The sequence below is a fragment of the Thermanaerothrix sp. genome (assembly GCF_056331585.1).
Genome location: NZ_JBWGPQ010000009.1, coordinates 1 through 81,573, shown reverse-complemented (window position 1 = coordinate 81,573; position 81,573 = coordinate 1). Strand labels below are relative to the sequence as shown.

The following is an 81,573-nucleotide window of genomic DNA, read 5'->3' as shown; positions in this document are numbered from 1 at the left end:
AAAACCAGGCTTGCCAAAACCAACACACTGATCAACAAGAACAACTTGGTACGCATATCTTTCTCCTCCTTGATAAGGATCTAGAATGGATTCGAGTGGGTTAAATGCCCCGCTTTTACCAACTCACCACACCTAACGCAGATTTCCAACCATCACCTCCTTTCAGAAAAGTCGCCTTGTTTAAAAGTTTATACCATATGGCAGGCCACAAAGTGACCCGGACTTACTTCACGCCATTCCGGTTTGACCTCTTTACAAATCTCCGCCGCCAGCGGGCAACGGGTGCGGAAGCGGCACCCCGAGGGCGGGTTAACCGGTGAGGGCACATCCCCCTGCAGGATGATGCGCTTGCGTTTCTTCTCTACCGCCGGGTCGGGGATGGGCACCGCTGAGAGCAACGCCTGGGTGTATGGGTGCAGGGGATGATTGTAAAGTTCATCGCGCGTCGCCAGTTCCACCATGACACCTAGGTACATCACCGCTACGCGGTTACTGATATGACGAACCATCGAAAGATCATGCGCGATAAAGAGATAGGTGAGGCCAAATTCTTGCTGCAGATCTTCTAGCAGGTTGACCACCTGGGCCTGAATGGACACATCCAGCGCCGAGATGGGTTCATCGCAGACAATGAATGAGGGTTGCAGGGCCAAAGCGCGTGCCACCCCTATGCGCTGGCGCTGACCACCCGAGAATTCATGCGGATAGCGATTGGCATACGCGGGATTGAGCCCCACCAGTTCCAGCAAGTGCTCCACCCGTTCTTGCACCTCGCGCCCCCGCGCTACGTTGTGGATGATCAGCGGTTCGCCGATGATCTCACCAACCGTCATGCGCGGGTTAAGACTGGCATAGGGATCCTGGAAGATCATCTGCATGCGTCGGCGCATTTTGCGCAGATCTTCCCCTTTGAGTTTAACCAGGTCCACTCCTTCAAAATGCACGCTTCCCGAGGTAGGGCGGTATAGTTGGAGGATGGTACGTCCGGTGGTGGATTTACCACACCCCGACTCACCCACCAGACCCAGGGTTTCGCCCTTATATATGTCAAACGTTAACCCATCTACTGCGTGAACCGCCCCCACTTGGCGTTGAACAATAATGCCGCGGGTAATCGGAAAATGCTTGACCAGATTTTCAACGCGAACCAGGACTTCGGGCTCGGCCATCAGCGTTCTCTCCCAGTTTGAGTGTCCACCCAACACGCCACTTGATGCTCAGGAGCAACGGTCATCAAGGGTGGGTTCTCGTGCCAACAGTGTTCAACCGCATACTTACAGCGCGGCGCAAAGGGGCAATAATTCGGTTTCTCCAGTAACACCGGGGGCAAGCCATCAATCGAAACCAGACGCCGATGGCCGGTTTCATCCATTCGCGGGAGACTGCCCAGCAGGCCAATGGTGTAAGGATGGGTGGGGTGGGCATAAAGTTCATCCACTTGCGCCATTTCGATAATATAACCGCCGTACATCACCGCCACCCGGTCGGCCAACCCAGCGATGATCCCCAAATCATGAGTGATCCAGATGATGGCCATTCCCAATTCATCCCGCAGACGCTTGACCAGATCAATAATCTGCGCCTGGATAGTGACATCCAATGCGGTAGTCGGCTCGTCGGCGATCAGGATTTGCGGGGTACAGATCAGCGCCATAGCAATCATCACACGCTGGCGCATCCCGCCTGAGAATTGGTGGGGGTAATCGTTCAGGCGTTCCTTGGCATTCGGAATGCCTACCATCGCCAGCATCTCAGCCGCTCGTTCGAGTGCTTGCTTGCGTGACATCCCCATGTGGATTTCGAGCGGCTCGGCTACCTGGCGACCAATGGTCAACACCGGATTGAACGAGGTCATTGGGTCCTGAAAAACCATGCTAATGTGAGCGCCGCGGATATGACGAATTTCCTCATCGCTCATTTTCAGCAGGTCTTTGCCCTGGTAGATAGCCTTTCCCGCCACCACCTTACCAGGCGGCGATGGAATCAGACGCAACATAGACATCACGGTCACACTCTTACCACAACCACTCTCCCCCACAATGCCCAGGGTCTCCCCTTCACGCAGTGAAAATGAAACGCCATTTACGGCATGGACGATCCCCTCACGAGTGCGAAATTGGGTCTCCAGGCCCTCAACAGTTAATAAATCGGTCATGGAATGGACCTCGGGTGTTATAGATGTTGTTCCAGGAATTGGAATGGTATAGCCCATAGGTAAGCCAGAACAAGGCAAATCAATTTTACAACCAAAAAAAAGCGCTGTCAAACCAAATCACCCATTGCGCCAATTCAACCGCTGCGATTTAGGACAAGTGTCCTGGTTTTCTTATGCTTTTTGTCGCAACTTGACCTATTCAATATGCCCTTTTACGGTTAGAATCCAGGTCATCCTATACCATAGAATGTTAGGTTAGCGGTTGAAGAGTATCCTTTTAATAACGACTTTGTTCTCCAGTTTTTCCATATTACTCGCCTCGGCGCCAATGGTGGGCGAAATGATCGCTACCACGGCGCCGTTACGAATCCTCAAAGCGCCCCCTTCTATATTGAAGGTTGATTACGAAAAAGTAGAATTTCCAACCTCCGATGGCCTGACCCTGCGTGGGTGGTTCTTTCCCGCCGCCGATCCTGCAGCACCGGCCATCCTTTACGCCCCGGCAACGGCAAAAGACCAGCGCCAGGGTTTAAGCCTGGTGCGCCTCTTGCATGGGGCGGGTTATCACGTTTTGTTATTCAGTTACCGTGGGAGCGGTGAGAGTGATGGCAACCGTTTTGTGTTTTCCTACGGGGCGCGCGAGAGTCAGGACATTGATGCCGCCGTGCGTTATTTAGTCGAAACACGTGGTGTCCCTTGCATTGGGGGCATTGGACATTCTGCCGGCGCGGTGGCGCTTATCCTGAGTGCTGCCCGCAACCCCAACCTCCACGCTGTTGTCGCCGCTGCCCCGTTTCCCTCACTGGAAGATGCGTGGCGGGTCAACCGTCCCATTTTCTTCCCAGCCCCACTTTACGAGCAGGTCATCCGCCTGGCAGAATGGCGCAAAGGATTCACCCGCGATGAAGTGCGCCCTCTGGATGTTGTCCACCGCCTTACCCCGCGCCCAATCCTTTTCGTCTTTGGGCAGGCAGATCGGCGCATTCCCCCCGATCAAGCTAAGCGCCTCTATGAAGCGGCTGAAGAACCCAAAGATATCATCTGGCTCCCCAAGGCTAGTCACGAACAGGTGCGCAGTCCCGGCCTGGATCTCCTCATGCCCCAACTGGTAGATTTCTTTCGACACAACCTTCACAGCAATGCCATCTGCTTCCACCGGCGTAACATGCCCTGACTCTTACGCTGGCAACCATTCCGTTACTCCAAGAATGAGCGATAAAATTAAATCACCGTCTCAGTGTCATGAGAGAGGTTAAAGTGGATCTCATGGATTTTCTCCAGGCTCTGCGCGACTCGGGCACGCAATACGCTTTCTATCTGCGTCGTCAGGATCATCCCCCCTGTTTTGAAACCAACAGTGAGCGTTTCTCTGCCGCCTCACTGATCAAAGTACCCATCCTGCTGGCCTGGCTTCACCTGGAACGCCAGGGAGATGTCAGCCGTGCAGAATGGTGTCATCTGGATGACGAGCCTCAAGTTCAGGGGGCGGGATTTGCCTGGGCGATGACCACCCGCCGTTTGACCTATCATGATGTCCTATTGATGATGATCACCACCTCGGACAACCTCTGCACCAACCTGGTCATCCGCCGCCTCGGAATCGAGCGCCTCAATCGGGTTTTTCAAGCCAATTTGGGATTAACCGACACGGTGCTTCAGCGCAAACTTATGGACTTTGAGGCGCGCGCCCGCGGTTTGGATAACTGGATCAGCCCTACCGACTGCATCCGCCTATTCGATCTTATCCGCAGCCTCAAGCCTGATGAACGACAATGGGTGGATCGCATCCTCAGCCTCAACCAGGACGACCGTCTGCTCAAGCGTAATTTCAACCCGGATGCGGTCACCTTTTGTCATAAAACCGGCAGCATTCCGGGCGTGCTGCACGACTGGGGCTACACCTCCGAAACCGACGTTTTCCTGCTTATGCAAGGGATCCAGGACGAACGCGCTGCGTTGGAGTTATTTGAGGCAGCGGGAGAGTTAGCCCTAGGCACCCCTATGGCTTAACCTCAAGGCGCATCCAATCTTCCAACATCTGAAACCCGCAGCGCAAGGCTTCAAGATCCTCCTGATTGGGAGAAACCTGGCAAGCCAGTAGTTTGTAGGTTTGCAAAAGTGACTGTTCTGAGTCGGAGATGCCGAAGGGTTCAGCACAGCCGTGCGGCTGCCAGACGATCTGCAAGCGTCTGGTATCCAAGTCGGTCTCCACAATCATCAAGGCTTGGGCTGCAGGGGGCGAATCCGTTCCGCCCTCAGAAAACCAGGTTGGAATTGGCTGCCAGTCCAGAATCAACGGTGGGCAAACTGTTCCATTGCCCCGGGCGAACAAAGCCATGCGCACCGGGCCTTCCCAACCCCGCCAGGATGACGTGGACCCACCTGGTGCTTGAATCCCTTTACTACGCTGTTCAAACAAATGCGCCAAACGCTCTTCCACCGCTGTGCGTAATTCATCGAGTGTAAGCCCGGAAGCCGAAGCCGCTGGTACGCGGTACATGTCGCTCAAGAAGAGCGCCCCTAGAACAACCAGAAGCACCGCCAGAACACGCGAGAACGAGAAGCGCCTACCACGTTGAGCAGGCCGAGCCGCCACCGTATGGGGCGCCATCCCGGGTACGGAGAGTCTTTGATAAAGTTGTTCGTAATGTGCAATGGTAAGTTCAAGATCGTGCGTTCGTGCAATTTGACGCCCCCGCTCCCCCATAACCGCCCAGGCCTCAGGATGTGCTAAAAACCACTCCATTTGGACTGCTAGGTCTCTGGACTCCCCAGGTTGGAACAGACGCCCATTTTCCCCATGACGGACCAGTTCCGGCAAGGCCATGGCACGGGCGGCGATCACTGGTTTGCCACAGGCCATAGCCTCCAGTGTGGCCAGGCTTAATGACTCCACATCTCCGGGCATTACAAACACATCGGCTGCTTGCAACAATTGGGCCACTGCCTCGCGTGGCACCCGCCCTAAGAATCGCACCCGATCCTGCAGGTGATGGGCAGAAACCCAGCGGCGCAGTGCAGCCTCCATCCCCCCTTCCCCTGCCAACGCCACTTGGAACGATCTTCCCTCAATCTGCGCCACGGCTTCGAGCAGAATCGGTAGTCGTTTTTCCGGATCCAGCCGCCCAACATAGAGGAAAAGAGGAAGATCTGGTTCCAGATTCCAGGTTTGTCGCACCGCGCGGGGGTCAACTGGCTGTAGAGCCTGCCAATCCCACCAATCCACACCACAAGAAATAACATGGACTGGGGGACGCACACATTGTTGACGCAAGACCTGAGCCGCTGCAGTAGAGGGCACCACCACCCCATCCACATGGTTGAGATAAGAGAGCATCCAGCGCCAGGCTGCCCAGGTCACGATAGGACGAAAATAACGCGCTAACCATGAGAAATAGGGCGCCCATATCTCCGGTCCGGGATGATGCGTGGCCAGAACCGGCAGGCCGCGGCGGCGCGCCTCGTGCCGGGCCGCCCGACACAAAGGCGAGGAATCCTGCAGGTGAACCACATCGGGTTGAAAGGCGTCAAAGATGCGCCGCATCCCTGCGCCCAATCGCCAAACCCAGACCAACTCGTTATGGAGCAGACTTAAGGGCAGTCCGGGCAAGCGCCACACAGTAAGGTTGCCTTGGCTTTCCATTTCCGCTCGCCAGCCACGCCCCGGCACCACCACCCCTACCGAATGCCCGCGCCGCACTAATCCTTCCACCAGGTTACCGCTAAAGGTAGCCTGCCCATTTAAGTGGGGCGGAAAGGTCGTGGTGACAATTAACACACGCATGGAGAACAATCACTCTCTCGCATCATCATGTCCGGTGGCTTCAATACGCAATGCCGGATGACGACGCAACAAACGGGGCAGAAAAATCATGCCCAGGATCAAAAAGAAAAGTGTTGAGGCGATCGCCAGATATCGCACCCCTTGGGTGATATACATCAAGCCGTTGGCCAAATAGTAACCAGCAGCAACAAAGGCGCTAGTTACAATCAAATTGGTGACAAAAATCGCTCCAAACCAACGGCGCAAAGGCACCCGCGCCAGTCCGGTCGCGATTAGCGCCGGGATGATCATCCCATTGGTGAGTTTGGCAACGACCAAAATCTTAAGTGCATGACGTTGGACTAAATTCTGCAATCCTTCCACTTGCTCCCGGCGAATCCCCAACCAACGCCAGCGCGTTAGCCATTCCAAACGCCCAAGATACCCCAGGGCGTACCAAAGGGTATCTGCAATCAGGTTGCCCAAAGAGGCGGCCACAAAGACCGGAATAGGCGCGACAAAACCGGCCGACGCCGCCGTAGCCGCCAGCAGGATCGAAACCGGGCCTTCCAACGCTACCATGAGCACCAGTAGCGGATAAAACCACCACCCTACTGGCGCGAGGGGAATTAGATGAATCCATCCCAACGCACGGTCTATGCCGTTAAGAAAGCCCTCCATCGCCCATCCTTATTGACAAACGCTAAATCTATGCTTAACTCAAGCGTCCCTATGTGGTTACGCCGAAAATTGTTGACCATACTAATTATAATACGTGAAACGTTTTCCTCAGGTTTTCCTTTCAAAGATTAGGATTCACCCCGATAATAACGTATCGGTTTGCTTGACGCCTCCTTTCCTTTGGAATAGGATAACTAACGTGGCTCAGCATCATTCTCCCCGTGTTCCCAATTGGATTATCCTAGGGGATGGACTTTTCCTGCTCGGGGTAACCTTGGCTGGGGAAGTTACCCATGGGATTTCCCTACTCTCTCCGCGCTGGCTCACCACATTTATCCCGCTACTTATTGGCTGGGCATTGAGCGCCATGCCGTTGGGGCTTTACCATACCTCATATGCCAGCCGCTTTGGGGTAAGCATACGTACCCTTTGGGCTGTTCTCCTCGCCGTTCCTCTAGCCGCCTGGCTGCGCGGTTTTTGGCTGCAAACCTCCGTGATTCCGCTGTTTGTTCTGGTACTAATAGCGACAACTGGCGTCACCCTGGCCATCTGGCGTGAAATCGCCGCTCTCCTGCTCCGTGCGAGAAAGGTTTAGGATGGACGAAGCCGCATATATTAGCCGCGCTTTAGAAGGTGACCTGGAAGCGTTTAACCACTTGGTGTTAATCTACCAGGATAGTGCCTATAATCTGGCCTACCGCATGCTAAACGACCCTGATGCGGCCGCCGATGTGACTCAGACCGCTTTTATCGCGGCTTACCGCAGCCTCAAATCCTATCGCGGGGGCTCGTTCCGCGCCTGGGTCATGCGCATGGTGACCAATGCCTGCTACGATGAATTGCGGCGGCGGAAACGCCATCCCACTATCGCACTCGAGCCGCTCAACCGCGAAAACGAGGAAATCGAATCCCCCGCCTGGTTGGCCGATAACCACCTCTCGCCTGAAGAAGAAATTCAAATGCGCGAGATCGAACGTGCTATCATCCACTGTTTACAGGAACTCCCAGAAGACTTTCGGGCTGTGATCATTATGGTAGATGTAGAAGGATACAATTACAGCGAAGTTTCCCAGGCGCTGGGTAAACCCCTGGGCACGATCAAAAGTCGCCTGGCGCGTGCTCGCCTCCGCCTGCGTGATTGCCTGGCCGGATTTGCGGAACTATTGCCCACCCGCTTTCGTCTAGGTAAAGAGGAAATAGCATGAAGACGCGGCTCTCTCTCAAAGAATGGGAACGTCTCTCCGCCTACCTAGATGGACAACTTGGCGAACGTGAACGTCGGGAGGTGGAGGAATGGCTGCGCACGCGTCCTGAGATTCGTGAGGCCTGGCACAGTTTACGTCAGACCCGGCACGTGCTACGCCATGCGCCGCGTCGCAGAGTTCCGCACAACTTCACGTTAACGCCGGCAATGGTGGGAGCACCAGCACCTAAACCGCGCCCCCTCTTCATCTGGCAACTGGCACCGGCGCTAGCCGTGTTTCTGGTCATTATCGCTGTGTTATTAGAATTTTTGCCCATGAGTAGTACTGGCCCTACCGCACACCCTCTCCTTTCCGCTGCCCAGCCGGAAGCCATGACTGCGGCACAACCCACCGCAACCGCCGTCGTTGTTTATTGGGGTGGGCCCCCATCACCAGCAATTGGCATGGGTGGGGGCGGCGCCGAGGAACTCGGTGGCATGGGCGGAGGGAGCGGGGATGCCAGCACACCGTTCAAGGGATATGCGCCAGAAACAACGCCTCCTGCGCTGCCGTCACAACTCACCCCAACACCCGCTCCGCTACTCGCTACCCCGCAACCCACGCCTGAGGTACGCGCTCTAACTGTACCTTCCCCCCAAGCGCTAAATCCCGTCTTGGGGCTACCAGCGCCAGAAGAGCGGGGTAAAATTTACATTGTTACTCCTACCCTAACCCCCGAGCGCGAAAGCCCCCTTGCTTTCTCAATCTCGTTCAAGCGCCTGCTTCAAGGCGGACTGATTGGGCTGGCTTTCATTTTGGGGATGGTGGTACTGATCCGGAGGTTGCGCTCCCAATGAACCAACGCCCAATTCGATTTTGTCCCTACTGTGGAGTTCCGGTGGTCTCCCGTTACTTGTTCGGACAGGAACGCCCCACCTGTCCTGAATGTGGATGGATTTATTTTGCCGACCCTAAAGTTGCCGCAGCGGCAATTGTGGAAGAAGAAGGTAAAATCCTACTCACGCGCCGCGTCAACGAACCTTATCAAGGCTATTGGACACTACCGGCAGGTTTTGTGGATGCCGGCGAAGACCCCGCCCGTGCTGCTGAGCGCGAGACTTTTGAAGAGACTGGCTTAGAGGTTCAGGTGACCGGCCTGGTGGAGGTTATCAGTGGGCGTGAGCACGAACGGGGTGCCGATATTGTCATTGTGTACCGCGCTAAACGCATCGGTGGCACGCCACGGCCCGGTGATGATGCCGACCGGGTAGGCTTCTTTGCCCGTGATCAGCTTCCCCCGCTGGCATTTCGGGCTACTCGCCGCGCCCTTGGGGTAGAATAAATACAGAGAGTTCATCCGGTTTAGGCATGTATGAGTCCACAAGCCAAGACCCGTAAGCCATCCTCGCGCAAGGGCCGGCCTGGAGAGCAACCTTCACGTCTGCGTGGGGCTCAACCAAAGGCACGGACCGCTTCGCGGCAAAAACCGGGCGCCACAACGCCGGGCAGTCCACCACGTCTCCTCGCTCGCCTGCAACATCTATGGAACCGGATTTCCCCCGAGCATAAACTCGATGCGCTTGGTGTCCTCCTAACCTTAACCGGCCTGGCCCTCTTCTTGAGCCTGATTTCATCTCAAAATGGAACGGTGAGCCGGGCTGTTCTCAGTGCCCTGCGCCGATTCCTGGGTTGGGGAAGCCTTGCAGTACCCTTTGCGATGATGATTTCCGGTATCTGGCTGATTCTACGCCGTGTTGAGCGCCTTCCGTTGCCCTCCACCCCCCGCCTGCTTGGTTTAGGATTGCTCTATTGGAATCTGTTAACCTGGTTGCACTGGCTCAGCGGCAGTGGCCCGGGCCTGGTCAATCAGGGAAAGGGAGGTGGATGGTTAGGTCAAACCACGCTCGCTGCGCTCCTTAGCGCCCTTGGTCAAGCCGGCACCATGGTCGTCCTATTGGGATGGCTGTGCTTCGGCATCATGTTGATCACAGACACCTCACTCACCGAATGGGCTAAGTTCGTGGTGAAAACCTGGCAATCCGTCGTTGCCAAACGCCTTAAACCCTCAGCCCATCGCCCGGCAATAACTGTACCGACATCTCAAAAAGTCACCGAAGACCTCCCTCCTGAGTTCCAGCCCTTGCCCGGGCGATCCCAACCTCGAGCCACGCCCACCCAAACACGTCGCACATTGTCCGAGTCCGCCACCAGTGAGTCCCCCTCACCTTCCGCCCCTACGCTTCCGGCAACAACCACTCCCGAGCCGACATCCCTAACCGACTCACAACCACCACCGTCGCCCTGGGCATTGCCGGCCTTAGATCAGATTCTCGATCCTCCTACTCCCGCTGCCGCCCAGGATAACCTGGATCATGAGCGCGCCAAAATCATTGAGGAAACCCTGGCCTCGTTCGGCGCCCCGGCCCACGTGGTGGACATCTCCCACGGCCCCACCGTTACCCGCTTTGGTGTTGAACCGGATTTTATCGAAACTCGCAGCGGGCGTACCCGTGTGCGCGTCAGCCGTATTGTATCGCTTGCCGATGATCTGGCGCTGGCGTTAGCCGCACCACGTATCCGCATCCAAGCGCCTGTGCCGGGCAAACATTATGTGGGGATCGAGGTGCCGAACGTAGAGATCAGCCGCGTAGCACTCCGCGAGGTGATCGAGAGTGAAGCGTTCAAACGTCTACGCTCACCCCTGCGCTTTGCCCTGGGCAAAGATGTGGCTGGGCGTCCGGTTGCTGCCGACTTGGCGGCCATGCCGCATTTACTGATTGCCGGTACTACCGGCTCGGGCAAATCCGTTTGCGTCAATGCCATCCTCACCTGTCTGCTGCTTCACAACACCCCGGCCGATTTACGGTTGGTGCTGGTGGATCCGAAGCGGGTTGAACTGACCGGTTATAACGGTATCCCCCACCTCTTGACGCCGGTGGTGGTGGACACCGAGCGCGTGATCGGCGCCTTACAATGGTTACAGCGCGAGATGGATGCCCGCTATCACAAATTTGCCCAGGTAGGGGTGCGCAACTTACAGGAATACAATGCCCGTCATTCACCCCCGCTGCCTTATTTGGTCGCCGTGATTGACGAACTGGCCGATCTGATGATGCTGGCGCCGGATGAAACCGAACGCAGTATTACCCGTCTGGCGCAACTGGCACGGGCAACCGGAATCCACCTCATTTTGGCCACCCAACGTCCCTCCGTAGATGTCGTCACTGGTTTGATTAAGGCCAACTTTCCGGCCCGAATTGCCTTTGCGGTTGCCTCTTCGATAGATAGCCGCGTCATTCTCGATCAACCCGGTGCAGAACGCTTGCTCGGGCGTGGTGATATGCTCTTCCAGGCTCCGGATGCCGCTGCCCCCATACGGCTCCAGGGTACATTTGTCTCCGAAGCCGAGATACAGCGGTTGGTGGATTACTGGCGCACTGCCGCTGCCCAGCAAACGAATCTCCCCTCGCCTAGCGCCAGCGGTGAGATGGCAGTAGACCTCTTTCCCCCTCACGTTCCCCTCAAACAAGGCGAACTGTGGGACACCGAGGGAGGCGATCCGCTGCTTCAGGAAGCCATTGACCTGGTACGGCGCGAGGGACGCGCCTCGGTCACCATGCTCCAGCGCCGACTGCGCATTGGTTATACCCGCGCTGCCCGGCTGATTGACGCCATGGAAGAACGAGGAATTATCTCTCCCGCCCTACCCAACTCCCCCATTCGCGAGGTGTTGGATTACGGGTCGGCGGCGCCGCCCGCCGAGGATTAAAAAACCGGCTGCAGGAGACTGCAACCGGCCATTTTATAGAAGACAAGTTTGCGTTTTTAGGATGCCGCAACTTTGATGCCCGCTGCCTCGCGCAGGAGTTCGGCTTTATCCGTGCGTTCCCAGGTCAGATCGAGATCATCACGGCCAAAATGCCCGTAGGCGGCAACCTGACGGTAAATGGGACGACGCAGGTCTAAATCGCGAATGATTGCGCCGGGACGGAGGTCAAAATACGTTTCAACCAGGCGCACAATATCTTCATCTGGAATAACACCGGTGCCGAACGTTTCAACGTTGATGCTCAACGGACGGGCTACGCCAATGGCATAGGCAACCTGGATTTCACAGCGCTCGGCCAGCCCGGCAGCGACGATGTTTTTGGCCACGTAGCGGGCTGCATAAGCGCCCGAACGATCTACCTTTGTGGGATCCTTGCCACTGAAGGCGCCACCCCCATGCCGTCCCATGCCGCCATAAGTATCTACGATGATTTTGCGTCCCGTTACGCCAGCATCTCCCAACGGACCACCGATGACAAAGCGTCCGGTAGGGTTGACATAAATCTTCATCTCGCGGTCTACCATGTGGGGCGGCAGCACTGGCAAGATAACATGCTCAATGATGGCTTCACGCACTTGCTGCTGAGTAACCTCCGGCGCATGTTGGGCACTAATCAGCACCGTATGCACCCGCACCGGTTTACCATAGCGGTATTCAATCGTAACCTGAGATTTGCCATCGGGGCGCAGCCAGGGCAGAGTGCCGTTCTTACGCACTTCCGCCAGCCGCCGCGTCAATTTATGCGCCAGATAGATAGGCATTGGCATCAAGACCGGGGTCTCATTACAGGCATAGCCAAACATCATGCCCTGATCGCCGGCACCGATTTTCTCGATCTCGGCATCGGTCATCTCACCGGTTTTGGCTTCCAGAGCCTGATCCACCCCCATGGCAATGTCACCGGACTGCTGACTGATTGCCACCTGCACCGCGCAGGTATTACCGTCAAATGACTTGCTCGAATCATCGTAACCGATATCCAAGATCACCCTGCGCGCTAACTGATCAAAGTTAATCGTGGCGCGGGTGGTAATTTCGCCTAATAGCATGACAAAGCCGGTCTTGGTCGCCGTTTCGCAAGCCACACGGGAGTACGGGTCCTGGGCCAGACAAGCATCCAACACAGCATCGCTGATTTGATCGCACATCTTATCAGGATGCCCCTCGGTCACCGATTCCGAAGTGAACAGGTACCGAGGCGAGTTCATAAACGACGTGTTCATTTTTTGATCTACCTCCTAAAGAGTAGTTTAGAAAAAGAAAATGCCCCTTCTGGGATAAGGAGGGGCAATCACTACACTTGTGTAGGCTGCCCTCTTATCTTCCAGAAATTGACTTTCTGCCGGACTTGGCACCTTGGATGCGTATGCGCCCACATCATACGCACCCAGGTTGTCGAGGCTTCATCGGGCCGGTCCCTCCGCCTCTCTGGATAAGAGGTGCCTGAAAAGGCTATTCAGTTGTTGACTGTATATTATCACAACCTGGGGTGAATGTAAAGGATGATCTCGTAAGTGCTATTCCCACTCCAGGATTAAGGGCTCGCAAGCCGTGACAAATCGCCCCTCTTAATCAGACAAATGGAACTGGTAGAAATATCTGTTTTGGATTACATTCTAATTTCAGAATAATTCTATGCAAAAAGACAAGATCATGAAACCTTATCTGTTAGAGATAAAAGATGTATGCCTGAGCCGGGAGGGGCGTGTACTGCTTAACCATGTTAACCTGGCCTTGAAGCCGGGCGAGATTCATGTCCTGCTGGGCCTCAACGGTTCCGGGAAATCCACCCTGGCGTACACCATTATGGGATGCAGCGGCTACACCCCCGACCATGGTGAGATCCTCTTTGAAGGACGTGACATTACCGGATTAAGCCTCTCAGAGCGAGCGCGTTTGGGCATCACCCTGGCCTGGCAGGAGCCGGCACGCTTTGAGGGTATTCCGGTGGGCAAATACATCAGCCTGGGGATGAAAGAGCCGGATCGGCAACGGGTGGTCGAAGCTCTCGAAGCTGTTGCCCTCCCTCCGGCCCAGTATGCCTACCGTGCTGTGGATAAGACTCTCTCCGGTGGCGAGCGCAAACGCATCGAATTGGCCGCCGTTTATGCCATGCGTCCGCGTCTAGCCATATTGGATGAACCCGACTCGGGCATTGATGCACTCTCTTTGACCGATATTGAGCGCCTGATCCGTCACATGGCGAATGAAGGATGCACCATTTTACTCATCACCCACCGTGATGAACTCGCCGAGATCGGCGACAGTGCATCTTTGATGTGCCTGGGCAGCATCGCCTTCGTGGGCGATCCCCAGGAAACACGCCGCTTTTACCGAGATCACTGCCGTTCGCATCCTACGCCACCTGAACCCCTGAAGTTAGGGTTAGAACCCAAGGAGGGTCAATCATGACCCATGTTACTCGTATTCCCTCACTTTCCGGTGATACAGCCCCGGCCTGGGCGGGTGAATTAAATGCCATGATGGAAGCCTACCGCCAGGCTGGTGGCGAGCCCAGCGCCCTTCAATTGCCCCAAGTCGCCACCCTGGTGATTTCTGCCAATCAGGTATTGGTTGCTCATGAGATCCCTGGGGTTCATTTTGAAGCCGAAAGCCTGGCGCACGGCGTCCGGGCTCGAATTTGGGTGGAACCTCACACCCATCTCGCCCAACCAGTCCATCTGTGCTTCGGTCTTTTGCCAGCCGAGGGGGAACAGGAAATCCTGGCCGAGTATGACATTGGCGAACAGGCAAACGTGCGTTTTCTGGCTCACTGCGCGTTCCCCAATGCAGTAAAAGTCGAACATCGAATGCAAGCACGCATTCGGGTCGGGCGACAGGCCAGCCTGACCTACTCTGAGGAACACTTCCACGGGCCACACGGGGGCACTGTGGTGATTCCCAAGGCCGAAGTGCTGGTTGAAGAGGGCGGGCACTTCACCACAACCTTTACGTTGACCCGCGGTCGGGTGGGTGACCTACGTCTGGATTACCTGGTCCGTGTGGGAGCAAACGGCGTAGCCGAGCTGGTCACCAAGGCCTATGGGAAAGGTAACGATACCATCCACGTGCACGAGGTGGTCACTTTAGATGGAGGCGGCGCCCGTGGTCTGACCCGCACGCGCATTGCTGTTCAGGACAAGGCTCAAAGCCGCGTAGATACCGTCACCGAAGGTAACGCCCCAGGTGCCCGCGGGCACATGGACTGTACCGAGATCGTGCGCGGACAGGCCCAAGCCAGCAACAACCCCTTGGTCATCGTGCGCCATGACCAGGCCCAGGTAACCCATGAAGCCGCCATTGGCACCGTCAACCGCAAGGAACTAGAAACGCTGATGGCACGCGGCTTGAGCGAGGATGAAGCGGTGGATCTGATCATCCGTGGGCTGATGCGTTAAGCCCAGCCGGGGTTTAATGCTCTCAGCGTTATCGCATCGTTCGGCGAACAAAAAGGGTCTGACCTACGCATAGAGGGTTAAGACGAAAGAATCGTCGTCACATCGGGCAGATTCGGAACGACACAAATGAAATCGAACGGCTCTTGGCCAATATTCTCGTAATCATGAGGAACACCCGCCGGAATAAACACAACATCCCCCGGCCCAACTTCGTAAACCTCCTGACCAATGCGAATCCTGGCTCTACCACGTATGACAAATTGTTCATGCTCAACACTATTGGTATGTAAGGGCATGTTGCCACCCACCTCAATCGTGAACATACGCATGGCAAAATGAGGAGCCTCTTCGGCTGAAATCAATACCCGTTTATAAACCTTTATGCCATCTGAAACCGGTTTGGCCTCAACTTGAAAACTATTCTTTACCATGGCTTCCTCCTGGGAATGTAACGAGCAGGAAGCCCGGGATCTCCCAGGCTTCCCTTTTCGAACTCAAGCGGAAAGACGCACTTAATCAGCAGAGGCCGGGGCTTCGGCTGGAGCACCTGCTGCCACTTCCCACGCCTTAGTATTGCGCAGGAAGAAGAAGAAAGCTGCGGCCAGGATCACCAACAACACCACCAACCCTAACGCACCCAAACCCTGCACCGTGCGGACGAACAGGAATGGCGGCCATAGGAAGCCATCGGCAATACTGGTAATCTGCACAGCGCCCTCGGGCAGTGAAAAGCCAGACGCCACCGCCGCTGCAGTGAAGAGTGGCGCCATGGAGGTTGCAATGTAGAAACCAATGGCCAGGGTAATCGTTCCTGCAATCACAATGCGCAACACGTTCCCGCGCATCACCGGAGCCGTCATCGCTACCACAAATGGGATCACGGCCAGGTCAGCGAAGAGAATGACGCGGTTCCCGGGCAGGATGATACTAAGTAAAATGGCGATCGGAACAAGCACCAGCGCGCTGGCAATTGCCGCCGGGTGACCGATAAGAATGGCGGAATCGAGACCAATATAGAACTCGCGATCTCCACCCGCGCGCTTTTGCATGAACTCGCGCGCCGATTCGGAAATCGGAATCAGGCCTTCCATCAGGATCGAGACCATGCGCGGCAGCAAGAGCATGACCGCCGCCAGGTTGATGCCCGCACCAAGCACCTTCGCCAATACAGTCACGAAGTCGCCAGCATTATAGAAGGCAATGGCACCCAACACCAACCCGATCACCAAGCCCAAGATCACCGGTTCACCGAAGACACCCAAGCGTTTGCGGATGGTCTCGGTATCCCATTCGGCATCGCGCAGGCCTGGAATGCGCTCAATCACCCAGTTGGTCGCAATTGCGATCGGGACAATTGGGGCGGAGGTCAGGTGGGGAATGGAGATGCCGGGCAGACCGTAGAACTTCTGCACGGCTTTTGCCGTCCAATCACCCAAGAAGAGCGCCAGCGCAGCAGCCAAAGCGGCAGCGATCAGGCCATAGAGAAGGTTATTGGTCGCAGCCACAATCAGCGAGCCGATGAAAGCAAAGTGCCAGTAGTTCCACACATCCACATCCAGGGTGCGGGTGAGGCGCAAAGCCAACAAAATCAGGTTGACCACAATGGTCAACGGGATGACCCACAACCCCACCGACGAACCAAAGGCAATCGCTGCAGCCGAAGGCCAACCCACATCCACCACATCACGGGTGACCCCAGTGTTCTTGACGATGGCCTGAGCCACCTCGGTCAGGTTGCTCCACATCAGGCCGATAACGAGATTGATACCGACGAAAGCCACACCGATGGTCACAGCAGCCCGAAAAGCTCGGCCAGGCTTGGCGCCGAGGATCAAGGCTAAAAGAAAGATAATGATGGGCAGCATAACAGTGGCGCCAAGCGTATCAAACAACGATTTAATCGCACTTAATACAGCATCCATTTTTGCCTCCTGAGAGGATTGGTATAACGGAAACAAAAAAATGAACGATCGAATAGGGGAAGATTATTGTTTCAGAATCTCTTCAATTTGCTTCAGCACCTCCTCCTTTCCGATTCCCGTGAGAAACGCCAAGGTCTGGATCACGGGTTTTCCAAGATTTGAAGGCAACGGGGTCGTGGTGACAATCAAATCCGCATCGGCGGCGAGGCTTGGAACCTCGGTCGCTTTGCATTGGCGCGTGGTCACGTTTAGTCCCCGTTTCTTCATTTCCTCTTCAATCGCATGTGCCACCACGGTCGAGGTGGCGATAGCCGTACCGCAGGCGACCAAAATCACTTTAGGCTTGCTCACGTTTACCTCCTCAAGGAACAGGTTTTTATAGTAAATTGGGATGGAAAAGATAAAGAAGGATGTCCGCTCAAGACTGTGTAGTGATCACTTGCGCCAGTGCCTGACGCACTGCCTCCAGAGACTGTGCACTAACTAAATCGTGAACGACCTGAGGATTCTGCAAAATCGTCGCTACTTGCTGGAGCATCTCAACCTGTGATTTGGGTTGCTCCAACGCCAGCAAGAAGACGAGACGCACCGGAATGGCATCGGTGGGATCAATCATATTTTGAAATATCACAGGTTCAATCAAGGTGGCCATTCCCACCGCCGGACGAAGAACATGCTCGATATCCGTATGGGGGATTGCGGCATGCACGTCCCCAGCTAACCGTAAACCGGTTGGTAGTTTTGCCTCTCGTGCTAAGGCAGCTTCAGCAAAGCTTTCTCGCACATAGCCTCCCTTGCGCAACGCCGCCGCTAGGTAGCGGATAACCTCTTCAGCCGAGGTTGCTCTAACGTTTAGGGCAATGGCTTCTGGTACTAATAAGTCTAGCAGGTTTAGTGCGTTTGAGGTCACATTCCCTCCACACAAAATTTTTATCGGGTCACACCACCATCACTTCCGGTTGCTCCAACGCTTCCCGCAGATCGGCCAGGAAGCGCGCCCCCACCGCTCCATCTACCACGCGGTGATCCGCACAAAGGGTTACCGTGAATGCCGGGCGCACCCGAACCTGTCCTTGCTCATCCGCCACTACCTCGCGCCGTAAACTACCCACGGCCAGGATTGCAACCTGAGGCGGGTTGATGATCGCCGTAAAACGTTCAATCCCAAACATTCCCAGATTGGAGATGGTGAAGGTACCCTCTACCACGTCCTCAGGTTTTAAACGGTTAGCGCGTGCTCGCTCGACTAGGTCGCTTATCTCACTCGCTAATTGCAGCAGATTTTTACGCGCGGCATCGCGTACTACCGGCACGATCAACCCTTCCTCAACCGCCACCGCAATGCCCAGATTGACCTGCGCCGGAATGATAATTTGTTCGCCCTGGGGGGTCGCCGTAAACCAGGCATTCAAGCGGGGGTGTTGGGTCAGCGCCCAGGCACAGGCCCGCGCGATCACTGCCGTCAGACTGACCTTGGGCTGTCCTTCTTTCAGGCGCTGATTGGCACGCGCCCGTAACGCTTCGGCAGCCGTAGCATCAACGGTGATCTCCAAATGGATATGGGGAGCCTGTTGGGCGCTTTGTTGCATACGCTGAGCGATCACCTTGCGCATCCCGGCCAGCGGAATAACCTCTGCAATGGGTGTTTGCACCCCAAAGGTTTCTCCAACTGAAGGAGGCGCCACCAGTCTGGTAACCTCGGGTGTCCCTTCAGGCGCAGCCGCCACTGTTCGCGCCTGCGCCTCATAGACACGGCGAACATCTTCGGACTGGATGCGCCCACGCGGCCCACTCCCCTCCACTTGGCCTAAATCCACCCCAAGTTCACGCGCTAACCGCCGCGCCGCCGGCACCGCCCGCACTTTACCTTCACCCTCAGGTCGGGTTGCTAAATATTCTTCGACATCTTTGCGCGTAATCCGTCCACCCGGACCTGTCCCTTTAATTCGGCTCAAATCTACACCCTCAGCTTCGGCCAAACGCGCCGCCACCGGCGTAACCGGCACATCTTCGGCTTCAAGGGACTGTTCAGCCGGGGTGGGTACAACTTGGGAAGGAGCGAGAGAGGGCGTGGGAGACGTAGGGCCGCCTGGTAAGGTCTCACCGGGCTGCAAGATGTAGGCAATCACCCGAGTCACCGGCACCACCTCACCCTCGCGGTAACGGATACCAGCCAGTATCCCGCTTGCCGGTGCCTCTACCTCCATGTTGACCTTGTCGGTGGTTACCTCGGCGATTGGCTCACCTTGCTCAACTGCATCTCCCTCGTGTTTGAGCCAGCGCACAATTTCTGCCGTCTCTTGGGTAAAGCCGAATTTGGGCATGATGACTTCCGTTGCCACATTGCCTCCTAGTAAACCCCTTTGACCAGTTTGCGGGCTTCTTCAACGATATTTTCCACCTGGGGCACGGCATGGTATTCCAGGGTACGGTTATACGGGATGGGGATATCTAAACCAGCCAGACGGCGCACCGGGGCTTCCAGATAGTCAAACGCCTCGCTCTCTACGATGCGCGCGACAATTTCACCGCCAAAGCCACCCATCTTGACCGCCTCATGCACCACCAACGCGCGACCGGTCTTCTTCACCGAGCGAATAATCGGCTCATCATCCAAGGGGCGCAGGGTCCGTGGATCAATGATCTCAATTTCAATCCCTTCGGCTTGTAATTGTTCGGCAGCCTGCAAGGCTCGCTGTACCATGACCGAGGTCGCGACAACCGTTAGATCTTTGCCCTCACGTACCACATGGCTCTTTCCCAGGGAGATGCGATACATCTCTTCGGGCACCGGGCCTTTGACCTTGTAAAGCAACTTGTGCTCAACAAAAATGACCGGGTTGTCGTCCTCAATGGCTGCTATTAATAACCCCTTGGCATCGTAAGGGGTGCTGGGCATGACCACTTTTAACCCTGGAACATGGACAAACCAGTTTTCCAGGCTTTCCGAATGTTGGGCTGCCGCGCCGGTGCCCGAGCCACCCGGCATACGTAGGACAAACGGCACTTTGGCTTTGCCGCCAAACATAAAGCGGATCTTGGCCGCCTGGAGCACCAGCTGCTCCATGCTCAGGGTCACAAAGTCCATAAACTGGATTTCGCCCACCGGGCGCATGCCAGTCAAGGCAGCACCAATGCAGGCGCCGGCAATCCCGGCTTCGGAGATCGGGGTATCAATGACCCGCTCTTCGCCAAATTGCTGAATCAACCCTGCGGTTGCCCCAAAGGCACCCCCATAAACCCCAATATCCTCCCCGATGAGGAAAACCGTGGGGTCCTCAGCCATCTTTTGGGCGAGGGCTTCACGAATGGCTTCGACGTAGGTAATCTCACGCATAGACTCCCTCGAGAATCGTACTCACATCTGGTTCAGGGCTGGCTTGAGCAAATGCGACCGCGGCTTCTATGCGGGCTTTGGCTTCGTCGGTATAGCGGTTTAATTCTTCGTCACTAAGCCCCAATAAATTCGCAAAACGGCGGATAGGATCGCGTTGTTGCCAGAGTTTAACCTCTTCGCGGGTGCGATAGGCCTGACGATCGCTCTTGGAGTGGCCACGCCAGCGATAAGTAACCGCTTCAACCAGAGTCGGCCCCTGTCCCGCGCGTGCTCGTTCTGCGGCCTGGCGGATGGCAGCATACACCGCCAGTACATCATTGCCATCCACAGTGACGCCAGGAATGCCATAAGCACACGCTCGTTGGCTAATACGCTCAATATTGAACGCCTTGGTTACCGACATTGACATGGCATACTGGTTGTTCTCACATAGATAGACCACCGGTAAATCCCAGATACTGGCCATATTGAGCGTCTCGTGGAACGCCCCTTCGTTCGCAGCGCCATCCCCAAAAATAGTCAGGCAGACTTGCTGTGTACGGCGCATTTTAATGCTCAACCCAACGCCCACCGAAATAGGCAGGCCACCACCCACAATGCCATTGGCACCCAGGTTATTTGCCTCTACATTGGCAATGTGCATCGAGCCACCACGTCCGCGGCAATAGCCGGTCTCCTTGCCCAGGAACTCGGCCATCATCAGGTTGACATCGCTACCCCACGCCAGGCAGTGACCATGCCCGCGATGATGGTTGAGCAGGTAATCGCCTTTTTGCATGGCACGGGTGGCACCTACTGCCACCGCTTCCTGGCCAATTGAAAGGTGCATAGTTCCGTGTACCAAACCGCGGGCAAAGAGATCCTCCGCCTTCTCTTCAAAGGCGCGAATCAAGCACATCGTGGCCAGCATGTCCTGGGCTTGGTCGCGGCCCAATTCGGTCAGTAACTGGTCATGATCAACCGGGATCGTATTTTCAACGGCGATTTGCATCGGTTGCATTGTCATAGGATGTTGATCCTTCCTCTAAAACGCGTAATATGAATGTCGCAGCCACTTCCTCCGTTACCAGCCGGTTGATCAGTTTTGAGCGGCTGGCGGCAATTATCGGGAGGGCTTTGGCCTGACCACCGGCCACCCCAATCCGTATGGGCACTTTGCGCAAAGTAGGTGCGTCAATGCCCAAAATACAGCGCGTGAGTGGGGTATCCACCAATTTCCCATCCAGAGTTATATGAATCGCACACACATCGCCAACCGCACCGGCGGCGCGGAGACCTTCCAGTTGTTCGGTGGTCAGGTAGCCAGCGCGCAACAGGCTGGCATATTCGGGCTCAACCGTTCCAACCCCCACCAATGCCAGGTCAATATGGTGAAAGTATTGCGTCACGCGTTGGACGTGTGGAGCCTGCATCAAGGCCTGACGCGTTGCTTCGCTATCCACAATCAATGGCACCGGTAAGGTAGCGTATTGCCCGGTTAATGCGCGTGCCATCCGCCGGGCCAGTTCCGGGCCATCTATATCCGGATTAGGGGTCCCCAAAGCCCCGATCATCTGCACCACTCGAATCCCCCGATAGGTGCGCTGCTGTAAAGCGTTGACCGTCTCGTAAACCGCCGTGCCCCAGGAGGTTCCTAGCGTCATGTAGTCATGCAGGTGAGTCTCTAAAAAACGCGCTGCCATAACCCCCAAACGGCGCAACATCTCGTTGTGCGCCAAGGTGCCCCGCACCATCACCCAGACCTCGTCTAAACCCAAGCGCCCCTGTAACGCCTGTTCGAGATCCCGGCGGCGTTGCATCGGATGGTTGATACGAATCTCCACCACCCCCTGGCGCCGCGCTTCGGTCAGCAGGCGCGAGACCATGGAACGCGAATAACCGGTGATCTTAGCAATCTGATCCTGGGTCAAGTTGGATTCGTAATACATCTCGGCAATGCGTGCTAAGAGGTCCAGGCGATCGGCATTCAGCAACATTCTTGAGCCTCGCATTTCGCAGAGGGGGCTAGATGTGATTATAAGGAAAATCAGAGCGGTCGCAAGACATTTGTGAATACAATTCACATATGTGAAATAAGTTTTGGGGAAAACATTTAACCCATTCTTAAACCATCTTTTGAGCCATCTTAACACAGGCCATATATACTCAGAAGTGAAATCATCTCAATCAAAACGAGAGGAGAAGACCCATGCGTAAGTTGTTCCGTCTGTCAAGTTTGCTGTTCGTCCTTGCCCTCCTGCTGGGCGCATGTGCTCCAACCGCGACCCAGGCTCCCGCAGAGCCAACGGTGATCGAGATCACCCGCATCGTCCAGGGTACCCCACAGGTTATCACGGCTACCCCCGCCCCGACCACTGCAGCGGACGTTGAGGGCACCATCCTGGTGGATGGGTCGAGCACCGTCGCACCCGTCACCGCCGCCATCGCCGAAGAATTTCAGGCCGAATACCCCAACGTGCGGGTACCCGTTGGGATCTCCGGAACCGGGGGTGGTTTCAAGAAATTCTGCAACGGCGAAACGGATATTTCCAACGCCTCTCGCCCAATCAAAGAATCCGAAACCGAACTCTGCAAGCAAAACGGCATCGAGTACATCGAACTGCCGGTGGCGTTTGATGGCCTCGCCGTTATGGTCAACCCCAAGAATGACTTCGTGGAATGTCTAACCGTGGAAGAACTGAAGAAAATTTGGGAACCCGAGGCCGAAGGCAAGATCACTAATTGGAGCCAGGTGCGGGAAGGCTTCCCCAATCGTCCACTGACCCTCTACGGCGCTGGTACTGATTCGGGCACCTATGACTACTTCACCCAAGCCATTGTGGGCAAAGAAGGAGCCAGCCGGGGTGACTTCCTGCCCAGTGAAGATGACAACGTGCTCGTTCAGGGTATTGCAGGCGATGAGAACGCACTGGGCTTCTTTGGATTGGCTTATTATGAGGAGAACAAGGATAAACTCAAATTGGTGGCCATTGATGGTGGTAACGGGTGTGTGCTGCCCAGCTTGGAGACCGTATCTAACGGCACCTATCAACCCCTCTCTCGCCCCTTGTTTATCTACGTCAATCGCGCTCGGGTGGACGAAAAGGATGAGATCAGTGCCTTCGTCGCCTTTTACCTCAAAAATGCCCCCACTATTGTCCGAGAAGTGGGCTACATCCCTCTGACCCCTGAAATCTACGAACTGGCTCAAAAGCGCTATGACAATCGTGTGACCGGTTCGATCTTTGAGGGTCAAGGATCAACTGTTGGTGTCAGCCTGGCCGATTTACTGGCGAAAGAACAGCAGTAAAAATCCTGTCTCCAAGCCTAATTTCAAGTAAAATCTACCTGGGAAGGGACTGCATCCAGCCCTTCCCAGGCTCACATGGGAGAACAAGCCTGCATGGAGAGCGTAAAGACCACCCCTTTAGTAACACAAGCCCCTTCGTCTGTGGTACAAGCCCTTAAACGCCGACCTCGCACCGGAGAACGCCTCATTCAACTCGGACTTCTACTTTGTGCTGCCGTCTCCATCCTGACCACGCTGGGGATTGTTTTCACCTTGCTACGTGAGACGGTACTTTTCTTTGAGCAGGTTTCCATCGTCGAATTCTTCACCGAAACACGCTGGACGCCACTCTTCGCCTCTAAGAAATTCGGCATCTGGCCGCTGGTTAATGGCACGTTGCTCGTTGCGGCGGGTGCTATGATCATCGCCCTACCTTTGGGATTGCTGGCAGCCATCTACATGAGTGAGTACGCCTCCGAAAATGTACGCCGCATTCTTAAACCGGTACTGGAAGTGCTGGCTGGTATTCCCACGGTGGTCTATGGGTATTTTGCCTTGCTCTTCGTTACCCCTCTGCTCAAGTCCATTTTTCCTCAGACCCAAACCTTCAATGCCGCCAGCGCCAGTATTGTGATGGGTTTCATGATCCTGCCCATGGTGGCGTCTATCTCGGAGGATGCACTTTCGGCCGTACCACGCTCACTACGCGATGCGGCTTATGCGTTAGGCGCCACCAAGCTGGAGGTCTCCACGCAAATCGTGGTACCCGCTGCTCTCTCGGGGATTAGCGCCGCGTTCATCTTGGCTGTTTCGCGCGCTATCGGCGAAACCATGATCGTGGCCATCGCCGCCGGTCAGCAGCCCAAACTCACCCTTAATCCTTTGGAGTCCATTGAGACGATGACGGCGTACATTGTCCAGGTCAGCCTGGGGGATACGCCGCAACAGAGCATCGCTTACCTGACCATCTTCGCCGTAGGCATGGTGCTCTTCCTGATGACCCTGGTCATGAACGTGATCAGCCACTTCCTCACTCGCCGCTTCCGCGAGGTATACGAATGAACACTACGGCTTTTCTCTCCGCAGAGGAATTGCAACGCCTGCAACAAAGGAAGCAACGCGGGCGTTATTTTGAGTGGCTGGCCCTTATGGCCGTGCTGATTGGAATCGTGGTCCTGCTCACCCTCTTAATTGATGTCTTTCTGGACGGACTGCCCTGGCTGCGGCCAGAACTGTTCACCCATTTTCCTTCACGCTTTCCCGAAAAATCGGGCCTACGATCCGCTCTACAAGGCACGCTTTGGCTGGCCGTGATCACCGCAATTCTTTCGTTTCCGGTTGGAGTGGCGGCAGCCATTTATCTGGAAGAATATGCCCGTGACAACTGGTTCACCCGTTTTATTGAGATCAATATCTCCAACCTGGCAGGGGTACCGTCCATCATCTACGGTCTGCTCGGTCTTGGCCTTTTCGTCTATGGATTAAACCTGGGCCGGAGTCTGTTAGCCGGCGCACTCACCATGACCCTGCTCGTTTTGCCCATCGTGATCGTTTCCTCACGCGAGGCGATTCGCGCCGTTCCACGCAGTGTGCGCCTGGCAGCCTTCGGATTAGGGGCTACACCGTGGCAAACCGTGCGCGATCATGTCTTACCTTACGCGATGCCGGGAATCTTGACCGGTACCATCCTGGCAATGTCCCGCGCCATCGGCGAAACCGCGCCCCTGATCACCATTGGCGCATTGACCTACATCCGCTTCGACCTGCGCGGCCCACTGGATCTTTTCACCGTCTTGCCCATCCAGATCTTCAACTGGATCTCCCTGCCTCAGGAAGAATTTCATCAGTTAGCTGCGGCAGGTATCATCGTCCTTTTGGCGGTATTGTTGCTACTCAATACCACGGCTATTATCCTGCGCATTCGCTTACAGAAACGGTGGTAGCGCGCTAAGCCGAACCGTAGCGGCGGGGTATAATTTTTTGTAAATCCGCTATCTACCCTGACCCGCTTGTGCCAGGTCTACGCCATTCTCATCCTTTGCCTTTTTGGCAACCAGTCCAAAGCCGCGGCGCGCTTCTTGCTCAACGGTGAGCCCATACCACCGACATCCAGCGATGTGGATGTCGGCACTCATCCGCACACCACTTATCGGTGCGGGAAAAGTTAGCATTCATACCAGTCCTAGAAGCGTTGTTTCGGGTCAACCGCGTAGATTTGGTCATAATCCCGGAAGTGGATCCCTTTTTAGTGTCAAATATCGTTCGCGGGGAACGCGTTTACGCGCGCAATTCCTAATTAGTGGATGAGTACGATTTATACATTCTGCGTCGTGCTGGCGACCTGGTACCTCTGGAACGTGAGCGGATGCAACGCATCCTTACCCGAAAGTTTAGATATCCCAGAAAATTTCCAACCGTGTGGTGGCAAATCGCTTGGCTTGGATCTCAAACATGTTGTCCAATATCCGAGCCTTGCCACTGGCATTGGGTTAGATGATGTCACTCGAATCACAAATGCGCTTCAAGGGTGGAATAATGCCCCTCCAGACTACCGCGATGAGACCCTATAAATTTTCAGCCGCTGGCTTGACATCTCTCTTTTTACGGCTAAAATTGAGTTAGTGTAAAGAATACACTAATTCGTCCTGCCTTGGTTAGGAGGTTGAAGTATGCCCCGCTTGAACCTAGAAGCCCAAAGCGCTCCATTCCTGCACTATTTGGAACAGTGGTTAGCGCAACTTCCGGTGGTTAATCTCAAAGATGTAGCACCCAACCCCAACCACGCGGCCATTGTCTCAGTGGATGTCATTAATGGTTTTTGTGTTAGCGGGCCGCTCGCCAGCGAACGCGTCGGGCGCATTGTCGAACCCATTGCCACCCTGTTTCAGCGCGCTTGGGACTATGGTATTCGCCACATCCTGCTCACCCAAGACAGCCATGAACCGGACGCGGTGGAATTCTCGGCTTGGCCGCCCCATTGCATCCGAGGTACGGCTGAGGCTGAACCGGTAGATGCTTTCAAGCGTCTGCCCTTCTTCAACCAGATGCTAATACTGGAAAAGAATTCCATCTCTTCCGGCTTGAACACCGGACTCAATGACTGGCTGGCACAACACCCTGATGTTAATACCTTTATCGTTGTTGGAGATTGCACCGATCTCTGCACCTACCAGTTGGCAATGCACTTGCGCCTGGATGCTAACGCCCGCCAATTACAACGCCGTGTGATCGTGCCGGTGGACAGTGTGGAAACCTACGACCGCCCAGTCGAGGTGGCGGAGAAAGAAGGTGGTTTCCCGCACCCCGGCGACCTGCTTCACGCCATTTTCCTCTATCACATGGCGCTCAATGGGATCGAGGTCATCGAGAAGATTATCTGAGCCAATTTAGCGCGAGATCAACCGCATTGGCATGCCACCCCTGGGGCGCAGGGTCACCAGCGGCTCTGCCCGCACTGGCCCTGCGCCGGCAATGGCAAGACGATACCGTTGCAACACCCGGCTCAAGATTAGTTGTGCCTCAACCAGGGCAAATTGATTACCAATGCACAAGCGCGGCCCACCCCCGAAAGGAATATAAGCAAAACGCGGATAGGCACGCGCTTGGCGTTCATCAAAGCGCTCCGGTCGGAATGCCTCTGCATCTTCCCAGAACGCCGGATGACGATGCAAGACATACGGACTGATGATGATCAAGGCCCCGGCCGGAATTTCATAACCTCCTGAAATCGTGTCGGCACCACGGGCGCGCCGCGTAATCAGCCAGGCTGGGGGATAAAGGCGTAAGGCTTCGGCAAAGACCTGGGCCGTAAAAGTCAACTTTGGCAAGTCCTCCCACCCCGGTGGACGCCCACCCAGAACGGTATCAATCTCGGTGATCAAAGCCGATTCAACCTCAGGATGATGCACCAGTAAATACCATGTCCAGGTCAATGCCGTGGCCACCGTCTCGTGCCCGGCGACAATCATGGTCACCAGTTCATCCCGCACGTGTTGCCGGGTTAACTGCCCAGCCTGCTCCGCCCGCACCAGTAAATCGAGCAGCGTTTCTTCCCCCTCATCCCGAACCTGGTGTGAGGTCAAAATCGCTTCCACCGCTTGGTCTAATTCAAACAAAGCACGTTTAAACGCCCGATTGCGCGGGGTTGGCCAGGAAAGCGGTGGCACCACCAGGTTCTGAGCGCGATAAATGACGTAATCCAACGCCGTCAGCACCGCTCGGACCAATTGCGGTGCTTCGCGGCTAAGGTCAAGCCCGAACAGCGCCAACCCTACCACCTCTAAGGCAATTTCCAGCATCTCATGGTCTACATCCACGATCTGATTTTGCTTAGCCCAAGCGTCCCACCGCGCCAACATTCGATCCACCACCCCCACGACAACATCATCCAGGCCCATCAGGCGCGAACGGGCAAATGCAGGTTGAATCAGCCGCCGATGCTGTAACCAGGGTTCACCATCCGCCGTGAGCAATCCCTGGCCGGTGATCAACGCTAACGTGCGATACTGGATCGTATCTTTAGTGTAATTACGATTATTCTCTTGCAAGACATGCCGTACGGCATCGGGATGATTAATGAAAAAGGCCTGGGTAACCCCGACATCGAAATGCACCCAATCGCCATAGCGCTGAGCACATTCCAACAAGAACCCCGGTGTGTCGGTGCGAATGCGGGGCAAATGGGGAAGGAGCTGATAACCTTTGAGTGTTATCACAATAGTTCATCCTTCTAGCAAGATGGGATACCCCGATTTTATCGCCCTTCTAAATCAAAAAGCGGATTTGTACAACCCGCTTTTTGAAGATATCCAGGCCCATGCAAACGCTCAAGGACGCGGATTCTCCCAATAGCGAATCTGATCCACATGAATGGTAAAGTTCTCAGTCTCACGCGCCCCGACAAAAACGCCAAAATAGCCTTCCAGGAAGCGCTCATCGCGCACTTCGGTCAACAACACACCGTTGACGTATAAGGCATAGCGATCCCTGATGGCCATCACCCCCAGGCGGTTAACCTGGTTCGGTCCGGCATTGATGGCATCACTGGCTTTCCAGTTGACCAGCGTGATCATCTCACCCCGCGTGCCCATCGAGGCATCCCAGCGGCGCAACGCATATTTGCCATCGCACGTCAGGCCAAACAGATAACCACGATCAGGGGTGTTCAAAATCGGCACGCGGAAGAACAACCCATAGCGATCACTGCCCTTGCACTCACCGGTGCGGAACGTGGCTTCAAGGTAAAAATCGGCCACCTTTGGCCAGGTCATGCGCCAACCATCGGTCGTGGTCAGGCCGGTGAGCCGCATCACGCCCTCACGGAATTCGACGCTGGTATACTGATCTGCACCGGTTGGCCAGTTGCGATCATTGTCCATGTTATCCGTCCAGGTGGCATTGCCCAGTTTGAGCACCGGGTCGGTCGCTGGCGGGGTAAAAGCAAAGGTTGGGGTCGGCTGGATGGTCACGGTTACGGTAGCCGTTGCAGTAGGCACAACGGTCTCCGGTGGCGGATAGGCCGGAGACGTAGCCGTGGGCTCGACCGGCTGGGGCGTCGGTGTTTCAGCAGGTGGAGCGACTGTTGGCTCTTCGGTCAGAACCACGGTGGGAAGCGGCTGCGTGGGGGTGGGTTCGAGCGGTGGTGCCGTAGGAGTGGGCATGGCGGTCAGGATTTGAGCCACTTGAGTCGCCATTTCAGCATCTGAAGGGGTAGCCCGCTGGCCTAAAAGGCCACACCCTCCAAGCAGCACGGTCAAGATTAGCATGCCGATGATTCGAGTTCGCATGATTTACTCCTTCCCCAAAATCAACAGGATAAATGCAAGACGTTCTTCTCCTGTTGCAAGTTCCGCACCTCAAGCCTTGTAGCCGATGCGGCGCAGGAAACCTTTACGCCAGGCAATACCCTCTTCGTCCTCAATACCTTTAGGGCTGCTGCCATCAATAACACCTAGGATACCCCGTCCTTGCTCAGTTTCGGCAACAATCACCTGGAGGGGATTGGCAGTGGCACAGAAAATACGACACACCTCCGGCACGGCTTGAATGGCTTTGAGCACGTTTATCGGGTAATAACCCTCTCCCAAAAACACAAAGAAAGCATGACCTGCTCCCACCGCCAGGGCATTCTTCTGCGCCACGGTAATCAGATCAGGGTCGGTGCCACTCCAGCGCACCAAGCAGGCACCAGAAGCCTCACAAAACGCCAGCCCAAACTTGATCCCCGGCACGCCAGTGACCAGGGCCTCATGGATATCCTCAACCGTCTTTATGAAATGCGATTGCCCAATAATGACGTTCACCGCTTCCGGCTTTTCAATCGGGACGATCTTAAGTTCCATGGGATAACCTCCTGTGGCTTTCTTTTCAAACAACGGTGTCTCTATGAGATAATTTTACTGCTTCCTGCCAACTTGCATTAAAATAGGGGACACGACTTAATCAGGTGGTCTCCTTGTTCGAACTCATCTTTCTCGGCACCTCAGCCTCTGCACCCTCGATCCGGCGTAATCTGCCGGCGATTGTCGTTAAACATGATGAACACCGCTTTTTGGTAGATTGTGGTGAAGGCACCCAGCGTCAGATTTTGCAAGCCGGAATCGGTTTCAAGCGCCTCAATCGTATTTTGATCACGCATGGGCACCTGGACCATATCCTGGGTCTGGCCGGATTGCTCTCAACCTTTATGCGCTGGGAAACCATTGACGAGTTGGAAATTTTTGGTAGCCGAGGTGCCCTGGAACGCATTCACGACCTTCTTTTTGGGGTGGTGTTGCGCGGCGCCAATCCGCCCATGCCGCTCAACCTGCGCCCTATAGCCAATGGTACGTTTTTCGAAGCCGATGATTTCACCATCACCGCCTTTCCGGTGCAACACCGTGGTGCCGATAGCCTGGGTTTCCGCTTTGAAGAAAAAGGACGCCGCCCCTTCCTGCCCGAAAAAGCCGAAGCGTTAGGCATTCCCAATGGCCCCCTACGCCGTCACCTGGTAGAAGGTCAGACGGTAACCCTGCCCGACGGACGCATCATCACGCCTGACATGGTGTTGGGCGAATATCGCCGCGGCACGCGTTTGGTCATCGTTGGGGACACCGGCGAAATTGACTCCCTGGTTGAACCCTGCTACCAAGCCGATGCCCTGGTCATCGAAGCCACCTATCTGGAAGAAGAAGCCGAAATGGCCCATCATTTCGGCCACCTCACCGCACGCCGTGCCGCTGAACTAGCCCGCCGGGCCGAGGTCGGTGCTTTGATCCTGACCCACCTCTCGCGGCGCTATCGCGAGAAGGATGTGCTTCACGAGGCGCAAGCGGTCTTCTCTAACGTTTTCGTCGCCCGTGATTTCGACGTCTTTCAAGTCAAATACGGGGAACCTTTGCGCCGCACCGAAAATCGCGCCAACGGCCTGCCGAACGGCTAAATCAACCGACCAATGGTTTCCATTAGGCGGTAGATCTGGTCTTCGGTATGCGTGGCGAAGATCGCGATGCGCAACGCCCCACCCGCTGGGGTACTAGTATAACGCGTGACGTAAGCAACGCAGATATCGGTTTCAAACAAACGCCGTTGCAGGGCACCTAAGTTCACCCCGGGCTGAGCCTTCAAGCATAGAATCGGCACGGGTGTCTCGGACAAACCCCAACCCAAGGCGCGCAAACCCACCTGCGCCAGCGCCACGTTTTGCCACAGGCGCTCACGCCGTTGCGGTTCGGCCAAGGCAATCCGCAACGCCTCCGCCGAGGCCGCTGCAATCGGCAGCGGTTGCCCCGGTTCGGTAATCGAGAGCGGCGGCGTATGCGGTTTCGTTCCGTATTCCACTGCCCGGGCGTACGGCAAGCCGCGCCCTGCACCAACTTCCACAAATATCGCCTCTTTTGAAACCTGCACCTCGCTGGAGGATACGCTTGTCCGCAGATCACCGGTGGCCACACTGCCATTGTCGGTCAGATTTTGCTTGATCTGGTCTTCCAGAAGCTTGCCAGCTTGCCCCATCGCATCATGAATGGGAAAATAAATTTCCTCCCGCAAATCACCGCTTTGCTCAATTAATTCTATAAGTCTCTCCAAGCCTCCAATGGTTAACTCTCTCTCATTTGACATATTGAAATGACCTCTTATCTATGCTAAAATGAGTAAAACTCCGGTGGTGTAAATCACGCAGGAAAGCACACCCGCAAGGGAAGTGTAACCCTAGCGTAAGGTTACCCGGAGTTTTATTTTTGCGTTGTTAAATACGATGTCAGCAAAAAGGGATTCTCATCCATTTAACAACCACCTTTAGATAAAAATCTCTCCCGCTTGGCGACTTCCGTTTTAAATCAAAATAGTAATCTCGCAACTCACCACGATCTCTGAAAAATATGGAGGCGGGCTGGTCGCGACATACACCGCAGAATGAGCCAACCAGTGCTGAATGCGCTCTTGCCGATCTGCCAAAAAGCCACCATATCCCCCCAGGGCTTTGCTCAATGTGGCCGTGGTGAGACAGTGGGCATCATTTACGCCCCAATAATCTGGCATCCCTCGCCCATGTGCGCCTAAAACGCCTACTCCATGGGCATCATCCAGGGCGACCAGACCCTCATATTTGGCAATAATGTGCAAATAGTCCGGTAACGGCGCAATCTCACCTGAAATTGGGAACACGCCGTCGCTAAGTACCAGTGGGCACTCGCCCGGGCGCAAATGAAGAGCGATTTGCCGCCATAAATCCTCGGCATCCAGATGGCGAAAGGACACTACCGGTAGTCCACTACCACGCGCCGCATCCCATAGGCTGAAATGGGCCGCCTCGTCCACAAAGAGCCGTTCAACCTGCTCGCGCAGTCCCTGGAGCAGTAACATCATCCCCAGATAGCCCGTCGGCAAATACAGCGCACGTTCCGTTCCAAAATAGGCACGAATTGCCTGCTCCAGTTCGCCATAGAGGGGATGCTCACCGTAGCCACCGCGCGAGGTGGCCGTGCTCAACCCATAGCGTACCAACGCAGCCTGCGCCGCGGCCAGCACACGCGGATCACTCTGCAACCCCAAATATCCCGTGCCTGAAAAATAATCCCGCTCACGCCCGGCCACGACCACCCGCGGCCCGACCGGTGAACTCAGTCCTTCAGCCATAACCTAACCCAAAGCCAAAAACGTCCCTGTAGCCACCAGCGAATCGCGCAAGTGAGCAACGTGCTGGACATCATCTTCATACACCCCATTGCGGGAACGGGAAGAATGCAAGATACACCACCCGCCTAGACTCAATGCCACGTGGGTAATCGCCCGCGCTTCACCCTTCTCACCAAAGAAAAGCAGATCGCCGGGTTGTAGTTGCTCAGGATCACACGCCCGACTGGCGGCTTGCTGCATATCAGCATCGCGCGGTAGAGTAATACCATTCAACCGATGCACCAGTTGCACAAATCCGGAGCAATCTATGCCGTTAGCGGTCGTGCCACCCCACAAATACGGCACGCCGATGAATCGGAAGGCATCCTCAATCATCTGTTTCCGCCGTGCCTGCGCGGTACGGGGCAAAGCGTCCAAAGCACGGAGATCCACCCAAGGCACCCAGCCCGACACGTGCGCATCCACCCACGCCCAATCCCCTCGTCTCTCTCGCACCCAAACCGCCGTGCCGGCGAACAGACGACTCACCAAAGGGGCATCGGTCACGGGTTGGGCTCGAATCAGGCTCACCGGTGCTGCCACAAGATGGGTAGGTACCTGTGGCAACTTCTCACCTAGGTAAGGTCGGTAGGTCCACCCCAGGTAACCATCGGCGCAACGCACGAACACCCAGTGATCCTTCTCTTCCAACACTTCCACCTCTGCCCCCCAGAGCAATTGGGTCAACATCTCAGCCAGGAAAGACGGTTCACGGTGCAGGCTGGTCAGGTTGGTGGCCACCGCTAAAACCGGGTTTTGGGGGCGACGTAATACCCGTAATGCACTATCCTCTACTTCCCACCGCTCATCCTCTGCCTTGAGCGCTGCGTGAATGGCCTGACGATCCTCTTCATCTAAAATTCGACCGCTCACATGTAGGTGCCAATTTTCAACCCTTTCAACATGGACCTGAAAGACATGCACGCGTTCATCTGCGCGCTCGCGTGCCAAGCGCGCCAGCACCTTCTGTACCTGTGCTTCCGGAGCAAGCATTTCATCCATGTTCCACCTCCTGGCGCAAGATCACCCCAATTCCAGGGCGTTCCGGCACGTGAATGCGGCCTTCTGTATCATAAACCAATCCCTCAAAAGGATCGTTGGCGATCAAAAGCGGCGCATCCAGGTCCAGCCAATCGGCCAACGCCGCCAAATGCGCCATGGCCGTCGTACCCAATGACGTTTCAATCATACACCCCAGCAGTATATTGAGCCCCAGCTCACGGGCGCGGCGGATGATCCGCAGTGCGTTGAGCACGCCCCCGGTCTTCATCAGTTTGACGTTAATGCCTCGTACTCCCGCTGCCGTCAGTGCCTCTACGTCGGCATAGGTTTGCAGCGATTCATCCGCCACAATCGGGATGTGTGTCATGGCCTGCAATTGGCCCATTTCTGCAATGGCCGACTTGGGCAAAGGCTGTTCAATCATGGCAACCCCAAGCGCTTCTAAGCGCGGCAAGTAGGTCTTGGCTTCGTCCGGGGTCCAGCCGGCATTGGCATCCACCCGAATCTCGGCATCCGGGCGCGCAGACCGCACCGCCTCCAAACGAGCCAGATCTTCTGGGCTGCCCAATTTCAATTTCAACACCAGATAGGCTCGCATCCGCCGCGCCATATCGGCCATGGCATCGGGGGTATCTATCGCAATCGTCACCGAGGTCGGCAACCTCGGCGGGGCAGGAAGATCCAGCCAGCGGTATAGGGGTTGACCAGCCTGGCGCGCCAGGTAATCTAATGCCACCATTTCCAGCGCACAGCGAGCCGCAGCCGATCCTTCATCCCCTACCCAAGCCGGCACCTCCTCCAATGACCGGGGTAGATAGAGACCTCCTCTGGCCCGTTGTTCCCAAAAGGCCTCAAATGTATTCAAGTCAACCCCGTAATAGGGCGGTAATGTGGCTTCCCCCCAACCAAGGTCATCTTCGAGCCGCAGCCAGTAGGTGTGACGTGTTTCGCTCACGCCGTAAGAAAGTCGAAACGGATGTCTTAACACCAGGGTCAGACGTTGCCAGTGCAAGATTGAGGGGGTTGCCATATAGATCACCTAATAAAAATGGGGACTATTCACTCTCTTCTTCCTCGCCCGCACGCAGGCGCAGATAAGACTCGTAGCGCTGGGGGTGAATCTTACCCTGCGCCACGGCCTCGCGCACCGCACAGCCCGGTTCATTGGTGTGGGTACAATCGTTGAACTGGCACAGTGCGACCAGGTCGCGAATCTCGGGAAAGTACCCATCCAGTTCCTCGGGTTGGGTATCCCAGAGGGCGAGGGTGCGCAATCCGGGCATATCGGCCACGTATCCGCCACCATCTAAAGGGAATAATTGCCGCACGACCGTGGTGTGGCGGCCTTTGCCCCCCTTCTCACACACACTCCCTACCGCCAGACCCAACTCGGGCTGGATGGCGTTGAGCAAACTACTCTTGCCCACCCCCGAGGGCCCGGCCAGGGCCGATAGTTTACCCATCAGATGGGCTTTGAGTGCAGTGATGCCGTAGCCGGTCTTGGCAGAGGTATAAAGCACAGGATAGCCCAAGGGGGGATATATAGAAAAGATTTCCTGCGCCCGTTCCAATCCCACAAGATCCACCTTGTTAGCCACAATCAAGACCGGGATTTGTTGTTTCTCGGCGATCACCAAAAAGCGATCCAGCATGCGCAGGCGTGGCTCGGGCTGAGCACAGGCAAACACCAGGACCAACTGATCCGGATTGGCCAAGAGGACCTGTTGGTATGTGCCCCGCGCAGCGGGTGCGCGGCGTTCCAAGGCACGCTGGCGCGGTGCCACCGCCTCAATGACCCCACTGCCATCCGGAAGCACTGTCACGCGCACCCAATCCCCCACCGCCACCACATCCCCTTGACGATGCAGCTTTTTAAGTCGCCCACGCAAACGGCAAACCATACTTTGCCCACCACTCATGCGTACGGTGTAAAAGCCTGATTGAGCGCGAACAACCTGTCCCCAAGCCGGATCGGAGCCGTAACGCGTCATCTCTGGACTCATGGTGTGGGTGCTTCCTCCGTAGGCACTGGGGTCTCAGTGGGTACTGGTGTGGGCGTTGGGGTCTCGGTATAGAGCGGTGTGGGCGTTCGGGTCACATAAAATGAAGCCTCCCAGGGGTAGAGGCGCAAAGGTTGCCCGAAGAAATAATCCTCGATCACACGGCGGAAGATGGGCGCAGCCACCTCTGAACCCTCGCCGCCATTTTCCACCAACACCACGACAGCAATGTCCGGCTTGTCACTACGATTGGCGTTGGTGTAACCCGCAAACCAGGCGTGCGGTTTTCCGGTGGGGTTAGTTGCCGTTCCGGTCTTGCCGTAGATGGGGATCTGTAAACCTATTAAGGCAAAATGTGCCGTGCCACGTGGGTTATTGACCACACTACGCATGGCATCCTGGATGATCTTGAGGTTTTCGGGCGAAACTGGCAGTTGTCCCTTCACTTCAGGCTTGAAGGCATAGACTGCTTCGCCATCCGGGTTAGTGATCTTTTCAACTACTTGCGGGCGGTAGAGCGTGCCACCATTTCCCACTGCCGCAATGAAATCCGCCACCTGCAACGGAGTGACTAACATGGCTCCCTGCCCAATCGCCAACTGTACGGCATCGTTCTCGCTGGCCGGATCGGGAATATTACCCGCCACCTCGGGCAGTTGCTCGATACCGGTCGGGCTCCCAAGTCCGAACGCCCGCGCCATATTGCTCACATCCTGGGAGCGATTCTGACGGTAGAGTTCCAGCCCAATGTGATAGAACCATGGATTGCAAGAACGCATCAGCCCCTCAGGTAACGTCAAGGTTCCGCTGGGCGGTTTTTCTTTTTCATACGTCCAATCGTAGAGGGTCAAACCGGGGATCTCGGTGAACGTGTGTCCACACTCATAGGTCGAATCAGCGGTAAACAGGCCACTCTCCAGGGCTGCAGCCATAGTAATGATCTTGAACACCGAACCCAGCGGGTAAGCGCTTTGGGTGGCACGGTTGAGCAAGGGGGTAGTGGTTGCGTCAAACACCTGGTTCAATAACCAGGCGCTGTTATAGTTGTTGGGATCAAACAGGTTGGGGTCAAAACTAGGGGAAGAGGCCAAAGCCAGGATGCGTCCGGTATCCCGTTCCAGCACCACAATGGCGCCGCGGAAGCCTTCAATCGCCTTCTGCACCTGGAGCTGGAAATTCTTATCCAACGTGGTATAGATGGAATAGGCCGGTTGGGCATCACGCTGTCCTAAGCGGGTGAGTATATTCCCTTGGGCATCGGTGACGTATAATGCCGCCCCGCGTTGCCCTGCCAAGTAGGATTCGCCCCACTGTTCCAAGCCAGCCATACCGACCCGCTCATCCCCGCGGTATCCCTTGCGTTTATACTCCTCTAATTGCTCCGCCGGGATGGGTTGTACATAGCCGGTCACATGCGGCGCCGCACTGTCAAAGTAATAGCGCGTGTTGTAGGTGCGCATGACCAGGCCGCTTAAGTTCGAAAGTACATCATAACGTCGTTGCACCGCTTGCGCCGAGACATCTCCTACTGGGATGTACCAATCGGGTGCCGCATATTGGTAGAGCGAACGAATGTAATCCGGGTTCAAGCCGGTCAGTTTGGCCAGTTCGGTGAGTAGTGTGCCCTCTTGCTCTGGATCAATCTGGCCCGGAATAATTCCCAAAGCCACCGCATCCGCCTGCGCCGCTAGCGCGTTTCCTTGATTATCATAGATATTACCCCGCGCCGGGATGGTAATATCCATCATCAGGCGGTTGCCCCCGCGCAATTCCGGCAGGATCATCCCATCTTCCCACTGCACCTTCCACGCTCCATCCTGCAATGTCAGGTTCATTACCATCTCGCGGCTGAGGTCTCCCAACAGCACGGTGCGGAAGGTTACCTGATAAGCCACTTGCGCGGTTGTTGGGTTGGTCAGAGTGGAAAGGATGGCATAATCCAACCCACTTAGGCTCATGGTGGCCGCCACATCGCGATAGCGTTGTGAAAACGCCTCTTCACTTATGGCATCCTGGCTCAAACGGGTCAGCATGGCATACATGTCAGCATAATCTTCGGCTTTCCAGGCCGCTAAAAACGCCTCAGCGGCTGCCCGCGCATCTGGCGCTGAAGTCACATTGACCACCGGTTCACCCAGGCTGGGTTGCACCGAAGGATTCAGTGGGGTTTCTGCGGTCGGGCGGCATGCCCCTAATAGAAGCGCTATCAGAACCAAGACCAGCAACCATTTCCGCCACGGCATGCGGCCATTCAGTTCTTGTATCATTCGCTGCAATGCACTAACCTTCATCTTCGCCTTCCAAAATCGCTCGATAAACCGGACAGACGTAATTCAAATTCTTTTGACACACCGCTGGCACATCTACTGGCGGTTCAAATCCCAAAATCGCCATAGTGCGCACGAGATGGCACAGCGGCAAGCCCATCACGCTGGCATAACAGCCATTAAAGTCCGTTACCGGATGGAATGTTTTACTTTGAATGCCATAGGCGCCGGCTTTATCCATGGGCTCACCGCTGGCGACATAAGCCGCAATCTCATCATCGCGGTAGGCACGCATGGGCACCAGCGAATGGCAAAGGTCGGTAAGCAACTCACCACTGCGGCGGTCAATCAACGCAATAGCCGTATAGACCTCGTGTACCCGTCCCCTCAGGCGACGCAGAAATTCCACTGCTTGCTCCGGTGACTCCGGTTTGCCCAACACCTCATCCTCAAACACCACCACTGTATCCGCTGCCAAAATCACAGAGGTTTCGGTTTCAAATTCGCTCGCTACCAGAGCCTTTTCCCGAGCCAGGCGCAGGACATAATCCTGTGGCGTTTCTTCCACAGCCTGGGTCTCGTCAATATCCGCCGGGTGCACCTCAAACGGCCACCCAGTCCAAGAAAGCAGCACCCGACGTCGGGGTGAATTTGACGCCAATAAAATCAGGGGGGGACTCATCACTGCCTATGATTTTATCATACCCAACCGCGCTTTTTATACTAAGGCCATGGCTAGTCGGTAGCAAGGGGTAAACCGCCCGCTCACCACTTCGTGATGATTGTCACAATTTTTTGGTGATACTTTGGGCTTGCCAAACCAGGCCTCAAAGGGTATTATCTAATTCGAATATATGAATATTATTGAGACAGTCCCTTATTACTCCCTTGCTGTCCCAACCACCAGGGTCTGTTTCTCTAAATCCCAACATGGAGGTTACTCATGGCTATTAACTGGTACCCTGTTATCAATGAAGACCTGTGTATCAATTGCAACTCTTGCGTTGACTTTTGCAAGAACGACGTATTTGAACCCGGTGACTTGCACCCGGTGGTCGTCGCACCTGAGCGGTGCATTGAATTTTGTAAGGGATGCGCCAAGCTCTGTCCGCAGGATGCGATTACCTACTACACCAATCACACGGTTAACTAGGAGGTTAACAATGGGAAATAAAGGTTTACTCCTCTGTGTTTGCCAGGGCACCTGCCCTTCATTTCAACAAATGAACATCTTCGAGGTGGGTAATACATTACGCCGCGAAGGGTTAATTGACTACTTGGCAATTCACCCCCAACTCTGCTCGGATGATGGCGATCGCTTCCTAAGTACCCTGCTCAAGGGCGACTCAACCGATCAGTTGTTTGTAGCCGCTTGTGATCCCAAGATGCAATCTAAAATGTTCCGAGATGCACTTGAGGCAGCCGGTTTTAATCGCGAGAACCTCAAAGGCGTGGATATCCGCAATATGACCACCGAGCAAGCCGTGGAAGCCATCCGCCAATTGATCACAGCCAATGGAGGATGATCCTTAGGAAACCCCTGCGATCAAAAGGTGACCTTTCCCCGGTCACCTTTTTTCACCCCAAGCAGGCCAGAACTAGCGCCCGATAGCCCTCAACCGCCTGTTCCACTTGATTCACCGCCACCCATTCATCCACAATGTGCGCCTGTGCTAAATCTCCCGGCCCGTAAATGAACGCCGTAATGCCTTGCTCTGCCGCTGCTGAAGCATTGGTGCCAAAGCCAGCGCACATTGTTTCTGCCGGTAATCCCCGCGACCTCAAACCGTCTAATATGCGCACCCGCCACGGATTATCAGGCAACACCTTCCAGGCAGGAAGGAAATCCAACCCTTCCAAAACCCGACCGGTGTAACACATTTGGCGAAGGATCGCCAGGCTTACCTCAACCCCCGGTAAGCCTACCAGCGCTTGCCTTATACGTTCGAGCAGAGACGCCACCGTCTCACCTGGCAACAAGCGTGCTACAAGGTGTGCCTGGCACGCTGGTGGCACCAGGCTGAGATTGGGAAAAGGCTCGGAGCAGATATCGGTCACTTCAAAAATTTCTTCCCCTAAATCATCATCGCACCGACGCGGCAGAGCCTCAAGTCGCGCCAGGACTGCCATCATGCGCTTAATGGCATTCTCCCCCCGCTGAGGGTGAGAGGTATGGGCGGCGCGCCCCTGGGTGCGAATTTCCAACGTGGCCCGCCCCTTTTGAGCAACCGCCAGGCGTAAGCCGGTGGGCTCGCCGGTGATAAAAATTTCAGGTCGGTAAAGCACAAGCAGATCCTCCACCGCCCGTGCCGTGAGGCTTTCCTCTAAAACCGTCGCCGCCAATACTGCTTGACCACGCAATTCGTCCCGTGGAATCGAAGCCACTGCCGCCAACATAGCGGCCAATGAGGCGTGGGTATCGGCTGCGCCGCGTCCCCACACCCGTCCATCAGCCACCGTGCCACTAAAAGGCGGGTAGTGCCAGGCACTTTCATCGCCTGCTGTGACCACATCCAGGTGTGAATCCAGCATCAAAGTGGGTCCAGGCTGCTCGCCCCGCCACAACCCGATCACATTTCCCAGGGGATCACGCTCAACCGCGTCAAACCCAAGGTGGATCATTTGAGCCTGCACATAATCCGCCGCCGCCTTCTCGGCGCCTGAGAAAGCGGGCAAGTGCACCAAGTCTACCAGCAGCCGCAAGGCTTCACTGCTGGCTGTTTCCAGAGGAAGGGTCTGCCTCATGTTACATTTCGTAGGCGCGGGTCGAGCACATCCCGCAGCCCATCCCCCAATAGGTTGAACCCCAACACCGCCAACGAAATCGCCAACCCCGGATAAATGACCACATACGGCGCCTGTTCCATGTATTTGCGCCCATCATTAAGCATCACGCCCCAACTTGCCGCCGGGGGTGGCACGCCTAAGCCCAGGAAACTCAGCGAGGCTTCCACCACAATGGCCGCCGCAAAATAGGTGGTGGTCACCACAATCAGCGGAGCCAGGATATTGGGCAAAATATGGCGGAAGAGGATCAGCCACTCCCGCTGACCAATGCAACGCGCCGCCTCCACATATTCTTTCTCTTTCTCGGACAAAATCGAAGAACGCACAGTGCGGGCGAAGATGGGGATGCGCACAATGGCAATCGCAGTCATGACGGTGACCAACCCCTGGCCAAACGCCGCAACCAGCGCCAGCGCCAGCAGGATGGCAGGGAAGGCATAGATGGCATCCATAATGCTCATCAGCACGGTATCCACCGAGCGGCCGAGGTATCCTGCTGCCATACCCACGAACAACCCCACAATGGTTCCCAACGCCACCGAGACTACCCCAACCTGAAGGGAAATGCGCGCGCCGTAGACCACCCGCGAGAAAATATCCCGTCCTAAATGATCCGTGCCCATAATGTGCGCAGCGCTGGGGGGCTGCAGACGTTCTTTCAAGTGTATCTCCAATGGGTCATAGGGCGCAATGACCTCAGCAAAGATGGCCATGATCACAATGATGACCGTCAGGATAATGCCCACCAGCGCCAAGCGGTGACGCAACAAGCGGAAGAACACCCGTTCGCTGAGGCGACGTTCCCTCAACGCGGGTTCTAATGAAGCAGTTACTCGGGCTTGAATCGTGGTCATAGATCTGCCGGTAGATCCGGGGGCGCCCACTCATTATCGGGCGCCCCCGGCAGAATAACTGTCATTTATCCAACCAAGCTGTGTTTAAGCCTTCCGACGCGTCCATCATCATCAACATTGGGGCGTTGCCCGGGCGATAACCCTTGACGTAGTTACGCCAACCCTCTACCCAGGGTAAGCCCAACACATATATGGTCGCGGCATCCTCCTGAACCAATTGCAGGACCTGCTTGTAGATTTCTTTACGCTTGGCGACATCGGTCTCTGAGATGCCCTTCTCAAGCAGTTCATCCATCTTGGGATTGCTGTAACCACCCACCAGCCAGTTGCCGCTGCTCTTGGGGGTCAAGTAGCCGTAAGGACGATCCGGATCGAAGATGCCGGTCATCGTACCCATCAACAAGTCGTAATCCAGAGCCTTACCACGGGCATTCCAGGCCGCCGCATCCACAATGTCAAACTTCACCTTGAAGCCCACCTGCGAGAGCATGGCGTCAATGATCTCGGCAGCATCCTTCTGGTTGGGCATCAATAACATGGTGATCTCGGTACCCTCTTTCAGCCCGGCCTTCTGGAAGTATTCCTTCGCCTTCTGCAAATCCGGCTTGATCATCGGTACATCCAGATACCACGTGTCCTCGGGCACAAAAGGCTGGTTGTGCACCTGGCCGAGGCCGAAATAAACCGCCTCATTGTAGGCCTCGCGGTCAAAAGCGTACTGCACCGCCATGCGCGCGTTGAGATCGTTGAATGGCGGGCGGGTGTGATTCATGACCAAGCGTGCCCCGGAGTTGAAGTAATACACAACAACCGTAAAGTTCGGATCGGGGTTCTCTAGCAGGCGCTTAACGTCCGCCAATGGCAATTCCTCGGTCATATCCACCTCGCCGGTGCGCAAGGCATTCAGGCGTACCACCGGATCGGTAATGACTTTGAGCACTACACCGTCCAGGTAAGGCTCGCCCTGCTTCCAGTATTGATCAAAGCGCTTGAGGGTGTAAGACTCGCCAGGTTTGTAGGAATCGAGCATGAACGGACCAGTACCAATCAGTTTGGTCACATTGCCTTCAGCATCATAACTATCGCGGTGGATAATGCCGGCACGGTTGAGCAAAGCCAAATAGGAGAGGAACGGCCCAGCACCTTTCTCGATGGTTACTTTAATGGTGAGTGGGTCAATGACCTCAGACTTCAGGCCAATATTGACAAAGGTGCTGCGCAGTGCCGCGCCGGATTTTTCATCCAGGATGCGATCAAAGATCCACTTTACATCCTCCGCGGTCAAATCGGCTCCGTTGTGGAATTTGACCCCTGGACGCAGGTGGAAAGTCCACTCCTTACCATCCGGCGATGTTTCCCACCGTTCGGCCAGGACGCCGACGAACTTGCCGGTGCGATCTGCCGCCACCAACTGCTGCACCACCAGACCATTCAAGCGGATATCCCCGTACTGAATCGCTTTGAGCGGGTCAAGCGTGGTGACGTCTTCCTTCATTGCAAAGGTGATAACGCCACCATACTTTGGTCCTGCCGCCGGGGCTTCGGTTGTTGCGGCTTCTTGGGGTGGTGTGGTTGGGGGCAGGGTAGCAGGCGGTTGTTCGGGGGGTGTGGTGGGCGCGGGGGTCGCCGCCGGCTGGCAGGCGCTGAGCATCAACACCAGCGCCACCATCAGGGTGAACCACTTCAGATATTTTTGTTTCATTTCGGCCTCCTTCTCCTTAGTTCAGATTTTTGAGCAGAGCCTCGCATGGCTCTTTACTCCAAGCGAATACGCGGGTCTATGAGGGTGTAAACGAAATCTACCACCAGGTTGACCAGGACCACCATGACGGCCACCGCTAAAATCACCCCCTGAACGACCGGGTAATCGCGGGCGAAAATGCTATCCACAACCAGCAGTCCAATGCCAGGCCAGGCAAACACAGTCTCCACCACTACCGCCCCGCCGATGAGAAAAGCCAGTTGCAAGCCGATCATTGTGACCGTGGGAATAAGCGCATTGCGTAAGGCATGTTCCCACAGCACCTTACGTTCCGGCAAACCCATGCCCCGCGCTGTGCGCACGTAGTCCTTGCCCAGTTCTTCCAACAGGCTGGAGCGGGTCAGGCGGGTAGTTGTACCGGCCAACGACCAACCCAACGTAATCGCCGGTAAGATGAGATGACGCACAAACTTCCCCACGCCTTCCTGGGGTGGCACATATCCAATGGAGGGCAACCATCCCAACACAATCGCGAACAGCAGAACCAACATGATACCTGACCAGAACTGCGGCAGAGAAATGCCCAGGATGGCAAAACCAATCGCTCCCAAATCGGCCCAGGAATTACGTTTTACCGCCGAGATAATTCCCAAAGGAATCGCCAGGACGACGGAGAATAACAACGCTGCCAGCGAGAGGTAAAGCGTCGCTGGCAACCGTTGCAAAATCAGATCGAGGACCGGCATCTGCGCCCGATACGAGCGACCTAGGTCGCCGCTCAGGGCCCGCCCCAACCATTTGACGTATTGCACCACCAGAGGTTAATCTAACCCCAGGCTGCGTTCCAGGGCTGCCCGCCGCGCCGGGTCCAAGCCCTCAGCACCATACATGACATCCACCGGATCGCCCGGCACCATACGGATCAACAAAAAGACGATCACGGTCATGATGAAAAATACCGGTACCAGAGCCAACGCTCTGCGGATAAAATACCTTAGCACGTTATACTCCAACTTGTAGCATTGTGTCGGCTTGGGAAGAACACCGGGGGACAATTTCATTATAAGAAAAACATGGACTGAGTCAATATGTCAGACAAAATTAGTGACGAATGTCATACTCGCTTAAACGTAACCCCTACCCAGGTACGCGGTTTCATCTTAAAATGTCCACACAATCACCATTTCAGGAGGGGACGGCATGCAAGCCCTGAAAGAACGCATCCTCAAAGAGGGTAAGAATTTGGGGGGTGGCATTCTCAAAGTAGATAATTTCATCAATCACCAGGTGGATCCCCAACTCATGGATGCCTGTGGCGCCGAACTGGCACGGCGTTTTGCCCACGTGCGGCCCACCCGGGTGCTCACCGCCGAGATTTCAGGGATCGCACCTGCCCTGACCACCGCTATGCACCTGGGGATACCGGTGGTCTATGCACGCAAAAGCAAGCCCATCACGATGCCCAATCAGGTTTACCTGACCATTGCCCCCTCCCACACCAAAGGGCAGATGGTTGAACTGATCGTTTCGCCAGAATACCTTAAGCCGGGCGAGCGGGTACTGATCATTGACGACTTTCTTGCTACCGGCCAAACCATCCTGGGCTTGGTGCGCTTGACCGAAGCCGCCGGCGCCACCGTGGTCGGGATCGGCACCCTGATTGAAAAAACGTTTGAGGGCGGTCGCAAAGCCCTAGAACACCTAGGAGTGCCCATCGAGTCGCTGGCCGTCATCACGTCTATGGAAAACGGACAAATCCTTCTTGCACCATGAGTACCAGTATCGCCATCCTCGATTTTGGTTCTCAATACACCCAACTGATCGCCCGACGGGTGCGTGAATTGCAGGTGTATTGCGAACTCTTTCCGTGGGACGCCCCCGCCGAAGAGGTCATGGCGTTGCAACCTGCGGGCTTCATTCTATCGGGAGGTCCGGCCTCAGTCTATGCCCCTGGCGCCCCTCAAATCCCGGCCTATGTCCTGGCATCAGGACGCCCCATCTTGGGTATCTGCTACGGGATGCAGGCGCTTGCCCATGCCCTTGGAGGAAACGTCGCTCCAGCTCCCGAACGCGAATACGGCCCAGCCGAGATCGAAACCGTCCTTCCCAACCCGCTGCTCCCGCCCGGGCGGCAGCGCGTCTGGATGTCGCACGGTGATCGGATCGAAACCCTGCCGCCGGGGTTCAATACCCTGGCGTGCAGTCCAAATAGTCCTATCGCCGCCATGGGTGACCTGGATCGCCGCTACTATGGCGTGCAGTTTCACCCGGAGGTTCATCACACGCCCGGCGGTAGAGAGATTTTGCGCCGCTTTGTCGTGGATATTTGCGGCGCCACCCCCGATTGGACCCCCGAGTCCATCATCTCTCAGGCCGTTGAGCGCATTCGCGCCCAGGTTGGCCATGAGCGCGCCTTGGCCGCGGTCAGCGGCGGCGTGGATTCCAGCGTGGCTGCCGCGTTGGTGCAACGTGCCATCGGTGACCGATTGATCGCCGTTTTTGTGGATACCGGTCTGCTTCGTCAGGGGGAACGCGAGCAGGTCGAGACGGCGTTTCGCCACACCTTGGGCGCCAATCTGATCGTGGTAGACGCTGCCGAGACCTTTCTCAAGGCACTAAAAGGGATCACCGACCCCGAGGAAAAACGGCGCATCATCGGCGAGACGTTCATCCGCGTTTTTGAACGGGAAGCACGCCGCTTAGGGACGATTCGCTTCCTGGTGCAGGGCACCATCTACCCCGATGTGGTCGAGTCTCGCGCTCCCGACCGCGCCCACGCCCAGCGTATCAAGACCCACCACAACGTCGGTGGCCTGCCCCCTGATCTCAATTTCGAATTGGTAGAACCCCTGCGCTATTTGTTTAAAGATGAAGTCCGCCGCATTGGCGAAGCGTTAGGATTGCCCTCAGCGATGGTGTGGCGTCAGCCCTTCCCCGGACCGGGTTTGGCGGTGCGCTGTTTGGGTGAAATCACCGCCGAGCGTTTGGCCCGTCTGCGCGCGGCCGACGCGATTTTCACCACTGAATTGGAACGCGCCGGGTTGTTGCAGCGGCGCCTGGGTGAGGACGAATCCGCCGCAGTCGCACAGGCCTTTGCGGTGCTTCTCCCGGTGCAATCGGTCGGCGTTATGGGTGACCAACGCACCTACCAGGACGTGGTTGCCTTACGCGCTGTGACCACCCAAGATTTCATGACTGCTCACTGGGCCCGTTTGCCCGCAGACCTGCTCGAACGGGTCGCTAATCGTATCGTCAACGAAGTGGACGGGATCAACCGCGTCGTGTATGATATTACCAGTAAGCCTCCCGCAACCATTGAATGGGAATAAGCCCCCGAATTTACACTCCAAAAATCCCTGATGGCCCTTCCCCTTTTTTGCCAGTCTAGGTCTCGGTGGTTGCCTTTCATTAGCCTGGCAATCGCCACCACGCTCTCACTGATGAGCCCACTTAGCCGTACCAAGGCTCAGGTGGCGGATCGCGTCCTCATTCGCCAGGTGGATCGTTCCGCATTTCCCACCATAAGCCTCTATGTTGAGGCTTATGATACCAACGGACAGTTTATCCAGAACCTAAACCCGGAAAATATCACCATCCTGGAAAACAATCAACCACGCCCCCTTCTGAGTCTGACTTCCCTTAGCCCCGGCGTCCACCTCATCCTGGTCTTTAATTACGGTCCGGAGTGGAGCGTTGCCTACGCCCAGCGCTCCCGCTTCCAATATCTGCGCCAGCACTGGTTGGCCTGGGCGCAGGCACAACCTACCCCCACCAGCGACCGCCTCAGCTTGATTACCAACAGTGGGCTGCAATTGGTGCGCAGCAATGACCCGGCCCGCTGGGCTGACTGGCTGGAATCTGCCCGCCCCGACCTGCAACGCGAAGTGAGCTCTCTCAATGGGTTAGTACGTGCGCTCGACCTGGCTGCCACCACTGATTCAGATAGCTCCCAACACCCAATCATTTTCTTCCTCACCGCCCCGTTACCCGCGACAGCGTTACCAGCCCTGGCTGATCTGGGCCAGCGCGCACAAACCCTGGGTGTGCCCATCCACGTTTGGATGATTGCCCATGCTCGTGCGCCGACCCGCCTGCCGCAAAACTACACCGCGCTGAACGACTTGGCCGTCCAAAGCGGTGGCCAGTTCACCCTTTTCAGCGGGCCGGAGCCCTTGCCCGACCCCGAGCCCATACTACAACCGTTGCGCTATAGGTACCGCTTGACTTATCTCTCTGGCCTCACGACCAGCGGCACCCATGCGCTTAGCGTGCGCCTCAACCACGAAGGGATGACGGTAGAATCGGAACCCGTATCGTTCGATCTTACCGTGCTCCCTCCGAATCCAATCTTCTTGTCACCCCCAGCCCAGATCACGCGCACCTGGGAAAGCCGTTCAGAACAACCCGGACGTCATCTCGCGCCCTCAACGTACGCTTTTTCCTTCATCACCGAATTCCCCGACCAACACCCCCGTCCCCTCCGCGCCGCTCGACTCTTCATCAATGACACACTGGTAACCGAACGTTTAGAGCCCCCATTTGAGGTCCTAGAATGGCCACTTGAAGAGATCACCACCAACGGGCGCTATCGCGTTCGGATTGAGGTCGCGGACAGCCTCGGCCTCAAGGGACAGAGTCAGGACTGGCCCATCGAGGTGATCGTGGCCGAACCCCCGCGTAGCCCTCTCGAACAAACCTGGCAGCGTCTCTCCTCACCGGAAGTCATCCCCTTCTGGGTAGTTCTCCTGAGCGCAGCGACTTTGGGGCTTTTCCTCTGGCGTTGGCGTGCCTACCGCCGCCTGACCCAGCCCCTTTATGCACGTTGGACCGCTAGGCAGCACAGCAAAACTGCCCCACCCGCCGCTTCTTCGTCTTTAATGACTCTATCCCCCCTTGCTGCACCCCCTGCGACGGCTTCAGCCTGGCTGGTGTGGTTGAATCCAAATGAAGTGTCGTTCTTCTTCCTTCGTGATGAGACAGCCGTGCCCCCTACTGAAAAACGCTTCTATCCCTTGCATCAGACAGAAGTCACTTTGGGCAGCGATCGCCAACGCGCAACCGTATGGATTCCCCATCCCAGTGTGGAAGGCATACACGCCCATCTCACTTTCGGTCCGGAGGGTTACCGACTGACCGATGCCGGTACAATCGCCGGCACCTGGCTAAACGGCGCGCCGCTTTCCCCAGGGGGAGCGTGGCTGGTTCACGGAGATATCATCCACATCGGGAGTGTGGCGCTGCGTTTTGAGAACGCCACTTCCAGCTCCCAACCTTATCCTACGTTACATCCTTACGAGGAAATGCCATGATTCGCCTGCCTCACCCGCACCTTCCGGTGGTAACCCTTTCGGATCGCGGGCGTCAGCGCCAGAATAACGAAGATCGTCTACGGGTCAGCGGGCTGGCCAGGACGCATACCCCTGAGCAACCTTTCCTGCTGGCAGTGCTGGCAGACGGTATGGGTGGGCACCAAGCGGGCGAGGTGGCAGCCGAACTGGCGGTGACCAAGGTCGAGGAATTCGTGATCGAACATGGAGACACTCTCCCACCAATCCCGCTTTTGGTTGAAGCCCTGCGCTACGCCAGTCAGATCATTTATACCCAAGGACAACGCAATCCTGATCAGAACGGAATGGGCGCCACCTGCACCTGCGCCTTAATTCAAGAGAAGCATCTCTATATTGCCAACGTGGGCGATTCTCGGGTGTATCTGATTCGCGATGGACACCCCTATCGCTTAAGCGTTGATCACACGTGGGTGCAAGAGGCACTGGATAATGGTTGGATCACCCGCGAAGAGGCAATCCATCATCCTCAGGCGCATATGATTCGCCAATTTCTTGGTTCGGCTAATCCGCCCGAGGTTGACGTACGCTTACGCCTTTCCGCTCAGGAAAGCGATCAGCAATCCCATGCCAACCAGGGACTCCTTCTGGAGTCGGGAGATGTTGTGCTCTTGTGCAGCGATGGTTTGAGTGACTTAGTGGAAGATGAAGAAATGGCTTACCTGCTTACCCATCGGCCGTCGGAAAGCGCAACCAGGTTGCTGGTTGACCTGGCCAATCAGCGCGGCGGTCATGACAATATCTCTCTGATTGTGATCAGCGTGCCTTAATCCACCCCGTCCAGCACACCTGCGGCTTGCGCTCGGGCCAGGATGCCCTCGGCGCGGCGGATGACCGGGCGATCCACCATCTGCCCTTGCCAGGCAAACGCCCCTTTGCCCTGGGCTTGATGAGCTTCAAAGGCAGCCAGCAGTTCTCGCGCCCATGCAATCTCTTCAGGAGAGGGAGTGAAAGCGACTTGCACCGGCGATACCTGATTGGGATGGATTATTTGCTTGCCGTTAAACCCCAACGTCGCACCGCGTTCTGCCTCCTGGCGCACCCAATCCACATCCTGGAAGTCTACCGTCACCCAATCTATGGCTTGCAAGCCGAATGCGGCTGCATGCATAACCAGGGTGCTACGAGCATGAAAAAGTTCCCAGCCCTCACGGGTGCGCTTGACCCCTAATTCAGCCGCTAAATCCTCTGCGCCGAAAATCAGTGCCTCCAGGCGAGGCGTGACTTGGCAAATCTCAGGCAGGTGCAGAAACGCACGCGCTCGTTCAATGATCGCCAACACAACTATGGTCCCCAGCGGCCAGCCTGCACGCTGCTCGGCGGCCTGAATGTGCGCCTCTACCCAGCGCAAATCTTCCGCCGCGAGCACCTTCGGTAGCACTATTCCATCGGGTCGAGCCGGTAACACTGCGGCCAAATCCGCCTCGGCCCAACCACTCTCCAAGCCGTTGATGCGCACCAGGCGCTCAGCCCGGCCAAAATCCAGCGTGGTCAGTGCTTGAACGATGTTGTGGCGCGCTTCCTCTTTGCGATTCTGCGCGACCCCATCTTCCAAATCCAGGCATACACAATCCACGCCCAGCGTGGTCGCTTTTTGAATCTTACGCCAGTCATCGGCTGGAACATATAAGAGCGCCCGTCGCGCCCGCACGGCCCACCTCCTGTGTCATTTTCTAACCCAAGATGAATTATAATGCTAAGCACCTCCTCACCTTTCGCCCAGAGGAAGAGGTAGCCCCAATAGGACAATCTATGCCGGACGAATCAACCTTAGAGTTCTTGAAACATCTCAATGCCGAGCAATACCGCGCTGTAACTGCGGGAGAAGGCCCCATCCTGGTCCTGGCCGGACCGGGCTCAGGCAAAACGCGCGTCCTAACCCAACGCATTGCCTACCTGGTTAAGGGCATGGGGGTACACCCCCATCACATACTCGCCGTCACCTTCACCAACAAAGCCGCCCGCGAAATGCAGCACCGCCTGGAAGGACTGCTGGGAGAGCAAGCTCAATACCTATGGCTGGGAACGTTTCACGCGATTTGTGCCCGCATCCTACGGCGCGAAGCTGTACATTTACCCTTTGACCACAACTTCGTCATCATGGATGCCGATGACCAGATCGCCCTGGTGCGCCAGGCGCTTAAGGCTCTCAACTTGGATGAAAAACTCTACCGCCCGGCGGGAATTCATGCCACCATCTCCATGGCGAAAAACAACCTGATCGGCCCGGAAGAGTTTACCCCCCGCACCTATCGCGATGAAATTGTCAAGCGCGTCTATCAACGCTATCAGGAATTTTTACGCACCAATAATGCCGTAGATTTCGATGATCTACTGATCGAAACCGTGCGCTTGCTGCGCGATCATCCTCCTATTCTTGAACGTTATGCCGGACGTTTCGAGCATGTCCTGGTGGATGAGTTTCAGGACACCAACCTAGTGCAATACGAGTTACTCAAACTGTTGGCTTCGGTGCACCAAAATGTCTTTGTCGTGGGGGATGAAGATCAGTCTATCTATCGTTGGCGCGGTGCGGATTATCGCAATGTATTACGCTTCGAGTCCGAGTTTCCTAACGTTCAGAAAATTTTGCTGCAGCAAAATTATCGTTCCACCCAAACCGTGTTGGATGCCGCGCAAGGCGTGATTAACCGCAACCACCAGCGCACACCCAAAAAACTATTCTCCGACCGCGGACGGGGTGATCCGATTATTCTGTATGAAGCTGTGGATGAATTCGCTGAGGCCGCATTCGTGGTGGATACCATTCGCCAGTGGATCGAGAGCGGAAAAGCCAAGGGGAGCGACTTTGCGGTCATGTACCGCACCAACGCCCAATCCCGCCTGTTGGAAGAGGCCTTTCTGCGAGCCGGGATCCCTTATCATCTGGTGGGGGCACAGCGCTTCTACGGTCGTCGCGAGGTCAAAGACATTATCGCCTTCCTGCGTTTGGCCCAAAACCCTGAGGATGAAATCAGCTTACTGCGTGTGATCAACGTTCCCCCACGGGGCATCGGTGAGAAAACTCTGGTGGCGCTGCAGTTATTGGCACGCGAAACCCACCTTGCCCCGGGGCGTTTGCTTATTGAATTGGGCGAAAAAGGGCACGACTCACCTTACTGGACGCGCTTTCCCGGGCGGAGTGCCATGGTGTTGGCTGATTTCGGCGCCCTGCTGGCTAAATGGCATCAGGCGCGCGAAACCCTCTCGCTAATCGAACTCTTTGACCGCATCTTGACCGATCTCGCTTATGAACCGTATATCAACGATGGCAGCGAAGAAGGGCAGGATCGCTGGGAGAATGTGCAGGAATTGCGCCGATTGGCATTCGAGTATCGTGAACGCGGCCTGAGCGCTTTCTTGGAAGACCTGGCGCTGGTCTCGGATCAAGACACCCTGCCTCAGGATCAAAATGCCCCCACTCTGCTCACCCTGCATGCGGCAAAAGGGCTGGAATTTCCTCAAGTCTTCATCGTGGGATTGGATGAGGGACTACTACCCCACACCCGCTCGCGCGATGACCCTGAGGAGTTGGCCGAGGAACGTCGCTTGTTTTACGTTGGCCTGACCCGGGCCAAAGACCGCCTCTACCTGGTACGCGCCTTGCGCCGCAGTTCGTTTGGATATCACGAAACCCAGGAACCCTCACGGTTTTTGGAAGATATTGATGAACGACTCATCCGGCGTCAGGGTTTTCGCCAAATCCGCGCCACCTCTACGACCTGGACCGCCGAACGCACCCCTAGCGTTCGCCCCCCCTCCTCCCCCGCCCATGCCGCCATTCTTCAGCCGCGTTACCGGCCCGGGCAACGGGTGCGGCATCCCACGTGGGGCGAGGGCATGGTCGTGGACAGCCGCATCCAGGAAGACGGCGAGGAAACCGTAGATGTATTCTTCGAAAGCGTAGGGTTCAAGCGTGTGATCGCATCCATCGCCCGCCTGGAAGCCATCAACTCTGACTAGGGAGACAATAGCGCCCAAAGAGCCGGCGCGCCAGCGCTGGTACCCTTTGATGGCGCAATATCGACACAAGTAACGAGAAAAATCGCGCCAGTTGCCCACCGACCTGCGTTCAGGTGAACGGATCTGGATGAGGGGGCGCACATCCAGTTTTCCAATGCGCACCAATTTTTACACTACTCCGCACGCCTGCAATTCTCGTTTACCTTCAGCGGCTATCTTCGAACCGAAATGGCTGGCTCAGAAGACGTAAACGCGATCAAGCCTTGGACCACCCGGACCAGCGCATCCATATCACGTGGCAGGTCTCCGATCTCACAGTGTATACCCCGGAATCGGACATTTTTACCAATTGCGTAAAACGCCTTTTCATCCTTAATTCCCATGTTGGCCTCAAGAAACAAAAGTGCCTTGTACATCCATGATCAGCCTGTCGAGACAGGGTAATTTGGGAGATCTTTCCCCTTTGCTGGTACAAGGTTCACCTCTTGTATTTATGACAAATAAGACTATAATAGTGATAGTTATTAAATTCACAATCTTGCTAATCACAGGCCCAGGAGGCTCTGATGGGAAAACCTGATTCTTCTTACCCTCATATTGTGATTGTCGGTGCCGGTTTCGGTGGGCTTCGTGCCGCACAGGCTTTAGCCAATGCGCCGGTGCGGGTCACACTTATTGACCGCCGTAATTACCACCTCTTTCAGCCGTTGCTCTATCAGGTCGCCAGTGCCGGCTTATCCCCGGAAGACATCGCGTATCCCTTACGCAGCATCTTTCGCCACCAGCAGAACCTGAATTTTGTGATGGCCGAGGTGCAACAGATTGATCTGGATAACAACCGTGTGCTGACGACCAGTGGTGGGATAATTCCTTATGACTATCTCATTCTTGCCACCGGCAGTGTTACCAACACGTTTGGGATGCCGAACCTTAACCGCTATGCGTTCGGGCTCAAGGATCTTGATGATGCCCTGGCAATCCGTAGTCATGTCCTGAGTCAGTTTGAACTGGCCACCCAGACAGCCGATTCTGCCCAACGTCAAGCCATGTTGACCTTTGTGGTGGTAGGGGGTGGGCCGACCGGGGTGGAATGCGCCGGAGCGCTAGCCGAGTTGATCCGTCTGGTGTTACGTAAGGACTATCCTGACCTCAACCTGTGTCAGGCCCGCGTGGTGCTGTTAGAGGCCACCGATCGCCTGTTGGGCAACTTGCCGCCCGACCTGGGCCAAGCCGCCCAGAGTGCACTGGCCCAAAAAGGGGTCGAAGTCTGGCTAAAGGCTCAGGTGCAAGACTACGATGGTCAACGGGTCTATCTGAACGACGGGCGTATCCTTCCTGTCCAGACCTTGATCTGGGCCGCTGGGGTGCAGGCCGCCGAACTAGCCCAGACCTTACCCCTGGCGTTGGGCAGTCAAAAACGCGTGCACGTCCTGCCCACATTACAAGCGCCGGGCTATCCGCACGTTTTTATCATCGGCGACGCCGCCTACTTGGAAGACGAACACGGCCAACCCTTACCCATGATGGCACCGGTCGCGATGCAACAAGGGGAACACGCCGCTCACAACATCCTCCATGCCTTGCGTGGTGAGCCTCTCCAACCTTTTCGCTACCGCAATTTGGGCAGCATGGCCACCATTGGCCGCAACCAGGCAGTTGCAACGCTCTTCGGCCTTCACCTCACAGGGTTCATTGCCTGGGTCATCTGGCTCTTCGTACACCTGATGCAACTGGTAGGCTTTCGCAACCGCCTAGTGGTGCTCATCAACTGGGCGTGGGAATATTTCCGCTTTGAACGCGCTGCCCGGTTGATATATCCAATGCCACAGGCACATTCCGTCCCGGGCACAACCATCACGCCCCCGGACGAAAAGGCACCGGCAGCGGTTATTGCGACCACCTACAACCTCAATTAACGCCCCCTTCCCCCTACCCCTTACCTTCCAGCACCGCCTCCGGTTCGGCCTGTGTTGGCGCGCTTTCAGTGGTTGTGTGGGCCGGAGACGTGGTTGGATTGACGCGACTGAGAACGAGGAAAAGGATAACCCCCATGAATCCGATCAGTCCCCCTCCGTACCAGATATACTGGGGACCAAGGTGATCGTTCAACAATCCTCCTAGCACCGGCCCGATCCCAGACGCCACGCCCCAGGTCAGGCCATAGATGCTCATATAGCGGCCACGCATATCCTCTGGCGCGCGCCCGGCGACGTAGGTGGTCGAGGTGGGGATCAGGATCAATTCCCCAATCGTCATCACCACCATGCTGAGCCAAAAGGCCCAGAAATCTCGTCCCCAGGCGATGCTGGTTACTGCAGAGGCATAAAAGAGCGATCCTATCGCCAGCACCGGTAACGGCGCAAAACGCTTGGTGATCAGGGTGACCGGGATCTGGAAGAAAACCACCATTAATGCATTCGTTGTAGGAATCCAGCCATAGCGGCTTTCAGGCAGGCCGAAGTTCTGTTTGGTGTAAACCGAGAGCAAGACCCACAGGATCGCAGCAGAAATCTGGGTCAGGGTAAAGGTAAAAACGAAAGCCAGGAATGCCCGATCGCGGAGCACCCGCCCATAACCCCCAAAACGTTCACGCGGTAGCGGGTCAACGGCCTCACGGCCGGCTGCCTCCCGCCCATGGCGACGCGGTAGGGTCTCGCGAGCACGCAGGGCGATCAAAAGGCCATATAGGCTCATCCCAGTCGCGGCGCAGAGGAATGCAATGCTATAGGATAAACTGGCGATGAACCCACCCACCGCCGGTCCAATGGCAACCCCCAGATTATTGCTCAACCGCAACATGGAATACGCCTCGGCCCGGTGCTCGGCCGGGATTAAATCCGCCATCATGGCATCTGCCCCAATCCGGTAGAGGGGATTGAAGAAACCTTGCAGCGCCATCAGCCCGGCAAAGGCCGAATAAGATTGGGCTTGGCTCATCAGCACATAACCCATACCGTTCATCACCAGACTGATCACCATGACCCACTTGCGGCCCAGATAATCCACAATCGGGCCGGCAATGAAGGAAGCTCCCAGTCCCACTGTCGCATTCAACGTGATCAGACCCGCCGCTGAAGTCAAAGGCAAATGTAAACGTTCGCTGATGTAGATCATCAGAAATGGCCAAATCATGCTAGAGCCCACGGTGCTGATAAACATCCCCACAAACATCAGCCAAAACTGCCGTGGGTAAGGGGTTTTGAAGGCACGCCATAATGCTTGCATCGTTGTCATCCCCAACACAACAAGTTTTGAACCTAAAATCACCACTTGCTTAGCCCGGGTGGTGCTAGCAAATTTTACACCCTCTTGCCATTAGTGATACAATAAAGGCCAAGATTGGGTAAGGAGGCGTTATGGTAAGCCAGGATTTATTAGACATCTTACGCTGCCCAGCCTGCGTACGCGAACGTGAGGGGTTGCTTGACCTGGTTCGTGAGACATGGCTGGTGTGCCGTGATTGTGGTCGCAAATACCCGATTGTTGAGGACATCCCGGTCATGCTTATAGACGAAGGAAGCAAATGGATGAACACCGCGGTGGATGACCTACCGGTGCCACCCCCACCACCCGTCTGATCTGGCATCCATCTTGCACCCCAAGATAAGGATGTAGATTTCAACTCAAGGGATAGAAAGCCTTATGTCGCAATTGCGTACTCGCACCTTTCCGCGTCGTTTCCACCTTGATCGTCTAACGCTGATTGTGCTCATTGTGTTCATCATCCTGGCCATGGTTACCGGATGGACAGCTTTTTCTCTGGCGCGCAATCTATTCCGCTCTTGGACCATGACCAACCTGGGTGGTGTGCCGGTTGGGCCCACTGCTGCCGGCACGCCCGGTGCGGCGGCCAACATTCCTCTGAATCAACCTCTGCAGGAAAATGGCCCTGCCCCTGAACCCTGGGATGGTAAAAGCCGGGTCACCGTACTGGTGATGGGTCTGGATTACCGCGATTGGGAAGCCGGCGAGACACCCCGAACCGACACCATGATGCTACTCACGCTCGATCCCCTCACCCGCACCGCCGGAATGCTCTCCATTCCCCGCGATATGTGGGTCAATATCCCCGGGTTCGATTACGGCAAGATTAACACAGCCTACTTCTTGGGTGAGACCTACAAACTGCCTGGCGGTGGGCCGGGGTTAGCTGTGGAAACGGTGCGCCAGTTCCTGGGAGTTCCGATCAATTATTACGCCCAAATTGACTTCTACGCCTTCGAACGCTTCATAGATGAAATTGGCGGGGTTAAATTGCGCATAAAAGAACCCATCACCCTCTATCCCACCGGGAACCGCCCCAAGGTACACTTAGAACCCGGGGTTTACTCCGTGGGTGGCGACCTGGCGCTGGCTTATGCCCGCAACCGCTATACGGAAGGGGGGGACTTCGATCGCGCCCGCCGTCAGCAAGAGGTCATCATGGCCATTCGTGACCGTATCTTGCAATATGATCAGATTCCCAAACTGGTCGCAAAAGCCCCCATCCTCTATAACGAACTCTCGTCAGGCATTCGCACTAATATGAGCTTGCAAGAAGCAATTCAACTGGCCTGGCTGGCGGTGCAGATTCCGCCTGAGAATATCAAGCGCGGCGTTATCGGCCCAAATGCGGTGGAAATGGCTACCTCACCCGATGGGTTGGACATCCTGATCCCTATCCCGGATCAAATCCGTTTGATTCGAGACGAAGTATTCTCAACCAACGGCGCGGTTGGGCCGGCAGCGGTGGCTGAGGATCCCAAAGCTCTGATGCAGGCCGAGAATGCGCGTGTGGTCGTGCAAAATGGGACTGCGGTGGCCGGATTGGCGGGACGTACCGCGGAATTTCTGCGCAACGAGGGGGTCAACGTGGTGCAGGAAACCAACGCCGATAACCTTTACAGCCAGACGACGATCTTTCTCTACAGCCCTAAGCCCTATACTCTGAATTACCTCGTTAGCGTAATGCAGTTACAGAACCCACGCGTCTATAATCGCTACGACCCCAATGCCGAAGTGGACATTGCCATTGCCCTTGGAAGCGACTGGGCGCAAAGCAATGTGATGCCTTGAAACCTTGCGCTGACGGGTTATAAAAACTGCGCTGCCGGCCAGAAACAACCGGCAGCGCTTTTTATCGGTTGTCCAAATAACCTAGAAGCCCTCTAACTTGGAGAAGTCGGCAACCCCATCAGCCAGGGCTACAATACGCTGGAGCAACCCCAAGCGATTGGCGCGCAAGGCCGGGTCCTCAGCCATGACCAACACCTCATCGAAGAAACGGTTGATCACCGGGATCATGGGCAGGAATACCTTGAAGAAATCCTCCACACTCCCCGGACGGCGCGAAGTCACCTCGGCCTGCAACAACGCCGAAAGCAGGTGCTTCTCCGCCGGTTCAACAAACTGTTCAGAATCAATCGCATAACGCTCGCGCTGATCACGGGTGATGCGCACACAGCGAGCATAAGCCGGCAAGATGGTGTTCCAGTCGGGGCGATTGACCCACTGCGTTAGTTCGCGCACCGCACGTGCGGCCGCGGCGGGATTATGCCCCTGCGCCGCCAGCACCGCCGCAACCACATCATAGCGGTAGCCCTGTTCCAACAACTCGCTTTGCAAGCGCCCGATAATAAAGTCCAGGCATTCTGCTTTAGCCTCAGCGGTCACCGCGACCGGTAAGCCGTGTGCCGCCGCTTCCAACCCTTGGCACAGGTCAAAATCCAGGTTCCAGTGAATCAGATTTTGCACCAGACCCAATGCCGCACGCCGCAGGGCGAATGGATCTTTGGTACCAGTCGGTGCCAGCCCTACTGCAAATAGCCCCATCAGGGTATCCAAGCGGTCAGCCAGGCCTAACACCAGCCCCGCTGGCGTCTCGGGATAGCGGTCGCCGGCAAAGCGCGGCAGGTAAGCCTCAAAGATCGCCTCGGCTACAGCAGGAGGCTCACCACTTTGGAGCGCGTAATACCGCCCCATCACCCCCTGTAATGAGGTCATCTCGACCACCATATGAGTGACCAAATCGGCTTTGCACAGGTGGGCGGCACGGCGCACCGCAGCAGCATCTGCGGATTCAAGCCCAATCATCGGGATCAAGTGCTCTACCAGGGCCTCAATGCGTTGGGTCTTATCCAGCATAGAGCCGAGTTTCGTCTGGAAGGTGAGCGTACTTAGCCGCGGTAGATAATACTCTAGCGGGTGCTTGAGGTCTTCACGGATGAAGTACGCCGCATCGGCAAAGCGGGCGCGAATCACCTGCTCGTTCCCATCGGTGACGATATCCAGCCCTTCCCTACCACCGTTGCGCACGGCAATAAAGTAGGGTAAGAGGCGCCCCTCGCGGGTATAAACGGGGAAGTAACGCTGATGTTTCTTCATCACCGATACCAGCACCTCTTCCGGCAGGCGCAGGTAATCGGGATCGAACGAACCGCGCAGTGCCGTGGGGGCTTCCACCAGGTGGGTCACCTCGTTGAGCACTGCCTCGTCCAGGTGCTCGGGGTCACCCCCTACCTCGGCGATCAATGCCCGAGCCTGCTCAGCGATGCGTGCCTTCCGTTGCTCCGGATCCACAATCACGCCCTGGCGCTCCAGGAAGATGCGATGATCACGGGGATGAGAGAGCGCAAACGTGGCCGGCTCGGCAAAGCGCAACCCCCGCGTCACCCGCCCGCAGACCAGCCCGGCATAGGTGAAAGGTATCACCGTCTCACCAAACAGCGCTACCAACCAGCGAATCGGGCGCGAGAAGGCCACCCCACTGCTGTTCCAACGCATCGAGCGCTCAAAACGCAAATCTGCAATGACTTTGGTTAGCGCCTCGGCCAACACCTCAACCGCCGGACGACCTGATTCACGCACATGGGCGACCACATAACGCCCGCCGTCCATCTCAGCCACGGTAAGCGTGTCGACCGGCACGCCTTTGCTGCGCGCAAACCCTTCTGCCGCTGCGGTGGGGCGTCCTTGGGCATCAAAAGCCCGGTTGGCCGGCGGGCCCTTGACAACCAGGTCACGATCCGGCTGTCGCCCAGCCAAGTCCTCAACCCACACCACAAGGCGACGCGGCGTGCCCCAAACATGGATCGGGCCGTGCGCCAAATGCAACTCGTCCAACAGCGCTGGGATGCCCTCCCGCAGTTGCGCTAAGGCCGCATCCAAATCTGCTGGCGGGAGTTCTTCAGTACCGATTTCAACCAGGAGGGTTTCCCGTTCTGGTAGCGCCTGAGCAGGTTGGGCAGACACGGTGGGCATTTCATTCACCGCCGCCGCAGGTTTGAGCCAGGGGAAGCCCAACGCCTCACGCTGCGCCACATACGCCTCGGCCACGCGGCGGGCCATATCCCGCATGCGGGCAAAGAGGACCTGACGCTCGGTCACACCGACCGCGCCGCGGGTATCCAGCACATTGAAGGTATGGGAGCATTTGAGGACATAATCGTGCGCCGGGAGCACCAACCCCCGCGCCAGAGCGGCTTCGGCTTCGGCCTCGAAGAGCGCGAACATCTGGCGCAAGCGTTCCACATCCGCCACCTCAAAGTAGTAGGTGCTATGCTCGCGCTCCCCTTGCAGGTTCACATCACCATAAGTGCGTTCGGCATTCCATTGAATATCACGGAAGTTACTTACCCGTTGCAACGCCATAGCGATGCGTTCCAGCCCGTAGGTAATTTCGACCGAGACCGGCTCCAACACCATCCCCCCTGCCTGCTGGAAGTAGGTGAACTGGGTGATCTCCAGACCATCCAGCCAGACCTCCCAACCTAATCCCCAGGCACCCAGGGCAGGCGATTCCCAATTGTCTTCGACAAAACGAATGTCGTGTTCGCGCGGATCAATTCCCAACGCCTCTAAGGATCGCAGATAGATCTCCTGCGGATTCCCGGGATCGGGTTTGAGGATAACCTGAAACTGATAGTGCTGCTGCAAGCGGTTAGGGTTCTCGCCATAGCGCCCATCATCCGGGCGGATGGAGGGTTCCACGTAGGCCACGTTCCACGGCTCTGGACCGAGCACGCGCAGGAACGTGGCCGGATTCATCGTCCCCGCTCCCACCTGAGTATAGTAGGGCTGCCAGATCAAGCATCCCTGCTCCGCCCAAAACTGCTGTAATTTCATGATAATAGATTGAAAGTCTAACGCCTTCTTCATACCTTTCAGGCTCCTGTTAGGATAAATCCACTGGTTTTTTGATTATACCAGAGGCGCACAATCCATCCCGGCGGCTCTTATCCGGGTAACCTCAGCCTCGCTTGCGGGTTTTGAGTAACAGAGACTGGATCAAGGAATCGCAAAACCGCGCTATCCTGACACGCGTCCTAGTGTGGTGACGAATAAGGTCATCCAGGATTGCAGACGTTCATCATATTGACGCTAACCCTATAATTCGGTAATCTTGTAAGTGTAACGAAACAAGCGGAGGCGCCGCCGTGCCAATTCTGGCCCACATAAGCCAAACTTGTAGCGGGCATACGACCGGGATGCCCGCTATTATTTTTTCGCGGCGTTATCGTTGCCTCCAGGCCTTCCCCTACTCCCAACACCCACAGGAGAGATGTCTATGACGAGTACGACCAACGCTTTCGAAATGGCACAACGTCAATTCGATCATGTCGCCGAACTCCTCCAACTGGATCCTCAGGTGCGCGAAATTCTGCGCTGGCCCATGCGGGAGTACCATTTCCGCATCCCGGTGCGCATGGATGACGGCACCATACGTGTCTTTCAGGGTTTTCGCGTTCAGCACAACGATGCCCGTGGTCCCTGCAAGGGTGGCATCCGTTTTCACCCCGCCGAAACCATTGATACCGTGCGCGCCCTGGCCACCTGGATGACCTGGAAATGCGCCGTGGTAGACCTGCCGCTCGGCGGTGGCAAGGGTGGTGTTATCGTAGATCCGGCCACGCTTTCGGAAGGCGAAAAAGAGCGTTTGGCACGCGGCTACATTCAGCAAATCTGGCGTAACATTGGCCCACGCCAGGATGTTCCTGCCCCTGATGTGGGCACCAACCCGCAGATGATGGGCTGGATGATGGACGAGTACTCCAAACTGGTTGGGCAGTATACCCCCGGTGTTATCACCGGCAAGCCAGTCGGAGGCGGCGGCTCCCTTGGGCGCACCGAAGCCACCGGTTTCGGCGTCATCTACACCGTGCGCGAAGCCCTCAAGCACCTCAACCTTGACCCCGCTAAGTGCGTCGCCGCCATCCAGGGGTTTGGCAATGTCGCCCAATACGCGGCGGTAGGCTTTACCGAAATCCTGGGTGGGAAGGTGATCTGCGTATCCTATTGGGATCGCGAAGATCGCACCGCTTACACCGTAAGCAAGGCCGATGGCATTGATCCGCGCTTCCTGATGAGCATCACTGATCAATACGGCACGATTGACAAGAGCAAAGCCCGCGCCGCCGGCTATACAATTGAGGGCGGTAACGCCTGGCTGAGCAAGGAAGCCGACGTGCTCATCCCCGCCGCGCTCGAAGGTCAGATCAATGCTGATACCGTGCACCACATCCACGAACGGGTCAAGTTGATCGCCGAGGGCGCCAACGGCCCGACCACCCCCGAGGCCGACGAGATCATTCGCCAGCGTGGCATCTTCATGATCCCCGATTTCCTGTGCAATGCGGGCGGCGTGACGGTATCCTACTTTGAAAGTGTGCAGAACGACATGAATTTCTACTGGACAAAAGAGGAAGTGCTCCAACGCCTGGACACCAAGATGACCCAGGCCTTCCAAGCCGTGCTTGACCTCGCGCTGAAGGAAGGTGTTTTCATGCGCGATGCTGCCTACATGGTTGCAATCACACGCGTGGTCAAAGCCATGGAACTGCGCGGGTGGATATAGACGGGAAACTGTGAAATCCATGAATCCAAAACGAGCGAGGTGCCCCATTGGGGCACCTCGTTTCTTTAACATGTTTGACGCGCATCGTATTGTCAGGTATAATAAAAAAGCCTGCGAGCAACCTTCAGGCGGTTTTACCAATTGATTGGCATGATTTCCTGGAACGGAGGTCATATCGCGCTGGGCAAGTGGGCATGGTGAACGGTTTATCCTTTTGAGAACGCCCTCGGCTGCAAGTGCGGTATGCAGCCGAGTTTTTTGCCCGCGCGCGAATAGATCAAACTTGAACCCGAAAGGAGGTGAGTGCGTTGACCATAGTGATCTTGCGGCCTAACGAAAGCCAGGAACAGCTGCTCAAGCGCTTCCGCAAGAAGGTCGTCAAGAGCGGTGTGCTAAGCACCGTGCGTCGGAAACGTTGGTTCATTTCCAAGAGCGAACTGCGTCGCCTGGAACAGAAGAAGGCCATTCGCCGCATGAAACGCCGCCAGATGTCACGCGCTTCGGAGTAAGCCTTCGTTCATCGGGTTGGTGAAACAGTCTGGAGGTCCTCGATGGCCAAAGAAGAAGAGAAGATTCAGGTGGAAGGCACGATTGTAGAGGCATTGCCGGGCACGCAATTCCGCGTGCGCCTGGATAATGGGCATGAGATCCTGGCATACCTCTCGGGGCGGATGCGCAAGTATTATATCCGTATCCTCCTCGGCGACCGGGTACGGGTGGAAATGTCGCCCTATGATCTCACCCGTGGCCGCATCGTTTATCGCCAAAAGAAGGCCGGCGAACCGGCGCTTGAGGAAGAATAAACCCCACCTGGACTTATTCCTAATCCGTAGGTAGGTGTTCCTAAAAAGGCGGCTTCTTTATCCAGCCGCCTTTTTCTTTCCAACAAAAAATCGCGCAAAAAATGCTGAAGGCTGCCATAAACTGGCAGCCCTCTCTTCCCAGCCCACAACTACCACTAAAGAGTACCCACCCACTCGAACCGGTAAAACTTTATCGCGGGGGCAAGAGCACCGTATCAATCACGTGGATCACACCATTCGTCGTCTTTATGTCCGTCAGGATGACCTGGGCGTCGTTGATGTAGACTTTGCCATCCTGAACTTTGATCGTGACGGGCTTGCCCAACGCGGTATCGGCCTGCTGCAACTTCACCACATCCTCGGCTAACACCCGCCCTGAGATAACATGATAGAGCAAGATGTCCGTGAGTTGCTTCTTATTTGCCGGTTTGAGCAGGTTATCCAGCGTACCAGCGGGTAACTTTGCAAAGGCTTCATCCGTGGGAGCAAAGACGGTAAAGGGGCCTTCACCTTTCAAGGTATCCACCAAGCCCGCAGCCTGAACCGCCGCAACCAGGGTATTGAACTGGTTGAATACCGCAACGTCCACAATATCCTTGGGCAGGATCACCGTGTCGATCACATGGATAACACCGTTGCTGGCCTCAATATCCGTGATGATGATCTGCGCCTCATTGATGTAGGCCTTGCCCATATCCACTTTGAAGAACACAGAGGTACCTAATGCGGTATCCGCGATTAGGCCATCTTTGACCTCGGAAGCCATCACTTTTCCCGGTAATACGTGGTAAAGAAGGATGTTGGTCAATTGTTGCTTGTTCTCCGGCTTGAGCAAGGTTTCTAAGGTTCCCGCGGGCAGTTTGGCAAAAGCATCATCGGTAGGCGCGAACACAGTGAACGGGCCTTCACCCTTCAAAGTATCCACCAAACCTGCAGCTTGTACCGCAGCGACCAGCGTGGTGAAACGCCCATCAGCCGCGGCAATATCCACGATGTCCTTCTTGGCTTCAGCGGTCATGCTAGGGGGCAGAATGACGGTGTCGATGACGTGAATAACGCCGTTGCTGGCCTCGATATCGGTGATGATCACCTGCGCGTCATTGATGAAAACCTTGTCACCTTCAACTTTGATGGTGATAGGCTCACCGGCTACTGTTTGGGCTTCGCTCAGTTTAACCACGTCTGACGCCAAGACCTTTCCCGGAACAACATGGTAAGTCAAAATCTTGACTAGTTGATCTTTGTTCTCGGGTTTGAGCAAATTATCCAGGGTTTCTTTCGGCAGTTTGGCAAAAGCATCGTCGGTAGGTGCGAACACCGTAAAAGGCCCCTCGCCCGATAAAGTTTCAACCAAACCCGCAGCCTGTACTGCGGCGACCAGGGTACTAAACCGGCCATCTGCTACGGCGATATCCACAATAGTTTTGGGTGCCGGAGTTGCTGTTGGGGGAACCGGGGTAGCCGTGGGCATCGGCGGTTGAGTGGGTTCAGGCGTTGCGGCCGGCGCACATGCCGATATTACCAAAACAGCGGCCACTAACAGTAAGAAAATGTGTCTCATCGTGTCCTCTCCTTACAAAAGTATGTTATCGGGTAGTAACAACAATGACATTGTAGCCAGCCGTATAAAGTTAGTCAAACATATAAACGATGTTGTATAATGTTTTTGTAAAGCGTTAAACAAAAAACCTCCCCGCACCGGGGAGGTTTATCATGCAACGCATCAACGGGCTAGTAAATCATTCGATTATCGTAAGTGAGCAGCGCTTTCATGTAGTTGGCGCGTTCAAACGCCGCTGGCTCGGCTACCGCCTGTTGGCTCATACTGCCGATCATCTGCTGCACAGACTGATACTCAAAGGTTTCCATCCATTCCTGCATTTCTTGCAAGATCTCACCAGCCCGTTTAACCCCATGTTTTAGCAAGGCCGAGGTTGTCATGGCCACCTTGGCGCCGGCCATGAGTGCCTTGATCACATCCTGGCCGGTGTGTACCCCGCTGCTCAACGCCATATCTACTGCCACCCGGCCGTAGAGAATTGCAATCCACCGCAACGGCAGGCGCAATTCATCCGAAGTGCTCAACACTAGGCTGGGCACGACTTCCAACGTCTCAATATCAAAATCCGGCTGATAGAAACGATTGAACAGGACCAAACCATTCGCACCAGCCCGGGCTAATTTATGTGCAAAATTGGGCAAAGCCGTAAAGAAGGGGCTGAGTTTCACCGCCAACGGAATGCGGATCTGCTTGCGGATATCGGCCACCAACGCCACATAATTGGCCTCTAATTCTTCCGCCGTCAGGGCTGGGTCAGCGGGAAGATAGTAGAGGTTGAGTTCCAGGGCATCGGCTCCAGCTTCCTGAATCAGGCGCGCGTATTCGATCCAACCGCCGCTGGAAACCCCGTTTAGGCTACCGATGATGGGAATACTTACGCTTTCCTTAGCCTTGCGGATCAGTTCCAGGTAACCCTCCGGGCCAATATTGTAACGTCCTAAATCGGGGAAGTAGGTCAGGGCTTCGGCAAATGAATCGCTGCCGCGGGTCAGATAATGATCCAGTGCCAGGCTTTCATGAACAATTTGCTCTTCAAATAACGAATACATCACCACCGCACTGATACCAGCATCCTCCAGACGACGAATCCCATCCAATTTTTTCGAGAGCGGAGAAGCCGAAGCCACCAGCGGGTTTTTCAATTCCAGACCTAGATATCGGGTTTTCAGATCTACCATACACACCTCCTAAGATCAGGCGAGGGTTCCAGGGATATTTCCTTCGAACCCTCGCCAAATGCCACTCAGTCTTGCGCTAGCGCACTCTCGTGGCCGTTGCCGTTGATCTTCATGACCATTTCGGCCATTTGTTTGTATTGCAACCAACGGCGCTTTACATCTTCCTGCGCGGCTTTGAGTAACATTTCAGCGCGTTGCTCATCACTCTGGGCCAGCATGCGATAACGGGTCTCGTTGTAAACGTAATCAGCCAACGGGACGCTCGGTTCCTTGCTATCCAGGATCAGCGGGTTCTTGCCCTCATCCAGCAACATCGGGTTGTAGCGGAAGAGCGGCCACGCACCCGACTGCACCGCCAGCCGTTGCTGATCCAGACCCTTGCGCATATCAATGCCATGGGCAATGCAATGGCTATAGGCGATGATCAGGGAAGGCCCTTCATAGGCATCGGCTTCCAGAAAAGCCTTTAAGGTATGCTGATCGTTAGCGCCCATAGCAACCTTTGCGACGTAGACGTAGCCATAGGTCATCGCAATCAACCCGAGATCCTTCTTGGGCAAGCCCTTACCGTTAGCCGCGAACTTGGCCACCGCAGCGCGCGGCGTAGACTTTGAGGCTTGTCCGCCGGTATTGGAGTAAACCTCGGTATCCAGGACCAGGATATTGACATCGCGGCCCGAAGCCAAGACATGATCCAAACCACTGTAGCCAATATCGTAAGCCCAACCGTCGCCACCGACGATCCACACGCTCTTGCGCACCAGGAAATCGGCCACGTCCATCAAAAGGCGCGCGCGGAGATCGTTGATCCCAGCCAGGCGCTCTTTGAGCAGCGCAACACGTTGGCGCTGTTCGCGAATGCCGGCCTCACTGCGCTGATCGGCCTTCAGAATCGCATCCACTAATGACTCACCCACTTGCGCGGCCAGGCTCTGGAGCAATTCACGCGCAAACTCGGTTTGTTTATCAATGGTCAGGCGCATGCCCAGACCGAATTCCGCATTATCCTCAAACAGGCTGTTGCTCCAGGCCGGCCCACGTCCTTCGCGGTTGAAGGTCCATGGTGTGGTGGGCAGATTGCCGCCGTAAATTGAAGAGCAGCCGGTCGCATTGGCAACCACGATACGGTCGCCAAAGAGTTGCGACATCAATTTTAGGTAGGGGGTCTCACCACAACCGGCGCACGCCCCGGAGAACTCAAACAGTGGCTCCAGCAGCTGCGAGTTCTTGACCGTCGAGACGCTGATCGCGGTGCGATCTACTTCCGGCAGGGAGAGGAAGAACTCCCAGTTTTCGCGCTCCTGCTCGCGCAGTGGCGGTTGTGGTGCCATGTTGATCGCCTTCAAGCCGACCTGGCTCTTGTTCTTGGCGGGGCAGGCTTCCACACATAACGCACAGCCGGTGCAGTCTTCGGGCGAGACCTGCAAGGTATATCTCATACCCGGAAACTCTTTGAAGCGCGCATCGGTGGACTTGAAGGTTGCCGGGGCGTTCTCAAGGTATTTGGGGTCATAGACCTTCTGGCGGATCACCGCATGCGGACAGACCATCACACATTTACCGCATTGGATACATACCTCAGGATCCCAAACCGGGATTTCGAGGGCAATGTTACGTTTTTCCCACTTGGCCGTCCCGCTGGGGAACGTACCATCCGCCGGCAGTTTGCTGACCGGCAAGCGGTCACCCTCGAAGATCATCATCGGGGCCAGCGTCTCGCGGACAAACTCAGGGGCTTCATCGGCCACTGGCTTGCGGCGGGTGCGGGTGGCAGTGACCTTATCCGGCACTTTCACCTCTTGTAAATGCGCCAGGGCTTGATCCACCGCTGCAAAGTTGCGTTGCACCACCGCCTCACCGCGCTTACCGTAGGTCTTCTGGATGCTCTTCTTGATCTGGGCAATGGCTTCATCTTGTGGCAGCACCCCACTAATGGCGAAGAAGCAGGTCTGCATGATCGTGTTGATGCGCCCGCCCATGCCGGTCTTGTTAGCCACTTCATAGGCGTCAATGACGTAGAAGCGCAGTTTCTTCGCAATGATTTCTTCTTGCACCTCGCGCGGGAGTTCATCCCACACCTTGTCTGCCGGGTAGATGCTGTTGAGCAAGAAGATGCCACCCGGTTTGGCATACTTGAGCACATCCAAGCGCTCCAAGAAGGAAAACTGGTGGCAGGCCACAAAGTTTGCATCCCCTTCCCCGATCAAATAAGGCGCACGGATAGGTTTGGGACCAAAGCGGAGGTGGGAAATGGTGACTGACCCCGATTTCTTAGAGTCGTAGACGAAATAGCCCTGGGCGTAATTATCGGTTTCCTCACCGATGATTTTGATCGAGTTCTTGTTCGCGCTGACCGTGCCGTCCGCGCCCAGGCCAAAGAAGACACAGCGCACCGTCTGCGGATCTTCGATGGAGAAGGAAGGATCATACGATAGGCTCAGACGGGATACATCGTCCTCGATGCCCACTGTAAAGTGATGGCGCGGCTGATCCTTTTGCAGTTCATCGAAGACCGCCTTGACCATAGCCGGGGTGAATTCTTTGGATGAAAGGCCATAGCGACCACCTACGATCATCGGTGCCTGCTTGAATGGTGCAAAGCCTTGGCTTAAGCCCTCATACACCGCCGCGACGACATCTTCATAGAGCGGCTCGCCCGCGGCGCCGGGCTCTTTGGTGCGATCCAACACCGCAATCTTACGCACCGTAGCAGGCAAGGCTTTCATGAGGTGACGCGCCGAGAATGGTCGGTAGAGATGCACGGTGACCACCCCAACCTTCTCGCCACGCTCTATCAAGTAACGGGCCGTCTCCTCGGCTGTCTCGGCCCCAGAGCCCATCAGGATAATCACCCGTTCGGCGTCCGGCGCACCGGCGTAATCAAAGAGGTGATATTGTCGCCCAGTCAATTGTGCAAAGCGATCCATCACCTTTTGCACAATCTCCGGACAGGCTTCATAGTAAGGATTACAGCGCTCGCGGGCTTGGAAGAAGACGTCCGGATTTTGCGCCGTGCCACGGATGAACGGGTGATCCGGGCTGAGCGCGCGGGCACGATGCTGGCTGACCAGTTCGTAATCAATCATCGCCCGCAGGTCGTCCTCGCTCAGAAACTCGATCTTATTGATCTCATGCGAGGTACGGAAGCCATCAAAGAAATGCAGGAACGGCACGCGCGATTCCAGTGTGGCCGCTTGAGCGATCAAGGCATTATCGTGCGCTTCCTGCACCGACCGCGAAGCCAGCAGCGCCCACCCCGTCTGGCGGGTAGCCATCACATCCGAGTGATCCCCGAAAATCGAGAGAGCATGGGTCGCCACCGTGCGGGCTGAGACGTGAATCACCGCTGGTGTCAGTTCGCCAGCGATCTTATACATATTAGGAATCATCAGAAGCAATCCCTGCGAGGCAGTAAACGTGGTGCACAAAGAGCCAGTTTGCAAAGCACCATGGACAGCACCCGCCGCGCCGCCTTCGGATTGCATCTCCACTACCAACGGCACCGTTCCCCAAATGTTGGGGATACGCTTGGCCGACCATTCATCCGCCAACTCACCCATACCCGAAGAAGGGGTGATCGGGTAAATGGCAATCACCTCATTAAGGCGATAAGCAACATGGGCAACAGCCTCATTAGCATCAATTGTGATCACTTGGCGACTCATAGGTTACACTCCCTGTAAATACCTTTGGTATTCAACGTGCTGTGGACAACGCCACGGCACAGATTGCGCGGTCTAGACACAATTCGTTCATTCAAGTTTATCCCCAATCGGAAGTGGGATAAAGTTATATAGGTCACCTTATTTGTGTGCGTCCTGTCACAATTCAACTCGCCCCCTTAAACCTTGCTCTTATTCACCCTAACCCCTCTGGCTGGCATTACCGCAAGTAAGGTTGGGCTAGCAACAAGGCCGCCAACGTCTTGGCATCATGGATCTCACCTCGCTGGGCCATCGCATAGGCGTCTTCTAGGCTTAAGCGGCGCAGGCGCAGGAATTCATCCGCATCGGGGCGCAGGGGATTAGGATAGAGTTCACGGGCCAAGAAGACCACCATGCGCTCGGTGCAATACCCGGGCGCAAGGTAAAAATGCCCCAATTCAATCCATTCTCGCGCCGCATAACCGGTTTCCTCGCGCAGTTCGCGTTCGGCACAGAGAGAGGCTTCCTCTTCGTCTTCCATCACCCCGGCGGGCAATTCCAGCAATTCCTGACCAGCGCCAATCCGGTACTGAGCGACAAACAAAATCTGCCCCTGGGCATCCACCGGCACCACGCTGATTGAATCGCGGTGCTGAACCAAATCATACGGCCGTACACGACCATCCGGCAACCGTACCTGCACCTTAACCACATCAAACGCATGCCCCTGATACTGGGGTACGTGACCGAGAATTTCAAACGTCATGAATCACCTCGAAGTAAGGACAGGACTAAATAGAACAAGCGCGGGTCTGATGGCATTGCCCGCGCTCCCATGGATAAATTGAACCACCTCGGATAAATCGAGGTTAGGGAATTTGCAATACCTGACCTGGTGTTAGGGTATAGGGACTTTGAAGGTTGTTCGCCGCGATGATAGACTCGGGGAATACATCCCCAAAATCGCAGGCAATCGAGTAAATCGTGTCCCCGGCTTTGACTGTGTACTGCGTAGGATGAGGTTTCAGTGCACGGTCACCCGCACTCCACCCACCATCCTGAGGGATCTTCAAGACAGTACCGGCGGCAGGACGTGAATTCATCGTCAAGCCGTTCGCCTCAAAAAAGGTGTTGATGTCCAGATTGTAGCGACGGGCGATGCATAGCGGCCACTCGCCTGATTGCAGGGTGTAGGTGGCAGGACGCGTGGGCGTGGGGATGATCACCGGTGTGTTGGTCGGTGCAGGGGTTGGAGAAGGTGTTTCAACGACCATCGGCGTTGCCAGCCCGCCCTGAGGCGTCGGCATAGCCATCTGGGTTTGCTGTGCTACTTCCGTCATCCGCTGTGCCACGTCCACCGGGAACGGAATTTCCTCCGAAGTAGGCGTAGCCAGGGCCGTGGGCGAGGTGGAGGCCGAACGGGTACACCCTGAGACCACTAGCATTGCCAGGACAGTCAAGGCCATAAAGAATAACACGCGTGTTTTCATAGAAAATTCTCCTCCAAATCGCAGTTCAAAATAGCGCCCGTATTCTAATTAGGTGCTAACTTCATTTCATAGTAGCATATCGCTGAATCCGCGTCAAGCACACGCGTAGAGCAATTTTTAACATCCCATCAACTCTTCTCTATTTAGTTTACAAGTTTATCATCGCTCCTTCGGTTATCCTTCATGGTTCAATTGTCCTGGATAAAAATCATAGCCTTTGCCCCGAAGATGTCACGGGGAGTCAAGAGGAACATCATTTATCCCTTATGACGTCTAACCATAGTCAATGCCATGAAGTTGGAGTATGATCATTAGCGACAACGTGGTCATCCGGACACCTCCAGACAAGCTCATCGCTGTCTCCTCCTTTGGCAAGAGCCTCCGCCGGAACAAGCAACGCCTCCGGCGGAGGCTTCTTTATCTTTCCCTTTTACGTCATTTCCATTAGAACGCGAGGACTTATGCTTCCATCACTGGCAGGACAATGGTGAACGTTGTGCCCTGCCCCAGGGTTGACTCGACCCAAATCCGTCCCCGGTGGCTTTCCACGATGGATTTGACAATCGCCAGGCCTAAACCACTGCCCGCCACCTCTGTACCGGCATTGCTGGCACGGTAGAATTTGTCGAAGATGAACGGTAAATCCGCCACCGGGATGCCAATGCCGGTATCACGGAACTGCAAAATGATCTGCTCTTGCTCTAACTCCCCATGAATGGTGATCTGTCCACCAGGGGACGTATATTTGATCGCATTATCCAGCAAATGCTCAAACATTTGCCGAATTTGCACCGGGTTACCCAGGAACAGCGGCAGGTCTTCTGGCAGTTCCATGATCAGCCGATGACCCTTGCGCTCCAGCGCCTTTCTGAAATTCTCGATGGCATGCTCCAGTACCTGCTTGAGGCTAAACGTCTCACGCCGTGTATCGAACCCAGCCTCAATGCGCCCTAAATTGACCAAATCGTCTACCAGGTGGGTAATATTTTGGACACTGGCCTGCACGCGGCGGATGAATTCCTGCTGTAATTCGTTCACCGGACCAGCCCGCTCAATCAACTCCACATAACCCAAAATTGCCGTAAGCGGCGAACGCAAATCGTGAGATACGGTGCTGACAAATTCACTCTTGATGCGGTCAATTTTCTTCAATTGAGTGATATCGTGCAAAGTCACTGCCGCACCCACTTCAGGGATCGGCGTTCGCTGGACATCAAAGACACGCCCATCCTCAACCGTCAGTTCGATGCGGTTGGAAAGACTGCGCGTGGATAACTCCAGCAACTCCACCAATTCCGGAAAGGTGATCACCTGCCGCGCCGGTTTCCCGATGACGTCCAATTCGCTCAGGTTAAGCGCTGCCATTGCCGCCTGGTTGATCAACAAGATATTCCCTTGCTGATCCACTACAATGACTCCATCCTGGATACGCCGCAACACCGTCTCAAGTTTATTGCGTTCCAGGCGCGTCTCATGATAGAGGCGGGCATTTTGAATCGCAATTGCCGCGTAATCTGCCAGCGTGGTCAGCAACTGCACATCGCGTTTTTGGAACTGAAAGCGACTGTGCCGATTATCCACGCCCAGGACGCCGAAAACCTGCCCTTTATACTGCAAGGGTACATAGACCAGCCCATGTACCAAGTAAGCCGTTTTGATCTTTTGAGGCGTGTTTTCATCCAGAAAAACCGGCTGTCCGGTGCGTACCACCGAACCCGCCAGGGTATCCTGGATCGGCAGGCGGAAGGTGCGCACAAAATCTTCCTGAAAGTTCTTCGAGGCACGCATGTAGAGTTCGCCGGTCTCTTCATCCACTAATAGCAGTGCCCCTTCTTCGGCACCCGTCAGTTCAACCGCCGCCTCAACGATGGCCGAGAGCACGTTATCCGGATCGAGAGAAGCGGTAATGCTCTGGCTCAAACGTGCCAAGGTCTCCAATTCATCCACCCGCCGCTGCAACCGATCAGTATAACGGCGCGCTTCCAGCATCATCCACTCGCGCAACCGCTGGTAACGGGTAAGGTTAGTCTCAACCGCACGCAACACCTCTTCGGACTTAAGCGGCAGGTTCAAGTAATCGCTCACCCCCAAGCGCAAGGCTTCTTTGAGTAGTTCAGGCGAGTCTTTCTTGACCAGGAGCAGGATCGGCACCTCGGGGTGATCGCGGCTTAACTTACGCGCAAAATCAAGGTGATTATTCCCCCTGAAGGCATCCGAAAGGATGATTAAGCCAGTCGGATGGGTATTTAGATAGTTAAAGACCTTATCCTCTTCCTGGAAAACGGCCACAGAGTAACCAGCAGCTTGCAATACCCGCTCTAGCAGGTAGTTGACCTGCGCGTCTGAGGTAGCAATTAGAATGTGAGTATCCTTCACCTGGGTCATAGGATCTCAGTGGCCTTTGCGGGAGAGGATGGGATGGCCGTAGATGATCGGGCAAGAGGGAACACAACATGCCAGCGCAACAAGTGCGCAGCAACAAACTCTAACCAAATTTTACCCTGATATTGCTTCAAAATTTGCTGAATTAAGTGCCGATCCGGGCTCAGTCCACGCGGGAAACGCGCCGGAGTCAACGCACCACCTTCAAAGGGTTGATTTTGCAAGGCTCCGCGTTGCTCATCAGTTAATTCCGCTTGCAGTTCTACTTCTAGATGGGCTTCGCCTTGCTGCTCAGAGATGCGTCCCTGGATCTGTCCGCTTTCGCTTAACCCAATGGCTAAGATGAGCACGCCCTCCAAGACATAGCCCAACAAAGCTTCATCTCCATTCACGAGCAGTGGCCGGGAATGCGACGCTAAGATAATTTCTTGCCCCCTCTGCTGCGCAAGCGGTAAGAGGCGATGCACTGCTTCACTGACCAAGGTGTTGAAATCCTGGGCTTGGGCCGGTGCCACAGCCACATCTCGTAAACCATCTGGGATCAAACCGGCCAGCACCCGTAATGCGTCCAGGCTCTCACGCCAGGTTATCAGTGCCTGACGTTGACCCGGGCCCCACCGCGCGGTTGGGTCTTTGCTCAGGCTTTCCAAAGCCTGACGTTGCCTTTCAATCCCCTCGCGCAGCTGCAGGCGTACTTGTTGCAAGGTTTTATCCAGCACTCGTACCCGCAAATTAGCATTTTCCATGATAACCTGCTGAAGACGTACCCGTTCTTCCAGGATGCGGAATAGACGGGCATTGGCGAGCGAGATGGAGGCAAAATCCGCTACGGCTTCGACCAAGCGCTGCTGTGCCGGCTGGTAAGGCACTTCTTTCTTACGCATCAACACCACAACGCCAATCACCTGCTGAGAAGCCTTGATCGGCACCATCAAAGCCGCTTGTCCTAGCGCAGCAATCTGAAAACGCTTAAGGGGTTCCCCACAAAGTGCCAACGATTCACCCGAAAGCATCACCAATCCGCTCACCCCATCTTCCCAAGGACGATTGCGCTGTGCCATTAAAGAGGCCGGGAGATGTTTGCCGGCGGTTAATATGAGAGCCTTTCGCCCTTCATCTTTGAGCAATATCCATCCCAAGTCTGAACGGGTGGCCTTTATCAATTGCTCCAACAATTGCTCAAACAAAACACCTTGATGGGTGAGGGAGGTCAACACCTTGGCAATATTGAAAATGGTTTGGAGTTCATCCACGCGCTGTTGTAATTCCTGGTTGGCATGCTGCAAAGCCTGCGCCAGTTGCTCACGAGCGCGGCGTTCACGCACCTGCTTGAGCACCCGCTCTGCCACTGCCAACACCTCCGGCTCACGCGCTGGCCAGAGCAGATAATCCACCGCACCTAAACGGAAGTTTTGGATCAGGTCAGCCTCGGAGCCCTTGGGGGCAATTAACACGACCGGGATATCCATCCCCTGGGCTTGGAGCGCTACCAATAGATCCTTACTGCTCAAACCTTCCAACGCCAAATCACACAAGATGACATCTGGTAGTGTCTGCACCGCGACAGCAATGGCCGTGGGGACATCCACAGCATGCTCAACGCGGTAACCGGCCGCCTGTAACGATTGACGCCCGACCAGATTAAAAATCAAGGGGTCTGGCTCTACGATTAAAAAATATTCTCGCGGTTGAGCCATGCTTTTAATATAGCATGAATAAAGGCTTGAGGAAGAGCTTCTTACCCCTTCATCGGCTTACGGGTGCTTTACAATTTGGTTAGAGGGATGTATTAGCGTTTTATAAGAAGTGCTCAGTGTAATCTTGACGCCAATGAGTTGACAGACATAAAATGAAAGTATGGAATATAAGGATTACTACAAAATCCTCGGCGTAGATCGCAACGCAACGGAAGAAGAGATCAAAAAAGCCTACCGTCGCCTGGCGATGAAGTATCACCCGGATCGCAATCCGGGCGATAAATCAGCGGAAGAGAAATTCAAAGAAATTAACGAGGCCTACGAGGTCCTCGGCGACCCCGAAAAACGCAAACGCTATGATGCGCTAGGCGAATCCTATTTCCGCTGGCAGCAGAGCGGCGCTCCGGGTGATTTCAATTGGGAAGAATGGTTCGCTCAAGGCCCGGTAGGCACGCGCACCGTCCGTATTGACCTCGACGACCTCTTCGGTGATCTGGGTGGATTCTCCGATTTCTTCAGCGCCATTTTCGGTGGCATGCCCGGCACAACTGCCCGCACCGCGGGCCGCCGCACCCGCCAGACCACCCCGGCTGTGGAACAGCCGGTTCAGATCACCCTGGAAGAAGCCTACCGCGGCACCACCCGCCTAATCCAGGTGGATGGGCGGCGTTTAGAAGGCAAGATCCCACCCGGTGCGCGCACCGGCACGAAAGTCCGTCTGGCCGGGCAAGGGCCGATCGGCCCTAACGGTCAGCGTTCCGATCTTTATCTGGTTATCGAGGTCTTGCCCGATCCACGCTTCGAACGCAAGGACGATGACCTCTACACCGAGGTTACAATAGATCTCTACACTGCTGTTTTAGGCGGTCAGGTGACCGTTCCTACCCTGGGTGGGGATGTCATTTTGACCATTCCCCCCGGCACGCAACCCGGTCAGGTTTTCCGCCTTTCTGGGCGGGGTATGCCAAATTTGCGCAATCCCCAAAAACATGGTGACCTTTACGTCAAGGTTAAGGTTGAACTTCCGCGGCATCTGACCCCTCAGCAGCGCGCGCTTTTCGAGCAACTCCGCCAAAGCAGTTAATGACGGGCATAAAGAAAGGATAGTGGTAATGAAAAAGCGATTTGGCTGGATAGGAATGCTTGGGGTTTTAATCCTGGTAACTCTGGCCTGTCGCCTGACCCCCACTCTACCTGAACTAAGCCGAGAACCCACGGCCACCTCCGCTGGGGTTCAACAGGCAACCCTACCGCCCGCAGGGCCGGTAGCTACGCCTACCCTCATGACCGAAGCTTCCCTTTCATTCGCTGAGCGGGATGCACTTCTGGCCAATCTTTATGAGCGGGTGGCACCGGGGGTCGTCTTCATCGCGACTACTACCGACGGCGAAATTGAAAGTCTGGGCTCAGGTTTTGTCTATGACCGTGAGGGACACATTGTGACCAACTACCATGTGGTCGAGGGCGCCAGCGGGCTGGAAGTGTTCTTCTCTTCAGGGCTTAAAGTGCGGGCTAAAGTGATCGGCCAGGACTTGGATTCGGACTTGGCGGTGATTAAAGTGGATGTGCCCGCCGACGCCTTAGTACCTCTACCCTTAGGAGATTCGGATCAAGTTCGGGTGGGGCAAACCGCTATTGCCATCGGCAATCCTTTCGGGTTGACCGGCACCATGACGGTGGGGATTGTTTCGGCCAAAGGGCGCACACTAGAATCCCTGCGCCAGGCAGAAGGTGGCACCTTTTTCAGCGCCGGCGATGTGATTCAAACCGACGCGTCCATCAACCCTGGTAATTCCGGCGGACCGCTGCTCAACCTGGCCGGTGAAGTCATCGGTGTTAACCGTGCCATTCGCACCACCGGCACTACCATCACTGGTGAACCCGTTAATAGCGGGATTGGCTTCGCTGTTTCCAGCAACATCGTCCGCCGCGTTGTCCCGGTGTTGATCACTCAAGGACGTTATGACTATCCCTATCTTGGCATCAGCAGCCGCGAGATGCTGACCCTGGAACAAATCGAAGCCCTTGGCTTGCCGCGTCAAACCGGGGCTTACATCGTATCAGTCACGCCGGGCAGCCCGGCAGATCGCGCCGGCCTGCGCGGCGGCAGGCAGCCCACCCGTTTTGCCGGCCTGCCCGCGGGGGGCGATTTGATTATTGCCATTGACGGCCAGCCGGTGCAGACGTTCAGTGACATGCTCAGTTACCTGATGAAACATAAAAGCCCTGGCGATACCGTCGTTCTGACCATTATCCGCGATGATCAAGAAAAGGAGGTGAACGTTACCTTGGGTAAGCGCCCCTGAGCAGGGCTTCGGCTGGCTCTGTCGGTTCTGCCAATCCCATTTGACAGGAGGATGCCATGTTAACTGATCAGGATGTGCGGGAGTTGCTTAAGTTCACTTCGCCTCACCCCGTATTGAGCGTCTACCTCAATACTGACCCAACCCTGGGGAACAAAGACTCCTATCGGCTGCGCCTGCGTAACATGCTAAAAAAAGTGAACCTCCCGCAGGATGAAGAGGCCGTTGAACGTTATATTATGCAGGAATACGACTGGAGTGGTCGCGGAGTGGTGGTCTTCTCATGTGCACCGGAAGGATTCTTCCGCGCTTACGCTCTGGCTGTCCCGGTGCGCGACTTGGTCCATGTCGGTGACCGCCCCAGTGTGCGAGTGTTAGCTGACTTGCTGGATTCTTACGGTGGTTACGGCGTCGTCCTGGTGGATAAACAGGGTGCGCGTCTCTTCCACTTTCATCTCGGCGAATTACGCGAGCAAGAAGGTATTGTCGGCGAGGCGGTCAAACGCACCAAGCACGGTGGTGCTTCCAGCCTACCCGGTGCGCGCGGTGGTACGGCCGGACGCACTAAACACGTAGATGAGGTTATCGAACGTAACATGAAGGAAGCGGTGGATTTTGCCATCTCATTTTTCGAGCAAAATCATATTCGCCGCATATTGATCGGGGGCACTGAGGACAATGTCGCGCTCTTCCGTTCCCTTTTACCTAAAGCCTGGCAAAGCCTGATTGTTGGCACCTTTCCCATGAACATGACCGCCAGCCATGCTGAGGTCCTGGCCAAGGCCATGCAGGTGGGCCATGAAGCCGAAACCAAACGTGAATCACAATTGATCAAAGATTTGATTACTGCAGCGGCTAAGAATAGCGGCGCTGTCATCGGTCTAGAAAACACCCTCCAAGCCGTTAACGAGGATCGGGTGATGACTCTGGTGATTCTGGAGGGATTTGAGCAGTCCGCTTATCGTTGCACGCAATGCGGCTATCTTACCTCGCGCCAGCAAGTGGCGTGCCCGGCCTGTGGTGGCGAGATGCAAGAAATCCCCGATGCCGTGGATTTTGCCATCAGCCGCGTCATGCGCAGCGGTGGCGACGTGGAAGTTGTTCACCGCAATCCTGATCTGGAAAAAGCCGGCATGATCGGCGGCTTTTTACGGTACTAAATGGCTTAGTACCCATTAAATCAAACAGACGCTCCGCTTTAAGCGGAGCGTCTCATTTTACACCCAACTCAGGTTCTGGTTAGCGCATCCGTATCCGCGCCAGATTCTCACTCAATAAGCGCAGTTCTTCCAGGGCTTTGTTGGGGTTGCTACTCAAACTACTGCGGATGGTCTTGAAGCGTTCTTGTAGTGCCTGCATCGTTTGAGGATCATTGAGTAAAGGCTCCAGATCCTTCAGCCGAGCTTCGGCGGCGCTTAACTCTTGCTGGGCGGTCAAGTTATCCTTGGTGATCAACGCCAAGCGGGCATAACTCACATTGCTGATCAAGCGGCTTAAGACCATATCCATTTGCCCCGCCGCCAGGGCTTCTTCCACTCGTTGATAATCCGCGCGCAGTGCGGTCAATTCGGCGCTGGTTTTCTCGTAATCCTGGCGTAGGGTCGTTAATTCTTGGCGCATCACGGTGGCTTCACGTTGCAATGGGAAATAGAGCGCAAAGAAAGCCACTCCAAAGCCAGCAACAAAGGCTGCCAGTACGATCAGTAACCAGGTGAGTGCTTTCTGCCACCATTTACGTGTAGGTTTGGGTGGGGCTACCTCAGAGATCTCCGGTTCTGGACTGGGGGTCTCTGGCACAACCTCAGGCGCACCACCATCTTCCATGGGTTCAGATACCGTGCTCATCGTGACCTCCTATGAATTTTAGAACTAAAGCCCTTGACTTAAGGTGAACGCGGCGAAGGGGACGGGGAGGGTGAGGGGCTCTGGCGGAACGTTGGGGTGGGTTGAGAGGTCAAGGTAAGGGTCGGCGTGGCCGGGGTGATCGTCCCAACAGGCTGCGTTGCCTCCGATGACAAGGGTAGTGTGCGCAACGGCGTCGGAGTCGAAGCAGTAGCCGGAAAACCGGCCAAAAGTGACCACCAGAGGATATCTAGATCCTCAGCGGCTAGCACTGGCAAGGTGAGCAGGTTCGCTATGGCCAGATCCAACCGTTCCATCCAGGTACGCACAATCGCTTGTTGTTCATCGGGCACCCGCTCCCACAATTGGAGTAACCAATCCCGCGCCTGGTTGAGTTCATCCTGTGCCAGGCCATAGTTCCCCGCCATCAGATGCTGACGAGCGCGCAGCACATGTAACGCAACCCGTAATGACACGATGTCATTCGCAACCCCCTCTTTCCCAACCTGAGCTTCCAAGGTTTCAAGCCGTCCCTCCCAGGCCGCCAGAGGCGTACCCAAGGCCGCCACCTGAGTTTTCAACCATCCCGTATCTTCATCCAGTTCGCCGATTAACTCCCCTTGATTGGTGATCTGACGTTCCAAGATACTCAATCGCGCCGCCTGAGTGGCTAGTTGTAACGTGGCCGTGAGGTTCATGTTATACGAGAAAGCGTGCTGTGTTTGCAAGCGGGCTTCTTGAGTCGTTAACTGCTCGTTGAGCAGCGCAAACCGTCCCGCCTGTTCGGTTTCCAAGGCACTCAAGCGCGCCGTATTTTCCTCTGCCGGCAGGATCGCCCGCTGATAAATAAAGACCGAGCCGAAGTATGCCGCCGCTCCCACCAAAAGCCCTAGAACGATAACGACCAACAAGCGCAGAACGGCTCTTACAAAGGCGCGTGCCGCCTGCCCGGTCCCGCTGGTGGATGATGAGCCACTCATGGCACTTTCTCCGTTCCGGTTGGGGTTTCCAATAGTAACTGTCGCAGCCCGGATAAGAAACGCTCAAAACGGGCACTGGCGGCTTCTACCGTGCTGAGACGCTGGTCAAATCCCTTAACCAGAGTTTGAACGGCCTGGATATCCTTACGGGCTTGCTCTAATGCGGTGGACAATTCTGAAGTCTGGCTTTCCAGGCCAGCCACCCGGGCGTTCAAGCCTTCCAATGCCTGCACCCGTGCCGCCATGGTGTCTAAATTGCGCTCCAGCCGATCCACACGTTCGGACAGAAGCGTAACCTCAGCACGAAACTGGCGAGACTGTGCCAGCGAAGTGTAACGAAGTGTCCCGTTGATTAGCCCCAAGAAAAGCAAAACCAGCCCAACCGCCAGGAACAACGTTACCAGGTTGCTTACCACAACCCAGGTGATCACCTCACGCCGTGTCAGCAACTTTTCTGCAGACAACAGCGTGGGCATAGAGGTTACGGCCTCAGGCGCCACGCTCGTTTCTGGGGCTTCTGGTGAGGTCAAGCTACCCACTTCCGTTTCATCAGCCGGGGAAACCGCCTCTTGAGCCTTGGGGACGGGTGAAACCTGGGACGACGAGGGCAATATCTCGGGCTCCGGCGAAGGCTCACCAGAGGCCTCTTCACCACCGCCAGCAACTCCTGGGGATGCGGTTGCGGGTGTCAACACCTCAACCGGATTTTCTACGCCCGGCTCTTCCGGCTCATCCGTCGTGGCGCTTACCTCCTGGACATCTGAGAAGACAGGCTCTGCCGTCGAAACGGTCAGGTAAGGCCGCAAGCGCTCTAACAACACCGGGCCGATGCCGCTTACCCGCACCAGATCATCTGGTGTGTTAAAAGGTCGTGCCTCAATGATGCGCTGGGCTAATGCCGGCCCAATGCCGGGCAGGCGTTTCAAGGCATCGAAGGGGGCATGATTAAGATCCACCAGCTCGTAAGATTTTGGCTCATCGCTCATTATGCCTTCCTTTCAAGCAATCTAACGCTCTTTACCCCTGATGATTCCCCTGCTGGGGTGCCCGGCTAGGCACACTCGGGCGTGCAGGATAGGGCATCGGGATATATTCCACTGAGGGTCGACGCTGGAGTGTCTGTGGGTAAAGATTCATCAGTTGATAAATCTCGGGTGGCATCTCGGTGCTAACGTTAAGCCCCAATTCCCGCGCCTCCTCAACGGTGATCGGATAATCATGCGTCCAACGCCCGGTAGCCAGTTCCTC

At 55.7% G+C, this 81,573-nt stretch carries 74 protein-coding genes and 1 riboswitch; of the genes, 31 read left to right on the top strand and 43 right to left on the bottom strand.

Annotation, left to right across the window (positions count from 1 at the left end; genetic code table 11):
* Positions 1-188: 188 nt before the first annotated feature.
* Positions 189-1,169, bottom strand: coding sequence for an ABC transporter ATP-binding protein (locus tag AC01YT_RS05350; RefSeq protein WP_424912691.1), 981 nt, complete (start codon positions 1,167-1,169; stop codon positions 189-191).
* Positions 1,169-2,155: an ABC transporter ATP-binding protein gene (locus AC01YT_RS05345; RefSeq protein ID WP_315624580.1), complete on the bottom strand. Its 987-nt coding sequence runs from the start codon at positions 2,153-2,155 to the stop codon at positions 1,169-1,171. The genes AC01YT_RS05350 and AC01YT_RS05345 overlap by 1 nt, the downstream gene beginning before the upstream one ends.
* A gap of 340 nt (positions 2,156-2,495) precedes the next feature.
* Here AC01YT_RS05345 and AC01YT_RS05340 point away from each other — a divergent pair, with 340 nt between their 5' ends.
* The gene (locus tag AC01YT_RS05340; protein ID WP_476673376.1) at positions 2,496-3,329 is read left to right on the top strand and encodes an alpha/beta hydrolase; all 834 of its coding nucleotides are present in this window, start codon (positions 2,496-2,498) and stop codon (positions 3,327-3,329) included.
* A 92-nt stretch (positions 3,330-3,421) separates the two neighbouring features.
* Positions 3,422-4,165 (top strand): serine hydrolase, encoded by a 744-nt coding sequence (locus AC01YT_RS05335; RefSeq protein ID WP_424912701.1) that lies wholly within the window; start codon positions 3,422-3,424, stop codon positions 4,163-4,165.
* On the opposite strand, the gene AC01YT_RS05330 is transcribed toward AC01YT_RS05335, so the two are convergent.
* Both AC01YT_RS05330 and AC01YT_RS05325 read right to left on the bottom strand, forming a co-directional pair.
* Complete coding sequence (locus tag AC01YT_RS05330) at positions 4,155-5,939, bottom strand: glycosyltransferase (RefSeq protein WP_476673374.1); 1,785 nt, start codon at positions 5,937-5,939, stop codon at positions 4,155-4,157. The two genes, AC01YT_RS05335 and AC01YT_RS05330, sit on opposite strands and share 11 nt — an antisense overlap.
* 9 nt (positions 5,940-5,948) lie before the next feature.
* The gene (locus tag AC01YT_RS05325) at positions 5,949-6,599 is read right to left on the bottom strand and encodes a DedA family protein (RefSeq protein WP_424912694.1); all 651 of its coding nucleotides are present in this window, start codon (positions 6,597-6,599) and stop codon (positions 5,949-5,951) included.
* Between the two features lie 199 nt (positions 6,600-6,798).
* Between AC01YT_RS05325 and AC01YT_RS05320 the strand changes: the two genes are divergently transcribed.
* From AC01YT_RS05320 to AC01YT_RS05300, 5 genes are read left to right on the top strand one after another with little or no spacing between them, the layout of a single operon-like run.
* Positions 6,799-7,194, top strand: a complete 396-nt coding sequence (locus tag AC01YT_RS05320; protein WP_424912695.1) for a DUF3054 domain-containing protein — start codon at positions 6,799-6,801, stop codon at positions 7,192-7,194.
* Position 7,195: 1 nt separating this feature from the next.
* Positions 7,196-7,804: an RNA polymerase sigma factor gene (locus AC01YT_RS05315; protein ID WP_476673371.1), complete on the top strand. Its 609-nt coding sequence runs from the start codon at positions 7,196-7,198 to the stop codon at positions 7,802-7,804.
* Positions 7,801-8,640 carry an anti-sigma factor family protein gene (locus tag AC01YT_RS05310; protein WP_424912697.1) on the top strand — a complete coding sequence of 280 codons (840 nt, stop codon included), beginning with the start codon at positions 7,801-7,803 and terminating at the stop codon, positions 8,638-8,640. Before AC01YT_RS05315 ends, AC01YT_RS05310 begins: the two co-directional genes overlap by 4 nt.
* A complete protein-coding gene (locus tag AC01YT_RS05305) occupies positions 8,637-9,125 on the top strand; it encodes an NUDIX hydrolase (protein ID WP_424912698.1) in 489 nt (162 codons plus the stop codon). Before AC01YT_RS05310 ends, AC01YT_RS05305 begins: the two co-directional genes overlap by 4 nt.
* A 30-nt stretch (positions 9,126-9,155) precedes the next feature.
* On the top strand, positions 9,156-11,552 hold the full coding sequence (locus AC01YT_RS05300; RefSeq protein WP_476673368.1) for an FtsK/SpoIIIE family DNA translocase: 2,397 nt from the start codon (positions 9,156-9,158) through the stop codon (positions 11,550-11,552).
* Between the two features lie 56 nt (positions 11,553-11,608).
* Here AC01YT_RS05300 and metK read toward each other — a convergent pair whose 3' ends face one another.
* Positions 11,609-12,835 carry a methionine adenosyltransferase gene (gene metK, locus AC01YT_RS05295; RefSeq protein WP_476673366.1) on the bottom strand — a complete coding sequence of 409 codons (1,227 nt, stop codon included), beginning with the start codon at positions 12,833-12,835 and terminating at the stop codon, positions 11,609-11,611.
* Between the two features lie 91 nt (positions 12,836-12,926).
* Positions 12,927-13,051, bottom strand: a riboswitch (SAM riboswitch).
* Positions 13,052-13,265: 214 nt separating this feature from the next.
* Here metK and AC01YT_RS05290 point away from each other — a divergent pair.
* Together AC01YT_RS05290 and AC01YT_RS05285 are read left to right on the top strand one after the other, a co-directional pair.
* On the top strand, positions 13,266-14,024 hold the full coding sequence (locus tag AC01YT_RS05290) for an ATP-binding cassette domain-containing protein (protein ID WP_476673364.1): 759 nt from the start codon (positions 13,266-13,268) through the stop codon (positions 14,022-14,024).
* Positions 14,021-15,010, top strand: a complete 990-nt coding sequence (locus AC01YT_RS05285; protein ID WP_476673362.1) for a SufB/SufD family protein — start codon at positions 14,021-14,023, stop codon at positions 15,008-15,010. The genes AC01YT_RS05290 and AC01YT_RS05285 overlap by 4 nt, the downstream gene beginning before the upstream one ends.
* 77 nt (positions 15,011-15,087) lie before the next feature.
* Here the strand turns inward: AC01YT_RS05285 and AC01YT_RS05280 are convergent, their stop codons facing one another.
* The 8 genes from AC01YT_RS05280 to AC01YT_RS05245 form a co-directional block, all read right to left on the bottom strand.
* On the bottom strand, positions 15,088-15,441 hold the full coding sequence (locus AC01YT_RS05280) for a cupin domain-containing protein (protein ID WP_476673360.1): 354 nt from the start codon (positions 15,439-15,441) through the stop codon (positions 15,088-15,090).
* An 81-nt stretch (positions 15,442-15,522) separates the two neighbouring features.
* Positions 15,523-16,932, bottom strand: coding sequence for a PTS galactitol transporter subunit IIC (locus AC01YT_RS05275; RefSeq protein ID WP_476673358.1), 1,410 nt, complete (start codon positions 16,930-16,932; stop codon positions 15,523-15,525).
* 63 nt (positions 16,933-16,995) lie between these two features.
* Positions 16,996-17,283, bottom strand: a complete 288-nt coding sequence (locus AC01YT_RS05270) for a PTS sugar transporter subunit IIB (protein WP_315624594.1) — start codon at positions 17,281-17,283, stop codon at positions 16,996-16,998.
* A 67-nt stretch (positions 17,284-17,350) separates the two neighbouring features.
* Entirely contained in the window at positions 17,351-17,842 is a 492-nt protein-coding gene (locus AC01YT_RS05265; protein ID WP_476673355.1) for a PTS sugar transporter subunit IIA, read from the bottom strand.
* Between the two features lie 28 nt (positions 17,843-17,870).
* Positions 17,871-19,274 (bottom strand): dihydrolipoamide acetyltransferase family protein, encoded by a 1,404-nt coding sequence (locus AC01YT_RS05260; RefSeq protein WP_476673354.1) that lies wholly within the window; start codon positions 19,272-19,274, stop codon positions 17,871-17,873.
* A gap of 8 nt (positions 19,275-19,282) precedes the next feature.
* Positions 19,283-20,269: an alpha-ketoacid dehydrogenase subunit beta gene (locus AC01YT_RS05255; RefSeq protein WP_476673352.1), complete on the bottom strand. Its 987-nt coding sequence runs from the start codon at positions 20,267-20,269 to the stop codon at positions 19,283-19,285.
* Positions 20,262-21,179, bottom strand: coding sequence for a thiamine pyrophosphate-dependent dehydrogenase E1 component subunit alpha (locus tag AC01YT_RS05250; protein ID WP_476673379.1), 918 nt, complete (start codon positions 21,177-21,179; stop codon positions 20,262-20,264). Before AC01YT_RS05250 ends, AC01YT_RS05255 begins: the two co-directional genes overlap by 8 nt.
* 64 nt (positions 21,180-21,243) lie before the next feature.
* Entirely contained in the window at positions 21,244-22,245 is a 1,002-nt protein-coding gene (locus tag AC01YT_RS05245) for a sugar-binding transcriptional regulator (protein WP_476673350.1), read from the bottom strand.
* Between the two features lie 212 nt (positions 22,246-22,457).
* On the opposite strand from AC01YT_RS05245, the gene AC01YT_RS05240 reads away from it, so the two are divergent.
* The 3 genes from AC01YT_RS05240 to pstA all read left to right on the top strand — a co-directional run bounded on the left by AC01YT_RS05240 (position 22,458) and on the right by pstA (position 25,480).
* Positions 22,458-23,558 (top strand): PstS family phosphate ABC transporter substrate-binding protein, encoded by a 1,101-nt coding sequence (locus AC01YT_RS05240; RefSeq protein WP_476673348.1) that lies wholly within the window; start codon positions 22,458-22,460, stop codon positions 23,556-23,558.
* A gap of 93 nt (positions 23,559-23,651) precedes the next feature.
* A complete protein-coding gene (gene pstC, locus AC01YT_RS05235; RefSeq protein ID WP_476673346.1) occupies positions 23,652-24,599 on the top strand; it encodes a phosphate ABC transporter permease subunit PstC in 948 nt (315 codons plus the stop codon).
* On the top strand, positions 24,596-25,480 hold the full coding sequence (gene pstA, locus AC01YT_RS05230; protein WP_476673344.1) for a phosphate ABC transporter permease PstA: 885 nt from the start codon (positions 24,596-24,598) through the stop codon (positions 25,478-25,480). The genes pstC and pstA overlap by 4 nt, the downstream gene beginning before the upstream one ends.
* A 48-nt stretch (positions 25,481-25,528) precedes the next feature.
* Here the strand turns inward: pstA and AC01YT_RS05225 are convergent, their stop codons facing one another.
* On the bottom strand, positions 25,529-25,708 hold the full coding sequence (locus tag AC01YT_RS05225) for a hypothetical protein (protein WP_476673342.1): 180 nt from the start codon (positions 25,706-25,708) through the stop codon (positions 25,529-25,531).
* Positions 25,709-25,840: 132 nt separating this feature from the next.
* Here AC01YT_RS05225 and AC01YT_RS05220 point away from each other — a divergent pair, with 132 nt between their 5' ends.
* Positions 25,841-26,107: a hypothetical protein gene (locus AC01YT_RS05220; RefSeq protein WP_476673340.1), complete on the top strand. Its 267-nt coding sequence runs from the start codon at positions 25,841-25,843 to the stop codon at positions 26,105-26,107.
* 99 nt (positions 26,108-26,206) lie between these two features.
* Complete coding sequence (locus tag AC01YT_RS05215) at positions 26,207-26,917, top strand: cysteine hydrolase family protein (RefSeq protein WP_476673338.1); 711 nt, start codon at positions 26,207-26,209, stop codon at positions 26,915-26,917.
* A gap of 6 nt (positions 26,918-26,923) precedes the next feature.
* Here AC01YT_RS05215 and AC01YT_RS05210 read toward each other — a convergent pair whose 3' ends face one another.
* The 3 genes from AC01YT_RS05210 to AC01YT_RS05200 all read right to left on the bottom strand — a co-directional run bounded on the left by AC01YT_RS05210 (position 26,924) and on the right by AC01YT_RS05200 (position 29,878).
* Positions 26,924-28,252: a cytochrome P450 gene (locus AC01YT_RS05210; RefSeq protein ID WP_476673336.1), complete on the bottom strand. Its 1,329-nt coding sequence runs from the start codon at positions 28,250-28,252 to the stop codon at positions 26,924-26,926.
* Positions 28,253-28,363: 111 nt separating this feature from the next.
* Entirely contained in the window at positions 28,364-29,323 is a 960-nt protein-coding gene (locus AC01YT_RS05205; protein WP_476673334.1) for a hypothetical protein, read from the bottom strand.
* A 69-nt stretch (positions 29,324-29,392) separates the two neighbouring features.
* The gene (locus AC01YT_RS05200) at positions 29,393-29,878 is read right to left on the bottom strand and encodes an adenosine-specific kinase (RefSeq protein ID WP_476673332.1); all 486 of its coding nucleotides are present in this window, start codon (positions 29,876-29,878) and stop codon (positions 29,393-29,395) included.
* A gap of 113 nt (positions 29,879-29,991) precedes the next feature.
* On the opposite strand from AC01YT_RS05200, the gene rnz reads away from it, so the two are divergent.
* A complete protein-coding gene (rnz, locus tag AC01YT_RS05195) occupies positions 29,992-30,957 on the top strand; it encodes a ribonuclease Z (RefSeq protein ID WP_476673330.1) in 966 nt (321 codons plus the stop codon).
* Here rnz and AC01YT_RS05190 read toward each other — a convergent pair.
* The 7 genes from AC01YT_RS05190 to AC01YT_RS05160 all read right to left on the bottom strand — a co-directional run bounded on the left by AC01YT_RS05190 (position 30,954) and on the right by AC01YT_RS05160 (position 38,644).
* Positions 30,954-31,637 (bottom strand): aminotransferase class I/II-fold pyridoxal phosphate-dependent enzyme, encoded by a 684-nt coding sequence (locus AC01YT_RS05190; protein WP_476673328.1) that lies wholly within the window; start codon positions 31,635-31,637, stop codon positions 30,954-30,956. The two genes, rnz and AC01YT_RS05190, sit on opposite strands and share 4 nt — an antisense overlap.
* A gap of 213 nt (positions 31,638-31,850) precedes the next feature.
* Complete coding sequence (locus AC01YT_RS05185; protein ID WP_476673326.1) at positions 31,851-32,654, bottom strand: aminotransferase class I/II-fold pyridoxal phosphate-dependent enzyme; 804 nt, start codon at positions 32,652-32,654, stop codon at positions 31,851-31,853.
* 3 nt (positions 32,655-32,657) lie between these two features.
* Positions 32,658-33,695 carry a C40 family peptidase gene (locus AC01YT_RS05180; protein WP_476673324.1) on the bottom strand — a complete coding sequence of 346 codons (1,038 nt, stop codon included), beginning with the start codon at positions 33,693-33,695 and terminating at the stop codon, positions 32,658-32,660.
* Positions 33,688-34,725 (bottom strand): dipeptide epimerase, encoded by a 1,038-nt coding sequence (locus tag AC01YT_RS05175; RefSeq protein ID WP_476673322.1) that lies wholly within the window; start codon positions 34,723-34,725, stop codon positions 33,688-33,690. Before AC01YT_RS05175 ends, AC01YT_RS05180 begins: the two co-directional genes overlap by 8 nt.
* Positions 34,726-34,750: 25 nt before the next feature.
* Positions 34,751-35,698: a ribosome small subunit-dependent GTPase A gene (rsgA, locus tag AC01YT_RS05170; protein ID WP_476673320.1), complete on the bottom strand. Its 948-nt coding sequence runs from the start codon at positions 35,696-35,698 to the stop codon at positions 34,751-34,753.
* Positions 35,695-37,938, bottom strand: coding sequence for a penicillin-binding transpeptidase domain-containing protein (locus tag AC01YT_RS05165; protein ID WP_476673318.1), 2,244 nt, complete (start codon positions 37,936-37,938; stop codon positions 35,695-35,697). Before AC01YT_RS05165 ends, rsgA begins: the two co-directional genes overlap by 4 nt.
* 37 nt (positions 37,939-37,975) lie before the next feature.
* The gene (locus tag AC01YT_RS05160; protein WP_476673316.1) at positions 37,976-38,644 is read right to left on the bottom strand and encodes a Maf family protein; all 669 of its coding nucleotides are present in this window, start codon (positions 38,642-38,644) and stop codon (positions 37,976-37,978) included.
* 261 nt (positions 38,645-38,905) lie between these two features.
* Between AC01YT_RS05160 and AC01YT_RS05155 the strand changes: the two genes are divergently transcribed.
* Both AC01YT_RS05155 and AC01YT_RS05150 read left to right on the top strand, forming a co-directional pair.
* Positions 38,906-39,115 (top strand): ATP-binding protein, encoded by a 210-nt coding sequence (locus tag AC01YT_RS05155; protein WP_399389719.1) that lies wholly within the window; start codon positions 38,906-38,908, stop codon positions 39,113-39,115.
* A gap of 10 nt (positions 39,116-39,125) precedes the next feature.
* A complete protein-coding gene (locus tag AC01YT_RS05150) occupies positions 39,126-39,488 on the top strand; it encodes a hypothetical protein (protein WP_315624614.1) in 363 nt (120 codons plus the stop codon).
* 52 nt (positions 39,489-39,540) lie between these two features.
* Here AC01YT_RS05150 and AC01YT_RS05145 read toward each other — a convergent pair whose 3' ends face one another.
* The 5 genes from AC01YT_RS05145 to AC01YT_RS05125 all read right to left on the bottom strand — a co-directional run bounded on the left by AC01YT_RS05145 (position 39,541) and on the right by AC01YT_RS05125 (position 44,306).
* Positions 39,541-40,707, bottom strand: coding sequence for a M20/M25/M40 family metallo-hydrolase (locus AC01YT_RS05145; protein WP_476673313.1), 1,167 nt, complete (start codon positions 40,705-40,707; stop codon positions 39,541-39,543).
* Positions 40,704-41,603: an ABC transporter permease gene (locus AC01YT_RS05140; protein WP_476673311.1), complete on the bottom strand. Its 900-nt coding sequence runs from the start codon at positions 41,601-41,603 to the stop codon at positions 40,704-40,706. The genes AC01YT_RS05145 and AC01YT_RS05140 overlap by 4 nt, the downstream gene beginning before the upstream one ends.
* Positions 41,604-41,664: 61 nt before the next feature.
* Positions 41,665-43,305 (bottom strand): ABC transporter substrate-binding protein, encoded by a 1,641-nt coding sequence (locus AC01YT_RS05135; RefSeq protein WP_476673309.1) that lies wholly within the window; start codon positions 43,303-43,305, stop codon positions 41,665-41,667.
* Positions 43,306-43,358: 53 nt separating this feature from the next.
* Positions 43,359-44,120 (bottom strand): ABC transporter permease, encoded by a 762-nt coding sequence (locus AC01YT_RS05130; protein ID WP_476673307.1) that lies wholly within the window; start codon positions 44,118-44,120, stop codon positions 43,359-43,361.
* Between the two features lie 6 nt (positions 44,121-44,126).
* Complete coding sequence (locus AC01YT_RS05125; protein ID WP_476673305.1) at positions 44,127-44,306, bottom strand: hypothetical protein; 180 nt, start codon at positions 44,304-44,306, stop codon at positions 44,127-44,129.
* Positions 44,307-44,505: 199 nt separating this feature from the next.
* Here AC01YT_RS05125 and xpt point away from each other — a divergent pair, with 199 nt between their 5' ends.
* The 4 genes from xpt (at position 44,506) to AC01YT_RS05105 (ending at position 49,420) form a co-directional block, all read left to right on the top strand.
* Positions 44,506-45,078, top strand: a complete 573-nt coding sequence (gene xpt, locus AC01YT_RS05120; protein WP_476673303.1) for a xanthine phosphoribosyltransferase — start codon at positions 44,506-44,508, stop codon at positions 45,076-45,078.
* On the top strand, positions 45,075-46,634 hold the full coding sequence (guaA, locus tag AC01YT_RS05115; protein ID WP_476673301.1) for a glutamine-hydrolyzing GMP synthase: 1,560 nt from the start codon (positions 45,075-45,077) through the stop codon (positions 46,632-46,634). The genes xpt and guaA overlap by 4 nt, the downstream gene beginning before the upstream one ends.
* 69 nt (positions 46,635-46,703) lie before the next feature.
* On the top strand, positions 46,704-48,614 hold the full coding sequence (locus AC01YT_RS05110; protein WP_476673299.1) for an FHA domain-containing protein: 1,911 nt from the start codon (positions 46,704-46,706) through the stop codon (positions 48,612-48,614).
* A complete protein-coding gene (locus tag AC01YT_RS05105; protein WP_476673297.1) occupies positions 48,611-49,420 on the top strand; it encodes a protein phosphatase 2C domain-containing protein in 810 nt (269 codons plus the stop codon). The genes AC01YT_RS05110 and AC01YT_RS05105 overlap by 4 nt, the downstream gene beginning before the upstream one ends.
* Here the strand turns inward: AC01YT_RS05105 and AC01YT_RS05100 are convergent.
* Entirely contained in the window at positions 49,417-50,301 is an 885-nt protein-coding gene (locus tag AC01YT_RS05100) for an HpcH/HpaI aldolase/citrate lyase family protein (RefSeq protein ID WP_476673295.1), read from the bottom strand. The genes AC01YT_RS05105 and AC01YT_RS05100 overlap by 4 nt on opposite strands.
* Positions 50,302-50,402: 101 nt before the next feature.
* On the opposite strand from AC01YT_RS05100, the gene AC01YT_RS05095 reads away from it, so the two are divergent.
* Positions 50,403-52,613 carry an ATP-dependent helicase gene (locus AC01YT_RS05095; protein ID WP_476673293.1) on the top strand — a complete coding sequence of 737 codons (2,211 nt, stop codon included), beginning with the start codon at positions 50,403-50,405 and terminating at the stop codon, positions 52,611-52,613.
* Between the two features lie 566 nt (positions 52,614-53,179).
* Positions 53,180-54,529, top strand: a complete 1,350-nt coding sequence (locus AC01YT_RS05090) for an NAD(P)/FAD-dependent oxidoreductase (RefSeq protein WP_476673291.1) — start codon at positions 53,180-53,182, stop codon at positions 54,527-54,529.
* A gap of 13 nt (positions 54,530-54,542) precedes the next feature.
* Here the strand turns inward: AC01YT_RS05090 and AC01YT_RS05085 are convergent, their stop codons facing one another.
* Positions 54,543-55,838 (bottom strand): MDR family MFS transporter, encoded by a 1,296-nt coding sequence (locus tag AC01YT_RS05085; protein WP_476673289.1) that lies wholly within the window; start codon positions 55,836-55,838, stop codon positions 54,543-54,545.
* 131 nt (positions 55,839-55,969) lie between these two features.
* Here AC01YT_RS05085 and AC01YT_RS05080 point away from each other — a divergent pair, with 131 nt between their 5' ends.
* Together AC01YT_RS05080 and AC01YT_RS05075 are read left to right on the top strand one after the other, a co-directional pair.
* A complete protein-coding gene (locus tag AC01YT_RS05080) occupies positions 55,970-56,191 on the top strand; it encodes a Trm112 family protein (protein ID WP_476673287.1) in 222 nt (73 codons plus the stop codon).
* 64 nt (positions 56,192-56,255) lie between these two features.
* Positions 56,256-57,668 (top strand): LCP family protein, encoded by a 1,413-nt coding sequence (locus AC01YT_RS05075; protein WP_476673285.1) that lies wholly within the window; start codon positions 56,256-56,258, stop codon positions 57,666-57,668.
* An 81-nt stretch (positions 57,669-57,749) separates the two neighbouring features.
* On the opposite strand, the gene glyS is transcribed toward AC01YT_RS05075, so the two are convergent.
* The gene (gene glyS, locus AC01YT_RS05070; RefSeq protein ID WP_476673283.1) at positions 57,750-60,749 is read right to left on the bottom strand and encodes a glycine--tRNA ligase subunit beta; all 3,000 of its coding nucleotides are present in this window, start codon (positions 60,747-60,749) and stop codon (positions 57,750-57,752) included.
* 409 nt (positions 60,750-61,158) lie between these two features.
* Here glyS and AC01YT_RS05065 point away from each other — a divergent pair, with 409 nt between their 5' ends.
* The 3 genes from AC01YT_RS05065 (at position 61,159) to infA (ending at position 63,248) form a co-directional block, all read left to right on the top strand.
* Positions 61,159-62,445 carry a Glu/Leu/Phe/Val family dehydrogenase gene (locus tag AC01YT_RS05065; protein ID WP_476673281.1) on the top strand — a complete coding sequence of 429 codons (1,287 nt, stop codon included), beginning with the start codon at positions 61,159-61,161 and terminating at the stop codon, positions 62,443-62,445.
* Between the two features lie 299 nt (positions 62,446-62,744).
* A complete protein-coding gene (rpsU, locus tag AC01YT_RS05060; protein WP_236690018.1) occupies positions 62,745-62,954 on the top strand; it encodes a 30S ribosomal protein S21 in 210 nt (69 codons plus the stop codon).
* 42 nt (positions 62,955-62,996) lie between these two features.
* Positions 62,997-63,248 carry a translation initiation factor IF-1 gene (gene infA, locus AC01YT_RS05055; protein ID WP_054521945.1) on the top strand — a complete coding sequence of 84 codons (252 nt, stop codon included), beginning with the start codon at positions 62,997-62,999 and terminating at the stop codon, positions 63,246-63,248.
* Positions 63,249-63,438: 190 nt separating this feature from the next.
* Here infA and AC01YT_RS05050 read toward each other — a convergent pair whose 3' ends face one another.
* From AC01YT_RS05050 to AC01YT_RS05020, 7 genes are all read right to left on the bottom strand, one after another.
* On the bottom strand, positions 63,439-64,809 hold the full coding sequence (locus AC01YT_RS05050) for a fasciclin domain-containing protein (protein WP_476673279.1): 1,371 nt from the start codon (positions 64,807-64,809) through the stop codon (positions 63,439-63,441).
* 170 nt (positions 64,810-64,979) lie between these two features.
* Complete coding sequence (locus AC01YT_RS05045) at positions 64,980-65,987, bottom strand: dihydroorotate dehydrogenase-like protein (RefSeq protein WP_476673277.1); 1,008 nt, start codon at positions 65,985-65,987, stop codon at positions 64,980-64,982.
* A 65-nt stretch (positions 65,988-66,052) separates the two neighbouring features.
* Positions 66,053-69,652, bottom strand: coding sequence for a pyruvate:ferredoxin (flavodoxin) oxidoreductase (gene nifJ, locus AC01YT_RS05040; protein ID WP_476673275.1), 3,600 nt, complete (start codon positions 69,650-69,652; stop codon positions 66,053-66,055).
* A 217-nt stretch (positions 69,653-69,869) separates the two neighbouring features.
* On the bottom strand, positions 69,870-70,397 hold the full coding sequence (locus AC01YT_RS05035) for an NUDIX hydrolase (protein ID WP_476673273.1): 528 nt from the start codon (positions 70,395-70,397) through the stop codon (positions 69,870-69,872).
* Between the two features lie 103 nt (positions 70,398-70,500).
* The gene (locus AC01YT_RS05030; protein ID WP_476673271.1) at positions 70,501-71,121 is read right to left on the bottom strand and encodes a LysM peptidoglycan-binding domain-containing protein; all 621 of its coding nucleotides are present in this window, start codon (positions 71,119-71,121) and stop codon (positions 70,501-70,503) included.
* A gap of 459 nt (positions 71,122-71,580) precedes the next feature.
* Positions 71,581-73,506: an ATP-binding protein gene (locus tag AC01YT_RS05025; RefSeq protein WP_476673269.1), complete on the bottom strand. Its 1,926-nt coding sequence runs from the start codon at positions 73,504-73,506 to the stop codon at positions 71,581-71,583.
* Complete coding sequence (locus tag AC01YT_RS05020) at positions 73,503-75,200, bottom strand: response regulator (protein ID WP_476673267.1); 1,698 nt, start codon at positions 75,198-75,200, stop codon at positions 73,503-73,505. Before AC01YT_RS05020 ends, AC01YT_RS05025 begins: the two co-directional genes overlap by 4 nt.
* A 160-nt stretch (positions 75,201-75,360) precedes the next feature.
* Between AC01YT_RS05020 and AC01YT_RS05015 the strand changes: the two genes are divergently transcribed.
* Genes AC01YT_RS05015 through AC01YT_RS05005 form a run of 3 tightly spaced genes read left to right on the top strand, consistent with a single transcriptional unit; the run spans position 75,361 to position 78,663 of the window.
* The gene (locus AC01YT_RS05015) at positions 75,361-76,284 is read left to right on the top strand and encodes a DnaJ C-terminal domain-containing protein (protein ID WP_476673265.1); all 924 of its coding nucleotides are present in this window, start codon (positions 75,361-75,363) and stop codon (positions 76,282-76,284) included.
* A gap of 28 nt (positions 76,285-76,312) precedes the next feature.
* Entirely contained in the window at positions 76,313-77,506 is a 1,194-nt protein-coding gene (locus AC01YT_RS05010) for a S1C family serine protease (protein WP_476673263.1), read from the top strand.
* 56 nt (positions 77,507-77,562) lie between these two features.
* Positions 77,563-78,663 carry a baeRF10 domain-containing protein gene (locus tag AC01YT_RS05005; protein ID WP_476673261.1) on the top strand — a complete coding sequence of 367 codons (1,101 nt, stop codon included), beginning with the start codon at positions 77,563-77,565 and terminating at the stop codon, positions 78,661-78,663.
* A 79-nt stretch (positions 78,664-78,742) separates the two neighbouring features.
* Here AC01YT_RS05005 and AC01YT_RS05000 read toward each other — a convergent pair whose 3' ends face one another.
* The 4 genes from AC01YT_RS05000 to AC01YT_RS04985 form a co-directional block, all read right to left on the bottom strand.
* On the bottom strand, positions 78,743-79,348 hold the full coding sequence (locus AC01YT_RS05000; protein WP_476673259.1) for a hypothetical protein: 606 nt from the start codon (positions 79,346-79,348) through the stop codon (positions 78,743-78,745).
* Positions 79,349-79,386: 38 nt separating this feature from the next.
* Positions 79,387-80,325: a hypothetical protein gene (locus AC01YT_RS04995; protein ID WP_476673257.1), complete on the bottom strand. Its 939-nt coding sequence runs from the start codon at positions 80,323-80,325 to the stop codon at positions 79,387-79,389.
* Positions 80,322-81,311 (bottom strand): ComEA family DNA-binding protein, encoded by a 990-nt coding sequence (locus AC01YT_RS04990; protein ID WP_476673255.1) that lies wholly within the window; start codon positions 81,309-81,311, stop codon positions 80,322-80,324. The genes AC01YT_RS04995 and AC01YT_RS04990 overlap by 4 nt, the downstream gene beginning before the upstream one ends.
* Before the next feature lie 31 nt (positions 81,312-81,342).
* A partial coding sequence (locus AC01YT_RS04985) for an SDH family Clp fold serine proteinase (protein ID WP_476673253.1) occupies positions 81,343-81,573 on the bottom strand: 231 nt, incomplete at its 5' end.

What these genes read in the sequence shown, in the direction of transcription:
- rsgA (WP_476673320.1), bottom strand. Translation starts at nt 35,698, where the DNA reads ATGAGTCCAGAGATGACGCGTTACGGCTCCGATCCGGCTTGGGGACAG.
- AC01YT_RS05185 (WP_476673326.1), bottom strand. Translation starts at nt 32,654, where the DNA reads ATGGCTGAAGGACTGAGTTCACCGGTCGGGCCGCGGGTGGTCGTGGCC.
- xpt (WP_476673303.1), top strand. Translation starts at nt 44,506, where the DNA reads ATGCAAGCCCTGAAAGAACGCATCCTCAAAGAGGGTAAGAATTTGGGG.
- pstC (WP_476673346.1), top strand. Translation starts at nt 23,652, where the DNA reads ATGGAGAGCGTAAAGACCACCCCTTTAGTAACACAAGCCCCTTCGTCT.
- AC01YT_RS05010 (WP_476673263.1), top strand. Translation starts at nt 76,313, where the DNA reads ATGAAAAAGCGATTTGGCTGGATAGGAATGCTTGGGGTTTTAATCCTG.
- AC01YT_RS05345 (WP_315624580.1), bottom strand. Translation starts at nt 2,155, where the DNA reads ATGACCGATTTATTAACTGTTGAGGGCCTGGAGACCCAATTTCGCACT.
- AC01YT_RS05065 (WP_476673281.1), top strand. Translation starts at nt 61,159, where the DNA reads ATGACGAGTACGACCAACGCTTTCGAAATGGCACAACGTCAATTCGAT.
- AC01YT_RS05325 (WP_424912694.1), bottom strand. Translation starts at nt 6,599, where the DNA reads ATGGAGGGCTTTCTTAACGGCATAGACCGTGCGTTGGGATGGATTCAT.
- AC01YT_RS05005 (WP_476673261.1), top strand. Translation starts at nt 77,563, where the DNA reads ATGTTAACTGATCAGGATGTGCGGGAGTTGCTTAAGTTCACTTCGCCT.
- AC01YT_RS05220 (WP_476673340.1), top strand. Translation starts at nt 25,841, where the DNA reads ATGAGTACGATTTATACATTCTGCGTCGTGCTGGCGACCTGGTACCTC.
- AC01YT_RS05180 (WP_476673324.1), bottom strand. Translation starts at nt 33,695, where the DNA reads ATGGATGAAATGCTTGCTCCGGAAGCACAGGTACAGAAGGTGCTGGCG.
- AC01YT_RS05135 (WP_476673309.1), bottom strand. Translation starts at nt 43,305, where the DNA reads ATGAAACAAAAATATCTGAAGTGGTTCACCCTGATGGTGGCGCTGGTG.
- AC01YT_RS05310 (WP_424912697.1), top strand. Translation starts at nt 7,801, where the DNA reads ATGAAGACGCGGCTCTCTCTCAAAGAATGGGAACGTCTCTCCGCCTAC.
- guaA (WP_476673301.1), top strand. Translation starts at nt 45,075, where the DNA reads ATGAGTACCAGTATCGCCATCCTCGATTTTGGTTCTCAATACACCCAA.
- AC01YT_RS05215 (WP_476673338.1), top strand. Translation starts at nt 26,207, where the DNA reads ATGCCCCGCTTGAACCTAGAAGCCCAAAGCGCTCCATTCCTGCACTAT.
- AC01YT_RS05275 (WP_476673358.1), bottom strand. Translation starts at nt 16,932, where the DNA reads ATGGATGCTGTATTAAGTGCGATTAAATCGTTGTTTGATACGCTTGGC.
- AC01YT_RS05105 (WP_476673297.1), top strand. Translation starts at nt 48,611, where the DNA reads ATGATTCGCCTGCCTCACCCGCACCTTCCGGTGGTAACCCTTTCGGAT.
- AC01YT_RS05245 (WP_476673350.1), bottom strand. Translation starts at nt 22,245, where the DNA reads ATGTTGCTGAATGCCGATCGCCTGGACCTCTTAGCACGCATTGCCGAG.
- AC01YT_RS05085 (WP_476673289.1), bottom strand. Translation starts at nt 55,838, where the DNA reads ATGCAAGCATTATGGCGTGCCTTCAAAACCCCTTACCCACGGCAGTTT.
- AC01YT_RS05330 (WP_476673374.1), bottom strand. Translation starts at nt 5,939, where the DNA reads ATGCGTGTGTTAATTGTCACCACGACCTTTCCGCCCCACTTAAATGGG.
- AC01YT_RS05000 (WP_476673259.1), bottom strand. Translation starts at nt 79,348, where the DNA reads ATGAGCACGGTATCTGAACCCATGGAAGATGGTGGTGCGCCTGAGGTT.
- AC01YT_RS04990 (WP_476673255.1), bottom strand. Translation starts at nt 81,311, where the DNA reads ATGAGCGATGAGCCAAAATCTTACGAGCTGGTGGATCTTAATCATGCC.
- AC01YT_RS05200 (WP_476673332.1), bottom strand. Translation starts at nt 29,878, where the DNA reads ATGGAACTTAAGATCGTCCCGATTGAAAAGCCGGAAGCGGTGAACGTC.
- AC01YT_RS05080 (WP_476673287.1), top strand. Translation starts at nt 55,970, where the DNA reads ATGGTAAGCCAGGATTTATTAGACATCTTACGCTGCCCAGCCTGCGTA.
- AC01YT_RS05190 (WP_476673328.1), bottom strand. Translation starts at nt 31,637, where the DNA reads ATGTCAAATGAGAGAGAGTTAACCATTGGAGGCTTGGAGAGACTTATA.
- AC01YT_RS05095 (WP_476673293.1), top strand. Translation starts at nt 50,403, where the DNA reads ATGCCGGACGAATCAACCTTAGAGTTCTTGAAACATCTCAATGCCGAG.
- AC01YT_RS05140 (WP_476673311.1), bottom strand. Translation starts at nt 41,603, where the DNA reads ATGACCACGATTCAAGCCCGAGTAACTGCTTCATTAGAACCCGCGTTG.
- AC01YT_RS05145 (WP_476673313.1), bottom strand. Translation starts at nt 40,707, where the DNA reads ATGAGGCAGACCCTTCCTCTGGAAACAGCCAGCAGTGAAGCCTTGCGG.
- AC01YT_RS05350 (WP_424912691.1), bottom strand. Translation starts at nt 1,169, where the DNA reads ATGGCCGAGCCCGAAGTCCTGGTTCGCGTTGAAAATCTGGTCAAGCAT.
- AC01YT_RS05015 (WP_476673265.1), top strand. Translation starts at nt 75,361, where the DNA reads ATGGAATATAAGGATTACTACAAAATCCTCGGCGTAGATCGCAACGCA.
- AC01YT_RS05340 (WP_476673376.1), top strand. Translation starts at nt 2,496, where the DNA reads ATGATCGCTACCACGGCGCCGTTACGAATCCTCAAAGCGCCCCCTTCT.
- glyS (WP_476673283.1), bottom strand. Translation starts at nt 60,749, where the DNA reads ATGAAGAAGGCGTTAGACTTTCAATCTATTATCATGAAATTACAGCAG.
- AC01YT_RS05030 (WP_476673271.1), bottom strand. Translation starts at nt 71,121, where the DNA reads ATGAAAACACGCGTGTTATTCTTTATGGCCTTGACTGTCCTGGCAATG.
- AC01YT_RS05205 (WP_476673334.1), bottom strand. Translation starts at nt 29,323, where the DNA reads ATGCGAACTCGAATCATCGGCATGCTAATCTTGACCGTGCTGCTTGGA.
- nifJ (WP_476673275.1), bottom strand. Translation starts at nt 69,652, where the DNA reads ATGAGTCGCCAAGTGATCACAATTGATGCTAATGAGGCTGTTGCCCAT.
- AC01YT_RS04995 (WP_476673257.1), bottom strand. Translation starts at nt 80,325, where the DNA reads ATGAGTGGCTCATCATCCACCAGCGGGACCGGGCAGGCGGCACGCGCC.
- AC01YT_RS05025 (WP_476673269.1), bottom strand. Translation starts at nt 73,506, where the DNA reads ATGACCCAGGTGAAGGATACTCACATTCTAATTGCTACCTCAGACGCG.
- AC01YT_RS05045 (WP_476673277.1), bottom strand. Translation starts at nt 65,987, where the DNA reads ATGGTAGATCTGAAAACCCGATATCTAGGTCTGGAATTGAAAAACCCG.
- AC01YT_RS05335 (WP_424912701.1), top strand. Translation starts at nt 3,422, where the DNA reads ATGGATTTTCTCCAGGCTCTGCGCGACTCGGGCACGCAATACGCTTTC.
- AC01YT_RS05160 (WP_476673316.1), bottom strand. Translation starts at nt 38,644, where the DNA reads ATGAGTCCCCCCCTGATTTTATTGGCGTCAAATTCACCCCGACGTCGG.
- AC01YT_RS05175 (WP_476673322.1), bottom strand. Translation starts at nt 34,725, where the DNA reads ATGGCAACCCCCTCAATCTTGCACTGGCAACGTCTGACCCTGGTGTTA.
- AC01YT_RS05250 (WP_476673379.1), bottom strand. Translation starts at nt 21,179, where the DNA reads ATGCTGGCCACGATGTGCTTGATTCGCGCCTTTGAAGAGAAGGCGGAG.
- AC01YT_RS05035 (WP_476673273.1), bottom strand. Translation starts at nt 70,397, where the DNA reads ATGACGTTTGAAATTCTCGGTCACGTACCCCAGTATCAGGGGCATGCG.
- AC01YT_RS05020 (WP_476673267.1), bottom strand. Translation starts at nt 75,200, where the DNA reads ATGGCTCAACCGCGAGAATATTTTTTAATCGTAGAGCCAGACCCCTTG.
- metK (WP_476673366.1), bottom strand. Translation starts at nt 12,835, where the DNA reads ATGAACACGTCGTTTATGAACTCGCCTCGGTACCTGTTCACTTCGGAA.
- pstA (WP_476673344.1), top strand. Translation starts at nt 24,596, where the DNA reads ATGAACACTACGGCTTTTCTCTCCGCAGAGGAATTGCAACGCCTGCAA.
- AC01YT_RS05305 (WP_424912698.1), top strand. Translation starts at nt 8,637, where the DNA reads ATGAACCAACGCCCAATTCGATTTTGTCCCTACTGTGGAGTTCCGGTG.
- AC01YT_RS05290 (WP_476673364.1), top strand. Translation starts at nt 13,266, where the DNA reads ATGAAACCTTATCTGTTAGAGATAAAAGATGTATGCCTGAGCCGGGAG.
- AC01YT_RS05240 (WP_476673348.1), top strand. Translation starts at nt 22,458, where the DNA reads ATGCGTAAGTTGTTCCGTCTGTCAAGTTTGCTGTTCGTCCTTGCCCTC.
- infA (WP_054521945.1), top strand. Translation starts at nt 62,997, where the DNA reads ATGGCCAAAGAAGAAGAGAAGATTCAGGTGGAAGGCACGATTGTAGAG.
- AC01YT_RS05075 (WP_476673285.1), top strand. Translation starts at nt 56,256, where the DNA reads ATGTCGCAATTGCGTACTCGCACCTTTCCGCGTCGTTTCCACCTTGAT.
- AC01YT_RS05225 (WP_476673342.1), bottom strand. Translation starts at nt 25,708, where the DNA reads ATGCTAACTTTTCCCGCACCGATAAGTGGTGTGCGGATGAGTGCCGAC.
- AC01YT_RS05285 (WP_476673362.1), top strand. Translation starts at nt 14,021, where the DNA reads ATGACCCATGTTACTCGTATTCCCTCACTTTCCGGTGATACAGCCCCG.
- AC01YT_RS05150 (WP_315624614.1), top strand. Translation starts at nt 39,126, where the DNA reads ATGGGAAATAAAGGTTTACTCCTCTGTGTTTGCCAGGGCACCTGCCCT.
- AC01YT_RS05090 (WP_476673291.1), top strand. Translation starts at nt 53,180, where the DNA reads ATGGGAAAACCTGATTCTTCTTACCCTCATATTGTGATTGTCGGTGCC.
- AC01YT_RS05255 (WP_476673352.1), bottom strand. Translation starts at nt 20,269, where the DNA reads ATGCGTGAGATTACCTACGTCGAAGCCATTCGTGAAGCCCTCGCCCAA.
- AC01YT_RS05280 (WP_476673360.1), bottom strand. Translation starts at nt 15,441, where the DNA reads ATGGTAAAGAATAGTTTTCAAGTTGAGGCCAAACCGGTTTCAGATGGC.
- AC01YT_RS05155 (WP_399389719.1), top strand. Translation starts at nt 38,906, where the DNA reads ATGGCTATTAACTGGTACCCTGTTATCAATGAAGACCTGTGTATCAAT.
- AC01YT_RS05315 (WP_476673371.1), top strand. Translation starts at nt 7,196, where the DNA reads ATGGACGAAGCCGCATATATTAGCCGCGCTTTAGAAGGTGACCTGGAA.
- AC01YT_RS05300 (WP_476673368.1), top strand. Translation starts at nt 9,156, where the DNA reads ATGAGTCCACAAGCCAAGACCCGTAAGCCATCCTCGCGCAAGGGCCGG.
- AC01YT_RS05165 (WP_476673318.1), bottom strand. Translation starts at nt 37,938, where the DNA reads ATGCCGTGGCGGAAATGGTTGCTGGTCTTGGTTCTGATAGCGCTTCTA.
- AC01YT_RS05050 (WP_476673279.1), bottom strand. Translation starts at nt 64,809, where the DNA reads ATGAGACACATTTTCTTACTGTTAGTGGCCGCTGTTTTGGTAATATCG.